The sequence below is a fragment of the Pseudomonas sp. HMSC066A08 genome (assembly GCF_001813025.1).
Classification (GTDB): Bacteria; Pseudomonadota; Gammaproteobacteria; order Pseudomonadales; family Pseudomonadaceae; genus Pseudomonas; species Pseudomonas aeruginosa.
Genome location: NZ_KV811348.1, coordinates 298,667 through 389,157 on the forward strand (window position 1 = coordinate 298,667; position 90,491 = coordinate 389,157).

Genomic DNA, 90,491 nt, shown 5'->3' on the forward strand with positions numbered 1-90,491 from the left:
GCGGATAACGCCCATGGCGTTATTCGCCCTACACACCCCGAAAAAGCCGGACTGCGCCCCCGCTCCTTAGGGCGAATAACCGCTCGCGGTTATCCGCCGCTCATCCGCCGTCCCCCTCACTCCTTCGCCCCACCCTCCTCCGTCTCCAACGCCGCCCTGGCGATGTTCCGGCTGTGCGCGCCGAAATGCCCGATCAGTTCGATCAGTTGCGCGTTCAGCGCCGCATTGTCGTGAGTCTCGGGGCGTGGCTGGTTGCTCTCGCTGAAGTCTTGCGCGGCGGAGGCCGGGCGGGCGGCCAGCCATTCGCCGATGGCGGCGTCGAAGGCCGCGGCGTGGGCATTCGACTCGGCGGCCACCACCTCGCGCAAGTAGGTCGGCGAATAGGCCGGATAGGCACCGTCGCGGCGGGTGTCGGCGTAGGCGTCGAGCATCGGCTGCGGGGGGCCGTCGCGGAGCAGTTGGCGCAGCCAGTCGAACTGGTATTTCTCCACCGCGGTATGGCGGTTCGCAACACGCTCGATGGCCGCCTGCTTTTCCTCCGGGTAGCCGAGCAATGCCTTGCCCTCCATCTGTAGCATCGCCGCCAGGCTGGCACCGGGCAGCGGCGTGGAGTGGTAGGGCTGGGTGATGTCCTGGATGTAGTGCATGCCCCAGCCAAGGAACCGGTAGCCCCAGTAGGGATGACCGTTGGCGAAGGCGAATCGGGACAGGCCGAAATACTGGTAGGCACGCCATTCCGGCCAGGCCCGGGCGAGGAACGGCGCACCGCTGTAGATCACCGCCGCCTCGTGGTAGAAGCCCATGTGGAACGGCGCCTGGGAGCTGAACTCGAAGCGCGGGTCGCCGAATGGCTGGGTGCCGAAGCCGTAGCGCTGGCCGGCCTCGCCGGGGTTGTCGCTGAACAGGTTGATGTCGTGGCCGTAGTCCGGCTCGTCGGCGGCGGTGGCCAGCACTGCCAGGGGCGCGACTCGCTCGCCGGGCTCCAGGCGAATGAAACGCCAGGCGGTCCACGGCGAGAGGTTCTGGAACACCAGCACCTCCTGTGGCTTGAGGTGCGGGCGCTGCGGCTGGTCCTGCCCGGGAAGCGGCTGGATCGCCAGCGCCAGGCGGATCTCCGGGTTGACCCGCAGCGCCGCGAGGAACGCCTGGCGCAAGTCGCCGGCCTCGCCGTCGGCGGCGAAGCGCAGGGTGTCCGGACGCGCCGGGTAGTTGCCGATATGCGCTCGGGCGTAGGCTTCCTGCTCGTCCAGCAGTGCGGCCAGTCCGTCGCGCTCGGCGGCGAGGAACGCCTCCAGCGGCTCCACCTCGACTTGCGGCGCCTCGCGGATGGCCGCCAGCTCGCGCAATGCCAGGTAGCTGCCCACCGTATGGTTGGACCAGGCCCACAGGCTCGGCGAGACGACCCACGCCCCCAGCAGCAGGTAACGCAACAGCAACTTCATCGGCTTTTCGCTCTTGTCTCGACTCGGTGCCGGCAAGCCTACCAATGCGGGACACCCAGGGCACTGTCCTGCCTGGACATCGGAACTCTCCGATAGCGCCATCGGACCAATGTCTATCCACGCCGGGCCGGCCCCATGACCGCCATCAATGGCGCCCAGGCGCCAGGCGGCTAGACTTTCCCGACATCAGGCACGCTGATACAAGGCACCCATCTGATGCTCCAGTCCGTTTCGCCCAAGCACGACCTGCCCCTCAAACCCGAAGGCCAAGCGGCCAAGCCAGAACGCACCGGCACCTGGGCGCCGTTCTCGATCCAGGCCTTCCGCATCATCTGGATCTGCAACCTGTTCGCCAACCTCGGCACCTGGGCCCAGTCGGTAGCCGCCGCCTGGGTGGTCACCGACGCCCACGCCAGCCCGCTGATGGTGGCGATGATCCAGGTCGCCGCGGCGCTGCCGCTGGTGCTGCTGTCGATCCTCTCCGGGGTCATCGCCGACAACCACGACCGGCGCAAGATCATGCTCTGGGGGCTCAGCTTCGAGATGACCGGGGCGATGTTCGCCACCCTGCTGGCCTTCCTCGGCTACCTCGACCCGGTGCTGCTGATCATCTCCATCCTCTGGATCTCCCTCGGCGGCTCGGTGACCATCCCGGCCTGGCAGGCGGCGGTCAACGAGCAGGTGCCGGCGCGCATGGTCAGCGACGCGGTGCTGCTCAACAGCGTCAACTACAACGTCGCCCGCGCCGCCGGCCCGGCCCTCGGTGGCCTGCTGCTGAGCGCGGTGGGACCGGCCTGGGTGTTCCTGTTCAACAGCTTCTGCTACATGGCCCTGATCTGGGCGATCTGGCAGTGGCGGCGCGACGTGCCCAAGCGCAGCCTGCCGCCGGAAGGCATCCTCGAAGGCGTCACCGCGGCGCTGCGCTTCACCCAGTACTCCACCGTCACCCGCCTGGTGATGATGCGCTCCTTCGCTTTCGGCCTCTCCGCCAGCGCGGTCTGGGCCCTGCTGCCGCTGCTGGCGCACCGCAACCCGGACGGCGACGCGGCGATCTACGGCTACATGCTCGGCGCCCTCGGCCTCGGCGCGATCCTCGGCAGCACCCAGGTCTCGCGCCTGCGCCAGCGGATCGGCAGCAGCCGGCTGATCAGCCTGGCCGGCTTCACCCTGGCGCTGATCCTGCTGACCCTCGGCCTGGTGGACAACCTCTGGGTCCTGTTCCCGGTGCTGATCCTCGGCGGCGGCTGCTGGATCGGCGCCCTCGCCACCTACAACTCGGCGGTGCAGATCCTCGTCCCCGACTGGATCAAGGCGCGCGCCCTGGCGCTGTACCAGACCGCGCTGTACGGTGGCCTGGCGCTGGGTTCATTCCTCTGGGGCCATCTCGCCGAGACCATGACCGTGCACGGCGCGCTGCTGGCCGCCGGCTGCCTGCTGCTGGCCTCGGTGATCCTCCTGTACAACTCGCGCCTGCCGGAAATGGACGCCGCCAGTATTTCCCGCGCGCCGGCGAGCATGCCCGGGCAGCCGAGCTTCGTCTTCAACACGCGGCGAGGCATGGTGCTGGTCTCCATCGAATACCGGATTCCCGCCGAGCGCACCCGCGACTTCGTTCGCGCCGCCCAGCCGCTGCGCCGCCTGCGCCTGCGCAACGGCGCGGAGCGCTGGTCGCTGTTCCGCGACGTGAGCAACCCGGAGGTCTGGCAGGAACTGTTCCTGGTGGACAACTGGATCCAGCACCTGCGCATGCTCGACCGCATGACCCTGGCTGACAAGATCGTCATCGACAACGTCACCGCCCTGCATGCCGGCGACGGTCCGCCGCAGATCCGCCATTGCGTGAGCTACGAGGCGAGCAGCTACGATACGCCGCTGGTGAAGAGCGCCACGCCGCCGGCCAACGACGAGGCGGGCGCGACGGCGGGGAGCTGAAAACGGGGCCAGGCAGTCCCCCGGGGCGGACAGCGCCAGCGGCGTTATCCGCCATCCAACGCCGGCGTGGCGGATAACAACAAACGGTTATCCGCCCTCCGAAGCCGTCGGCGGCGCGCGATCACTCCGCCGTCGGCTTCTTGCGCTTGAGCGGCGCCATGCCGTCGGCGCTGACCACCGCCGACGGCCCGGCCTTCGGCCGCGCGGCGGGCTTGCGCTTGGCCGCGGGCTTGGCGGCGGCGCCCTTCCTGTCCTGCTTTTTCTTCTTGCTGCCGGCGGCCTTGCCCGAGGCCTTGAGCTTCTTCGGCCCCTGGTAGGCGGCCTTCAGTTCCTTGATGTTGCGTCGTTCGAAGTTCTGCTTGAGGTAGCGTTCGACGCTCGACATCAGGTTCCAGTCGCCATGGCAGATCAGCGAGATCGCCAGGCCCTCGGCGCCGGCGCGGCCGGTGCGGCCGATGCGGTGCACGTACTCGTCGCCGCTGCGCGGCATGTCGAAGTTGATCACCAGGTCCAGGCCTTCGACGTCCAGGCCGCGTGCGGCGACGTCGGTGGCGACGAGGATCTTCACCGCGCCCTGCTTCAGGCGCTCGATGGCCAGCTTGCGGTCCTTCTGGTCCTTCTCGCCATGCAGGACGAAGACCTTGTGCTGGTTGGCGATCAGCCGCCCGGTCAGGCGATCGGCGGAGACCCGGGTGTTGGTGAAGACGATGGCCTTGGTGTAGGTCTCGTTGCTCAGCAGCCATTGCAGCAACTGTTCCTTGTGCGCCACGTCGTCGGCGGTGATGACCTGCTGGCGGACGTTCTCGTTCAGCTCGCCGACCTGGTTCAGGCGCAGCACTTGCGGCTCGCGCAGCACCTCGGCGATCACCTTGTTCAACCCGGCGCCGCTGTGGGTGGCGGAGAACAGCAGGGTCTGGCGCTCGGCCGGGCAGGCATTGGCCAGGGCCAGCACGTCGGCGGCGAAGCCCATGTCGAGCATGCGGTCGGCCTCGTCCAGCACCAGCACCTCGATGTCCTGCAACGGCAGGTTGCCGGCGTTGCGCTGCTCGAGCAGGCGGCCGGGGGTGCCGATGATGATCTCCGGGTTCTTGCGCAGGCGCGCGCCCTGCACCTTGAAGTCCTCGCCGCCAGTGATCAGGCAGGCCTTGATGAAGGTGAACTGGGCGAAGCGCTCGACTTCCTTGAGGGTCTGCTGGGCCAGCTCGCGGGTCGGCAGGAGGATCAGCGCACGCGCCAGGGAGCGCGGCTTGTCCTCGACCAGCAGGCGGTGCAGCAGCGGTAGCAGGAAGGCCGCGGTCTTGCCGCTGCCGGTCTGCGCCGTGACCCGCAGGTCGTGCCCCTCCAGCGCCTTGGGAATGGCCGCGGCCTGGACCGGCGTCGGCTCGCTGAAGGACAGGCTTTCCAGTGCCTTCAGCAGGCGTTCGTGGAGGGGAAATTGGCTGAACAAGGGAAACCTCGGCATTGCACGTGAAAATGGACAGGTGCATAGCCTAACGGTTGCCGCGCCGGCGCGCAGGCTTTATTCGCGCGGCGCGACGGCCAGCGCCGGCGTCGCAATCGGCTCGACGCCGGGTCGCCGCCAGGCAAGCGCGGCGCGGGCGGCGGTCGCAGACTCGTTCGACGCCCGCCGCCCAGAGGAACCAGCTCATGCCCGACGCGCCCGCATCCGCCGCCGAACGCCTCGAACGGCTGCCGCTGAGTCCGTATCACCGACTGATCTTCGTGATCATCGCGCTGGCATTCTTCTTCGACTCGATGGACCTGGCGATGATGACCTTCCTGCTCGGCTCGATCAAAGCCGAGTTCGGGCTCGACTCGGCACAGGCCGGGCTGCTGGCCAGCTCGAGCTTCTTCGGCATGGTGATCGGCGCGGCCCTGTCGGGCATGCTCGCCGACCGTTTCGGGCGCAAGCCGGTATTCCAGGGCAGCATCGTACTCTGGGGCCTGGCCAGCTACCTGTGCTCCACCGCCGGCGACCTCGGCAGCCTGACCTTCTACCGGGTATTGCTGGGGATCGGCATGGGGATGGAGTTTCCCATCGCCCAGTCGCTGCTGTCGGAAATGATCCCGGCCAGCCGCCGCGGCAAGTACATTGCACTGATGGACGGCTTCTGGCCGCTGGGCTTCGTCGCCGCCGGCTGCCTGTCCTACGTCCTCCTGCCGCTGACCGGCTGGCGCACGATCTTCCTGGTGCTGGCGCTGCCGGCGGTCTTCGTCCTCGCCATCCGCTTCCTGATTCCCGAGTCGCCGCGCTGGCTGGAGCAGGCCGGCCGGCGCGAACAGGCGGACCGGGTATTGCGCGGCATAGAGGCACGGGTGATGCGTTCGCTGGGCCTGACCGAGCTGCCGCCGCCGCTGCGCCAACCGCAGCGGGAACGCAGCCGTCCGGGCTTCTTCAGCGCCTTCGCCGAACTCTGGTCGCCAGCCTACCGGCGCCGCACCCTGACCGTCTGGGGCCTGTGGTTCTTCGCCCTGCTCGGTTTCTACGGCCTGACCTCCTGGCTCAGCGCGCTGCTCCAGCAATCCGGCTTCGCCGTCACCCAGTCGGTGTACTACACGGTGCTGATCTCGCTGGCCGGGATACCCGGCTTCCTCTGCGCGGCCTGGCTGGTGGAAAGCTGGGGCCGCAAGCCGAGCTGCGTGCTGATGCTCCTCGGCGGCGGCGCGATGGCCTACGCCTACGGCCAGACCGCGGTGTTCGGCGGCAGCCTGGCGCTGCTGATCGGCTTCGGCCTGGCCATGCAGTTCTTCCTGTTCGGCATGTGGGCGGTGCTCTACACCTACACCCCGGAACTCTACCCGACCTCCGCGCGGGCCACCGGCTCGGGCTTCGCCTCGGCGGTCGGGCGGATCGGCTCGCTGCTCGGCCCGCTGGTCACCGGGCTGATCCTGCCGCTCACCGGACAGGGCGGGGTATTCAGCCTCGGCGCGCTGTGCTTCGGGATCGCCGCCCTGGTGGTCTGGGCCTTCGGTATCGAGACCCGCGGGCGCACCCTGGAGGAGCTCGCCGGTTGATCCGTGCATCGGCGGGAAACCTTTTCAGACATATCCGAGATGCGAAGCCGTGCCCGATGAGGCACTCTTGATCCCTTTGTGCGTTCCCGGCCCGCCGGCCGGGATGTTTCGTCAAACCGTGGGAATCGGCTCGCCCGCCCCACCGCAACAAAGGAAGTCGCCTGTCCATGGACTCCACATCCCTTCTCGACCAGCTCTCCGAATACTGGTCGGCACTCGACCAGCACCCCATCCTCCACGCCTGCCTGGCCTTCGGCCTGTTGCTGGTGGGCGCCCTGATCCTCGGCCGGGTGGCCCGCTACATCGTCCTCTACGCGGTCAACCTGCTGGCCCGCCAGCCGGCGCTGCACTGGCTCGGCGACCTGATCCGCAACAAGGTGTTCCAGCGCCTGGCGCAGACCACGCCCTCGCTGCTGGTGCAATTCGGCCTGCCGTGGATCCCGGAGATGCCGGACAAGGCCGCGCACTTCCTCGGCAACCTGGCACTGGCCTTCACCGTGCTGTTCCTGATCCTCGCCCTCACCGCGCTGCTGAATGCCCTGCTGGACATCTACGCGCGTACCGAGCATGCCCGCACCCGCTCGATCAAGGGCTACGTGCAACTGGCGAAGATCGCCGTGTTCGTGTTCGGCGCGATCATCATCGTCTCGATCATCATCGACCGCTCGCCGCTCCTGCTGCTGTCCGGCCTCGGCGCGATGTCGGCGGTCCTCCTGCTGGTCTACAAGGACACCCTGATGTCCTTCGTCGCCAGCGTACAGCTCACCAGCAACGACATGCTGCGGGTCGGCGACTGGATCGAGATGCCGCAGGTCGGCGCCGACGGCGACGTGGTGGACATCACCCTGTACACCGTGAAGGTGCAGAACTTCGACAAGACCATCGTCTCGGTGCCGACCTGGCGCCTGATGTCGGAGTCGTTCAAGAACTGGCGCGGCATGCAGCAGTCCGGCGGACGGCGGATCAAGCGGGCGATCTACGTCGACTCCAGCCAGGTGCGCTTCCTCGACGAAAAGGAAGAGCGGCGCCTGAGCCAGGTGCGCCTGCTCACCGAGTACATGGCGCGCAAGCAGACCGAGCTGCAGGAATGGAATGCCGCCAACGGCGGGGTCGCACCGCTGGCCGCCAACCGCCGCCGGCTGACCAACATCGGCACCTTCCGCGCCTACGCGCTGGCCTACCTGCAGAACCATCCGGACATCCATCAGGACATGACCTGCATGGTCCGCCAGTTGCAGCCGACCGCCCAGGGCATCCCGCTGGAGATATACTGCTTCACCCGCACCACCGGCTGGATCGACTACGAGCGCATCCAGGGCGACGTGTTCGACTACCTGCTGGCGGTGATGCCGGAGTTCGGCCTCGGCGCCTACCAGCAGCCCAGCGGCCAGGACCTGCGCCAGGGGCTGCAGGGCATGCTCGAAGGCCGTGACGCCGAGGTCCGTTCGTTCGAGGCGTTGGCCGCACCGAGCCGCAGCGACGAAGCCACTGTCTGAAGCGAGGGGAGCGCCGTCCATGAAACCGCACCTGATCTACTACGTCGCCACCAGCCTGGACGGCTTCATCGCCCGTCCCGACGGTAGCGTCGACTGGCTCGACCGTTTCGCCGAGGGCGGCAACGACCATGGCTACAACGGCTTCTACCAGGGCATCGACGGGCTGCTGATGGGCCGCGGCACCTACGATATCGTGCGCGGCTTCGGCGACTGGCCGTATCCGGGCAAGCCCTGCCAGGTGCTCACCCGCAATCCCCGGGAGAGCGCGGTGGAAGGCGTCGAGTTGCGCCATGGCACGCCCCAGGAAGGCCTCGCACGCCTCGGCGAACAGGGCTGCCGGCGGGTCTGGCTGGCCGGCGGCGGCAGCCTCGCCGGTAGTTGCCTGGCTGCCGGGCTGCTCGACGAGGTGATCGTCAGCGTCATTCCGCAGCTGCTCGGTGCCGGCATCCCGCTGTTCGCCGGCGGCCGCGAGCGGCGCCTGCAACTGCTGGAACAACATGGCTACAACAGCGGCATCGTACAGATGCGCTACCGGGTGATCGCCGAGGACGACCCGCAATGACCGACAACCTGCTGAGCATTTCCGCCGCCTGCCTGTTCGACGACCAGGGCAACCTGTTGCTGGTGCGCAAGCGCGGCACCCAGGCCTTCATGCTCCCGGGCGGCAAGCGCGAGCCGGGCGAAACGCCCCTCGCCGCGCTACAGCGCGAACTGCTGGAGGAACTGCGCCTGCCGATGGGCGCCTCGACCTTCGAGCACCTCGGCAGCTTCCAGGCGCCGGCGGCCAACGAGGCGAACACCCGCGTCGATGCCGATATCTACGTCGCCCGCCTGCCCCACGCCGTCTGTGCGCAGGCGGAGCTCGAGGAACTGGCCTGGCTGGTCCCCGGCCAACCGCAGCCGGGCAATCTCGCGCCGCTGCTGCGCGACCATGTCCTGCCGGCCCTGGCGCGGCGCGCGGCGGAAAACCCGGAAGCCCAGGCCGGACACCGGACTCGCCCCGACCATGTGCGCTGAGCGCTAGCGCTACCGCCAACGAAAAAGGCCACCTCGGGGTGGCCTTTTCGCGTTCTCGCACCGATCGCGCGGAATATCGGCGATTAACGCCTCTCCCTTGTGCGTAGCCTGCGGCTAGGCCTCAGAACGAAGTCCGGCGGTAGGCACGGTAGCGCGGGAACCAGAAGTTCGCCTCGATGGCGTCGTTCAATACCTCGTCGCTGGTATGCAGGGCCTTGCCCTCGGCCTGGGCCTGCTTGGCCACGGCGACGGCGATGCGCTTGCTGACCTCGCGGATGTCGCCCAGCGCCGGCAACACGGCGCCCTCGCCCCGGGTAACGATAGGCGAGCAGTTGGCCAGGGCGTTGGCCGCGGCCATCAGCATGCCTTCGGTGACCCGGTTGGCCCGCGCGGCGATCACCCCCAGGCCGATACCGGGGAAGATATAGGCGTTGTTGCACTGGGCGATGGGAATCCGCTTGTCGCCCACCTGCACCGGTTGGAACGGGCTACCGGTGGCGACCAGCGCCTGGCCGTCGGTCCAGTTGAGGATTTCCTGCGGAGTCGCCTCGACCCGCGAGGTCGGGTTGGACAGCGGCATCACCAGCGGCTGCTTGCAATGGCTGTGCAGCTCGCGGATGACCTCTTCGGAAAACAGCCCGCGCTGCCCGGAGACGCCGATCAGCACCGTCGGCCGGGCATTGCGGATCACTTCCAGCAACGCCAGGTCGTCGCCCTGCTGGCCGCCCCAGGCACCGAGATCGGTGCGCTTCTGCGCCAGGCGGTGCTGGAAGTCGAGCAGGTTGCTCATGTCGTCGGTGAGCAGACCCCAGCGGTCGACCATGAAAATGCGCCGACGCGCCTGGGCCTCGTCCAGGCCCTCCAGTTGCATGGCGGCGATGATCTGTTCGGCGATGCCGCAACCGGCGGAGCCGGCGCCGACGAAGGTCACGGTCTGCTCGCTGAGCTTCTCGCCCTTGGCCTTGCAAGCCGCCAGCAGGGTGCCCACGGCCACCGCGGCGGTGCCCTGGATGTCGTCGTTGAAGCAGCACAGTTCGTCCTTGTAGCGCTCCAGCAACGGCATGGCATTGGTCTGGGCGAAGTCCTCGAATTGCAGCAGGACGTTGGGCCAGCGGCGCTTGATCGCCTGGATGAACAGGTCGACGAACTCCTCGTACTGCGCCCCGCTCACCCGCTCGTGGCGCCAGCCCATGTACATCGGGTCGTTGAGCAGGTCCGGGTTGTTGGTGCCGACGTCCAGCACCACCGGCAGGGTGTAGGCCGGGCTGATACCGCCGCAGGCGGTGTACAGGGACAGCTTGCCGATCGGAATGCCCATCCCGCCGATACCCTGGTCGCCCAGGCCGAGGATCCGCTCGCTGTCGGTGACCACCACGATCTTCACGTTGTTCTTGGTGGCGCTGCGCAGGATGTCGTCGATCCGCTCGCGGTCCGGGTAGGAGATGAACAGGCCGCGGTGGGTCCGGTAGATCTTCGAGAACTCCTGGCAGGCCTGGCCGACCGTGGGGGTGTAGATGATCGGCATCATTTCTTCCAGGTGCTCCTCGAGCAGGCGGAAGAACAGGGTCTCGTTGTTGTCCTGGATCGAGCGCAGGAAGATGTGGCGGTCCAGATCGGTGTTGCACAGGTTGTACTGGCTGTAGGCGCGCTCGGTCTGCTCCTCGATGGTCTCGATGTTGTGCGGCAGCAGGCCCTGCAGGTTGAAATCGATGCGTTCCTGGGTACTGAACGCGCTGCCTTTGTTCAGCAGCGGCATCTCCAGCAGCGATGGGCCGGCATGGGGAACGTACAAGGGACGCTTGGCTGTTTCGGTCATATCTGGACTCGCTTCTACGGGCTTCACTCGGGTACGGGGACCACGAACATACCCCCGGCGCAGAGGCTTTCCAAGGCCACGGCGAACAACAGGTCATTGCCGGACCCGCAAGTATCGCCACTTGCACGGCGAAACCGGCGCGTCACATCCGGAACCGATCATTCGACGAATGGTCAGAAGGCCGGCGTCAAAATAGGTCACAATAGCCGCCGCTTTCGTAGGGGAATACGCTGGGAACGCCGATGAGTCCCCGATTTTCCTTCGTTAAGCCCGTTGTCGCCGGGAAAACCTGAATGCATCCAGGCCCGGAAGCAGTTGGCCGTTTCGTTTGACGGCCTGGTCGGAAGAGTCAGGAGGGCTCGTTCCGGTCACCCAGAAGACACTCCGATGAACAGAGAGTAACCACGAACCAGCGGAAGCCTGGACCGTTATTCACGCACGCGAAGACATGCCGAAATGCGTTCACCCTTTTTGACATGCCTGTCTGTAGGCTTCGCGGCCCTTCTGGCCGCCCTCTCGAGGCCCAGCCTGGCTTCCAACCAGGTCACCCACACCTTCAAGCCGTCGAAGAATTCCACCCTGTCGCCCAGCCGGGTCGTCAGCACCCGCCAGTCCGCCAACCGCTCGGTGGTCGCGGCCGCCGCTTCCGAAGTCACCGACCGCGCCTTCAGCATGATCGGTACCCCCTACCGCTGGGGCGGCACCACGCCGAAGAAAGGCTTCGATTGCAGCGGCCTGGTCAACTATGTGTTCCAGGACGTCGACGACGTCGACCTGCCGCGGACCGCCCGCGCCATCTACAACATGGACAACAACAAGGTCTCCCGCGGCAAGCTGCAACCGGGCGACCTGGTGTTCTTCCGGATCCGCAGCCGCAGCGTCGACCACGTCGGCATCTACGTCGGCAACGACCGCTTCGTGCACGCGCCACGGCGCGGCAAGAAGGTCCGCGTCTCCGACCTCAACAGCAGCTACTGGAAACGCCACTACCTGGCCGGCAAGCGCATCCTGCCGACCACCCTCGCCCAGGTCGAAAGCACCCGCAAGCGCTGATTCCGGCGCCTGCGGCTCGCTCAGATGCCCCGCCGCGCCTGTTTCCTCAGCAGGCGCGCGCTGTCCCAGCCGGTCAACAGCACCGCCAGCCAGATCGGCGCGTAGGTCCATAGCTGCTCGGGACGGAACGCCTCGCCGAGGAACAGTACCGCCACGAGGAACAGCAGCACCGGTTCGACGTAGCTGAGAATCCCGAACAGCCCCATCGGCAGCAGCCGGCTGGAAGCCATCATCGCGCCGAAGGCCAGCGCGCTGATCAGCCCCAGCATCGGCAGCAGCAGCCACAGGCGCGGCGCCTCGCGGAAGGCCTGGCTCTCGTCGCCCAGCCAGTACAGCGCGGCCAGCGCCAGCGGCAGCAGGAAGAGCATCTCGAAGACGAACCCGGACAGCGCGTCCACGCCCATCCTGCGCCGCAGCATGAAGTACGGCGGATAGCCCAGCGCGGTGACCAGGGAGACCCAGGAGAACGCGCGGGTCAGCCAGAACTCGTGGAGCACCCCGGCCAGCGCGCAGGCCACGGCGATAGCCTGCAGCGGCGTCAGGCGCTCGCCGTAGAACACCCGCCCCACCAGCACCATCGCCAGCGGCAGGAGGAAGTAGCCCAGCGACAGTTCGAGGGTCTTCCCGGCCAACGGCGCCCAGATGAAGATGCCCCATTGCAGCAGCATCATCGCCGCAGTCAGCGGGAAGCAGGCCAGCAGCCAGGGCTCGGCGAAAAGCCGGCGCCAGGCGGCGCGCAGGGTCGGCCACTGGCGGGTGGCGAGGACCAGCAGGAAGACCATCGGGATCGACCAGACCACCCGATGCGCCACCACCTGCAGGCTGTCCAGCGGCTCCAGCAGGTGGACGTAGCCCGGCAGGGTAACGAACAGCACCGAGGCGGCCAGCGACAGCAGCACGCCCTGTCCGGAAATCCTCATGCACGCACCTCGCGCCGGCCGAGCCGGTTGACCCACAGCGAAGCGACGATCACCGCGCCGCCCAGGGCCAGGCGCGGCAGGTCGGCGTGCTGGTTCCAGATCAGCAGGTTGAGCAGCAACCCGACCGGCACGTGCAGGTTGTTCATCACCGCCAGGGTACCGGCGTCCACCTCGGTGGCGCCCTTGTTCCACCAGAACTGGCCGAGGGCGGTGGCCAGCAGCCCCATCCATACCAGTACGCCCCATTGCAGCTCGCCGGCCGGCAGGCGCTGCGGATCGCCGAACAACAGCCAGGCAGGCAACGCCACCAGCAGCGCGCCAACGAAGAAATAACCGAAGCGCTGGCGCTGCGGCAGCTCGGACGGGTACTTGCGCACCAGGCGCTTGTACAGCACCTGGCCGGCAGCGAAGGTGGCGTTGGCCAGTTGCAGCAGCAGGAAGCCCTGGAGGAACTCGCCGGTGATCCCGTCGTAGCGGATGATCGCCGCGCCCAGCACCGCCACCAGCGCGGCGACCAGGGCCCAGAAGTTGAAGCGGCGGTTGAGCAGGTCGTCGAACAGGGCCACGTGGACCGGCGTCAGCACGGTGAACAGCAGCACCTCGGGCACCGTCAGCACGTTGAAGCTCAGGTACAGGCAGACGTAGGTGATGCCGAACTGCAGCGCGCCGACCAGCATCACCCCGCCGACGAAACGCGGTTCGACGCCGCGCCAGCGGGTCAGCGGGAGAAACACCAGGCCAGCGAGAAGGACCCGGGTAAGCACGGCGAAGTAGCTGTCGACCTGGCCGGCGAGGTACTCGCCGATCAGGTTGAAGGAGAACGCCCAGAGGACGGTGACGAACAGTAGATAACGCATGGACCAGGCACCAGGATGGGGCGCCGACCATAACGTTTTTGCCGCCGCCAAGGAAGGCCGCGCGGGCCCGCGGCCAACCTCGCCGCCCCTGTACTACCTGCCGTGCGCGGTGGGCCAGCGGTATTCGAGCCAGTGCTCCATGCGCTGGCGCAACAAGCCGCTCTGCTCGGCGATGTGCAGCCACTGGTCGACGTAGCGCTTGAAGGCCTCGTCGCGCGGCAGCAGGTAGGCCTTCTCGGCGAAGTCGAAGGGTTGCTGCGGATGCACGGCGCAGAGTTCCGGGTGCAGACGCGACTGCAGGCGGGCCTCGATGGCGTCGGTCATCATCAGGTCGGCCTTGCCGTCGACGATCTGCTGGAAGATCGTCACGTTATCCGGATGCACCAGGATCCGGGCCTTCTTCAGGTTCGCCCGGGCGAATTTCTCGTTGGTGCCGCCGGGGTTGACGATGGCCGTCACGCCCGGCTGGTCGATCTGCTCCAGGGTCTGGAAACGCGCTTCTTCGCTACAGAGGGTGATCGGCGTCTTGCCGTCGCGCAGGTAGGGAATCGAGAAATACGCCTGGCGCTGGCGCTCCAGGTTGATCGAGATGCCGCTCATGGCGATGTCGAAGCGGTCGTCGGCGAAATCGCGCATCAGGTTCGGCCAACTGGTCGGCACCACTACCAGCTTGGCCCCCAGGCTCTCGGCCAGGCGCTGCGCCATGTCCACATCGAAGCCGGCATAGCCGCCCTCTTCCGTGCGGTAGCTGAAGGGCTTGTAGTCGCCAGTGGTGGCGACGCGCAACACGCCGCTCTCGAGGATGCGGTCGAGGCGGCTCTCCTGGGCCTGGAGGCTGGCGCTGGCCAGCAGCGCAAGGCAGGCCAGCGCCTGGACGAGATGGCGGAATGATTTCGGCATGGGGACTCCTCGGCATGGCGGACCGCAGAGAGACTACGCAAGTCGGCAGCCGCAGCCAAATCCAGGGATGCAGGGGAACGCCCGATGACACCGGGGCGCGGGCCGAGCATGCGGCAGGAGAAGCGGAAAAAAGTGCGCGAAACGGCTGACGATCTCACACCGCCATCGACAGCGGTACGCCCTGCAGCCATTCCGGGTGGTAGCGCAACAGCATCTCCAGGCCGCGCTCCTGGTAGGCCGGGAAGCTGATCGCGACCAGCGTCTCACCCTTGACCTTCTGCGGCGGGCCGAGACGCTGGAGGATCACGCCGTTGCGAACGAAATAGCGCTCCATGGCCGTGGTGGTCACCGCCACCACCGAACTGGCACCCAGGTACCAGGCGCATTGCAGGCTGGACCAGAATATCTTCATCGCCAGTTGCGGATCGTCCGCCGCGCTGGCGGCGTAGCGCGAAAGCTCCCATACCGACGGATCGCTGGGCGGGGTTTCGCTGCACAGGTAAGCGAAGACTTCCTTGAGCAGGTAGGCGTCGGTCGTCGGCAACAGGCGGGCGCAACCGCAGATACCCTGGCGGCCCATGGCGACGATGTAGCGGGTTTGCGGATGGTCGAACTGGTCGAACTCCTGATCGCGGACCCTGGAGGTGGAGACCACGTCCCAGCCCAGCTTCTCGATGAAGACCTGATGCCGGTAGCGTCCCAGCTCGGCGATCATGGCGGCGGAAAGCCCTTCCAGCGATTCAGAGAGCAATTCGATCATGACCAAGTCCCCGTGTCGTGCCGGCCGAGAAAAAAAGGCGGCATCCCTACCCTGATACTCCTGGGCCCTCTCAGTCGGAGGACATACCAGCACACACATGAGGGGGAAGACTAAAGGAGGATGAACGGCAGGCAACCTGCCAGATCTGGTAGGGCGCGCCAGCCGGCGCGCCCTAGGCATCAGATGAGGCCCAGCGCCGCAGCGTAGGCGGCAGCCAGCGTCTTGTTCGGCGCGTCGAACTTCTTCTGGATGTTCTTGTGGTGGAAGTTCACCGTGCTCTCGGAAATGCTCAGGATGATGGCGATTTCCCCGGAGCTCTTGCCGTCGGCGGTCCATTGCAGGATCTCGCGTTCGCGATGGCTCAGGCAGACCGGGTTGGACATCAGCATCGGATGCTCCAGGTCGGTCAGCTTCTGGGTCAGCAACTCGATCATGCAACGCAGCCGCAGGCGGATTTCCTCGCGCTCGAAGCTGGAGATGTTCTGCTGGTCGCGCGCCACGGAAAGCACGCTGAGCAAATTGTTCGGCGCGCGTATCGGCAAGGTCGCGCCGACGCAGAGTCCCCAATCGCGGGCCTCGTTCCAGAGCATCCGGCTCTGGTCGAACAGGCTGTCGCTCCAGACCACCATTTCCGAGGAGCGCAGGCCGTTGAGGATCGCCGGATCCACGGCCCCGTAGTTCTGCATCTGGTATCGCTCCAGCCAGGCCTTGGGATAGGTGCCATGGACCTCGGTCTTCGGCCGGGTGAAGGGAATCGTGTGGCGCACGCCATAGGCGTAGTAATCGAAGCCCAGGCGCCGCACTTCCTTTTCCAGGACGGCGAACACGCCCTGGCTGTCGTGGATCGGCTGCATCTCGCTACGCAAACCGTCCCACCACAGCAAAAAGCCTCCGTCATTCCTCATTGCAGTAAGCCCTGATCGATAAAAAATGCATCGCAGCAGAATTGGCCCGGGGTATGACGCTGTCAAGCGCGCAGCCTTGCCGATACGGCAAAATCATGGCAACCCTATCTGTTATGCCAGCACCGTTCAGGACGCAGCCTTCAGCCATCGCGCATCCCCCTCCCTATGACAACGTTCGACCACCTGGGCCGCTTTACCGCAAGCGATACTGTGCGGTTGTGACAATTCCATGAAACGCCGACAGGCCGCCGCCATGGCCGGGTCCTCGAGCAAGCGCCACAGCGCCCCGCGCAACTCCTGCTCGCGCAACGGCGCGCCCAGGCGCATCCCGCAGCCGAGCCGGACCAGCCGTTCGGCATTGTCGAACTGGTCGTGGGCACAGGGCAGCAGCACCTGCGGCACCCCCGCCGCCAAGGCCAGGCTCATGGCGCCGATACCGCCCGGATGGACCAGCCCGGCGCACGATGGCAGCAAGGCTCCCAGTGGCGCGTAGGCGCGCTGCAGCACATGGTTCGGCAAGCCGCGCAGCGGTTCCTGGCCGGCGCCGGTGAGGAAGATCCCACGCGCGCCGAGGCGTTCCAGCGCGCGCAGGGCCATGGCGTAGAAGTCGCCCTGCAGGTGTTCGGTCGAGCCCTGGGTGAACACCAACGGCCGGCTGCCCTGATCGAGAAAGCGTTGCAGTTCGTCGTCGAGCGGGGTCCCCGGGATACTGCCGTCGAACAGCGGGAAGCCGGTCATGTGCAGGGGTTGCGGCCAATCCTGCTGGGGCGGCGCGAACCAGGCCGGGAACAGGCAGACCACGCCCTGCGGCGAATGCATCCATTGGGTGAAGATGCGCTTCACCGGCGTTTCCAGGCCAACCTTGCGGCGCACCGCGTTGATCTCCGGCGCGCAGGTGCGATCCAGCTTGAAGCGCTCGATGCAGCGCCAGAGCAGCTTGCGCATCGCCAGCGGCATCTGCTCGGGCACGTTGAACTTGGGGTGTACCGGCGGCAGGTGCGCCGACAACAGGGTCGATGGCGAGACCTGCGCGGACAGGTAGGGAATCCCGTACTTCTCGTGAGCGATGCGTGCGCCCAGCGCCCATAGCGAGCCGACCACCACGATGTCGTCATGGCGCTGCGCCGAGACGTACTCGTAGACCGGCTCGATCATCCCGGCGATGGCTTGCCAGAGCACGCCGAAGGACGTCTTGGGGTCCCACAGGCGCGGATCGCCCATGGTCCGGCGGTAGGTCAGTTCGTCGCTCAGCGGGACGAACGCGATACCGTGCTGCTCCACCGCGTCGCGAAACACCGGGATGGTGCAGAGGCTCACGCGGTGCCCGCGCAGTTTCAGGGTCCGGGCCAGGCCGATGAAGGGAAATACGTCGCCGGCCGAGCCGATGGCGATGAGGATGGCGTGCATGGGGCTACTCCGTGCGTTATGCAACCGCAAAGCCCGGCCAGGCCGGGTCTTCGCAGGTCAAGGGTTCAGGCGTAGCCGATGGCCATCTCGTGGAATCCCGCCGCGCGTTCCGCCCGCTGCGGCTCCGGTTGCTTCAGCAGGTGCTCGAGCAGGGCGCGGTGCACGCGTACCGCGGCCAGCTTGGACTCCAGGTCGAGGAAATGCCCGGTGCCCTCCACCCGCGAGAAACTGCAGTGCGGCAGGTAGTCGCGGAACTGGCGGGCGTCCTCGGCGGGGGTGTATTCGTCCCAGCTGCCGTTGATGAAATGCACGTGGCTCTGGATCCGCTCCAGGCAAGCCAGGTAGCCCCGATCGTTGAGCGCCAGCACCTGGTCGATGTGAAAGCGCGCCTGCTCGTATTCGCCGGTGGCCAGCGAAGCCATGTGCTGATGGTTGCTGGCTTTCAGGCGCGGCGGCAGGTATTTGCCGACGGTCTCGTTGAGCAGATGGCCGATCGCCGACTTGTCGTCCAGCTCGATCAGCGCCTGCGCCCGCCCGACGTAGTCGAGCATCGCCTGGTTCAGCCCAGGGGCGAATGCCATCACCACCGAGCTGCGGATACCGCGCGGATTGCGCGACAGCGCCAGCAGCGTGGAGATGCCGCCCCAGGACGCGGAGACCAGGTGATTGACCTCGAAGCGCTCGATCAGCGCCAGGAGGATTTCCACCTCGTCATCCTTCGTGATCAACCCGCGCTGCGGGTTGTGCTGCCGCGACTGCCCGGCGAAGGGCAGGTCGAACAGCACCACGTTGAAATGTTCGGCCAGGCACTTGCAGGTCCGGGCGAACGAGGCGGTGGTCGCCATCGCGCCGTTGACCAGCATCACCGTGCTGCGCCCGGGATCCTGCCCAACGCGCTCGACATGTACCCGCAGGCCCTTGCAAACCGATACCAACAGACTTTCGCGCCGCATCTCACACCTCCCAAAAATTTTCGAACAGGCAAACAGCTATCGCTGCCACGGGTATCCCGGCATTACATAGAGTTCGTTCTTGTTGTTCGAACGGCAGACAAGTAACTCAGCGGCCACCCGCGCGGACCAGCCACGACGGATGCATACCCCTTCAGGCGAGGGGCTTGTGTGGGTCTTGCAGATCGGCCTGCGCAAACGATTGGCGTCCGTGTTCACGCCTAGCCGATGAACACTTTTTAGCCAATTCGAAAGCTAACGGTAACTGCCAGATTTCACAGGACGGGCGGTCGCCTGCGCATAAGCCCCTGCCCGCCCGCGATAAGGCGAGCCAGAGCGGCCGGCGGGGAACTGCGAGGCGTTGGCGGAAAAGGCATGAAAAAACCGGGCGCCAGGCCCGGTTTCCGGTGTCGAAACGCTCTGGCGTCAGGCTTTTGGCAGGGTCACGCCGCGCTGCCCCTGGTATTTGCCGCCACGGTCCTTATAGGACACTTCGCAGGCCTCGTCGGATTGCAGGAAGAGCATCTGCGCCACGCCTTCGTTGGCGTAGATCTTCGCCGGCAGGTTGGTGGTATTGGAGAACTCGAGGGTCACATGGCCTTCCCACTCCGGCTCCAGCGGAGTGACGTTGACGATGATGCCGCAACGCGCGTAGGTGCTCTTGCCCAGGCAGATGGTCAGGACGTCGCGCGGGATGCGGAAGTACTCGACGGTCCGCGCCAGGGCGAAGGAGTTCGGCGGGATGATGCAGACGTCGCTGTTGATGTCGACGAAGCTTTTCTCGTCGAAGTTCTTCGGATCGACCACCGCCGAATGGATGTTGGTGAACACCTTGAACTCGGCGGCGCAGCGCACGTCGTAGCCGTAGCTGGACACCCCGTAGGAAATCACCCGGCTGTCGTCCGCACCGCGCACCTGGCGCTCGACGAACGGCTCGATCATGCCGTGCTCCTGAGCCATGCGGCGAATCCACTTGTCCGATTTGATGGTCATGGAGGGTGTCCTGTCGAAAGCTGCGAAAAATGATCGCGAATCTTACCGGGGCCGCCGCCCCAGGGCAAAGGCAGCCGTCGCCGACGGCTGCCCGACCGCCTCAGTCGTCGCTGATGCTGATGTTCGGCAGGCCGACGCTGGCCCGCTCGCTGAGCACGATGCGCGCGCCGACATGGCGGGCGATTTCCTGGTAGAGCATCGCCAGTTGGCTTTCCGGGTCGGCGATCACCGTCGGCCGGCCGCTGTCGGCCTGGGTGCGGATGGCGATCGACAGCGGCATGGAGGCCAGCAGCTCGACGCCGAACTGCGCCGCCAGCTTCTCGCCGCCGCCCTCGCCGAACAGGTGCTCGGCATGGCCGCAGTTGGAGCAGATGTGCACCGCCATGTTCTCCACCACGCCGAGCACCGGGATGTTCACCTTGCGGAACATCTCCACGCCCTTCTTCGCGTCGAGCAGCGCCAGGTCCTGCGGGGTAGTGACGATCACCGCGCCGGCCACCGGCACCTTCTGCGCCAGGGTCAGCTGGATGTCGCCGGTGCCCGGCGGCATGTCCACCACCAGGTAGTCGAGGTTGTCCCAGGCGGTCTGGGTGATCAGTTGGATCAGGGCGCCGGAGACCATCGGTCCGCGCCAGACCACCGGCGTGCTGTCGTCGGTGAGGAAGGCCATCGACATCACCTGGACCCCGTGCGCCTCCAGGGGCTCAAACCACTTCTGCTCGCGGACCTTCGGCCGGGTACCTTCCGGCAGGCCGAACATGATGCCCTGGCTGGGTCCGTAGATGTCCGCGTCGAGGATGCCCACCCGCGCACCCTCGCGGGCCAGGGCCAGGGCCAGGTTGGCGGCGGTGGTGGACTTGCCGACGCCGCCCTTGCCGGAAGCCACCGCGACGATGTTCTTCACGTTGCCCATCACCTCGACCTGCGGCTGTGCCTTGTGCGGCTGGATCACGCAGTCGACCCGGACCTCGGCGCGAGCGACGCCGTCGAGCGCCTCCAGGGCCATTTGCAGGGTTTGCGCCAGGCCGTTCCTGAACAGCCCGGCGGCGTACCCCAGTTCCAGGCGCACCCGCACGCGGTCGCCCTGGATCTCCACCTCGCGCAGGCAGCCGGCGCTGACGGGGTCCTGGTTCAGATAGGGGTCCTGGTACTGGCGGAGGGTGGCTTCCACCGTTTGGCGAGTGATAGCGGACATGGGGGATTTCCTGAGGGTTAAGCGGGGAATCGATGCCGGTCATCCTACCCGAGTGGCGCGCGGATGAAAAAAAACCGCCGCTTCTTTATAGTGACCGATCCGTTTAGCTCTCAGCCGATAAGCCGAACCCATGTCCGAACCACGCAAGATCCTCGTTACCAGCGCCCTCCCCTACGCCAACGGTTCCATTCACCTGGGACACATGCTGGAGTACATCCAGACGGACATGTGGGTGCGCTTCCAGAAGATGCGTGGCAACCAGGCCGTCTACGTCTGCGCCGACGACGCCCACGGTTCGGCGATCATGCTCCGCGCCGAGCGCGAGGGCATCACCTCCGAGCAACTGATCGATGCCGTGCGCGCCGAGCACATGGGCGACTTCGCCGACTTCCTGGTGCACTTCGACAACTACCACTCGACCCACTCGGAAGAAAACCGCGAGCTGTCCAGCGCGATCTACCTGAAACTGCGCGACGCCGGGCACATCGACACCCGCCCGGTGACCCAGTACTTCGACCCGGAAAAGCAGATGTTCCTCGCCGACCGCTTCATCAAGGGCACCTGCCCGAAGTGCGGCACCGCCGACCAGTACGGCGACAACTGCGAGGCCTGCGGCGCGACCTACGCCCCGACCGAACTGAAGGACCCGAAATCGGCGATCTCCGGCGCCACCCCGGTGCTCAAGGAATCGCTGCACTACTTCTTCAAGCTGCCGGACTTCGAGGCCATGCTCAAGCAATGGACCCGCAGCGGCGCCCTTCAGGAGTCGGTGGCCAACAAGCTCGCCGAATGGCTGGACAGCGGCCTCCAGCAGTGGGACATCTCGCGTGACGCGCCGTACTTCGGCTTCGAGATTCCCGACGCTCCCGGCAAGTACTTCTACGTCTGGCTGGACGCGCCGATCGGCTACATGGCCAGCTTCAAGAACCTCTGCGCGCGGCGTCCCGAACTGGACTTCGACGCGTTCTGGGGCAAGGACTCCGGCGCCGAGCTGTACCACTTCATCGGCAAGGACATCGTCAACTTCCACGCGCTGTTCTGGCCGGCCATGCTCGAAGGCGCCGGCTACCGCAAGCCGACCGCGCTGAACGTGCACGGCTACCTGACCGTGAACGGCCAGAAGATGTCCAAGTCACGCGGCACCTTCGTCAAGGCGCGCACCTACCTCGACCACCTGGACCCGGAATACCTGCGCTACTACTACGCCTCCAAGCTCGGCCGCGGCGTCGAGGACCTCGACCTGAACCTCGAGGACTTCGTGCAGAAGGTCAACTCCGACCTGGTCGGCAAGGTCGTCAACATCGCCAGCCGCTGCGCCGGCTTCATCCACAAGGGCAACGCCGGCGTGCTGGTCGGCGCCGATCCGGCGCCGGAGCTGCTCGCCGCCTTCCGCGAGGCCGCACCGGGCATCGCCGAGGCCTATGAGGCCCGCGACTTCAATCGCGCCATGCGCGAGATCATGGCCCTCGCCGACCGCGCCAACGCCTGGATCGCCGAACAGGCGCCCTGGGCGCTGGCCAAGCAGGAAGGCCAGCAGGACAAGGTCCAGGCCGTCTGCGGCCTGGGCATCAACCTGTTCCGCCAACTGGTGATCTTCCTCAAGCCGGTGCTGCCGAAGCTGGCCACCGCCGCCGAAGCCTTCCTCAACGTCGCCCCGCTGACCTGGGCCGACCACCAGACCCTGCTGGCCAACCACCAGCTGAACCCGTTCCAGCCCCTGATGACCCGTATCGAGCCCGCGAAAGTAGAAGCCATGATCGAAGCCTCCAAGGAAGACCTCGCCGCCGCATCGCAACCCGCCGGCAACGGCGAGCTGGTCAAGGAACCCATCGCCGCGGAGATCGACTTCGACGCTTTCGCCGCGGTCGACCTGCGTATCGCCCTGATCGAGAAGTGCGAATTCGTCGAAGGCGCCGACAAGCTGCTGCGCCTGTCGCTGGACATCGGCGACGCGAAGCGTAACGTGTTCTCCGGGATCAAGAGCGCGTATCCCGACCCGAGCGCCCTGGAAGGCCGCCTGACGCTCTATGTGGCCAACCTGGCGCCGCGCAAGATGAAGTTCGGGGTGTCCGAGGGCATGGTCCTGGCCGCCGGTCCGGGTGGCGAGGAGATCTACCTGCTGAGTCCGGACAGCGGCGCCAAGCCGGGCCAGCGCGTCAAGTAACGCAGACCACGAAGCCATGGAGGGCTCGATAGAATGAACGCATGGAAGCTTGCCGCCGGCGTCCTGCTGGCGGCGCTCTACGGATGCTCCGCCGAACACGCCGAAAGCGTCTCCGGCAATGCCGGTTTCCAGGGCGAGACGGGCAAGCCCGGCACCGCCCTCGCCTACGAACACCGCGTCGGCATCCGCCTTCCCGCCGCGCGTATCGACGCGCAACTCGCCGCCAGCCGCGACGCCTGCAACAGCGAGCGCTTCGGCCAGTGCGACGTGCTCGCCATCGAACAACGCGGCGGTATCGGCCATTACGCCGAACTCACCGTGCGCATCGTCCCGGACGGCGTGGAGAAGCTGGTCGCGGCCGCTGCCGAGGGCGGTACGCTGGAAAGCCGGCAGACCCGCGCCGAGGACCTGGCCCAGGCGGTCGCCGACACCCGCCAGCAACGCGAGCGCCTGCAACGCGAGTACCAGACCCTGCAGCAATACCAGGGGCGCAAGGACATGAGCGTCGGCGACCTGCTGGCCCTGGCCAAGGAAATCGCCGCGGTGGAAGCCCAACTGGCCGACAACGCCCAGGCCGGCGCCCAGCAGCAGCGGCGCATCGCTACCAACCTGCTGACCCTGAGCTTCAGCAGCGAGGCGCAGCCGGACAGCCGCCTCGGCCAGCTCGCCACGGCCGCCGGGCAACTGCTCGACGACCTTGTCGATGGCACCATCGCCGCAATGAAGTTCTTCGCCTACAGCCTGCCGTTCCTCGTCGTGCTGCTGCCGCTGGGCCTGTTGCTGCGCGGCCTGTGGCGCTGGCTGCGGCGGCCTGGCAAGAACGAGGCGCGCTGAGCCCAGGCATACGGGCGGACCGGGAGGGTCCGCTCTTTCGCCCAGGACCGCCTGACGGACCTGGCAACTCACAAGGAGGAAGACCGATGACCGCCACCAGCGACCTGATCGAGTCACTGATTTCCTATAGCTGGAACGACTGGCAGGTGACCCGCCAGGAAGCCCGCCGGGTGATCGCCGCGATCCGCAACGACAACGTGCCCGATGCGACCATCGCCGCACTCGACAAGAGCGGCTCGCTGATCAAGCTGTTCCAGCGGGTGGGCCCGCCGGAACTGGCGCGCTCGCTGATCGCCAGCATCGCCGGGCGCACCACCATGCAGCGCTACCAGGCACGCAGTGCCTTGATCCGCAGCCTGATCAACAATCCCCTGGGCACCCAGACCGACAACTGGATCTACTTCCCCACCATCACCTTCTTCGACATCTGCGCCGACCTCGCCGACGCCGCCGGCCGCCTGGGCTTCGCCGCGGCCGGCGCCACCGGGGTGGCCAGCCAGGCGATCCAGGGTCCGTTCAGCGGGGTCGGCGCCACCGGCGTCAATCCGACCGACCTGCCGTCCATCGCCCTAGGCGACCAGCTCAAGCTGCTCAACAAGGACCCGGCGACCGTCACCAAGTACAGCAACCCGCTCGGCGACCTGGGCGCCTACCTGAGCCAGCTGTCGCCGCAAGACAAGCTGAACCAGGCACAGACGCTGGTCGGCCAGCCGATCAGCACGCTGTTCCCCGACGCCTATCCGGGCAACCCGCCGTCGCGGGCCAAGGTCATGTCCGCGGCCGCGCGCAAGTACGACCTGACGCCGCAACTGATCGGCGCGATCATCCTCGCCGAGCAGCGTGACCAGACCCGCGACGAAGACGCCAAGGACTATCAGGCGGCAGTCAGCATCAAGAGCGCCAACACCTCCATCGGCCTCGGCCAGGTGGTGGTCTCCACCGCGATCAAGTACGAGCTGTTCACCGACCTGCTCGGCCAGCCGGTGCGCCGCGGCCTGTCGCGCAAGGCGGTCGCCACCCTGCTGGCTTCCGACGAATTCAACATCTTCGCCACCGCCCGTTACATCCGCTACGTCGCCAACCTGGCGTCGCAACAGGAGCTGCGCAAGTTGCCGAAGACCCGCGGCGCATTTCCCTCCATCGATCTCCGCGCCTACGCCGGCAATCCGCGCAACTGGCCGCGGGACAATGTCCGTGCGCTGGCCTCGGAATACACCTCGCGGCCCTGGGACGACAACCTGTCGCCGGGCTGGCCGATGTTCGTCGACGATGCCTACGCCACCTTCCTCGACCCTGGAATGAGGTTCCCATGAAGACAGTCGCCCTGATTCTCGCCAGCCTCGCCCTGCTGGCCTGCACCGCGGAGTCCGGGGTGGACTTCGACAAGACCCTGACCCACCCGAACGGCCTGGTGGTGGAACGCCCCGTCGGCTTCGACGCGCGGCGCAGCGCCGAGGGCTTCCGCTTCGACGAAGGCGGCAAGCTGCGCAACCCACGCCAACTGGAAGTCCAGCGACAGGAGGCGCCGCCCCCGCCCGACCTGGCGAGCAGGCGCCTGGGCGACGGCGAGGCGCGCTACAAGATAGAGGAAGACGACGGCGGCTCCGCAGGCAGCGAATACCGCCTGTGGGCAGCCAAGCCGGCGGGCGCGCGGTGGATCGTGGTCAGCGCCAGCGAGCAGAGCGAGGATGGCGAACCGACCTTCGCCCTGGCCTGGGCGCTGCTGGAGCGGGCCAGATTGCAGTGAGCGCGTCCCCGGGAGACGCAGCGGCAGTCCGTCTCCCCGTCTTTCGTACGTGTTTGCGCTAGCCTTGCAGGACAATCCCGCCCGATAATAGGGGATTTCCCCCGACGGCCCCGGCCCTGCAACGAATGCTTCGCGTATGACTGAACTCGCCCTGATCCTGGTCAGCGCCATCCTGGTCAACAACTTTGTCCTGGTGCAGTTCCTCGGCCTGTGCCCGTTCATGGGCGTGTCGCGGAAGATCGAGACGGCCATCGGCCTGTCCCTCGCTACCACCTTCGTCCTGACCCTGGCGGCGATGTGCAGCCATATCCTGCAACGCTATGTGCTGCGCCCGCTGGACCTGGAGTACCTGCGCACCATCGGCTTCATCCTGGTGATCGCGGTGGTGGTGCAGTTCACCGAGATGCTGGTGAAGAAGACCAGCCCGCTGCTGTACCGGGTGCTCGGCATCTTCCTGCCGCTGATCACCACCAATTGCATCGTCCTCGGCGTCGCCCTGCTCAACGCCAGCAAGGCCGAATACGGCTTCCTCCAGGCCACTACCCAGGGCTTCGGCGCCGGGTTGGGCTTTTCCCTGGTGCTGGTGCTGTTCGCCGCCCTGCGCGAGCGCATCGCCATCGCCGATGTGCCGGCGCCGTTCCGCGGCGCGGCTATCGGCATGATCACCGCCGGCCTGATGTCGCTGGCGTTCATGGGCTTCAGCGGATTGGTCCGGCCATGAACGGCGTGTTCCTGGCGATCGGCGCGCTGCTGCCGATCTGCATGGCCGGCGGCGCGCTGCTCGGCTATGCGGCGGTGCGCTTCCGCGTCCAGGGCGACCCAGTCGCCGAGCAGGTCAACGCCCTGCTGCCGCAGACCCAGTGCGGCCAGTGTGGCTACCCCGGCTGCAAGCCCTACGCCGAGGCGATCGCCGCCGGCGACAAGATCAACAAGTGCCCGCCGGGCGGCGAAGCGACCATCCGCGCCCTCGCCGACCTGCTCGACCTGGAGCCCGAGCCGCTCGACGCCGCCGAGGAAACCCCGGCGCGAGTGGCCTACATCCGCGAGGCCGAATGCATCGGCTGCACCAAGTGCATCCAGGCCTGCCCGGTGGACGCCATCGTCGGCGCCGCACGGCTGATGCACACGGTGATCGCCGACGAATGCACCGGTTGCGACCTGTGCCTGGAGCCCTGTCCGGTGGACTGCATCGAGATGCGCGAGATACCGGACGACGTGCGCCACTGGAAATGGCCGCAGCCGTCGCCGCAACTGATCGCCAGCGACCGGGAGCGAGCGGCATGAGCGCCCTGCACGCCTTCCCCGGCGGCCTCTGCCTGCCAGGCAACAAGGAGCGCTCCACCGCCCTGCCGATCCAGCAGGCGCCGCTGGCGCAGCGCTACATCGTGCCGCTCGGCCAGCACATCGGCGCGCCGGCGCGGCCTTGCGTGGAAGTCGGCCAGGCCGTGCTCAAGGGCCAGACCATCGCCCTCCCGGACGGCACCGTCAGCGCCGCACTGCATGCCCCGACCTCGGGTACCGTGGTGGCGATCGGCGCACACCCCTATCCGCATGCCTCCGGTCTTCCCGCGCCGGCCATCGTCATCGCCAGCGACGGCCTGGAGCGCTGGACCGATCTGCATCCCTGCCCGGACTTCCGCGCCGAAAGCCCGCTGGCGCTGCTCGAACGCATCCGCGCGGCCGGCATCGGCGGTCTCGGCGGCGCCGGCTTCCCCACCGCGGCCAAGCTCGCCGCGCGCCCGGCGGAAAAGATCCATACGCTGGTGGTGAACGGCGCCGAATGCGAGCCTTACATCAGCGCCGACGACCTGCTCATGCGCGAGCGCGCCACGCAGGTGCTGGACGGCATCGATATCCTGGTGCATATCCTGCGTCCCGAAGAGGTGCTGGTCGGCATCGAGGACGACAAGCCGGAAGCCATCGCCGCCCTCGGCGCCGCCCTCGGTGAACGGCCCTATCGCATCGTCGCCCTGCCGACCCGCTATCCCTCGGGCGGCGAGCGCCAGCTGATCCAGTTGCTCACCGGCAGGGAAGTCCCGGCGGACGGCCTGCCGGCGGACATCGGCATCCTGTGCCAGAACGTCGGCACCCTGGCCGCCGTGCACGATGCCGTCGTCCTCGGTCGGCCGCTGATCTCGCGGATCACTACCCTCGCCGGCGGCGCCCTGGAGCGGCCGATGAACGTCGAGGCGCTGATCGGTACGCCGGTACACGAGTTGCTGGCGTTCGCCGGCCTCGCCGAGGGACGTCTGGAACGCGTGCTGATGGGCGGGCCGATGATGGGCTTCGCCCTGCCCGATCTCTCGGTGCCGCTGATCAAGACCTGCAACTGCCTGCTCGCCGGCGATGCCACGGAGCTGCCGGAACCAGTGCCGGCCATGCCCTGTATCCGCTGCGGCGACTGCGCCCAGGTCTGCCCCGTCAGCCTGCTGCCACAACAACTGCATTTCTTCGCCCTGGGCGACGAGCACGAGCAATTGCTCGCCCACAACCTGTTCGATTGCATCGAATGCGGCGCCTGCGCCTACGTCTGCCCGTCGAGCATTCCCCTGGTGCAGTACTACCGCGCGTCCAAGGCGGAGATCCGCGAGCAGCGGCAGAAGTTGCTGAAGGCCGAACAATCCCGCGAGCGTTTCGAGCAACGCCAGGCTCGCCTGCGCCGCGACGAGGAGCGCCGGGCCGCAGAACGCGCCCAACGCGCGGAGAAGGCCGCGCGGGCGCGCGCCGCCCAGGCCGAGCGCGAGGAAGCCGCCCCCGCCACGGCGGTCGACCCGGTGCAGGCGGCGATCGAGCGGGCCAGGGCGCGCAAGCAGGCCGGTAGCGGCAGCGAACGGCTGAAACGGCTGAAGATCGAAGCGAGCATGGCGCGGGTGGCCCTGAAGAAGGCCGAGAAACAGTTGCTCAGCCACGACACCCCGGAACAGCATGGCCTGGTCGCGGAACTGCGCGCCGCCGCCGAGGCCGCCGACAAGGCCCTGGCCGATGCCGAAGCCAGCCTGCCGCGCGACCTACCCAGCGCACCGCCTGCCGCGCTCGGCGACGAAGCCGAACTGAAGAAGGCCAAGGCCCAGGCCGCCATGGCCCGCGCCCAGCTCAAGCGCTCGGAAAAGGCCTTCGGCGAAGCGCCCGGCGCCGAGCAGCGGGCGACCCTCGACGAACTGCGCGCCGAGGTCGAGCGTTGCGAAGCCACCCTGGCCCGCCTCGAGCGTCACGCGCCGAAGCCCGCGGCGCCCCGCGACGACGGCCAGGCGGCGCTGAAGCGGGCGAAAATCGCCCTGGTCGGCAAGCGCGCGGCGTTGAAGAAGGCCGAGCAGGCCGGGGTGATGGACAGCGAGCTGGAACGCCTGCGCGGCGAGCTGCAAGCCGCCGAGCGCGACCTGCATGCCGCCGAGGACGCCTGCGGCAAGCCGGCGCCGGAGCTGGTGCGGATCGACAAGCATCCGGTCGACCCGCGCACCCGCGAGCTGAAGACCGAGCTGGCCTACGCCCGCGCCGCCCTGAAGAAGCTCGAACGCCTGGGGAACGCCGACGCCGCCGCACTCGCCGCCGCCCGCACGCGCCTGAGCGCCGCCGAGCGCGCCCTGACCGAACACGGTACGGAGTGACCATGGCCCTGCCCCGCCCCACCTCGCCCCACGCTCGCGGCCCCAACCGTACCCCGGCGATCATGCGCCTGGTGCTCGGCGCCTGCGTCCCCGGCCTGCTGACGCTGACCTGGCTGTACGGCCCGGGCACCCTGCTCAACCTGGCCTGGGCCAGCCTCGTCGCGCTGGCCTGCGAAGCCGCCATGCTGGCCCTGCGCAAACGTCCGCCAGGGGTGTTCCTCAAGGACGGCAGCGCACTGGTCACCGCCCTGTTGCTGGCCGTCGCCCTGCCGCCCTACGCCCCCTGGTGGCTGACCCTGGTGGCGACCTTCTTCGCCCTGGTGTTCGGCAAGCACCTGTACGGCGGCCTCGGACAGAACCCGTTCAACCCGGCGATGCTCGGCTACGTCGTGGCGCTGGTCTCGTTTCCCCTGGAAATGACCCGCTGGCCCTCGCCGGACAGTGCCCTCGGCCTGCCCGACAGCCTCCGCGAATTCCTCGGCCTCGCTATCCGGCCGGACGCCTGGGCCCACGCCACCGCCCTCGACGTGCTGAAGACCGACCGCAGCCTGACCGTCGACGAGCTGTTCGCCGGCAACCCGGCCTTCGGCCACCTCGGTAGCGCCGGCAGCGAGTGGGTCAACCTGGCGTTCCTCCTCGGCGGCCTGTTCCTGCTCTGGCGCCGGCTGTTCACCTGGCACGCGCCGCTGGGCATGCTCGCCGGCCTGTTCGCCATGAGCCTGCTGTTCTGGAATGGTTCCGGCTCCGATTCCCATGGCTCGCCGCTGTTCCATCTGTTCAGCGGGGCGACCATGCTCGGCGCCTTCTTCATCGTCACCGACCCGGTGTCCGGCGCCACCAGCAATCGCGGGCGGCTGGTCTTCGGCCTCGGCGTCGGCGTCCTCACCTACGTCATCCGCGCCTGGGGCGGCTATCCCGATGGCGTGGCGTTCGCCGTGCTGCTGATGAACCTGGCGGCGCCGACCATCGACTACTACACCCGGCCGCGCACCTACGGCCATCGCAAGGCCGAGCGCGGCTTCAAGGCAGGCGATTGATGGACGCCGCGACTCGCCGTTCGATGCTGCGCAACGCCCTCCTGCTCGGGCTCTTCGCCCTGGTCGGGGTGGGCCTGGTGGCCCTGGTGCAGCAATTCACAGAGGCGCGCATCGCCGAAGCCCAGCGCGAGGCGCGCGGCCGCGCCCTGCTGGAACTGCTGCCGCCGGGCAGCTACGACAACCATCCGCTGGACAGCCAGGTGCCAACCTTCGCGCCGAAGCTGCTCGGCCTGGATGCGCCGCGTCCGGCCTATGTCGCCCGCCTGCACGGCCAGGCCAGCGCAGTGATCCTCCAGGCCAGCGCGCCGGATGGCTACAGCGGCGCCATCCAGCTACTGGTCGGGGTCACCGCCCAGGGCCGGCTGCTCGGCGTGCGGGTCGTCGCGCACAAGGAAACCCCCGGCCTCGGCGACCGCATCGAGCTGGCCAGGAGTCCCTGGGTGCACGGTTTCGACGGCAAGAGCCTGGGCGATCCGGCGGACGCCGGCTGGGCGGTGAAGAAGGACGGCGGTACGTTCGACCAGTTCGCCGGCGCCACCGTCACCCCGCGCGCCGTGGTCCGCGCCGTGCACAAGGCGCTGCGCTACTTCGACGCCAACCGCGAACGCCTGCTCGCCCCCGAAGAGGCTGCCGGACATGAGTGAACAAGATTTCCGCGAGATCGCCCGCAACGGCCTGTGGCGCAACAACCCGGGCCTGGTCCAGTTGCTCGGCCTGTGCCCGCTGCTGGGCACCAGCAACTCGACGGTCAACGCCCTCGGCCTGGGCCTGGCCACCATGCTCGTGCTGGCCTGCTCCAATGCCGCGGTATCGTTGGTACGCGGCGCGGTGAGCGAGGCGATCCGACTGCCGGCGTTCGTCATGATCATCGCCGCGCTGACCACCTGCATCGAACTGCTGATGCAGGCCTGGACCTACGAGTTGTACCAGGTCCTCGGCATCTTCATCCCGCTGATCACCACCAACTGTGTGATCCTCGGTCGCGCCGAGGCCTTCGCGGCGAAGAACGGCGTGCTGCGCGCCAGCTTCGACGGACTGCTGATGGGCCTCGGCTTCGCCCTGGTCCTGCTGGTCCTCGGCGGCCTGCGCGAACTGCTCGGCCAGGGTACCCTGCTGGCCGACATGCACTTGCTGTTCGGCCCGGCGGCGGCGGACTGGAAGATCCAGCCGTTCCCGCAGTACCAGGGTTTCCTGCTGGCGATCCTGCCGCCGGGCGCGTTCATCATGCTCGGCCTGCTGATCGCCCTGAAGAACCGTATCGATGAAAGCCTGGCGGAACGCGCCAAGGCGCAGGCGGGCGACGTACCCGCCACCCAGCGCCAGCGCGTCCGCGTCACCGGAGTGATTGAATGAATGCCGCCAAGCGCGCGGAGATCTTCCGCCGACTGCACGAAGACAACCCCGAGCCAAGGACCGAACTGGCCTACACCACCCCCTTCGAACTGCTCATCGCGGTGATCCTCTCCGCCCAGGCCACCGACGTCGGGGTGAACAAGGCCACCGCCCGCCTCTATCCGGTGGCCAACACCCCCGAGGCGATCCACGCCCTCGGCGTCGAGGGGCTGTCGGAGTACATCAAGACCATCGGCCTCTACAACAGCAAGGCGAAGAACGTCATCGAAACCTGCCGCATCCTCATGGAAAAACACGGCGGCCAGGTCCCCGACAACCGCGAGGACCTCGAAGCCCTGCCCGGGGTTGGCCGCAAGACCGCCAACGTAGTGCTCAACACCGCCTTCCGGCAACTGGCCATGGCGGTGGACACGCATATCTTCCGCGTCGCCAACCGCACCGGCATAGCACCGGGAAAGAACGTTCTGGAGGTGGAGAAGAAACTGCTGAAGTTCGTGCCACGCGAGTACCTGCTCGATGCCCATCACTGGCTGATCCTGCATGGCCGCTACGTCTGCAAGGCGCGCAAGCCGCAATGCGGAAGCTGCCGGATCGAGGACCTGTGCGAATACAAGCACAAGACTTCAGACGATTGATCAACTATTCGAAATCCTATCTTTACGATTGAAAAAATCTTTTTTACCAGCCACGGCTTTGTCGCTATAAGGTGCGCCATCACCACCCCATAAGTTGGAGTGAATGTCATGGCAAAAGCCAAAGAAGAACTCGAGATCGACGACGAAGCCGGCGTTGAAGAGGATGACGGCGAGGAAACCAGCGTCGAGGTGGCCAAGACCAACCTGACCAAGCGTCGCATCATCGACAACCTGCTGGAAGAACGCCGCCTGCAGCGCCAGTTGTCGGACTACGACTTCGACCTGTGAGAGCGCCGCCCACACCGCAAGCAAGCCCCGCAATTGGCGGGGCTTCGTTTTTCCGGCGGCCATGAAAAGCCCGCCGAAGCGGGCCTGAACACCAGTGCGATCGAGCCGAGACCGCCATGCCCAGCCGGCACGCGCCGGGCGGCGGCCACGGCAACCGCTATCCGGAGGTCGCCGTCCCGGCCGCCGTCAGGGCCGCAGTTCGAACAGCGCCGGCAGCGGCGGCCACTCCGAAGGCACCTTGCGGAAGCGGCTGAAGCCGGCGGCCTCGGCCATCTGCCGCGCGCGGTCCTCGCCCATGAAGGCACCGAGGCCCTCGCCGCCGTGGGACAGCGAACAGGTCATGCAATACAGCGTGCTCTGCGGGTACATCACGCGACCGAACAGGTTCATGTTCTCGTGCAGTTCCTGCGACAGGTTGAGTTCCACCATCAGGTAGGTCCCATCGTCGGCGGTCGACTCGCGCAGGTCCTTCATCATCTGCTGCGGGTCGGTCGCGTCGTGGATGACCACGAAGGTCGTGACGAAGTCGAACTTCTTGCCCGCCAGCGCATCGGAATCGCTGACCTCGAAGCGCACCCGGTCGCCGACCCCCGCGGCCTCGGCGTTCGCCCGCGCACGTTCGATGGACGGCGCGTGGAAGTCACAGCCATAGACCTGGGCTTCGGGGAACGCCTTGGCCATCATGATCGCGGCCAGCCCGCTGCCGCAGCCGAAATCGAGCACGCTGCCACCCGCCTGGAGCTTTTCCTTGACGCCATCCAGCGAAGGAATCCAGTGCTGCACGAGGAAGTGCTTGTACCAGGGCATGGTCATGCGCTCCATGCCTTCCCAGGTTTCCAGCGGGAAGGATTCCTCGGGGCAACCGCCGCCGCAGCGGAAGGCCTCGATGATCTTCGGCGCCATGCTCACGAAGGGCACGCTCAACTGGATGATCCCGCCGGCGAAATAAGGCGAGTCCTCGTCGGCGAGCACCGGGACGAACTCGGCCGGCAACCGATAGCTCCTGCTCTGCGAATCGTAGGCCAGGTAGTTGCCGGTGACCATGCTGCCCAGCCATTCGCGCAGGTAGCGGGTGGTGTAGCCGGTCTGCTGCGCCAGTTCTTCCAGGGTCACCCATTGGCCATGGGCGAGCGCCTTGAACAGCCCCAGGCGGTCGCCGATGTAGAGCATCGCGCCGCGCAGGGTATTGCCGTAGTCCTCCATGATCCGTGCTGAAAACTGCTTGACCTTCGCGGTTTCGATCTCGTTAGCCTTTGTCATTCTTGTTCTCCGTTGATGTGCAGTACCGCCGCCTCTGGCGGCGGGTGATTCAGTGGTGGCCGGCGACCTTGTCCAGCACCTTGTCGACGATGGTCCCGGCCATGCCGAGATGGGTCCGCGGCTCGAACAGCCTGGCCAGGGTTTCCTTCGGCATGACGGCGCCCACCCGCGGATCCGACTCGAGCGCCTGGCGCATCGGAATCCGCTTGCGCTGGCAGGCCTGGGTGATCTCGAAGATGATTTCGTAAGCGCTGCTCTTGCCCAGTTGCTTGGCCATCTCGAAGACGAACGCCTCGGTACAGATCGCATCGCTGTATGCATTCGCCGTCCGCGCCATGGTCTCGTCGTGGACCGTGAGCCCGTCGATGGTGTCGGTCAGCAGCGACAGCGCCATCAGCGCATAGTGGGAAACGTCCGCCACCGCACACCATTCCAGGCGCGTGCCGCGGTAGTCCCGCTCGTGCTCGAGGATCATGGCGTCCAGCGCGAGCAGGACCTGGGCCTTGGCCAGCCGGGCCAGCACCACGACCTGCTCGCAGCCTTCCGGATTGCGCTTGTGGGGCATGGTGCTGCTACCGATCTGCTGCTGCGTCCAGCCCACCTCCAGCTCGCCGATCTCCCAGCGGTTCAGGGTGCGGATCTCGTCGGCGATCCGCGCCAGGGACGCGGTGACCATGGCCAGGGTGCTGACGAACTCGGTAACCCGGTCGCGGGACACGTGCCAACCCGCCAGCGGCACATCCAGCGACAGCCGCCGCGCGAAGCTTTCGAGCAGGAGCATGGCCTCGTCGCCGAAGGCGGCCATCGTGCCCACGCCGCCGAACAGTTGCACCACCAGGATCCGCTTGCGCGCCTCGCCCAGGCGTTCGCGGTGACGCAGCAACTCGTCGATCCAGCCGGCCACCTTCAGCCCGAAGGTGGTCGGCAACGCCGGGATCGAGTGGGTCCTGGCGACCATCAGCGCATTGCGGGTCCCGCTCGCCAGCACCGAGAGCCGGTCCAGGAGGATATCCAGCGCCCGCTCCGTTTCATCCAGCACATCGCGCATTTCCAGGGACTGCGCGGTGTCCTGGATATCCTGCGTGGTCGCGCCGAAATGCACGTACTCGCGCGCGCCGGGGCTGCAGTTCCTTTGCAGCGCGCCCAGCAGGGGCATCAGCGAATGCCCGGTGCTGGCCACACCCTCGGCGATCTGCTGCAGGTCGACGGCCGAAAGCCTGGCGGCCTTCGCGATCTCCAGCGCGGCCTCGGGCGGGATGACGCCGACATCGGCCTGCGCCAGCGCCAGCGCCGCCTCCACGTCGAGCCAGCGTTGCAGGCGGCAGTGGCTACAGAAGATCCGGCGGCTCACCGGGCCGGCGTAGCCGCCGCCATGGGTTTTAGAGTCAACGATGTGACTGTGTTCGTGCTTGCAGGACGACTCGGCCGGTGCGCCGCCGAAGCTCTGCGGATGCGCGGTGCACGAGGAACGGGCAAGCATTTCCAGCGATTCAGCATCCATCACCTATCCTCCATCACGTACTGGGACTGACCGGGATTACCTTGGGAAGAGGCGGTGCCTTCGGGCCTGTCGCCCGACGCGCCGGTTCGTGGTTTGCCGGCGACCAGGTCGACCATCTCCGCGGCGAGGCCGACGTAGCCGACGGGGTCGAGCAGTTCTTCGAGCGCCTCGGCGCTGAAACAGCCGCGCAACCTTGGCTGCCCGAGCAACGCCTCGCGGAACGGAACGCCCTGCCGCTGGGAGGCCTGGGTTACCTCATGGAGCAGTTCGTGGGCGGTCTGCTTGCCGAACTGCCCCGCCAGCGCGAGCATGACCCGCTCCGACAGGATCAGCCCCCCCAGCAGGTCGAGGTTGGTGCGCATGCGTTCCTCGCGCACCTCGAGCCCCTCGGCCAGCACCGCCTCCATGCGGGTCAGCAAGGCGCCGGCGTAGACGAACAGCTCCGGCAACGCCGCCCACTCGATGCGCCAAGCGGTGCCGTCGCGCTCGTGCAACTGGAACGCGGCATCGGTGAGCGCCACCATCTGCGCCCGCACCAGCCGCGACAGCGCGCTGACCAGGTCGACCGACGACGGGTTCCGCTTGTGCGGCATGGTGCTGCTACCTACCTGTCCCGGCCGGCCACCCTCGCGTACCTCGTCGATTTCGCTGCGCTGCAGGTGGTAGATCTCGTTCGCCACCCGGCCCAGCGTCACCGACACCTGGACCAGCAACCCGGCAACCTCCAGCACCCGGTCCCGGGCGCTGTGCCAACTGGTCGACGGCGCGCCGAGGCCAAGCCTGGCCAGGGTTCGCCGCTGTAGCTCGAAGCCCTGGGCGCCGAACGACGCCAGGGTTCCCACGGCACCGGTCAGGTTGCCGACCAGGACGCGTTCGCGCGCCTCGTCGAAGCGCGCCAGGTGGCGGTCGACTTCATCCACCCAGACGGCGACCTTGTAGCCGAAGGTCGTGGGCAGCGCCTGCTGCCCGTGGGTGCGTGCAGCCATCGGCGTGTGCTGGTGACGCAAGGCGAGCGCCAGCAGATGGCCACGGATCGAGTGCAGGAGCCCGAGCGCGTGGCCCCAGGCGTCCTTGACCTGCAGCATCAGCCCGGTGTCGAGGATGTCCTGGGTGGTCACGCCATAGTGCACGTACTCCCCCCAGCTACCCTCGCACGACCTCGCCAGGGCGCGGATGGTAGGCACCAGCAGGTGCCCTGTCTCCAGGCTTTCGCGGCCCAGTTGCGTGAGGTCGAAGCGCTCCACCTGGGCGGCGCGGTCGATCTCCCGCGCCGCCTCGTGGGGGATGATGCCCATCTCGGCCTGGGTCGCCGCCAAGGCTCGCTCGACATCCAGCCACCTCCGCACCTGGTTGGTATCGGAAAAGATCGCGGCGAATGCCGGGGACGAGTAGGCGCCCCCGTGTATACGGGATTCCGTAATGTGACTTGGCATTTTCGAGTGCTCGCTTTGTCCCGGTGGAAGTCACTTGACGCTCTGCATCTCTTCCCAGATCGCGTCGTAATAGGCCCTTTCCACACGGAAGTGCTGCGATAGCGAGGTCAGGAACGCATTCTGGAACTGCACGTCCGGAATCCGCCGCGCGATGAGTTGCCATTCGCGCTTGGCCCGCGGCGGTACGAGGCTGATGTGGACCTTGTAGTACTCCGCCTGGTCCTCGCTCAGGCCAGCCTGGAGCAGGGCCCGATAGAGCTTTTCGTGGTTCCCCGGCACGACCAGTTCGGTGATGTAGAACACCGCCAGTCCCCAACCGACCTCGGCATGCCGGAAGGCACGGGCGCGATTGTTCAGGTAGGCGATTTCCTCGGGCATCGTCGAGACGGCCTGGAAGTCCGCCTCCAGGCCGATGGCCTCGAGCAGCTTGGCCAGCAGGCGCGGATGCGAACCCTTTTCGTCTTCCTCGCCCAACTCGCCATAGAGGTAGCGCGCGAGCGCCGCGGCCTCGTCCACATCGGTCAGGTTGACCAACAGGTCGGCCGCATCGCGGTACAGGCGGAAGGTACGGAACCACTGGTGACGGAGGAACACCTGGAGCTGCGCGCGGGAGGCCGAGCCGGAGAACACGTACTGCGACATCGGGTGCCGCTCGCGGGACTGCGCGGCGATTTCCTGTTCGAGACGCTTCTGGAAATCCTCCTCGGACAGCGCCCTGGAAAGATCGGCGGCGGGCATGAAACGCTCTTCGACGCGATAGATCGCCCGGGCCAGCCAGCGCCGGGTCTGGGCGGTCGCCACGTCGTCGCTCAACGAAAGGACGTAGAGCAACTGCTGGTACGCGGCATAGGCCTGGCGGTCGCCCTTGAGCCCTGCCTCGGTCAGCGCGGCCAGCTTGCTCGCGGCGCTATCGATCTGGCGGGAAGTAGCATGGACGGCCAGCGCATCGGCAACGATGCGTGCTTCATCGATGGGCAGGTTCTGCAACTGCGGCAGGGAAAAATTGCGGGTATTCATCCTGTACTCCTTGTTCTTGTTCTGGATAGGTATCAGGCCATGGCCAGGGAATTCGCCTGCATCTGCTCCCAGAGCAGGTCGAAGTAGGCCCGGTTGATTTCGAAGTGGCGCGCCAGCGACTGCATGAACTTGCGCTGGAAGTCTTCGCTCGGCGCGAACTTGGCGATCAGCGCCCACATCTCCTCGGTATCGATCTCGTCCTGGGTGCCGTGCAGGCGATGGAACTCGCTGGGTTGCTCGGGCACGCCCAGGCGCTGCAGGAGTTCGTAGATGCGCCGATGGTTGACGCAGCTCACCGACTCGACCGCGTACAGGAGCGCAAGGCCCCAGGCGACATCGGTGTGCCGCACGCAACGGATACGGTTGTTGAGGTAGGCCTTTTCCAGCGGATGCAGCGCCGGGAAATCGATGCGCAGCGGAATGTCGAAGTAGGTCATCAGGTGGGACAGCAACGCGGGGTGCGAGCGCTCCGGCGTCTCCGCCCCGGCCTCGCCGTAGAGGTTGCGGTAGAACACCGAGGCGTCCTCGATGTTTTCGAAGCGGAAGGCCAGCTCCGCCAGGAGGCTGTAGAAGTTGTAGGAGCGGACCCAATGGTGTTCCAGAAAGAAACGCACGTCCTCGACCGGCGGCGTGCCCTGGAACAGGTGGACCGACATGGGATGGCGCACCCGGCTGCGCGCCTCGATCTCGGCGTCGACCTTCTTGCGGAACTCCTCCACCGGGACGGCGCTGAAACCGGCCGGCTCGGGAGCGAAACGATCCTCGACCAGGTAGACCTGGCTCGCCATCCAGCGGCGGGTCGGCTCCGTATGCGGATCGCTGCCTACGTGCAGTTCCAGGAGCAACGCCTGGTACTGCGCATAAGCCGAAGCATCGCCGCCCAGGCCTTTGGCCGTGACCGCGAGAATCGCCTCGAGCGCGAGCGTGATCTGGTCCAGGGAGGCACCCGGTTTCAAGGCTTCAGCCAGGAGAACCGATGCATTTCGGGCAGGTTCCGACATTGTCCGCTGGGGGCGGATATTCATATCGGAGGAAGCATTGCAGCATTGCTGTAACGGATTTGAAGTCATTTGGATCACCCTTGTTTTTGTTGTTGTGCGGGGCGACCGTAAAGCTTGCCACGGTGGCAAGGTCAAGCAATGCAGCGGCCTTGTCGGCGGACAACGGAGTTCGCCGAAAGGTGCTCTTCGATAACACTGGATGCGCTGCGAAAAACCCCGAGCTAAAGGCCTGCGAATCCATCGGAGAATAACTTTTACGGTTTCCTGTCAGCGCCTCTTGCCGTTTACATAACTGTCACCTCGCGGCCGACTGAAATATTGACTTACAAATTCCAAAGAGTTCTTTCCACAATAGCCAAGCGCCATTGATGGCATATGGAACGCGGACTTCAATGAAAATCATTTTCCTATTGCCGGCACTGGGCGAAACGCTACTATCCGACCCTACGCCTGCGTCATGCCCATGCACTCAACGGCCCTCCGGATAACCGGCCTCGCTCAACGCCTCGAGGAATGCGTGCTTGTCCAGAGTGCTCTCGACCCTGGCCTCGCGCCGAGGGGGATCGGTCTCTACGCGCGCCTGGGGATCGACGCCGTGCAGGATACGGGTGACAGTCTTGGCACAACCGCCGCAGGTCATGTTCGGAATATGGAAAGAAAACATCGCAACCTCCTGGTTTGTTGACTCCTGCGAACCATGAGTCCTGCCATCGTGACAAGGTCAACTCATAAATCTCTCAGGTAAACCAAACTTTCAAAAATTCATATGAATAGTTCCAGAGGTTATTCCGCAAACTTAAAACAACGAGCAAAGCCAAGTTCGAACATAGAGAACAACTCCGCCAGACAACCGAGATACCGCGTCAGCCAGCTCCACTCACCATTGAAGAACCTCTCGACGATATGTATTCGACGTCTCCGTGCGGCGCGAGCGCAGAGGAACAGGAGTGACTTCATTCAATAAGAAACGGCGGGCAGCCGGAACGTACCTGAAGAACAGTGAGAAAGTAATATTTCCCCACTCTTCTGAACATTGAAGCCCCGAGCAGATACTTTCCATCTGCCCTCTTCACTCATCCATCTGAATGAACTACCGAAAAGAGTTCGGAACCGACTTATCGATAAGGCGGACAGGGACGAGTGATCCGCGCCAGGCAATCCGTACTCCCGGGGTTCGCCAAATAACCGGAGGACGCGCCGCACGGCCCTCGACCCAGGCAGTCGAGCGAAGGCCGGCGGCTGATCAGGAGCGACTGTCGCGCTGCCGTGCCACGCCTGGAGAGGTATCGTCGGTAGCCACGCCACAGCGCCGCGCCCCCGCGCAGGCCTCCCAGCCACCCCCCAGCGCCTTGTAGATACCCACGACGGCAAGGCGCTGCTCGGTGCGCGCGATGCTCAATGCGCGCCGGCTGAGGTAGTCCGAGCGTTCCGCCTCGAGCACGTCCAGGTACTCGCCGTCCCCCTGGACGAAGCGCTCCCGGGCCAGGCGCGCCGCCTCGCGATTGGCCGTCGCCTCGAGCAGGCGCAGGCGGAGCCTGTCAGCGGCAGCGCCATAGCCGTTGAAGGCATCATCGGTCTCCTGCAGGGCGCGCAGCACCGTCCGGTCGTAGAGGATCAATGCCTCCCGCGCACGGGCTTCGCTGGCGGCGATCCGCGCCCGCACGCGACCGCGGTCGAGTAACGCCCAGCGAATCACCGGGTTCAGGAGGTTGAAGGACGTGCCACTCTCATCCAAAGCATCGAGATTGCCGGCGACCAGGCCGATCGAGCCGCGCACCTCGACCTGCGGATACAGCCCCGCGGTCTCGACGCCGATACGTGCGGTCGCGGCCGCCAGGTTGCGTTCGGCCGCGGCGATGTCGGCGCGACGCGCCAGCAGTCCCGCCGGGTCGCCGACCCCGAGGGTGCGGAGCGCCAGCCTTTCCCCGGAGACGCGGGCGACCGGCGGGCTGAAGGCCTGCGGGGCTTCCGCGAGGAGAACGGCCAGCGCATTGCGGGTGGCGGCGCGGCGCCGTTCGAGGTCGGGCACGGCCGCCTCGACGTTGTGCAATAACGCCTCGGCGCGCAGCCGGTCGAACTCGTGGGCGGAGCCGGCGCTGACCAGGCGCTCGACCATCTCCAGGCTGTCGCGCTGGTTGCCGGCGATGTCATGGACCACCGCAAGTTCGGCCTCGATGCCCTGTAGCTGGAACCAGGTCATGGCAACCGTAGCCGCGACGCTCGCCTGCACGTTGCGCAGCAGGGCCTCGCGCGAGCCCGCCTGCGCCTCGGCGGCCTCCACCGAGCGCCGCACCCGGCCGAACAGGTCGATTTCCCAGGAGGCATCCAGCGCGCCGCGATAGGTCTCGATGTCGCGCTGCTGGCCGGCCGGTGTTTCCACCTCGCCGCGCCGCCGGGCCTGGTAATCGAACGCCGGCCCGCCGCGCGGCAGGAACTCTTCGCGGTTCTCGCGCAGCAGCGCCTTCGCTTCGTCCAGGCGCGCGCCGGCAAGGGCGATGTCGAGGTTCGCCGCGAGCGCCCGCTGGATCAGAGACTCCAGGGCTGGCTCGTCGAACCCGCGCCACCACTCGATCTCCACGCCACCGTCATCGATACCCACCGGCATCGCACCGAAGCTGGCCGGTGCGGACGCGCTCGGCGGCACATAGTCGGGCCCCACCGCGGCACAGCCGCCCAGCAGGATCAGCGCGCTCAACGAAGACCGCAGGTATGGCTTCATGGACGCCCCCCCTCCAGATGCGCCAGGCTGCCGCTGGCGCGCCGCTCCAGGCGCGCCGCCAGTGCCCGTACCAGTACGTAGAACACCGGCGTGAGAAACAGGCCGAACAGCGTCACCCCGAGCATCCCGGCGAATACCGCGACGCCCATCGCCTGGCGCATTTCCGCTCCGGCGCCGCTGGCCATGACCAACGGCACCACGCCGGCGATGAACGCCAGCGAGGTCATCAGGATCGGCCGCAGGCGCAGGCGGCAAGCCTCGACCACCGCCTCCAGCGCACGGGCGCCCTCGGCCTCCAGCGTGCGGGCGAACTCGACGATCAGGATCGCGTTCTTCGCCGCCAGGCCGACCAGCACCACCAGCCCGATCTGGACGAACACGTTGTTGTCGCCGCCCACCAGCCACACCCCGGCGATCGCGCTGAGCAGGCACATCGGCACGATCAGCAAGACCGCCAGCGGCAACAGCCAGCTGTTGTACTGCGCGGCGAGGATCAGGTAGGCCAGCAGCACGCACAGCGGGAAGATGAACAGCGCGCTGTTGCCGGCCAGCTTCTGCTGGTAGGTCAGGTCGGTCCATTCGAAGGTCATGCCCTCGGGCAGCACTTCGCCGGCCAGGCGCTCCATCAACGCCACCGCCTGTCCCGAACTGACGCCGGGAAGCGCGCCGCCGCTGATATCGGCCGACGGATAGCCGTTGTAGTGGATCACCCGGTCGGGACCGGAGCTGGGCGTCACGGTGACGAACGAGGACAGCGGCAACATCGCCCCGGCGGCATTGCGTACCTGCAGGCGCCCGATGGCTTCGGCCTGCATGCGGTGCGGCGCATCGGCCTGGGCAGTGACCTTGTAGGTGCGACCGAAGCGGTTGAAGTCGTTGATGTACAGCGAGCCGAGGTAGACCTGCAATGCCTCGAACACATCGGCCAGGCGAACGCCCTGGCTCTTCACCTTGGTGCGGTCGACCACCACCTCGAGCTGCGGGGCATTGATATCGAAGCTGGTCATCAAGCCCCCGAGCTGGCCGGACTCAGTGGCCTTCATCATCAGCACCTGGGTCTGCCTGGCCAGGGCTTCCAGCCCGGCGCCGCCGCGATCCTCGACCTGCATCTTGAAGCCGCCGATGGTTCCCAGCCCCGGTACCGGCGGCGGCGGGAAGACCCCGAGGAAGCCGTCGGGAATGCTGGCGAACCTGGCTTGCAGGCGCCCGGCGATGGCCAGCGCGCCGAGATCGGCGGAGGTGCGCGACTCGAACGGGTCGAGCATGAAGAACATGACCGCGGCGTTCGGCACGTTGACGAAACCGTTCACCGACAGGCCGGGGAAGGCCACGACGCTCTCCACCCCCGGCTCGTCGAGGCCGATCCGGGACATCTGCCTGACCACCGCATCGGTACGCTCCAGCGACGCTCCGTTCGGCAACTGGGCGATGCCGACCAGATAGTACTTGTCCTGCATCGGCACGAAGCCCGGTGGCACCGCCTGGAAACCGACCCAGGTCAGGCCAAGCAGGCCTCCATAGACCACCAGGGCCAGGCCGCTCACCCGCACCACCTTGCGCACCGCGTTGCCGTAGGCCTCGGGGGCATTCCGCAACGGTCGGCCGAGGGCCTGGAGCAGTCGCTGGAAACGCCCCGCCACCGCATCTCCGGCCGGCCGCGGACGCAACAGCAGGCCCGCCAGGGCCGGGCTGAGGGTCAGCGAGTTGAGCGCCGACAGGATGGTGGAGATGGCGATGGTCAGGGCGAACTGACGATAGAACTCGCCCTGCAGGCCACTGAGAAAGGCCGTGGGGATGAACACCGCCGCCAGCACCGAGGTGATCGCCATGATCGGCCCGGTGACCTCGTCCATCGCACGCCGCGCGGCCTGGAGCGGCGGCTCGCCGTTCTCGATGTGGCGCTCGACGTTTTCCACCACCACGATGGCGTCGTCGACGACGATGCCGATCGACAACACCAGGCCGAACAGCGACAGGGTATTCAGCGAGAAACCCATCAGGTGCATGACGGCGAAGGTGCCGACCAGCGAGACCGGCACGGCCATCAGCGGAATCAGCGAAGCACGCCAGCTACGCAGGAACAGCACCACCACCACCACGACCAGCAGGATCGCCTCCAGCAGGGTGGTGGCCACGGTCTGCAAGGAAGCGCGGACGAACACCGTCGGGTCGTAGGCGATGCGCGCGCTCAGGCCGGCCGGGAAGTTGCCTTCGAGCCTCGCCACGGTGGCACGCACCGCCTCGGCGGTATCCAGCGCGTTGGCTCCGGGGCTCTGGACGATCTGCAAGGCCACCGCCGGCTCGCCGTCCAGCAGGCTGCGCAGCGCATAGGCATCGCCGCCCATCTCGATCCGCGCGACGTCGCGCAGGCGCGTCACCTGGCCGTCGGCGCCGGTGCGGACGATGATGTCGCCGAACTGCTCTTCGTCGCTCAGGCGCCCGAGGGTATTCACCGTGACCTGGAAGGCCGCGGTGGAGTCCGGCGCCTGGCCGACGGCGCCGGCCGCCACCTGGACGTTCTGCTCGCGAACCGCGGCGATCACCTCGCCCGCCGTCAGCCCGCGCGCGGCGATCAGGTCGGGGTCGAGCCACAGGCGCATGCTGTATTCGCCGGCGCCCCACACCACCACATCGCTGATCCCCGGCAGGCGCAGCAGTTCGTCGCGCACCTGGAGGTAGGCGTAGTTCGAGATGTACAGCGGGTCGTAGCGTTGTTCCGGCGACAGCAGGTGCACCACCATGAGGATGTCCGGCGAGGTCTTCTGGGTGACCACGCCCTGCCGCTGCACCTCGTCGGGCAGGCGCGAGAGCACCCGCGAGACCCGGTTCTGTACCTGGATCTGGGCCATGTCGGGATCGATGTGCTGGTCGAAGGTGATGGTCAGGATCATTCGCCCGTCGGTGGCCGACTGCGAGGACATGTACAGCATCCCCTCGACCCCGGTGATCGCCTGCTCCAGCGGCGTCGCCACCGTCTGCGCGATCACGTCGGGGTTGGCGCCGGGATAGGCGGTGGTCACCTGCACGGTCGGCGGCGTCACCGCCGGGTATTCGCTCAGCGGCAACTGGAAGAACGAAACGATGCCTCCGATCATCATCAGCACCGAAAGAACGATGGCGAAGATCGGCCTATCGATGAAGAAGCGTGGGAATGTCATTGTGCGGCCCCCACGGTCTTCGACAGGTCGACGGGTGTGCCGTCGATTTCCGCAAGGCGCGGTGTGATCTGCATGTCCGGCCGCACCAGGCCCTTGACGACGATGCGCTCGCCCGGCTGCAGGCCCTGGCGGACGACCCGCAGGCCGTCGACCATCGGGCCGAGTTCCACCGGCCGGTACTGGGTCTTGTTGCCTTCGTCGACGACCAGCACATAGCGCCTGCCCTGGTCGGTGCCGATGGAATGGTCGGCGACCAGCACCTGCTCGCGAGGCTTGCCGGTCTCCAGCCTGACCTTGGCGAACAGCCCCGGCGTCAGTTGCCCGTCCGGGTTGTCGACCACCGCCCGAACCCGGACCGTGCCGGTCCCGCGGTCGGCGGCATTGGCGAGGAAATCGAGGCGACTGCTTCGTCCATAGGACTCGTCGGTGAGCAGCGCCACCTTGACCCTGGGGGGCTGCTCGCCTTCCCTGCCGCGGGTCGGCGCCAGGGCCTGCAGGTAGGTGCGCTCGTCGACATCGAAGTACACGTACAGCGGATCGACCGAAACGATGCTGGTCAGCACGGTGACGCCATGGGTGACGTAGTTGCCCTCGGTGACCTGGATATGCCCGACACGCCCGCCGATCGGTGCCGTCACCCGCGTGAAGCCGAGATCCAGTTGCGCCGCGTCGAGGGCAGCCCTGGCCGCATCGACCTGGGCCTTGCTGGCATTGCGCGAGGCGATGGCGCTGTCGAGCCGCTCCCGGGCGACGACCTTCCGCGCATACAGCAGCTCGGCTCGCTCGTGTTCGGTGCGCGCCAGCAACGCCGCGGCCTCGGCTTCGCGCAGGCGCGCCCTGGCGGCATCCTGCGCCGCCTTGAACACGCGCGGGTCGATGAGGAACAGTTGCTGGCCCTTCTCTACCAGGCGGCCTTCCGGCACCGTAACGTCCTGGATGTAGCCGGCGACGCGCGGCCGCAGTTCTACCTGCTCGACAGCGGTCAGCGAGCCGGTGAACTCGGCGTAGGGTGTCACCGGGCGAACCACCACCTCGGCGACGGGAACGCTTGGCGGGGCGCTCGCCGCCCCGGGCGGCGCCGATTCCCCGCAGCCAGCGATAAGGGCCGCGACACCTAGCGTCGCGGTGATGCGGATGAAGTGTCTGAGATTCATTGTTGTGCCTTCCTGGTCTGAGCCTGCGTGGCCTGGCTGGACGAAACCGCTTCCGTGGCCGGTTATCGACCTTGACACCTTGGCAAGGTCAACCCCCCTTTTTTCCGTCCTCATGGCGAAGGCGCAGCGAGCTTTCGGCAGGTCACCGGAGGCGGGATGCCTGGCACGCTCGGAGACGCAGCGGGCAGCTCGGGAGGGTGGCGGAGGCAGGCCGACCGGCTATCGACGGCCGGCCCAGGGAAGAGGGGAAACGCCCCGTAGGAAGGGAAGTCCGGCAAAGGGCCGGTCGCCGGGACGGGGACGATCCCGATCTCGCAGCCGGTTGCCGGCCGCATGGTAAAATCGGCCTTTGACCGTGAAGCTCGAGGCACTGAAAATGCGCATTCTCCATACCATGATCCGGGTCGGAAACATCGATCGCTCGATCGATTTCTATACCCGGGTGCTAGGCATGACCCTGCTCAGGAAGAACGACTATCCCGATGGCCAGTTCACCCTCGCCTTCGTCGGCTATGGCAACGAGGCGGATTCCGCGGTGATCGAGCTTACCCACAACTGGGGCGTGGATGCCTACGAGATCGGCACCGGCTACGGCCATATCGCCATCGAGGTCGACGACGCCTACCAGGCCTGCGACGACATCCGCAACAACGGCGGCCAGGTCACCCGCGAAGCCGGGCCGATGAAGCACGGCACCACCGTGATCGCCTTCGTGACCGACCCGGACGGCTACAAGATCGAACTGATCCAGAAGTCTTCCTGAGCGGCCCCGGCTATCGCTTTCAGCACTCCGCAACGAAGAACCCCGGCTCATGGCCGGGGTTCTTCGTTCCATCGCAGGCGGCGCGCGTCGGTCAGGACAGCGTGCGGCCCTTGTTCGCGGCGATGCGCATGCGCAGCGCGTTGAGCTTGATGAAGCCCGCGGCATCGGCCTGGTTGTAGGCGCCGCCGTCTTCCTCGAAGGTCGCGATGTTGGCGTCGAACAGCGAGTCGTCGGACTTGCGGCCCACCACCACGACGTTGCCCTTGTACAGCTTCAGGCGCACTACGCCGTTCACGTTGACCTGCGAGGCGTCGATCATCTGCTGCAGCATCAGGCGCTCCGGGCTCCACCAGTAGCCGGTGTAGATCAGGCTGGCGTACTTGGGCATCAGCTCGTCTTTCAGGTGGGCCACTTCGCGGTCCAAGGTGATCGACTCGATGGCGCGGTGGGCCTTGAGCATGATGGTGCCGCCGGGGGTCTCGTAGCAGCCACGGGACTTCATGCCGACATAGCGGTTCTCGACGATGTCGAGGCGGCCGATGCCGTTGATCCCGCCGACGCGGTTCAGCTCGGTGAGCACCTCGGCCGGGGTCATGTCCTTGCCGTCGATGGCGACGATGTCGCCCTTGCGGTAGGTCAGCTCGATGTAGGTCGGGGTGTCCGGCGCGTTTTCCGGGGAAGCGGTCCACTTCCACATGTCTTCTTCGTGCTCGGTCCAGGTATCTTCCAGCACGCCGCCTTCGTAGGAGATGTGCAGGAGGTTGGCGTCCATCGAGTACGGCGACTTCTTCTTGCCGTGGCGCTCGATCGGGATGCCGTGCTTCTCGGCATAGTCCATCAGCTTCTCGCGGGACAGCAGGTCCCACTCGCGCCAGGGCGCGATCACCTTGACGCCGGGCTTCAGCGCGTAGGCGCCCAGCTCGAAGCGGACCTGGTCGTTGCCCTTGCCGGTGGCGCCGTGGGAGATGGCGTCGGCGCCGGTCTCGTTGGCGATCTCGATCAGGCGCTTGGCGATCAGCGGACGAGCGATGGAAGTGCCCAGCAGGTACTCGCCTTCGTAGACGGTGTTGGCGCGGAACATCGGGTAGACGAAGTCGCGGACGAATTCTTCGCGCAGGTCGTCGATGTAGATTTCCTTGACGCCCATCGCGCGGGCCTTGGCGCGAGCCGGTTCGACTTCCTCGCCCTGGCCGAGGTCGGCGGTGAAGGTCACCACTTCGCAGTTATAGGTATCTTGCAACCACTTCAGAATTACCGAGGTATCCAGGCCGCCGGAATACGCCAGGACTACCTTCTTCACATCCGCCATGCCATCACTCCACGGGGGTCGTCACGAAAAGCGACAATTCTACGCAGGGCATTCGGGAAATTACAGAGGGGCGACAGCTTTAGACGCAAAAGCGACAGATTCTATCGTTTGCGCGACTCAAACCGTGGGTTTTCCCTGAAGCGAGGCGGCCGGAGGCTTCGCTGCGGCAGGTTCTGCCGCGGGCGGCGCCGGCTTGTCCTCGGCCTTCGGCGCTTCCGTCGCCGGCTCGACCACCGCCTCGCGCGACAGGTGCACCGTGACCCGGCGGTTGCGCGCACGGTTGGCGGCGCTGTTGTTGGCCACCAGCGGGTAGCGCTCGCCGTAGAAGCGCACGTTGATCTGGCTTTCCGGCACCCCGTTGCTCTTCAGGTACTCCTGCACCGCCAGCGCGCGGCGGCGCGACAGGTCACGGTTGGTCAGGCGGTTGCCGCTATTGTCGGAGTGCCCGTCGAGTTCGATCCGGTTGATGCTCGGATCGGCCTTGAGCAGTTGCAGGATGATGTCCAGCTTGGCCCGCGCCACGTCGTTCAGCGCCGTGCCGCCGTCGGGGAAGCCGACCTGGGCCAGCTTGACCTGGTCGAAGTTCACCGGCAGCAGCTTGGCGATGCAGGCCTGGTACTGGCTGTAGACGCTGGCGAAGCGCGCCGGCAGCAGGCGCACCTCCAGGCGATCGCCCTGCCAGGTGCGATGGCGGACCAGCGGGCTGCGCCCCTCGAGCAGGCCGGTGAGCAACCGACCGGCCTGCTGCTGGCTGCTGTTGAACGGCACCTCGCCGCTACCGATGCTGACCTGGCCAAGGTTGATGTCGCCCTGTCCCGGTCGCCAGGGCGGCGCGGCAGCCAGCAGGGTCGCCGACCCGCGCCCCAGCCACTGGGCTTCGGGCTTCAGGCGGAAGGTTGCCTGCTCGCCGGCACGCCGGACGAACTCGCCGACCCCGAAATTCGCCACCGGCTGCGACAGGCGGCATTCGAACTGGTCGCCTTCGACCTTCCACTCGACGCTCTCCAGCCGCGTCTGGAAGGTCACCGCCAGCGCCGGCAGGCTGCTGAGCAGGAAAGGCAATAGAAGAAGGCGCGGCTGCACGACGGCGGGCTCCGGGAAAGCGTCCAAATACGAAGGATGTATCGGACGGCCCGGACAAAACTTGATAGCGAGTGCCCCGCCCCCCCTTTTCCGGTAGCATTTCCCCCCACGAAATCCCGTCCTGGAAGCCCCATGTCCGACCGTCTCACCCTCCTGCGCCCCGACGACTGGCACATTCACCTGCGTGACGGTGCCGCGCTGGCCAATACCGTCGGCGACGCCGCCCGCACCTTCGGCCGCGCCATCGTCATGCCGAACCTGGTGCCGCCGGTGCGCAACGCCGCCGAAGCCGACGCCTACCGGCAGCGCATCCTCGCCGCCCGTCCCGCCGCCAGCCGCTTCGAGCCGCTGATGGTGCTGTACCTCACCGACCGCACCTGCGCCGAGGAAATCCGTACCGCCAAGGCCAGCGGCTTCGTGCATGCCGCCAAGCTCTATCCGGCAGGCGCCACCACCAACTCGGACTCTGGCGTGACCCGCATCGAGAATATCTTCGAAGCGCTCGAGGCGATGGCCGAGGTCGGCATGCCGCTGCTGGTGCATGGCGAGGTGACCCGCGCCGAGGTCGACGTATTCGATCGCGAAAAGCAGTTCATCGACGAGCACCTGCGCCGGGTGGTCGAGCGCTTCCCGACCCTGAAGGTGGTCTTCGAGCACATCACCACCGGCGACGCCGCCCAGTTCGTCCGGGAAGCCCCGGCCAACGTCGGCGCGACCATTACCGCCCATCACCTGCTGTACAACCGCAACCACATGCTGGTCGGCGGTATCCGTCCGCACTTCTATTGCCTGCCGATCCTCAAGCGCAACACCCACCAGGAAGCCCTGCTGGACGCCGCGGTGAGCGGCAACCCGAAATTCTTCCTCGGCACCGACTCGGCGCCGCACGCCCGCCACGCCAAGGAAGCCGCCTGCGGTTGCGCCGGCTGCTACAGCGCCTACGCTGCCATCGAGCTGTATGCCGAGGCCTTCGAACAGCGCAATGCGCTGGACAAGCTGGAAGGCTTCGCCAGCCTGCACGGCCCGGACTTCTATGGCTTGCCGCGCAACACCGACCGGATCACCCTGGTCCGCGAGGAATGGCAGGCGCCCGCCAGCCTCCCCTTCGGCGACTTCGACGTGGTACCGCTGCGCGCCGGCGAGACACTCCGCTGGAAACTGCTGGAGGCCGGAGCATGAGCGAAGACAACTTCGACGACGAATTCGACGGCAGCCTCCCCAGCGGCCCGCGCCATCCGATGGCGCGCCGCTTCCGCGGCTACCTGCCGGTAGTGGTGGACGTCGAGACCGGCGGCTTCAACTCGGCCACCGACGCGCTGCTGGAAATCGCCGCGACCACCGTCGGCATGGACGAGAAAGGCTTCCTGTTCCCGGAACACACCTACTTCTTCCGCATCGAGCCCTTCGAAGGCGCCAACATCGAGCCGGCCGCGCTGGAATTCACCGGCATCAAGCTCGACCACCCGCTGCGCATGGCGGTGCAGGAGGAAGCGGCACTCACCGAGATCTTCCGCGGCATCCGCAAGGCGCTGAAGGCCAATGGCTGCAAGCGGGCGATCCTGGTCGGCCACAACAGCAGCTTCGACCTCGGTTTCCTCAACGCCGCCGTGGCGCGTACCGGGATCAAGCGCAATCCGTTCCATCCCTTCTCCAGCTTCGACACCGCCACCCTGGCTGGCCTCGCCTACGGCCAGACGGTCCTGGCCAAGGCCTGCCAGGCCGCCGGCATGGAGTTCGACAACCGCGAGGCGCACTCGGCACGCTACGACACCGAGAAGACCGCCGAGCTGTTCTGCGGCATCGTCAACCGCTGGAAGCAAATGGGCGGCTGGATGGATGACGACGACTGAGCCTCGGCCCACTTAGGCGGATACCGCCAGGACGTAATCCGACCTACGCGACCGGTCAGGCAATCTCCCCTCTTCGGAGCGAGGCGTGACCAGGAATGGGCTGCCGGCCCTCGCGAGCCCATGAAAAAGCCCCGCCGAAGCGGGGCTTTTTCCAACGCGCGAAGCAGGCTCTTCTTACAGCTTGCTGGCGTTCTCGGCCAGGTACTTGGCCACGCCTTCGGGCGATGCGGTCATACCCTTGTCGCCCTTCTTCCAGTTGGCCGGGCAGACTTCGCCGTGCTCCTCATGGAACTGCAGGGCATCGACCAGACGTAGCAGCTCGTCCATGTTGCGGCCCAGCGGCAGGTCGTTGACGATCTGCGAGCGCACAACGCCTTCCTTGTCGATCAGGAACGCGCCACGGAAGGCCACGCCGCCGTCGGATTCGACGTCATAGGCCTTGGCGATCTCGTGCTTGGTGTCGGCCGCCAGGGTGTACTTGACGGCGCCGATGCCGCCCTTGTCCACCGGGGTGTTGCGCCAGGCGTTGTGGGTGAAGTGGGAGTCGATGGAAACGCCGATCACCTCGACGTTGCGCGCCTGGAACTCCGGAATGCGGTGGTCCAGGGCGATCAGCTCGGACGGGCAGACGAAGGTGAAGTCCAGCGGATAGAAGAACACCAGGCCGTACTTGCCCTTGATGGCCTCGGACAGGGTGAAGCTCTCGACGATCTCGCCATTGCCCAGTACCGCGGCAACGTTGAAGTCAGGCGCTTTCTTACCTACGAGTACGCTCATTCCATGTCTCCTTTAAGCGGAAGGTTGAAGGACGGCACCGCAGCCTGCCGGCTCCTCGTGGAGCCTTGATGGCAGGGGCGCCGTTCCCCGGGAATCGATCATCATACACCCCGCCCCTGCCGGCGCTAAGTCTTTGTCCGACAAAGCCATTTGTCGGGGGGCGAAAAAAACCCGACTAAAATGCTCCAGGGAACTTTGACAATCATTCTCATTATTATTAGTATCTTTTCCAACTCAACTTCCCAGTAGCCAGATCGCCATGTACGTCTGCCTCTGCCAAGGTGTTACCGACAACCAGATCCGCGATGCCATCTACGAAGGCTGCTGCAGCTATCGTGAGGTTCGCGAAGCCACCGGCGTCGGTACCCAGTGCGGCAAGTGTGCATGCCTGGCCAAGCAGGTGGTACGCGAAACCCTCAACGACCTGCAGAGTGCCCAGCCGGTACCGGCGTTCGGGACTACGGCATTCGTCGCTGCCTGAAAAATATTTTTTATCCCTCTTTCAGAAGAACCGGGCCTGGCGCCCGGTTTTTTTATGCCTTCAATTCAATGACTTAGCGGCAGAACGCGGAAAGAAAACATTCGTATTCATATTCTTTTTCCCTTATATTTCAATAACTTAGGTTTGACACCCTGCTTCGTCGCGGCCAAACTTGGCGAATCACACCCACTACGACGGCAGGATTCGGCATGAAAGGCGACAAGAAAGTCATCCAGCATCTCAACAAGATCCTCGGCAACGAGTTGATCGCGATCAACCAGTACTTCCTCCACTCGCGCATGTGGAACGACTGGGGCCTGAAGCGCCTCGGCGCCCACGAGTACCACGAGTCGATCGACGAGATGAAGCATGCCGACAAGCTCATCGAGCGCATCCTCTTCCTCGAAGGCCTGCCCAACCTGCAGGACCTCGGCAAGCTGCTGATCGGCGAGAACACCCAGGAAATGCTGCAGTGCGACCTGAACCTGGAGCTGAAGGCGACCAAGGACCTGCGCGAAGCCATCGTGCATTGCGAGCAGGTGCACGACTACGTCAGCCGCGACCTGCTGAAGGACATCCTGGAGTCGGAAGAAGAGCACATCGACTACTTGGAAACCCAGCTGGGCCTGATCCAGAAAGTCGGCCTGGAGAACTACCTGCAGTCGCACATGCACGAAGACGACTGATCGGGAACCACGACGAAGCGCCGGCGGCCTGCCCCGCCGGCGCTTTTTTCTTGCCCGCCAGAAAGCCTCAGGCGCTGCGCGGCCTGCGCCGGACCAGATCGGCGCGCAGTGCCAGCAACAGGCAAAGACCGACCAGTACCAGCAATGCCCAGCGCAGGCCGATCTCGTGGGCCAGCAGGCCGATCAGCGGCGGTCCCATCAGCAGTCCGCCATACCCCACGGTAGAGACGGCGGCGACCCCGATCACCGGATCGATGCCCGGCTGGTTGCCGGCGGCGCTGATCACGATCGGCACCATCACCGACAGTCCCAGGCCAACCACCCCGAAACCGGCGATGCTCAGTGCCGGCCAGGGGCTGAACAGCGCCACCAGCATGCCCAGCGTGGCCAGCGAACCCAGGCCGCGCAGCAACGGCGCATCATCGATGCGTCCGCGCAGGCGGTCGCCGAACAGCCGCCCCACCACCATCGCCGCGGAAAACGCCGCGAAGCCCAGCGCCGCCACCCGCTCGGAAGCATCCAGAACGCTGTGCAGGAACAGCGCGCTCCAGTCAGCCACGCCGCCCTCGGAAACGAACGCGCAGAGAATCAGCAGGCCCAGGCCGAGCAAAGCCCGCGGCGGCAAGGTGAAGCCGCCGCCCTTGCGCGCGCCCGCCTTGCTCGGGTCCGGCGGAAGCAACGCGCGTACGAAGAATGGCAGGCTCAGCAGGCCGAGGGCGGTGAGAATGAGGAAATGCCAGGATGGCGTCAGTCCAGCCAGGGCCGCGGCGCTCAACGCACCGACCAGGCAGCCGAGGCTGTACATGCCATGCAGCATGGACATGCAGGGCTTGCCGAGCAGGCGCTCGACATCCACCGCCTGGATGTTCATCGCCACGTCCATCCCGGCGAAGCTCACGCCCAGCACGTAGAAGGCCAACGCCAGTTGCCACCAGCCCTGGCTCAGGCCGAGCAGCGGAAATACCAGCAGCATGATCAGGCAACCGCCGATCACTACGCTGCGGCTGCCGATGCGCTGGACCAGGAAACCGCTCAACGGGAACGCCGTGAGCGCACCGACCCCGACACCGAGCAGGGCCTGGCCGAGCGCGCGCTCGTCCAGCTGGGTCTGCTCCTTGAGTGCCGGGATGCGTCCCATCAGGTTGCCGATGACCAGCCCGGCCATGGCGAAGAAATAGATGCAGGCCAGGCGACCCTGGCGAGGATTGACTTCCGACATGGAGGCTCCCGGTTTCCTTGCTGGTTTCTCCGGACAAAAAAGAAACCCCGCACAAGGCGGGGCTCTTCGTCGGATGTGCGGATCAGGCGTTGGCTTTGGCCGCCGCGTCCTTGACCAGGGTCTGCAGTTCGCCCTTCTCGAACATCTCGGCGAGGATGTCGCTGCCGCCGACCAGTTCGCCATTGACCCACAGCTGCGGGAAGGTCGGCCAGTTCGCGTACTTCGGCAGGTTGGCGCGGATTTCCGGGTTCTGCAGGATGTCGACGTAGGCGAACTTCTCGCCACAGGCCATCAGCACCTGGGCCGCACGCGAGGAGAAACCGCACTGCGGGGCGTTCGGCGAACCCTTCATGTACAACAGGATGGGGTTGTTGGCGATCTGCTCTTTAATGGTTTCGATGATGTCCATGGCTTACCTCAACAGGAACGTTTCGACACGGTAACTCGGCAAATAATGACCGCTATTGTATCGGAAAGCCTAGCGCGACGCTCGGCTTTACTCTCGCGTTCCGTCGACCCGCTCAGGCCGCTTCCACCTCCACCGGCAGGCCGTTGAGCGCGGCGTTGCCCGACAGCAGGTCGAGATGACGCTCGTCGGTCAGGTCGTTGGCGCTGGCGCCGGCCTGGGCGCGGGCGATCGCCAGTTGCACGCCGGGCCGCGCGTGGCCCCAGCCGTGCGGCAGGCTGACCACCCCGGGCATCATCTCGCTGCTCGCCGCCACCTCCACCTCCACGCTGCCGACCCGCGAGCGCACCCGCACCCGTTGCCCGTCGACCAGGCCGCGACCCTCCAAGTCCCGCGGGTGCATCAGCAACTGATGACGCGGCTTGCCCTTCACCAGGCGATGGTAGTTGTGCATCCAGGAATTGTTGCTGCGCACGTGGCGTCGTCCGATCAGCAGCAACTGGTCTGACGCAGGCAGCGGCTGTGCGGCGAAGCGTTGCAGGTCGTCGACGAACAGCGACGGCGCGGCCTGGATGCGCTGGTCGGCGGTCTTCAGGCGCGGCGCCAGGTTCGGCCGCAGCGGCCCGAGGTCGATGCCGTGGGGATGTTCGCGCAGAGTGGCCAGGCTCAGCCTGTGCTCGGAACGGTCGCCGTAGGCGCCAGCGCGCAGGCCGAGGTCGATCATCTGCTGCGGCTCCAGGGTCGGTTTCAGCTCCAGGCCGTTGCGTGCGGCGAAGGCCCTCGCCAGGCCGACGAAGATCTCCCAGTCGTGCAACGCACCCTCGGGACGCGGCAGCACGGCCTCGTTGAAGCGGGTCACGTTACGCACGGCGAAGACGTTGAAGGTGGTGTCGTAGTGATCGTGCTCCAGCGGCGCAGTGGGCGGCAGGATGAGATCGGCGTAGCGGGTCGTCTCGTTGATGTAGAGGTCGATGCTGAGCATGAACTCCAGGCCGTCCAGCGCCTGTTCGAGCCGCCTCCCGTTGGGCGTGGACAGCACCGGGTTGCCGGCTACCGTGACCAGCGCGCGCACCTGCCCCTCGCCTTCGCCGAGGATTTCTTCCGCCAATGCCGCGACCGGCAGTTCGCCGCCATATTCCGGCAGCCCCGAGACGCGGCTGCGCCAACGGCCGAAGTGGCCACCCGAGGTACTCGCCACCAGGTCCAGGGCCGGCGAGGTGCACAGCGCGCCACCGACCCGGTCGAGGTTGCCGGTGACCAGGTTGATCAGTTGCACCAGCCACTGGCAGAGCGTGCCGAAGGCCTGGGTGGAAACGCCCATCCGGCCATAGCAGACCGCCTGTTCGGCGGCGGCGAAATCCCGCGCCAGTTGGCGAATGCTTTCGGCCGGCACGCCACAGCGCACGCTCATGGACTCGGCGTCGAAGACCGCGACCGCCTCGCGCACCCGCTCCAGCCCGTCGACCGGCAGCGGCGTGGGGCGACCGAGGTTCTCCTCGAACAGGGTGTTGAGTATCCCGAGCAACAGCGCCGCATCCTGGCCGGGACGAATGAACAGGTGCCGGTCGGCGATAGCCGCGGTCTCGCTGCGCCGGGGATCGACCACCACCAGCCGGCCGCCGCGGGCCTTCAGCGCCTTCAGGCGCTTCTCCACGTCCGGCACGGTCATGATGCTGCCGTTGGACGCCAGCGGGTTGCCGCCGAGCACCAGCATGAAGTCGGTGTGGTCGATGTCGGGGATCGGGATCAATAAACCATGGCCGTACATCTGCTGGCTGACCAGGTGATGCGGCAACTGGTCGACGGAAGTCGCGGAGAAGCGGTTGCGCGTTTTCAGCAGGCCGAGGAAGTAGTTGCTATGGGTCATCAGGCCGTAGTTGTGCACGCTCGGATTGCCCTGGTAGACCGCCACCGCATCGTTGCCATGGCGCTCGCGGATCTCGCCGAGGCGGCTGGCCACCAGCGCGAAGGCCTCGTCCCAGCCGATCGGCTGCCACTCGCTGCCGACCCGGCGCAACGGCTGGCGCAGGCGGTCGGGGTCGTCCTGGATGTCCTGCAGGGCCACCGCCTTGGGACAGACATGGCCGCGGCTGAAGCTGTCCTGCGGGTCGCCCTTGATCGAGCGGATCCGCGGCACGCCGCCCTCGTCGCTCTCGGTCTCGATGGCGAGCCCGCAGATGGCCTCGCAGAGATGGCACGCACGGTAGTGGAGGGTCTTGCTCATGGCTCGCCTCTTCATTGTCGTCGCCGGCCGCCGCGGCCCGGTACGTACGCGAGGACCAGACGACCGGTCTAGTCGTCGAATCGGCACTATGCGGCGCCTTCCGCCGCCGCGCCAGCAGCGTCAGTCGGCTGAATCGCCAGGCATCAGGCTGGCCGATGGGCGCGGTAGAGGGGAAGCGTGCCGTTTGTCCGGCTGTCAACTATCCACCTGGGAATTCCGGCGCGGCGAAAGCCGGTGCTAAACCTTGTCTCTTCGAGTCCGCCCCTGTCCGACAAGACCAATAAAGCGTGGAGACCGCATGACCGACAACCGCTCCTTCCGCCCTCGCCCCACCTCGTTGTCAGCCGCCCTGCTGCTGGGCGCCTGGATCGCCCAGCCGGCCACGGCCGCCTATGTCGAAGCCGGTCGGCCCGGCGATCCGGCCAGTTGGCGCTCCGCCGAATACCAGCAGGACTGGGGCCTGGAACGGATGCGGGCCGACCAGGCCTATGCCGCCGGTATCGACGGCCAGGGCGTGAAGATCGGCGAGATGGACTCCGGTTTCGACCCGAGCCATCCGGATACCCCCGCCTCGCGCTACCAGCCGGTGACGGCCAGCGGCACCTATGTCGACGGCACGCCGTTCAGCGTCAGCGGCGCGATGAACGGCAACAACGACTCCCACGGCACCCACGTCGGCGGCACCCTCGGCGCCTCGCGCGACGGCGTCGGCATGCACGGGGTGGCCTACGCGGCACAGGTGTACGTCGCCAACACCAACCAGAACGACAGCTTCCTGTTCGGCCCGACGCCCGACCCGAACTATTTCAAGGCCGCCTACCAGGCGCTGGCCGACGCCGGGGTGCGGGCGATCAACAACAGTTGGGGCAGCCAGCCCAAGGACGTCAGCTACGAGACCCTCGACGGCCTGCACGCCGCCTATGCCCAGCACTACGGGCGCTCCACCTGGCTGGACGCCGCCGCCGGCGTCTCCCGCCAGGGCGTGATCAACGTCTTCAGCGCCGGCAACAGCGGCTACGCCAACGCCAGCGTGCGCTCCGCCCTGCCCTACTTCCAGCCGGACCTGGAAGGCCACTGGCTGGCCGTGTCCGGCCTCGACCAGCAGAACGGCCAGCGCTACAACCGCTGCGGCATCGCCAAGTACTGGTGCATCACCACGCCCGGCCGCCTGATCAACAGCACCATGCCCGGCGGCGGCTACGCCAACAAGTCCGGTACCTCGATGGCCGCGCCCCACGCCACCGGCGCGCTGGCCCTGGTCATGCAGCGCTATCCGTACCTGAATAACGAGCAGGCGTTGCAGGTACTGCTGACCACCGCCACCCAGCTCGACGGCACGCCGACCGGCGCCCCCACCGACACCGTCGGCTGGGGCGTGCCGGATCTCGGTCGGGCGATGCATGGGCCTGGACAATTGCTCGGCCGCTTCGAGGCCAACCTCCCGGCCGGCCTGCGCGACGAATGGAGCAACCCGATTTCCGATAGCGCCCTGCTCCAGCGCCAGGCCGAGGACGCCGCCGAGCACGCGGCCTGGCAGCGGACGCTGAAGGACAAGGGCTGGGAAAACGGCTTGCCGGCCGGCGCCAGCCAGCAGGAACGCACCGACTATGCCATCGGCATGGCCCGCGACCAGGCCGCCGCCCAGCGCCGGTACCAGGGCAGCCTGGTCAAGGCCGGTGCCGGCAGCCTGGTCCTGAGCGGCGACAGCACCTATCGCGGACCGACCCTGATCGATGGCGGCCTGCTCAGCGTCGACGGTTCGCTGCTGTCCGCCGTCGAAGTCAATGCCGGCGGCACCCTCGGCGGCAGCGGCAGGGTCGGCGGCCTGCTGGCGCGCTCCGGCGGCACGGTGGCGGCGGGCAACTCCATCGGCACCCTGGAGGTCGCCGGCGACCTGCGCTTCGAGTCAGGCTCGACCTACGCGGTGGAGCTTTCGGAAAGCGCCAGCGACCGGATCGTCGCCAGCGGCAAGGCGAGCATCGCGGGCGGCAACGTCACCCTGGCCATGGAAAACAGCCCCGACCTGCTCAGCCAGTCCCAGGTCGAGAGCCTGGTCGGCCGCCGCTACGATATCCTCGACGCCGCCGGCGGCATCGACGGGCGCTTCGACGCGGTATTGCCGAACTACCTGTTCCTCGGCGGCACCCTGGACTACGCGGCCAACGCCATCCGCCTGGATATCGGACGCAACGGTACCGCCCTCGCCAGCGTCGCGCAGACGCCCAACCAGGCGGCGGTCGCTGGCGCCGTGGAAACGCTCGGCGCCGGCAACCCGGTCTACGAAAGCCTGCTCCTGTCGGAAAACGCCGCAACCGCCCAACGGGCCTTCCAGCAATTGTCAGGGGAAATCTACCCGGCGCTCGCCGGCCTGTTGCTCAACGACAGCCGCCATCTGCGCGACAGCGTCGGCGAACGCCTGCGCCAGGCCAGCGACGGCGAGGCCGGCGGGGAGGCTCCCGAAGGCTGGTTCAAGGCGCTCGGCTCCTGGGGCAAGAGCGCCGATGGCAGCCACGGCAGCGAAGGCTACCGGCATTCGGTCGGCGGCTTCCTGCTCGGGGTCGACAGCCAGGTCGCCAGCGACACGCGCCTCGGCCTGGTGGCCGGCTACAGCAACAGCTCGCTGAACATGGACAGCAGCCTGCAATCCTCCGCCAGCATCGACAGCTACCACCTCGGCGCCTACCTCGGCCGGCAATTGCAGCAATGGCGCCTGAGCCTCGGCGCGGCGCACGCCTGGCACCGCGCCGAGGTCAAGCGCGACCTGCAATACGGCGCCATGGCCGGCAAGCAGAAGGCCAAGCTCGACGCACAGAGCAGCCAGTTGTTCGCCGAGGCCGCCTACGCGCTGGGCTGGCGCAGTCTGGAGCTGGAACCCTTCGCCGGGCTGGCCTACGTGCACGTCGCCAGCGATGACTTCCGCGAACACGGCAGCGCCGCGGCCCTGAAGGGTGGCGACGACAACCTGGACGCCGTCTTCACCACCCTGGGCCTGCGCGCGAAAAGGCATTTCGAGCTGGATGCCGAACGCCGCCTGGCGCTCTCCGGCACCCTCGGCTGGCGCCACAACCTGAGCGACACCACCCCGCAACGCCACCTGGCGTTCGCTAGCGGCAGCCAGCCATTCAGCGTGGAAAGCGTGGCCCTGTCCCGCGACGCCGCGCTGCTCGGCGTCGACGCCAGCCTCGCGGTGAATCGCGAAGTGAGCGTGCGGCTGGGCTACAACGGCCTGCTGGGCAGCCGCGAGAAGGACCACGGTGTCGGACTGGCCGTCGACTGGCGTTTCTGACTTCGGTTACGAGGGCATGCCACCCGTTGGATGGGTTCCGGCGGGCGGCAAGGGGAAGAAGCCACTTCATTGCCCTCGGTCACGAAACCGCCGCAAATATGAGAAAAAGACCTAACTAAAGGATTCATGCGAAATGCATAGCGCTATACTGTCCATCCAGCGCTGTACTATCCCTTCCAGCGCTGATCGCGACCCGGTGCCCGCACCACCGTGCCGCACGAGCCCCGGAGATCCGCACCTCCGGGGCTCACCTTTTGCTCCTCTCGCACCCTCCTTCCCCGGCTGAGCCCCTCCCCCTGCAAATCCGCGACGAATGGCCGCAATGCGGCAATCCGATGAACGAGCGGCCGAACCGCGGGCGCCCAGGCTGCCTGCGCACAGTCGCTGAACGGGTCAGGCCTGGCGGAAGAAGATCATGCCGAACAGCACCGCCAGGGCGCTGAGGAACGACAACCCGGTTTGCCCCAGGAGCATCAGGATCGCGGCCGCCGCCGTGCTCAGCGCATGCCAGCCCCAGAGCAGGCACGACAGGTTGAGGACGATGCCGGCCAGGGCCAGGTGACGCTTGCGGCTGCGCCTGAGCAGGCCGGCCAGGCCCAGCACCAGGCCGCAGGTCGATACCGCGAAGACCGCCAGCAAGGCGGCGAACAGGCCGAGCAGATGGTTCTCGTCGCTGAGGTCGATCCGCTCGCCGAGTGCCAGCGCCATCACCGCCAGCGCGATGGCGACCCCGGCCAGGGCGAGGAACAGCGACAGGCCGCCCAGCCGCGATTGGCGCAATGGCCGTGCCGGCGGCTCGGCAGCGAGTGTTTCTCCCGTGTGCATGTTCGACCTCCCTGGTCCGAAACCCGCCTCCTCCATGAAGGCATTCGGGCGCCCACAGCATAAAGCGTCGCTCCGCCCAACCGATAGACAGACGAGGCGGGACTTTGGGCGGGACAACCGCGAAGACCGGGGAAAACCCCGTAACCCGCGCCCTCCAGGCCCCTCCTTGTGTTTCCGCGACATTTCCTTATAAGATCGCGCCTTCCCCTATTTTCCCGCACGTTGCGGTCCCGCCGCAGGTCCAGTCCCGTTTTCTCTCGCGAAAGCCGGCCAGTGCCTCGGCCAGCAGTAAAAATAAAAGGTAGTCAGCGATGAGCGTACGGCACTTTCTCTCGTTTATGGATTACAGCCCCGAAGAGCTGATCGGTCTGATCCGCCGCGGCAGCGAGCTGAAGGACCTGCGCAACCGAGGCGTGCTCTACGAGCCGCTGAAGAGCCGGGTCCTGGGCATGGTCTTCGAGAAGGCTTCGACCCGTACCCGCCTGTCCTTCGAAGCCGGGATGATCCAGCTCGGCGGCCAGGCGATCTTCCTCTCCCCGCGCGACACCCAGCTCGGCCGCGGCGAGCCGATCGGCGACAGCGCCCGGGTCATGTCGCGGATGCTCGACGGCGTGATGATCCGCACCTTCGCCCACGCCACCCTGACGGAATTCGCCGCGCACTCGAAGGTGCCGGTGATCAACGGCCTGTCCGACGACCTGCACCCCTGCCAGTTGCTCGCCGACATGCAGACCTTCCACGAGCACCGCGGCAGCATCCAGGGCAAGACCGTGGCCTGGATCGGCGACGGCAACAACATGTGCAACAGCTATATAGAAGCGGCGCTGAAGTTCGACTTCCAGCTGCGCGTGGCCTGCCCCGAGGGCTACGAGCCGAAGGCCGAGTTCGTCGCCCTTGCCGGCGACCGCCTGCGCATCGTCCGCGACCCGCGCGAGGCGGTGGCCGGCGCGCACCTGGTGAGCACCGACGTGTGGGCCTCGATGGGCCAGGAAGACGAAGCCGCCGCGCGCATCGCCCTGTTCCGCCCCTACCAGGTGAACGCCGCGTTGCTCGATGGGGCCGCCGACGATGTACTATTCATGCACTGCCTGCCGGCCCACCGCGGCGAGGAAATCAGCGAAGAGTTGCTGGATGACCCGCGCTCGGTAGCCTGGGACCAGGCAGAGAACCGTCTGCACGCGCAGAAGGCCCTCCTCGAATTGCTGATCGAACACGCCCATTACGCCTGAGCCCATGAGCCACGACCTGCTGCTGAACCTGAAAGATCTCGCCTGCGGCTACGCCTCGCAGAAAGTGGTGCAGGATCTCGACCTGCACCTCAATGCCGGAGACATCGGCTGCCTGCTGGGTCCTTCGGGATGCGGCAAGACCACCACCCTACGCGCCATCGCCGGCTTCGAACCGGTGCTGGCCGGGCAGATCGAGCTGGGCGGCGAAGTCATCTCGCGTCCCGGCTTCACCCTGGCGCCGGAGAAACGCCGGATCGGCATGGTGTTCCAGGACTATGCGCTGTTCCCGCATCTCAGCGTGGCCGACAACGTCGGCTTCGGCATCCGCAAGCATCCACAACGCGAGCGCCTGGTGCGCGAGCTTCTGGAGCTGGTCAAGCTCGGCCACCTCGCCGCGCGCCACCCCCACGAACTCTCCGGCGGCCAGCAACAACGGGTGGCCCTGGCCCGCGCGCTGGCGCCCGAACCGCTGTTGCTGCTGCTCGACGAACCCTTCTCCAACCTCGACGTGGAACTGCGCCGCAGCCTCAGCCAGGAGGTTCGCGAGATCCTCAAGGCACGCGGCACCAGCGCGATCCTGGTGACCCACGACCAGGAAGAAGCCTTCGCCGTCTGCGACCACATCGGCGTGTTCAAGGAAGGTCACCTGGAACAGTGGGACACCCCCTACAACCTCTACCACGAGCCGCTGACGCCCTTCGTCGCCAGCTTCGTCGGCCAGGGCTACTTCATTCGCGGCCAGTTGCTTAGCCCCGATACGGTGCGGACCGAACTCGGCGTGATCCGCGGCAATCGTGCCTATAACCTGCCTTCCGGCAGCGCGGTGGACGTCCTGCTGCGCCCGGACGACCTGGTGCACGCGCCGCAGGGCGAGCTGAAGGCGCGGATCGTCGGCAAGACCTTCCTCGGCGCCGCCACCCTGTACCGCCTGCAATTGCCCACCGGTACCCAGCTGGAATCGATCTTCCCCAGCCATGCCGACCACCAGCCGGGCGATGACGTCGGTATCCGCGTCGCCGCCGACCACCTGGTGGTGTTCGCCGCCCGGGGTAGCGTCGCCGCGCATCTCGCTCCCGTCCAGGCCTGATACCTCGGCGTCGTTCGGTCGGCGGCGCCTTTCCCTATCGAGCGCATAGGTGGAGCCGGGCGTCTCCAGCCCCTACAATCGCCCGACGATTCGAGGAGCCTGAACGATGCTGATGGTGATTTCCCCCGCCAAGACCCTGGACTACGAGACCCCGCCGGTCACCCACCGCTTCACCCAGCCGCAATACCTGGACCACGCGCAGGAACTGATCCAGCAATTGCGCCAGCTCACCCCGCTGCAGATCAGCGAACTGATGAAGCTTTCCGACAAGCTCGCCGGCCTGAATGCCGCTCGCTACGCCAGCTGGCATCCGGAGTTCACCCCGGAGAACGCCAAGCAGGCGTTGCTCGCCTTCAAGGGCGATGTCTACACCGGCCTCAACGCGGAAGACTTCGGCGAGGACGATTTCGCCTTCGCCCAGGACCACCTGCGCATGCTCTCCGGTCTCTACGGCGTGCTGCGCCCGCTCGACCTCATGCAGCCCTATCGACTGGAAATGGGCACCCGCCTGGCCAACGCCCGTGGCAAGGATCTCTACGCCTTCTGGGGCGAGCGTATCAGCCAGTGGCTGAACGAAGCGCTGGCCGCCCAGGGCGACGATGTGCTGCTCAACCTGGCCTCCAACGAGTACTTCGGCGCGGTGAAGCGCAAGGCGCTGCAAGCGCGGGTCATCGACACCGAGTTCAAGGACCTGAAGAACGGCCAGTACAAGATCATCAGCTTCTACGCCAAGAAGGCTCGCGGCATGATGGCTCGCTACGTGATCCGCGAGCGCCTGCGCGACCCGGCCGGGCTGAAGGACTTCAATGCCCACGGCTATTACTTCAGCGCCGAGCAGTCCGGCCCGGATCAGTTGGTATTCCTCAGGGACGCCCCGCAAGACTGACCTCCCCGGCCCGCCGTCCTGGCGGGCCGCTCCTCTTTCGGCACGCCGACGCCTCCTGGCGCTACCGTTCGTCCCTCCGATACCTCTACTGCGTCGCCTTTCTCCCAGGGAAAGCCCTTGTGGCGAATAGGCCTACTCAACCGTTCGTCTGCAAGTCATGCGGAACTGCATCACATTTTTTCACGCCCAGCCCACAGGCTTTTCCCCAATTCGAGGCGGAAATGCCATCTCCGGCGTAATCCATTGGCCATTACCAGCCTCCCGCCATCACATGCAGATTACGATTGCAAAGTGCATGGGTCGAAGATTAAGGAATCCTTAAGGTTTGCTTAAGGCGGTAAAAGCGGCTTCTGTTTCATTCCGGTGACGCGGAACTTTCAGCCGCCATGCATTCTGCAACCAGTGGCCATTGTCAGCATTTAATGAAAAGGCCATCAAGTTGGTATCAAGTGATATCAAACGGATATTTCCAAATATTTCGCGAGCGGGACAAACGGCCGGAACTTCCCTCGCAGAGAAAACATCCTATCACCGCGATGCCTATCGATAGTTATGGGCAGAGCAACTTGAAACCGTCTCGAATAATCGGACCCCGCTCCGAGGGACAAACTCAACCTATTGAAATTAAAGACCTTTAGAAACTTGAATTCTATGGACCGAACTAAAACGAAGCATCCAAGGTCGGGTTATGCACCGTTATTGAAACCCACCTGAAACATTAAAGGGCATGAACTTATAACTTGCCCTATTAGAGTGCCGAATAACCAAGCACTCTATTCGAAACTGCCTGAAGGCGGATCAAGGGCTCTGGATCGGGGCTCGTAGTAACGGCTCGCCAGATAGGGAAGTGGCCATACGACCACCTCATTAACGGCGCGACAAACAATCGAGGTGAATGCGATGCGAATCAGCATCTTTGGTTTGGGCTATGTCGGCGCAGTATGTGCTGGCTGCCTGTCGGCACGCGGTCATGAAGTCATTGGTGTGGATGTCTCCAGTACCAAGATCGACCTGATCAACCAGGGCAAGTCGCCCATCGTCGAACCGGGCCTGGAAGCGTTGTTGCAGCAAGGCCGGCAGACCGGACGGCTGTCGGGCACCACCGACTTCAAGAAGGCCGTGCTGGACTCCGACGTATCGTTCATCTGCGTCGGCACGCCGAGCAAGAAGAATGGCGACCTGGACCTGGGCTACATCGAGACCGTCTGCCGCGAGATCGGCTTCGCCATCCGCGAGAAGTCCGAACGCCACACCGTGGTGGTGCGCAGCACCGTACTGCCGGGCACCGTCAACAACGTGGTGATCCCGCTGATCGAGGACTGCTCGGGCAAGAAGGCCGGGGTCGACTTCGGCGTCGGCACCAACCCCGAGTTCCTCCGCGAGAGCACCGCGATCAAGGACTACGACTTCCCGCCGATGACCGTGATCGGCGAACTGGACAAGCAGACCGGTGACCTTCTCGAGGAAATCTACCGCGAGCTGGACGCGCCGATCATCCGCAAGACCGTCGAGGTCGCCGAGATGATCAAGTACACCTGCAACGTCTGGCACGCCGCCAAGGTCACCTTCGCCAACGAGATCGGCAACATCGCCAAGGCGGTCGGCGTCGACGGCCGCGAGGTGATGGACGTGATCTGCCAGGACCACAAGCTCAACCTGTCGCGCTACTACATGCGTCCCGGCTTCGCCTTCGGCGGCTCCTGCCTGCCCAAGGACGTACGCGCCCTCACCTATCGTGCCAGCCAGCTGGACGTCGAGCACCCGATGCTCGGTTCGTTGATGCGCAGCAACTCCAACCAGGTGCAGAAGGCCTTCGACCTCATCACCAGCCACGACACCCGCAAGGTCGGCCTGCTCGGCCTGTCGTTCAAGGCCGGCACCGACGACCTGCGCGAAAGCCCGCTGGTGGAGCTGGCCGAGATGCTCATCGGCAAGGGCTACGAGCTGCGCATCTTCGACCGCAACGTCGAATACGCGCGTGTCCACGGGGCCAACAAGGAATACATCGAGTCGAAGATCCCGCACGTCTCCTCGCTGCTGGTCTCCGACCTCGACGAAGTGGTGGCGAGTTCCGATGTGCTGGTGCTGGGCAATGGCGACGAGCTGTTCGTCGACCTGGTGAACAAGACCCCGAGCGGCAAGAAGCTGGTCGACCTGGTGGGCTTCATGCCGCACACCACCACTGCCCAGGCCGAGGGCATCTGCTGGTAGCGGGCCGCCCCCTGGCCCCGTGAGCCGGTAAAGAACCTCTTTATCGCCCTCGGACCGAAGGCCGTCTCCGCGGCGTGCGCCATAACAACAACAAGCGCACGCCGGCGTCGAGGCCAAGGTCCCCAGCCCGATGGAACTGATGATGGAAACTTACAAACGTGGCCTCGCCGAAGCCACCGGCTGGCTGGTGTTCCTCAGCCTGCTGATGGTGCTCGCGCTGGCAGTGCCGAAGACCGTGTTCGACGCCGACTCCAAGGATTTCATCCTGCTTGTCGGCGCCGTCGGCATCTGGCGCTACTCCATGGGCGGCGTGCACTTCCTGCGCGGCATGCTGTTCCTCCACGTGGTCTACCCGTACTACCGCCGGCGCGTGCGCCAGTTGGGCAGCGCGGCCGACCCGTCGCACGTGTTCCTGATGGTCACCAGTTTCCGCATCGACGCCCTGACCACTGCCATGGTCTATCGCTCGGTGATCCGCGAAGCCATCGACAGCGGCTACCCGACCACCGTGGTCTGCTCCATCGTCGAGATGTCCGACGAGGTCCTGGTCCGTTCTCTGTGGGAGAAGATGAACCCGCCGGACCGGGTCAGCCTCGACTTCGTGCGGATTCCCGGCACCGGCAAGCGCGACGGCCTGGCCTATGGCTTCCGCGCGATTTCCCGGCACCTGCCGGACGACGACGCGGTGGTCGCGGTGATCGACGGCGACACCGTGCTCGACCACGGCGTGGTGAAGAAGACCGTGCCCTGGTTCAAGCTCTTCCCCAACGTCGGCGGCCTCACCACCAATGAATTCTGCGAAGTGCAGGGCGGCTACGTGATGAGCGAGTGGCACAAGCTGCGCTTCGCCCAGCGCCACATCAACATGTGCTCGATGGCCCTGTCCAAGCGCGTGCTGACCATGACCGGACGGATGTCGGTGTTCCGCGCCCGGGTGGTGACCAACCCCGAGTTCATCACCGACGTCGAGAACGACCACCTGGAGCACTGGCGCCTGGGTCGCTTCAAGTTCCTCACCGGCGACGACAAGTCCAGCTGGTTCAGCCTGATGCGCCTGGGCTACGACACCTTCTACGTGCCCGACGCGGCGATCAACACGGTCGAGCACCCGCCGGAGAAGAGCTTCATCAAGGCCAGTCGCAAGCTGATGTACCGCTGGTACGGCAACAACCTGCGGCAGAACTCGCGCGCGCTCAAGCTCGGCGCGCGGCGCCTGGGCTGGTTCACCATGCTGGTGCTGTTCGACCAGCGCGTCTCGATGTGGACCAGCCTGCTCGGCCTGGTGGTGGCGATCCTCGCCAGCCTCAAGTACAGCATCGCCTTCCTGCTGGTGTACCTGCTCTGGATCGGCCTCACCCGCCTGGTGCTGACCCTGCTCCTCTCGCTGTCCGGACACCGCATCGGCCCGGCCTATCCGCTGATCCTCTATTACAACCAGATCGTCGGCGCGCTGGTGAAGATCTACGTGTTCTTCCGCCTCGACCGGCAGTCCTGGACCCGCCAGCCGACCAAGCTGGAGCGCGGCCTGGCCAGCTTCCAGCGCTGGTTCAACGCCTGGTCGTCGCGGGCCATGACCTTCTCTGCCGCCAGCATCTTCGTCGCCGTGCTGCTGACCATCGTATGACCACCGAATCGACTACGGACAACGCCAGGGCCGCGGCCCGCGCGCAAATCGACCCAGATTGGACCGAACAGGACCCGACACCATGAATACAGCCGTCAACGTCAACGTCGTGCACGAATCCGAAGCCCAGCGCCAGTTCGCCCGGGTCAAGCTGCCGGCGCGCATCCGCTACATCGGCGCCAACCGCGAAGGCGTCGACGCACGCCTGCTGGATCTCTCCGCCGGCGGCTTCGCCTTCACCGCGAGCGGCGCGCCGATCCAGCCCGGCGACCTGTACAAGGGCAAGCTGCTGTTCCAGGTCGACAGCATCAGCTTTTCCCTCGAAGTGGAGTTCCAGGTGCGCTCGGTGGACCCCGCCAGCCGCCGCGTCGGCTGCGAGTTCCAGAACCTCAAGCCGCGCGAGGTGGCGGCCCTGCGCTACCTGATCACCTCCTACCTGGCTGGCGAGGTGATCGGCGTCGGCGACATGCTCAATACCCTCCAGCGCGAGAACTTCACCAAGGCCCGCAAGCAGGGCGGCGGCAACGGCGGGATGGGCTTCTTCGGCCGGGTCCGGGCGGTGACCCTGAGCACCGCGATCTTCGTCGTCGGGGTCGGCGCCTTCGCCTTCATCCTCAACCAGATGTACAACCTGTACTTCGTCACCCATGCCGATTCCGGCGTGGTCAGCGTCCCCAACCAGCAGATCACCATGCCCCGCGAGGGCACCGTGCAGAGCCTCCTCGGGCCCAACGCGGAAGTCGCCAAAGGCGCGCCGATCGCCACCTTCTCGGCCAACCTGCTGGACATGCTCAAGGGCAACCTGACCGAGGAGCAGCTCAACCCGGGCAACATCGAGAAGCTCTTCGGCCACCAGATGAAAGGGACCCTGACCAGCCCCTGCGACTGCCGCGTGGTCCAGCAACTGGTAGCCGACGGGCAATACGCCAACAAGGGCCAGGTGATCTTCACCCTCGCGCCGCGCGACAGCGTGGCCAGCATCGAGGCGCGCTTCCCCTACCGCAACGCCGCCGAGCTGGCGCCGGGCACCCGGGTGAACTTCCAGGTCGCCGGCGACGGCGTCAACCGCAGCGGCCGCATCGTCAACACCGCGCCGGTGGACGGCGACCTGTCCTCGGAAATCCGCGTGCAGATCCAGCCCGACCAGCCGCTCGACGCCCAGTACGCCGGCCGCCCGGCCGAGGTCAGCATCGGCGGCCTGCCCGGCCGCACCCTGCTGAACAAGGCCGTGACCCTGGCCACCGCTCGCTGACCGGTACCCGACCATGAAGATGCCCATCCTCCCTCCCCTGCCCCTGGCATCCCGGCACCTGCTGCTGGCCTCGGCCATCGCCCTGGCCGCCGGCTGCGCCGGACTGCCCGACCAGCGCCTGGCCCAGGAGGCCCTGGAACGCGGCGACCTCGCCACCGCCCAGAGCAACTACCAGGCCCTGGCCGCGATGGGTTACGCCGACGCCCAGGTCGGCCTCGCCGACATGCAGGTCGCCAGCGGCGACAGCGCCCAGCAGGCCAAGGCCGAAAAGCTCTACCGCGAGGCCGCGCAGACCTCGCCGCGGGCCCGCGCGCGCCTTGGCAAGTGGCTGGCGGCCAAGCCCGGCGCCAGCGACGCCGAGCACCGCGAGGCCGAGCGCCTGCTCAGCCAGGCCTTCGACCAGGGCGAGGACAGTGCCCTGGTGCCGCTCATCGTGCTCTACCTGCAATACCCGCAGTCCTGGCCGGAAATCGACCCGCAGCAGCGCATCGACCAGTGGCGCGCGCGCGGACTGCCGCAGGCCGACCTGGCGCAGATCATCCTCTACCGCACCCAGGGCACCTACGCCCAGCACCTGGGCGAGATCGAGCAGGTCTGCCAGCGCTGGCTGCGGCGCATGGACGTGTGCTGGTACGAACTGGCCACGGTCTACCAGATGCAGGGCAACGCGGAAAAACAGAAGGCCCTGCTCGAACAGCTGCGCGCCGCCTACAAGGCCGGCCGGGTGCCCGGCGAGCGGGTCGACTCGGTGGCCGGGGTGCTCGCCGACGGCGAACTCGGCCAGCCCGACCCGCAGACCGCCCAGGCGCTGCTGGAAGAGATCGCGCCGAGCTACCCCGCGGCCTGGGTCAGCCTGGCCAAGCTGCTCTACGACTATCCCGACCAGGGCGACCTGGAAAAGATGCTCGGCTACCTGAAGAACGCCCAGGACGCCGCCCAGCCACGCGCCGAACTGCTCCTCGGGCGCCTCTACTACGACGGCAAGTGGGCGCCGCAGGACCCGCGCAAGGCCGAGCGGCACCTGCTCAAGGCCGCCGCCAGCGAACCCCAGGCCAACTACTACCTGGGACAGATCTACCGCCGCGGCTTCCTCGGCAAGGTCTATCCGCAGAAGGCCGTCGACCACCTGATCCTCGCCGCCCGCGCTGGCCAGGCCAGCGCCGACATGGCCCTGGCCCAGCTCTGGTCGCAGGGCCGCGGTATCCAGCCGAACCGGGTCAATGCCTACGTCTTCGGCCAGCTCGCCGTGCAGCAGCAGGTACCGCAGGCCAGCGACCTGCTCGGGCAGATCGAAGCGCAACTGCCGCCGGCCGAACGCAGCCAGGCGCAGCAATTGCTCAAGCGCGAACAACAGAGCCGCGGCAACAACTGGCAGGCCACCGTCAGCCTGCTGCAGAGCCAGGACTCGCCGATCAACGAAGAAGAGCCAGAAAGCCTATGAACAGCTCCCGTTCCGTCAACCCGCGGCCGTCCTTCGCGCCGCGCGCCCTGTCCCTGGCCATCGCCCTGCTGCTCGGCGCACCGGCGTTCGCCGCCGGCAGCGGCGAGGCACCGAAGAACTTCGGCCTGGACGTGAAGATCACCGGCGAATCGGAAAACGATCGCGACCTCGGCACCGCTCCCGGCGGCACCCTCAACGACATCGGTATCGACCTGCGGCCCTGGGCCTTCGGCCAGTGGGGCGACTGGAGCGCCTACTTCATGGGCCAGGCGGTGGCCGCCACCGACACCATCGAGACCGACACCCTGCAATCGGACACCGACGACGGCAACAACAGCCGCAACGACGGTCGCGAGCCGGACAAGAGCTACCTCGCCGCACGCGAATTCTGGGTCGACTACGCCGGCCTCACCGCCTACCCCGGCGAGCACCTGCGCTTCGGCCGCCAGCGCCTGCGGGAAGACAGCGGCCAGTGGCAGGACACCAACATCGAGGCGCTGAACTGGAGCTTCGAGACCACCCTGCTCAACGCCCACGCCGGGGTCGCCCAGCGTTTCAGCGAATACCGTACCGACCTCGACGAACTGGCTCCGGAGGACAAGGACCGCACCCATGTGTTCGGCGACATCTCCACCCAGTGGGCGCCGCACCACCGCATCGGCGTGCGCATCCATCACGCCGACGACAGCGGCCACCTGCGCCGCCCCGGCGAGGAAGTCGACAACCTCGACAAGACCTATACCGGCCAGCTCACCTGGCTCGGCATCGAGGCTACCGGCGATGCCTACAACTATCGTTCGAGCATGCCGCTGAACTACTGGGCCAGCGCCACCTGGCTGACCGGCGACCGCGACAACCTGACCACCACCACGGTCGACGACCGGCGCATCGCCACCGGCAAGCAGAGCGGCGACGTCAATGCCTTCGGCGTCGACCTCGGCCTGCGCTGGAACATCGACGAGCAGTGGAAGGCCGGCGTCGGCTACGCCCGCGGCAGCGGCGGTGGCAAGGACGGCGAGGAGCAGTTCCAGCAGACCGGGCTGGAGAGCAACCGCTCCAACTTCACCGGCACCCGCTCGCGCGTGCACCGCTTCGGCGAAGCCTTCCGCGGCGAACTGAGCAACCTCCAGGCAGCCACCCTGTTCGGCTCCTGGCAACTGCGCGAGGACTACGACGCGAGCCTGGTCTACCACAAGTTCTGGCGCGTCGACGACGACTCCGACATCGGCACCAGCGGCATCAACGCCGCCCTGCAACCGGGCGAGAAGGACATCGGCCAGGAACTCGACCTGGTGGTGACCAAGTACTTCAAGCAAGGCCTGCTGCCGGCCTCGATGAGCCAATACGTCGACGAGCCCTCGGCGCTGATCCGCTTCCGCGGCGGCCTGTTCAAGCCGGGCGACGCCTACGGGCCGGGCACCGACTCGACCATGCACCGCGCCTTCGTCGACTTCATCTGGCGCTTCTGAGCCCCGCGAGGAAACCGGACATGCCCGACATTTCCCTTTCGATCCCCCGCCGCCGGCTCCCGCGCCTGCGCCCGCTGGCCGCGGCAATGCTCGGCGCGGTGCTGCTGCACGGCCAGGCGTGGGCGGCGCAGCCGGTGGAGAAACCGCAGCCGGTCCCGGCGCAGGCCGGCAACGAGCCGGGCCTGACCCAGGGCCTGAAGGAAACCGGCAACTACACGGTGACCACCGCGCCGGCCGAACCGCTGCACCTGGACCCGCCGAAACTGCCCGACCTCTCCGGCTATACCGCCGCCGCGGTGGAAGCCAAGATCGTGCGCAAGCCGGGTGGCCGCGCCAGCGTGCAGCGCATGGTCCAGCAGCAGCCGCTGAAGGAGTTCACCGGTGGCAGCAACCGCCTCGCCGAATGGGTCAAGCGCCAGCGCCAGATGCCCCAGGCGATCTTCATCGAAGGCGGCTACGTGAACCTCGCCCAGCTCGCCGGCAAGCTTCCCGCCAGCGCGCTGGAACAGGTCGAGCCGGGGGTGTTCGTCGCCCGCCTGCCGATCGTGGTCAGCCAGGGCGCGACCCTCGACATCGACAAGCAGGTCAAGGAACTGCGCCTGTCCCAGGAGCGCGGCGCGTTCCTGGTCAACGACGGCATGCTGTTCGTCCGCGACAGCAAGGTCACCGGCTGGAGCGAATCGAAGAAGGAGCCGGCCTGGTTCAAGACGCCCAACGAGTTCCGTCCGTTCCTGATCTCCTGGGGCGGCGCCGAGGTGTACCTGAGCAACAGCACCTTTACGAGCTTCGGCTACAACGCCTCCAAGGCCTACGGCATCTCCATCTCGCAGTACAGCCCGGGCATGGACAAGCAGATGAAGCGCCCGCGCCCCAAGGGCTGGGTGATCGACTCGACCATCGTCGACAGCTGGTACGGCTTCTACTGCTACGAGGCCGACGACCTGGTGGTGAAGGGCAACACCTACCGCGACAACATCGTCTACGGCATCGACCCGCACGACCGTTCGCACCGCCTGATCATCGCCGACAACACCGTCCACGGGACCAGGAAGAAGCACGGCATCATCGTCTCGCGGGAAGTCAACGACAGCTTCATCTTCAACAACCGCAGCTACGAGAACAAGCTTTCCGGGATCGTCCTCGACCGTAACAGCGAGGGCAACCTGGTGGCCTACAACGAGGTCTATCGCAACCATTCCGACGGCATCACCCTCTACGAGAGCGGCGACAACCTGCTCTGGGGCAACCAGGTCCTGGCCAACCGCCGCCACGGCATCCGCGTGCGCAACAGCGTGAACATCCGCCTCTACGAGAACCTCGCCGCGGGCAACCAGCTGATCGGCGTGTACGGCCACATCAAGGACCTCACCAACACCGACCGCAACATCGCCCTCGACCCATTCGACACCAAGGTCTCGCTGATCGTGGTCGGCGGCAAGCTCGCCGGCAACGGCTCCGGCCCGCTCTCGGTGGATTCGCCGCTGAGCCTCGAACTGTACCGGGTGGCGATGCTTGCCCCGACCAAATCCTCCGGCATCAGCCTGCCCGGTGTTCTCGGCGAGAAGCAGGACCAGATCCTCGACCTGCTGGTGCGCCAGGACAAGGCGGTGCTGATCGACCCCGTGGAAAGCCAGGCCGAACTCCAGGACTGAGGACCCAGACGTATGAAAACCCGCACTTCCCGACTGTTCCGCCTGAGCGCCCTGGCCGCCGGCCTCTGCCTGGCCCAGGCAACCCTGGCCGCCGACCCCGGCGCGGCGCCGAGCTACCAGGCGCTGCCGGCCGGCAACCTGTGCCCGGCCGCCGCCGACGACTCGCGCTACGACACCAAGTACCTGGGCTTCTTCACCCACCTGGTGCAGGCCCAGGACGACTGGCTGTTCCGCACCACCTACGACCTGCGTACCGACTTCGGCACCAGCGCCGAAGGCTGGCGCGAACTCCGCGCACTGCGCGACGAACTCAAGCGCAAGGGCATCGAGCTGGTGGTGGTCTACCAGCCGACCCGCGGCCTGGTGAACCGCGAGAAGCTCAGCCCGGCGGAAAAGGCCGGCTTCGACTACGAGCTGGCGAAGAAGAACTACCTGGCGACCATCGCCCGCTTCCGCCAGGCCGGCATCTGGACCCCGGACTTCTCGCCGCTGTTCGACGAGAAGGAGGAGCACGCCTACTACTTCAAGGGCGACCACCACTGGACTCCCCATGGCGCCCGGCGCAGCGCGAAGATCGTGGCCGAGACGCTGAAGCAGGTGCCCGGCTTCGAGGAGATCCCCAAGAAGCAGTTCGAAAGCAAGCGCGTCGGCCTGCTGTCCAAGCTCGGCACCTTCCACAAGGCCGCCGCGCAGCTCTGCGGCAACAGCTACGCCACCCAGTACGTCGACCGTTTCGAGACCGAGCCGGTGGGCGCCAGCGACAGCGGCGACCTGTTCGGCGACGGCGGCAACCCGCAGATCGCCCTGGTCGGCACCTCCAACAGCGGCCCGGCCTACAACTTCGCCGGCTTCCTGGAGGAGTTCAGCGGCGCCGACATCCTCAACAACGCGGTGTCCGGCGGCGGCTTCGACAGTTCGCTGCTGGCGTACATGACCAGCGAGGAATTCCACAAGAACCCGCCGAAGATCCTCATCTGGGAATTCGCCACCCACTACGACATGGCGCAGAAGAGCTTCTACCGCCAGGCCATGCCGCTGGTGGACAACGGCTGCTCCGGCCGGAAGACCGTGCTCAGCCGCAAGGTCAAGCTGCGCCAGGGCCGCAACGAGGTGCTGCTGAACAGTGCCGCGCTACCGATCCGCAGCGGCAGCTACGTCGCCGACGTGACCTACAGCGACCCTTCGGTACACGAGTTGAAGAACACCATCTGGTACATGAACGGCCGCCGCGAGCAGTTGAAGATCGAGCAGTCGAAAGCCGTCGATACCGGCGGCCGCTACGTCTTCCAACTGCGCAACGACAGCGACTGGGCCGACCAGCAGTTCCTTTCCCTGGAAATCGAAGCGCCGGAGGACATGCCCCAGGGCCTGGAGGTCCAGGCCAGCATCTGCCAGGCGGCGCCTGCCAAGGCCAGCCAATCGGTGGCCGGGAGGTAAACGATGAAAACGTCCCACCTGATCCGTATCGCCCTGCCCGGCGCTCTCGTCGCGGCATTGCTCGCCAGCCAGGTCAGCCAGGCCGCCGACCTGGTACCCCCGCCCGGCTACTACGCGGCGGTCGGCGAGCGCAAGGGCAGCGCCGGCAGTTGCCCCGCGGTGCCGCCGCCGTATACCGGCAGCCTGGTCTTCACCAGCAAGTACGAAGGCTCCGATTCGGCGCGGGCGACCCTCAACGTCAAGGCGGAGAAGACCTTCCGCTCGCAGATCAAGGACATCACCGACATGGAGCGCGGCGCCACCAAGCTGGTCACCCAGTACATGCGCAGCGGCCGCGACGGCGACCTGGCCTGCGCATTGAACTGGATGAGCGCCTGGGCCCGCGCCGGCGCCCTGCAGAGCGACGACTTCAACCACACCGGCAAGTCCATGCGCAAATGGGCGCTGGGCAGCCTCTCCGGCGCCTACATGCGCCTGAAGTTCTCCAGCTCGCGGCCGCTCGCGGCCCACGCCGAGCAGAGCCGGGAAATCGAGGACTGGTTCGCCCGGCTCGGCACCCAGGTAGTCCGCGACTGGAGCGGCCTGCCGCTGAAGAAGATCAACAACCATTCCTACTGGGCGGCCTGGTCGGTGATGTCCACCGCGGTGGTGACCAACCGCCGCGACCTCTTCGACTGGGCAGTGAGCGAGTTCAAGGTCGCCGCCAACCAGGTCGACGAGCAGGGCTTCCTGCCCAACGAACTCAAGCGCCGCCAGCGCGCCCTCGCCTACCACAACTATGCGCTGCCGCCGCTGGCGATGATCGCCGCGTTCGCCCAGGTCAACGGCGTCGACCTGCGCCAGGAGAACCACGGCGCCCTGCAGCGCCTGGCCGAGCGGGTGATGAAGGGGGTCGACGACGAGGAAACCTTCGAGGAGAAGACCGGCGAGGACCAGGACATGACCGACCTCAAGGTCGACAACAAGTACGCCTGGCTGGAGCCCTACTGCGCCCTCTACCGCTGCGAACCGAAGATGCTCGAGGCGAAGAAGGACCGCGAGCCGTTCAACAGCTTTCGCCTCGGCGGCGAAGTGACGCGGGTGTTCAGCCGCGAAGGGGGAAGTTGAGGGCGTGGCGGGAAGCGGGCGCACAGGCCGGAGGCCACGCGCCCCTCTACCCCGCTCGCCGAGCAGGCGTCCCACCAGGCGCCACACCCCGACCCATGCGCGACAGACGCGGGCGGGCACAACACCTTAGGCAACACCACGGGGAGGAAAACGGCGGGTCGTCCCGCCTTTCCTCGAGCGCTCCAGGGCGCGGAAAGGCAGGGCCGACCTGAATGGTTGACGCTCTAGAGAGAGAGACGGCATGGTCTTTTCTTCAAACGTGTTCCTGTTCCTGTTCCTGCCGGTCTTTCTCGGCCTGTACTACCTGAGCGGCGAACGTTACCGGAACCTGCTGCTGCTGATCGCCAGCTACGTGTTCTACGCCTGGTGGCGGGTGGACTTCCTCCTGCTGTTCGCCGGGGTCACCGTCTTCAACTACTGGATCGGCCTGCGCATCGGCGCCGCCGGCGTACGCACCAGGGCCGCGCAACGCTGGCTGATCCTCGGCGTGGTGGTCGACCTCTGCGTGCTCGGCTACTTCAAGTACGCCAACTTCGGCGTCGACAGCCTCAACGAGATCATCACCTCGTTCGGCATGCAGCCGTTCGTGCTGACCCACATCCTGCTGCCGATCGGCATCTCCTTCTACACCTTCGAGTCGATCAGCTACATCATCGACGTCTACCGCGGCGATACCCCGGCGACCCACAACCTGATCGACTTCGCCGCCTTCGTCGCGATCTTCCCGCACCTGATCGCCGGCCCGGTGCTGCGCTTCAAGGACCTGGTCGACCAGTTCAACCACCGCACCCACACCGTCGACAAGTTCGCCGAAGGCTGCACCCGCTTCATGCAGGGCTTCGTCAAGAAGGTGTTCATCGCCGACACCCTGGCCGCCCTCGCCGACCACTGCTTCGCCCTGCAGAACCCGACCACCGGCGACGCCTGGCTCGGCGCCCTGGCCTACACCGCGCAGCTCTACTTCGACTTCTCCGGCTACAGCGACATGGCCATCGGCCTCGGCCTGATGATGGGCTTCCGCTTCATGGAGAACTTCAACCAGCCCTACATCAGCCAGTCGATCACCGAGTTCTGGCGGCGCTGGCACATCAGCCTGTCGACCTGGCTGCGCGACTACCTCTACATCAGCCTGGGCGGCAACCGCGGCAGCACCTTCCAGACCTACCGCAACCTGTTCCTGACCATGCTCCTCGGCGGCCTGTGGCACGGCGCCAACTTCACCTACATCGTCTGGGGCGCCTGGCACGGCATGTGGCTGGCGATCGAGCGGGCCCTCGGGGTGAACGCCGCGCCGCGCGTGCTCAACCCGTTGAAGTGGGCGTTCACCTTCCTCCTGGTGGTGATCGGCTGGGTGATCTTCCGCGCCGAGAACCTGCAGGTCGCCTGGCGCATGTACGAAGCCATGTTCAGCTTCGGCACCTGGCAGCTCTCCGAACTGAACCGCGCCAGCCTCACCGGCCTGCAGGTCGGCACCCTGGTCCTGGCCTACCTGGTGCTGGCGTTCTTCGGCCTGCGCCAGTTCTACAACCAGCCATTGCAGACCAAGGCGCCCAAGGCCGCGGCGAACAGCGACGAAGTGGCCGCCGACGGCCCGGCCAGTGCCCAGCCGCGCGCCCCGCGCGAGGCCGCCGGCGACCCGGCGGCGATCGCCTACTCGCCGAGCGGCGGGCTGGTCTACCAGCCGAGCTGGCTCAGCCAGTTGCCCGTCCTGGCCACCCGCCTGGCGCTGCTCCTGCTGTTCGCCGCCTCGGTGCTGAAGCTCTCCGCGCAGAGCTACTCGCCATTCCTCTACTTCCAGTTCTGAGCGAGGCCCACGCCATGACACAGAGCATTTCCCGCCCCCTGCAATACGCCTATATCGCCGCCTTCGGCGGGCTGCTGCTGGGGCTCGCCGGATGGTCGCTGAAGAGCGTGCCGGGCTTCTCCGCCGCGGCCGATACGCCGCTGCTCAACGGCAAGCTGGCGCACGCCTTCGAAGCCCACTACGACAAGGAATTCCCGATCAAGCGCCTGGGCACCAACCTCTGGGCCGCGCTCGACTACACGCTGTTCCACGAGGGCCGCCCCGGCGTGGTGATCGGCAAGGACGGCTGGCTGTTCACCGACGAAGAGTTCAAGCCGGCGCCGAGCGGCCAGCAACTGGAAGACAACTGGGCACTGGTGCGCGGCGTGCAGCGGGAGCTGAACCTGCGTGGCGTCAAGCTGGTGCTCGCGGTGATCCCGGCCAAGGCCCGCCTGTATCCCGAGCACATCGGCCGCGAGCAGCCGGCCGCGCTGCACGACAGCCTCTACCAGGACTTCCTGGCCCGCGCCCGCGCCGCCGGCATCGACAGTCCCGACCTGCTCGGCAGCCTGCGCCAGGCCAAGGACAACGGCGCGGTGTTCCTGCGCACCGACACCCACTGGTCGCCGCTCGGCGCGGAAACCGTGGCCCAGCGCCTCGGCGCGGAGATCCGCGAGACGCACCTGCTGGATGTGCCGGCGCAGAACTTCGTCACCCGCGTCGGCGAAGAACGCACGCACAAGGGCGACCTGCTCAGCTTCCTGCCGCTCGACCCGCTGTTCGACGAACTGCTGCCGCGTCCGGAGCAGTTGCAGCAACGCACCACCGAAGCCGCGCCGGCACTGCCGGGCGGCCAGCAGTCCGGCGCGGGCGACGACCTCTTCGGCGATAGCCGGCAACCGCGCCTGGCGCTGGTCGGCACCAGCTACAGCGCCAACCCCAGGTGGAACTTCGAGGGCGCGCTGAAACAGGCGCTGTCCGCCGACCTGATCAATTACGCGAAGGAAGGCAAGGGCCCCCTCGAACCGATGCTGGAACTGCTGCAGGACGAAGGCTTCCGCAAGGACCCGCCGCAACTGCTGGTCTGGGAGTTTCCCGAGCGCTACCTGCCGATGGCCAGCGACCTCAGCCAGTTCGACGCCGACTGGGTCGCCCAGCTGAAGGCCAGCGGCGGCCGCGACGAGCGCCTGGCCGCCAGCCGCAACGATTGAACGAACACAGCCAAGGCTGTTTACCCACGGGGCCGAACGCCCCGCTGAAGAAGAAGCAACGGAGGAATACCCATGAACCCGATGACCCGCCGCCACACCTGGACCCGCCTGGCCTGCGCCCTTTCCCTCGGCGTCGCCGCATTCGCCGCGCAGGCCGACGAGGGCGCCCTGTACGGGCCCCAGGCACCCAAGGGCTCGGCCTTCGTCCGCGCCTACAACGCCGGCAACAGCGAACTCGACGTGTCGGTCGGCAGCACCAGCCTGAACGACGTCGCGCCGCTCGGTTCCAGCGACTTCAAGTTCCTCCCCCCCGGCAGCTACACCGCCCAGGTCGGCCAGCAGAGCCTGCCGGTCAAGCTCGATCCGGACAGCTACTACACCCTGGTCAGCCAGCCCGGCGGCAAGCCGCAGCTGGTGGCCGAGCCGCCGTTCAAGAACAAGCAGAAGGCGCTGGTGCGGGTGCAGAACCTCAGCGGCTCGAAGCTGACCCTGAAGACCGCCGACGGCAAGACCGACGTGGTCAAGGACGTCGGCCCGCAAAGCCACGGCGACCGCGAGATCAACCCGGTGAAGGTGAACCTGGCGCTGTTCGACGGCAGCAAGAAGGTCAGCGACCTGAAGCCGGTCACCCTGGCCCGCGGCGAGGTGGTCTGCCTGTACGTCACCGGCAGCGGCGGCAAGCTCGCGCCGGTCTGGGTCAAGCGCCCGGTGAAGGCGGATTGAGACCGACCGGGAGGGGCGCGCCCCTCCCGGCATTCCACACAACAAGACCGGCCCGACACCGGCGCACCAACCGTCAGCGCTCCCGCAGAAGGAGCGCACTGGAGAGGTCACCCGGGGCTCCGTGGAGCCCGGTAACGAGATATCCCGCCGCGCGGCGGGATCCCTAGACAGACGCATCGCTTCAAGGAGAAACAACATGATCCCAGTAATCCTTTCCGGTGGCAGCGGCTCGCGACTCTGGCCTCTTTCCCGCAAGCAGTACCCCAAGCAGTTCCTCGCCCTGACCGGCGACGACACCCTGTTCCAGCAGACCATCAAGCGCCTGGCCTTCGACGGCATGCAGGCACCGCTGCTGGTGTGCAACAAGGAGCACCGCTTCATCGTCCAGGAACAGCTGGAGGCACAGCACCTGGCGAGCCAGGCGATCCTGCTCGAACCCTTCGGCCGCAACACGGCGCCGGCGGTGGCCATCGCCGCGATGAAACTGGTCGCCGAAGGCCGCGACGAACTGCTGCTGATCCTTCCCGCCGACCACGTGATCGAGGACCAGCGCGCCTTCCAGCAGGCCCTGGCGCTGGCCACCAACGCCGCCGAAAAGGGCGAGATGGTGCTCTTCGGCATTCCCGCCAGCCGCCCCGAGACCGGCTACGGCTACATCCGCGCGAGCGCCGATGCGCAACTGCCGGAAGGCGTCAGCCGGGTGCAGAGCTTCGTCGAGAAGCCCGACGAAGCCCGCGCCCGCGAGTTCGTCGCCGCCGGCGGCTACTACTGGAACAGCGGCATGTTCCTGTTCCGCGCCAGCCGCTACCTGGAAGAACTGAAGAAGCACGACGCCGACATCTACGACACCTGCCTGCTGGCCCTGGAGCGCAGCCAGCACGACGGCGACCTGGTGAACATCGACGCCGCCACCTTCGAATGCTGCCCGGACAACTCCATCGACTACGCGGTGATGGAGAAGACCTCACGCGCCTGCGTGGTGCCGCTGTCCGCCGGCTGGAACGATGTCGGCAGCTGGTCGTCGATCTGGGACGTGCACGCCAAGGACGCCAACGGCAACGTCACCAAGGGCGACGTGCTGGTCCACGACAGCCACAACTGCCTGGTGCACGGCAACGGCAAGCTGGTCTCGGTGATCGGCCTGGAGGACATCGTGGTGGTGGAAACCAAGGACGCCATGATGATCGCCCACAAGGACCGGGTGCAGGACGTCAAGCACGTGGTCAAGGACCTCGACGCCCAGGGCCGTAGCGAGACCCAGAACCACTGCGAGGTCTACCGCCCGTGGGGCTCCTACGACTCGGTGGACATGGGCGGCCGCTTCCAGGTCAAGCACATCACCGTGAAGCCCGGCGCGCGCCTCTCGCTGCAGATGCACCACCACCGCGCCGAGCACTGGATCGTGGTTTCCGGGACCGCCCAGGTGACCTGCGACGACAAGACCTTCCTGCTCACCGAGAACCAGTCGACCTACATCCCGATCGCCTCCGTGCACCGCCTGGCCAACCCCGGCAAGATCCCGCTGGAGATCATCGAGGTGCAGTCCGGCAGCTACCTCGGCGAGGACGACATCGAGCGCCTGGAAGACGTCTACGGGCGCACCGCCGAACCGGCCCTGCAAGTGGTCGCCGGCAGCCGCTGAAGCGTCGACCCGGCCCCCTGGCGGAGCGATCCGCCAGGGGGTTCTGTTTTTCTACGGAATGACTTCCCCTGGCTCTCCTCCCTGTTTCCATGAAGTTTTTCGGAATACTCGTGGGGAACGGCCATCAATTATTAATAAACCCTTAAAGAACAGGCTCAGAGTTATTAATTAAAGCCATTCCGAAAACATACCAAACCCATTACTGGAAACCCAGAACCCCATGAAATCAAGGCTTTCGGCTTGACCCACCAATTTCCTCGAATTCGTTCAGCATTCATTCAGCCGTTGTTAAGCGAGTCTTAACAAACGTTCAGGCAGCATTCAGCGACATATAAATAACCTCTTCGTACCGCCCTCCCAGTACCGAGGCTTCATTACATGTCACTGGACTTTCTGCCATTCTCCCGGCCAAGCATCGGCGAGGACGAAATCGCCGCCGTGGAGCAGGTCCTGCGTTCCGGCTGGATCACCACCGGGCCGAAGAACCAGGAGCTCGAACAGCGCTTCGCCGAACGCCTCGGCTGCCGCCACGCGGTGGCGCTATCCTCGGCCACCGGCGCCCTGCACGTCACCCTGCTGGCACTGGGCATCGGCCCCGGCGACGAAGTGATCACGCCGTCGCTGACCTGGGTCTCCACCGCCAACGTCATCACCCTGCTCGGCGCCACCCCGGTGTTCGTCGACGTCGACCGCGACACCCTGATGTGTTCGGCGCAGGCGGTGGAAGCCGCCATCGGCCCGCGCACCCGCGCCATCGTGCCGGTTCACTACGCCGGCTCCACCCTGGATCTCGAAGGCCTGCGCACGGTCGCCGGGCGCCACGGCATCGCCCTGGTCGAGGACGCCGCCCACGCGGTCGGCAGCGAATACCGCGGGCGCCCGGTAGGCTCCCGCGGCACGGCGATCTTTTCCTTCCACGCGATCAAGAACCTGACCTGCGCCGAAGGCGCGATGTTCGTCAGCGACGACAGCGCCCTCGCCGAACGGGTCCGCCGCCTCAAGTTCCACGGCCTCGGGGTCGATGCCTACGACCGCCTGAGCCATGGACGCAAGCCGCAGGCGGAAGTGATCGAGCCCGGTTTCAAATACAACCTGGCCGACCTCAACGCCGCCCTCGCGCTGGTCCAGCTCAAGCGCCTGGACGCGCTCAACGCGCGCCGCCAGGCCCTCGCCGAACGCTACCTGGAGCGCCTCGCCGGCCTGCCGCTGGCGCCGCTCGGCCTGCCCGCGCACAAGCAGCGCCACGCCTGGCACCTGTTCATCCTGCGCATCGACGCCGAGGCCTGCGGCCTGGGCCGCGACGCCTTCATGGAAGCCCTGAAGGCGCGCGGCATCGGTAGCGGCATCCATTTCATCGCCAGTCACCTGCACCACTACTACCGCCAGCGCCAGCCGCGCCTGAGCCTGCCCAACAGCGAGTGGAACTCGGCCCGCCTGTGCTCCATCCCGCTGTTCCCCGACATGCGCGACGACGACATCGAGCGCGTCGCCCGCGCCATCGAGGACATCCTGGAGAAACGTCGATGAAGCCCTATCCGATCGACCTGGTCTCGGTGGTCATCCCGGTCTACAACGAGGAAGCCAGCCTGCCCGAACTGCTGCGCCGCACCGAGGCCGCCTGCCTGGGGTTGGGCCGCGCCTTCGAGATCGTGCTGGTCGACGACGGCAGCCGCGACCGCTCCGCGGAACTCTCGCAGGCCGCCGCCGAACGCGACGGCAGCGCCGTGGTAGCGGTGATCCTCAACCGCAACTACGGCCAGCACGCGGCGATCCTCGCCGGCTTCGAACAGTCCCGTGGCGACCTGGTGATCACCCTCGATGCCGACCTGCAGAACCCGCCGGAGGAAATCCCGCGCCTGGTGGAGCGCGCCGCGCAGGGCTACGACGTGGTCGGCAGCATCCGCGCCGAGCGCCAGGACTCGGCCTGGCGGCGCTGGCCTTCGCGCCTGGTGAACCTGGCGGTGCAACGCTCCACCGGGGTCGCCATGCACGACTACGGCTGCATGCTGCGCGCCTACCGGCGCAGCATCGTCGAAGCGATGCTGGCCTGCCGCGAACGCAGTACCTTCATCCCGATCCTGGCCAACGGCTTCGCCCGGCATACCTGCGAGATCCGCGTCGCCCACGCCGAGCGTGCCCACGGCGAATCGAAATACAGCGCGATGCGCCTGCTCAACCTGATGTTCGACCTGGTCACCTGCATGACCACCACGCCGCTGCGCCTGCTCAGCCTGGTCGGCGGCGGCATGGCCCTGGCCGGCTTCCTCTTCGCCCTGTTCCTCCTCGTGCTGCGCCTGGCCTTCGGCGCCGCCTGGGCCGGCAACGGCCTGTTCGTGCTGTTCGCCGTGCTGTTCATGTTCAGCGGCGTGCAGTTGCTCGGCATGGGCCTGCTCGGCGAGTACCTCGGGCGCATGTACAGCGACGTGCGCGCGCGGCCGCGCTTCTTCGTCGAGCGCGTGGTCCGCGCCGCGCCTTCCGCGCTTCCCTCGGCCCTGCAACGGGCCGGTTTCACCTCTTCATCCAGCGAGCCTTCCACGCCATGACCTCGAAAGCCGTCGTCTTCGCCTACCACGACATCGGTTGCACCGGTATCGAAGCCCTGCTCAATGCCGGCTACGAGATCGCCGCCGTCTTCACCCATGCCGACGACCCACGGGAAAACATCTTCTACGCCTCGGTCGCACGCCTCTGCGCCGAGCGCGGCATTCCGCTGCACGCGCCCGAGGACGTGAACCATCCGCTGTGGCTGGAGCGTATCCGCCAACTGCGCCCGGACTTCCTGTTCTCCTTCTACTACCGCCGCCTGCTCGGCGCCGAGCTGCTCGCCTGCGCCGCACGCGGCGCCTACAACCTGCACGGTTCGCTGCTGCCGCGCTACCGCGGACGCGCCCCGGCGAACTGGGTACTGGTCAACGGCGAAACGCAGACCGGGGTGACCCTGCACCGCATGGTCGAGCGCGCCGACGCCGGGCCGATCCTCGCCCAGCAGGCCGTCGCCATCGACCCCGAGGACACCGCCCTGAGCCTGCACGGCAAGCTGCGCAAGGCCGCCGGCGCCCTGCTGCGCGACAGCCTGCCGCTGCTCGCCCTCGGCGTGCTGCCGGAAGTCGAGCAGGACGAGAGCCAGGCCAGCCACTTCGGCCGGCGCACCCCGGCGGACGGCCTGCTCGACTGGCACAGGCCGGCACGGCAGTTGTACGACCTGGTGCGCGCGGTGACCCAGCCCTATCCCGGCGCCTTCTGCCAGGTCGGCGAACAGAAGCTGATCGTCTGGAGCGCCGAGGTGGTCGCCGGCAACCACGGTCGCGAGCCGGGCAGCGTACTGTCCTGCGACCCGCTGCGGATCGCCTGCGGCGAGGACTCGCTGGTGCTGCGCTTCGGCCAGCGCGGCGAGCGCGGCCTGTACCTGGCCGGCACGCAACTGGCCACCGAGCTGGGCCTGGTCGAGGGCGCGCGCCTGCGTGGCGCGGCGTGCGGTCCGCAGCGCCGCACGCGGGTGCTGATCCTCGGGGTCAACGGTTTCATCGGCAACCACCTGTCCGAACGCCTGCTGCGCGACGGTCGCTACGAGGTCCACGGCATGGACATCGGCTCCGACGCCATCGAACGGCTCAAGGCCGACCCGCATTTCCACTTCGTCGAAGGCGACATCGGCATCCATTCGGAGTGGCTCGAATACCATGTGAAGAAATGCGACGTAGTCCTCCCGCTGGTGGCCATCGCCACGCCCATCGAGTACACGCGCAACCCGCTGCGGGTGTTCGAACTGGACTTCGAGGAAAACCTGCGGATCGTCCGCTACTGCGTGAAATACGGCAAACGCGTGGTGTTCCCTTCCACCTCCGAGGTCTACGGCATGTGCCAGGACCCGGACTTCGACGAAGACCGCTCGAACCTGGTGGTCGGGCCGATCAACAAGCAGCGCTGGATCTACTCGGTGTCCAAGCAGTTGCTCGACCGGGTGATCTGGGCCTACGGCCAGCAGGGCCTGCGCTTCACCCTGTTCCGTCCGTTCAACTGGATGGGCCCGCGCCTGGACCGCCTGGATTCGGCACGGATCGGCAGCTCGCGGGCGATCACCCAGCTCATCCTGCACCTGGTCGAAGGCACGCCGATCCGCCTGGTCGACGGCGGCGCGCAGAAACGCTGCTTCACCGACGTCGACGACGGCATCGAGGCCCTCGCGCGGATCATCGACAACCGCGACGGCCGCTGCGACGGGCAGATCGTCAACATCGGCAACCCGGACAACGAGGCGAGCATCCGCCAGCTCGGCGAGGAACTGCTGCGCCAGTTCGAGGCCCACCCGTTGCGCGCGCAGTTCCCGCCCTTCGCCGGCTTCCGCGAGGTGGAGAGCCGCAGCTTCTACGGCGACGGCTACCAGGACGTGGCCCACCGCAAGCCGAGCATCGACAACGCCCGGCGCCTGCTCGACTGGCAGCCCGCCATCGAACTGCGCGAGACCATCGGCAAGACCCTCGACTTCTTCCTCCACGAAGCGCTCCGCGAGCGCGAGGCACAGGCGTGATCCAGGCCGGCCTGCGCATCGACGTCGACACCTTCCGCGGTACCCGCGACGGGGTGCCGCGGCTGCTCGACCTGCTCGACGAAGCCGGGCTGAAGGCGACCTTCTTCTTCAGCGTCGGCCCGGACAACATGGGCCGCCACCTCTGGCGCCTGGCGCGCCCGGCGTTCCTCTGGAAGATGCTCCGCTCGCGCGCCGCCAGCCTGTATGGCTGGGACATCCTGCTGGCCGGAACCGCCTGGCCGGGCAAGCCGATCGGCCGCGAACTCGGCCCGCTGATGCGGCGGACCCAGGCCGCCGGCCACGAGGTCGGCCTGCACGCCTGGGACCACCATGCCTGGCAGACCCACGCCGGCGTCTGGAGCGCGCAGCAGCTCGGCGAGCAGATCCGCCGCGGCAGCGATTGCCTGGCGGACATCCTCGGCCAGCCGGTGCGCTGTTCCGCCGCCGCCGGCTGGCGCGCCGACGGCCGGGTGGTCGAGGCCAAGCAGCCCTTCGGTTTCCGCTACAACAGCGACTGCCGCGGACGCGGCGCGTTTCGCCCGCGCCTGGCCGACGGCAGCCCCGGCATCCCGCAGGTGCCGGTGAACCTGCCGACCTTCGACGAGGTGATCGGTCCCGGCCTGCCGCGCGAGGCCTACAACGACTTCATCCTGGAACGCTTCGCCGCTGGCCGCGACAACGTCTACACCATCCACGCCGAGGTCGAGGGGCTGCTCCTCGCCCCGGCATTCCGCGAACTGCTGCGGCGCGCCGAACGGCGCGGCATCCGCTTCCGCCCGTTGGGCGAACTGCTGCCGGACGATCCGCGCAGCCTGCCGCTGGCCGAACTGGTACGCGGCCGCCTGGCCGGCCGCGAGGGCTGGCTGGGAGTGCGCCAGCCATGAGCCGCCGCCAGACCTGGTCGCTGCTGCTGATCGCCTTCGCCCTGTTCTACCTGGTTCCACTGAGCAACCATGGCCTGTGGATTCCCGACGAGACCCGCTACGCGCAGATCAGCCAGGCGATGCTGCTGGGCGGCGACTGGGTGTCGCCGCACTTCCTCGGCCTGCGCTACTTCGAGAAGCCGGTCGCCGGCTACTGGATGATCGCCCTCGGTCAGGCGGTCTTCGGCGAAAACCTGTTCGGCGTGCGCATCGCCTCGGTCGCCGCCACCGCCCTCAGCGTCCTGCTCGCCTACCTGCTGGCCCGCCGCCTGTGGCGCGACCCGCGCACCAGCCTGGCGTGCGCGCTGCTCTACGCCAGCTTCGGGCTGATCGCCGGGCAGTCCGGCTATGCCAACCTCGACCCTCAATTCACCTTCTGGGTCAACCTGAGCCTGGTGGCACTGTGGTACGCCCTCGACGCGGGGAGCCGCCGCGCGCGCCTGTTCGGCTGGTCCCTGCTCGGCCTCGCCTGCGGCATGGGCTTCCTGACCAAGGGCTTCCTCGCCTGGCTGCTGCCGGTGCTGGTCGCCCTGCCCTACATGCTCTGGCAGCGCCGCTGGCGCGAGCTGCTTGGCTACGGCGCGCTGGCGGTGCTGGCGGCGCTGCTCGTCTGCCTGCCCTGGGCGCTCGCCGTGCATGCGCGGGAAGCGGACTACTGGCGGTTCTTCTTCTGGCACGAACACATCCGCCGCTTCGCCGGCGAAGACGCCCAGCACTCTCGCCCGTGGTGGTTCTACCTGCCGTTGCTGGCGGTCGCCTGCCTGCCCTGGAGCGGCCTGCTGCCGAGTGCGCTGCGCCAGGCCTGGCACGAGCGGCGCCAGGCGCCGGTGGTCTTCCTGGCGCTATGGCTGCTGTTGCCGCTGGCGTTCTTCAGCCTGAGCAGGGGCAAGCTGCCGACCTACATCATGCCCTGCCTGCTGCCGCTGGCACTGCTCATGGGCCACGCCCTGGTGCAGCGGCTGCGCCTGGGGAACAGCGTCGCGCTGCGCGGCAACGGGCTGCTCAACCTGGGCCTGGCGCTCCTCGCGCTGGCGGCCCTGGCCTACCTGCAACTGCGCAAGCCGGTGTACCAGGAAGAACCCTTCGAGCTGTTCCTGGTCCTGCTGGTGATCGGCGCCTGGGCCGCCGCCGGCCTCGCCCAGTGGCGCTACCCGCTACGCGCCTGGGCCGCGCCGCTGCTGGCGAGCTGGGTGCTGATCGCGCTGCTGCCGGCGGCGATGCCCAACCATGTGGTGCAGAACAAGACCCCCGACCTGTTCGTCGCCGAACACCTCGATGAACTGACCGGCGCCCGCCATCTGCTGAGCAACGACCTCGGCGCCGCCTCGGCCCTCGCCTGGCGCCTGCGCCGCAGCGACGTGACGCTCTACGACACGCGCGGCGAGCTGAAGTACGGCCTCTCCTACCCCGAGCACAGCCAGCGCAGCGTGCCCTTGGCAGACATCCGCCAGTGGCTCTGGCGGGCACGCCAGGACGGCTCGGTTGCCGTGCTGCTGCGGATCAACAGCGCCAGCGACCGCTACCAGCTGGCGCTGTTGCCGGGCGACGGCGAACGCTACCGGAACGGCAACCTGGTCCTGGCGATCCTGCCGCAGGTGCGCCCATGAGCGCCGCGCTGCTGCTCGCCACCCTGCTCATGACCGGCCTCGGCCAGGTTGCGCAGAAGCTCACCGTGGAGCACTGGCGCCTGGTCGCCGCCGACGGCTGGACGGCGCGCCTGCGCAGTCCGTGGCCGTGGCTGGCGCTGCTCGCCCTCGGGCTCGGCCTGCTCTGCTGGCTGCTGCTCCTGCAACGGGTGGAAGTCGGCAGCGCCTATCCGATGCTGGCGCTGAACTTCGTCCTGGTCACCCTGGCGGCACGCTTCGTCTTCGATGAGCCGGTGGATCGCCGCCACCTCGCCGGCCTGTTGCTGATCGTCGCCGGCGTGGCCCTGCTCGGGAGGAGCGCATGAACGCGCTACGCGGCTGGCTGGCGGCGCTGGGCAGCATGCTGCTGGCCAGCGCCGCCCAGCTCGGCATGCGCTGGGGCATGAGCCACCTGCCGCTACCGGAAGCCTGGGCCGGGCAAACGCCGGAGCGCGCCGCGCTGCTCGCGGTAGCCCTGGCGGTGGCAGCCTACGCCGCCTCCCTGCTGTGCTGGCTGGCCGCCCTGCGCCACCTGCCGCTGGGCCGCGCCTACAGCCTGTTGAGCGCCAGCTACGCGCTGGTCTACCTGCTGGCGGCGAGCCTGCCGGCGTTCGATGAAACCTTCAGTACCAGCAAGACCCTGGGCGTAGGCCTGGTGGTGCTCGGCGTGTTGACCGTCAACGCCCGCCGCACCGCTGCCGCGCCCGCGCATCATCCGTCGAGGAAAGCACCATGAAGATCAGCGTATTCGGCAGTGGCTATGTAGGACTGGTGCAGGCCGCCGTCCTCGCCGAAGTGGGCCACGATGTACTGTGCATGGACATCGACCGGAACAAGGTCGAACGCCTCGCGCAGGGCCTCGCCAGCATCTACGAACCCGGGCTCGACGCCTTGCTGCGCGAAGGCCTGGACAGCGGCCGCCTGCGTTTCAGCAGCGATGCGCGCCTGGCCGTGGAACACGGCCGGGTGCAGTTCATTGCGGTCGGCACCCCGCCTGGCGAGGACGGCGCGGCCGATCTCGGCGCGGTCTTCGCGGTGGCCGATGCCATCGCCGAGCACCGCCGCAAGCCCGTCATCGTGGTGGAGAAATCGACCGTCCCGGTAGGCACCGGCGACCGCCTGCGCGCGCACATCGAGCGGCGCCTGGAAGCCGACGGACGCGAGCTGGAATTCGAGATCGTCTCCAACCCGGAATTCCTCAAGGAAGGCTCCGCCGTCGCCGACTGCCGACGCCCGGACCGCATCGTGGTCGGCTGCGACAACGAAGAGGTGCGCCAGGTGATGCGCGAACTCTACGAGCCGTTCAACCGCAACCACGAACGCATGCTGTTCATGGGCCTGCGCAGCGCCGAACTGACCAAGTACGCGGCGAACGGCATGCTGGCGACCAAGATCAGCTTCATCAACCAGATCGCCGAACTGGCCGAACACCTCGGCGCCGACATCGAGGCTGTACGCCAGGGCATCGGCGCCGACCCGCGGATCGGCTACCACTTCATCTACCCCGGCTGCGGCTACGGCGGCTCCTGCTTCCCCAAGGACATGCGCGCGCTGATCCACAGCGCCGAGCAGGCGCACTGCTCCAGCGACCTGTTACAGGCAGTGGAGGCGATCAACCGGCGGCAGAAGCACAAGCTGTTCGAACGTATCCGGGTGTTCTACGACGGCGACCTGCGCGGCAAGACCTTCGCCCTCTGGGGCCTGGCCTTCAAGCCGAACACCGACGACATGCGCGACGCGCCCAGCCGCGAACTGATGGAAGCGCTCTGGCGCCACGGCGCGCAGGTGCGCGCCTACGATCCCGAAGCCATGCAGGAAACCCAGCGGCTCTATGGCCACGACGAACGCCTGAGCCTGATGGGCACCCCCGAAGCCACCCTCGGCGGCGCCGATGCGCTGGTCATCTGCACCGAGTGGCAGCAATTCAAGGCACCGGATTTCGAGCTGCTCAAGGAGCGCCTGAAGGCCCCGGTGATCTTCGACGGGCGCAACCTCTACGACCCCGAGCGCATGGCGCGCCACGGCTTCCACTACTACCCGATGGGACGCGGGCAGTCCTGCTCGTTGCCGATCAACGAGGCCGGCCTCGCACAGGAAGATGGCCTGCGCCTGTTGCGCCAGGCCTGAGGCCGCCCCAGGTCGGATCGACCGCTGGGGCGAATAACCGCTTGCGGTTATCCGCCGGTTC

General features: G+C 66.8%; 75 protein-coding genes. 47 read left to right on the forward strand and 28 right to left on the reverse strand.

All coding sequences use genetic code 11. The annotated features are described in order from the left end of the window. Positions 1-116: 116 nt before the first annotated feature. Complete coding sequence (locus HMPREF2886_RS25215) at positions 117-1,442, reverse strand: phospholipase C/P1 nuclease family protein (RefSeq protein ID WP_070748604.1); 1,326 nt, start codon at positions 1,440-1,442, stop codon at positions 117-119. A 216-nt stretch (positions 1,443-1,658) separates the two neighbouring features. Between HMPREF2886_RS25215 and HMPREF2886_RS25220 the strand changes: the two genes are divergently transcribed. Then, on the forward strand, positions 1,659-3,374 hold the full coding sequence (locus HMPREF2886_RS25220; RefSeq protein ID WP_003103747.1) for an MFS transporter: 1,716 nt from the start codon (positions 1,659-1,661) through the stop codon (positions 3,372-3,374). Positions 3,375-3,495: 121 nt separating this feature from the next. Here HMPREF2886_RS25220 and HMPREF2886_RS25225 read toward each other — a convergent pair whose 3' ends face one another. After that, positions 3,496-4,836 (reverse strand): DEAD/DEAH box helicase, encoded by a 1,341-nt coding sequence (locus HMPREF2886_RS25225; RefSeq protein ID WP_079992237.1) that lies wholly within the window; start codon positions 4,834-4,836, stop codon positions 3,496-3,498. A gap of 185 nt (positions 4,837-5,021) precedes the next feature. Here HMPREF2886_RS25225 and HMPREF2886_RS25230 point away from each other — a divergent pair, with 185 nt between their 5' ends. The 4 genes from HMPREF2886_RS25230 (at position 5,022) to HMPREF2886_RS25245 (ending at position 8,902) form a co-directional block, all read left to right on the forward strand. Beyond that, positions 5,022-6,389 (forward strand): MFS transporter, encoded by a 1,368-nt coding sequence (locus HMPREF2886_RS25230; RefSeq protein WP_033970169.1) that lies wholly within the window; start codon positions 5,022-5,024, stop codon positions 6,387-6,389. Between the two features lie 167 nt (positions 6,390-6,556). Continuing rightward, complete coding sequence (locus HMPREF2886_RS25235) at positions 6,557-7,885, forward strand: mechanosensitive ion channel family protein (protein WP_039027446.1); 1,329 nt, start codon at positions 6,557-6,559, stop codon at positions 7,883-7,885. 19 nt (positions 7,886-7,904) lie between these two features. Further along, the gene (locus HMPREF2886_RS25240; RefSeq protein ID WP_057388637.1) at positions 7,905-8,447 is read left to right on the forward strand and encodes a dihydrofolate reductase family protein; all 543 of its coding nucleotides are present in this window, start codon (positions 7,905-7,907) and stop codon (positions 8,445-8,447) included. Then, positions 8,444-8,902, forward strand: a complete 459-nt coding sequence (locus HMPREF2886_RS25245; protein ID WP_033970167.1) for an NUDIX hydrolase — start codon at positions 8,444-8,446, stop codon at positions 8,900-8,902. Before HMPREF2886_RS25240 ends, HMPREF2886_RS25245 begins: the two co-directional genes overlap by 4 nt. Positions 8,903-9,023: 121 nt before the next feature. On the opposite strand, the gene HMPREF2886_RS25250 is transcribed toward HMPREF2886_RS25245, so the two are convergent. Next, positions 9,024-10,718, reverse strand: a complete 1,695-nt coding sequence (locus HMPREF2886_RS25250) for an NAD-dependent malic enzyme (RefSeq protein ID WP_033970165.1) — start codon at positions 10,716-10,718, stop codon at positions 9,024-9,026. A 456-nt stretch (positions 10,719-11,174) separates the two neighbouring features. Between HMPREF2886_RS25250 and HMPREF2886_RS25255 the strand changes: the two genes are divergently transcribed. Further along, on the forward strand, positions 11,175-11,771 hold the full coding sequence (locus HMPREF2886_RS25255) for a C40 family peptidase (protein ID WP_070748606.1): 597 nt from the start codon (positions 11,175-11,177) through the stop codon (positions 11,769-11,771). Between the two features lie 20 nt (positions 11,772-11,791). Here HMPREF2886_RS25255 and rarD read toward each other — a convergent pair whose 3' ends face one another. From rarD to apbC, 9 genes are all read right to left on the reverse strand, one after another. Continuing rightward, entirely contained in the window at positions 11,792-12,691 is a 900-nt protein-coding gene (gene rarD / locus HMPREF2886_RS25260) for an EamA family transporter RarD (RefSeq protein WP_033970163.1), read from the reverse strand. Next, on the reverse strand, positions 12,688-13,548 hold the full coding sequence (locus tag HMPREF2886_RS25265; RefSeq protein ID WP_024914758.1) for a carboxylate/amino acid/amine transporter: 861 nt from the start codon (positions 13,546-13,548) through the stop codon (positions 12,688-12,690). Before HMPREF2886_RS25265 ends, rarD begins: the two co-directional genes overlap by 4 nt. Positions 13,549-13,641: 93 nt before the next feature. Further along, positions 13,642-14,448, reverse strand: coding sequence for a cyclohexadienyl dehydratase (pheC, locus tag HMPREF2886_RS25270; protein WP_070748608.1), 807 nt, complete (start codon positions 14,446-14,448; stop codon positions 13,642-13,644). A gap of 154 nt (positions 14,449-14,602) precedes the next feature. Continuing rightward, positions 14,603-15,208, reverse strand: a complete 606-nt coding sequence (gene rhlI / locus HMPREF2886_RS25275) for an acyl-homoserine-lactone synthase RhlI (protein ID WP_003111059.1) — start codon at positions 15,206-15,208, stop codon at positions 14,603-14,605. Between the two features lie 179 nt (positions 15,209-15,387). After that, complete coding sequence (gene rhlR / locus HMPREF2886_RS25280) at positions 15,388-16,113, reverse strand: quorum sensing system transcriptional regulator RhlR (protein WP_003119559.1); 726 nt, start codon at positions 16,111-16,113, stop codon at positions 15,388-15,390. Between the two features lie 126 nt (positions 16,114-16,239). Continuing rightward, on the reverse strand, positions 16,240-17,520 hold the full coding sequence (locus tag HMPREF2886_RS25285; protein ID WP_033970160.1) for a glycosyltransferase: 1,281 nt from the start codon (positions 17,518-17,520) through the stop codon (positions 16,240-16,242). A gap of 65 nt (positions 17,521-17,585) precedes the next feature. Then, complete coding sequence (rhlA, locus tag HMPREF2886_RS25290; RefSeq protein ID WP_070748610.1) at positions 17,586-18,473, reverse strand: 3-(3-hydroxydecanoyloxy)decanoate synthase; 888 nt, start codon at positions 18,471-18,473, stop codon at positions 17,586-17,588. A 423-nt stretch (positions 18,474-18,896) separates the two neighbouring features. Then, positions 18,897-19,463: a dCTP deaminase gene (gene dcd, locus HMPREF2886_RS25295; RefSeq protein ID WP_003092017.1), complete on the reverse strand. Its 567-nt coding sequence runs from the start codon at positions 19,461-19,463 to the stop codon at positions 18,897-18,899. A gap of 100 nt (positions 19,464-19,563) precedes the next feature. Next, on the reverse strand, positions 19,564-20,658 hold the full coding sequence (gene apbC, locus HMPREF2886_RS25300; protein WP_003092020.1) for an iron-sulfur cluster carrier protein ApbC: 1,095 nt from the start codon (positions 20,656-20,658) through the stop codon (positions 19,564-19,566). Between the two features lie 130 nt (positions 20,659-20,788). On the opposite strand from apbC, the gene metG reads away from it, so the two are divergent. The 12 genes from metG to HMPREF2886_RS25360 all read left to right on the forward strand — a co-directional run bounded on the left by metG (position 20,789) and on the right by HMPREF2886_RS25360 (position 32,321). Next, positions 20,789-22,822, forward strand: a complete 2,034-nt coding sequence (gene metG, locus HMPREF2886_RS25305; RefSeq protein ID WP_033975566.1) for a methionine--tRNA ligase — start codon at positions 20,789-20,791, stop codon at positions 22,820-22,822. Positions 22,823-22,855: 33 nt separating this feature from the next. Next, complete coding sequence (locus HMPREF2886_RS25310) at positions 22,856-23,656, forward strand: DUF4349 domain-containing protein (protein ID WP_003117530.1); 801 nt, start codon at positions 22,856-22,858, stop codon at positions 23,654-23,656. An 86-nt stretch (positions 23,657-23,742) separates the two neighbouring features. Continuing rightward, a complete protein-coding gene (gene tse3 / locus HMPREF2886_RS25315; protein WP_070748612.1) occupies positions 23,743-24,969 on the forward strand; it encodes a type VI secretion system effector muramidase Tse3 in 1,227 nt (408 codons plus the stop codon). Further along, a complete protein-coding gene (gene tsi3, locus HMPREF2886_RS25320; RefSeq protein WP_033975570.1) occupies positions 24,966-25,403 on the forward strand; it encodes a T6SS effector muramidase immunity protein Tsi3 in 438 nt (145 codons plus the stop codon). The genes tse3 and tsi3 overlap by 4 nt, the downstream gene beginning before the upstream one ends. A gap of 136 nt (positions 25,404-25,539) precedes the next feature. Then, the gene (rsxA, locus tag HMPREF2886_RS25325; protein ID WP_023084047.1) at positions 25,540-26,124 is read left to right on the forward strand and encodes an electron transport complex subunit RsxA; all 585 of its coding nucleotides are present in this window, start codon (positions 25,540-25,542) and stop codon (positions 26,122-26,124) included. Continuing rightward, positions 26,121-26,687, forward strand: coding sequence for an electron transport complex subunit RsxB (gene rsxB / locus HMPREF2886_RS25330; protein ID WP_033970153.1), 567 nt, complete (start codon positions 26,121-26,123; stop codon positions 26,685-26,687). The genes rsxA and rsxB overlap by 4 nt, the downstream gene beginning before the upstream one ends. Beyond that, complete coding sequence (gene rsxC / locus HMPREF2886_RS25335) at positions 26,684-29,008, forward strand: electron transport complex subunit RsxC (RefSeq protein ID WP_070748614.1); 2,325 nt, start codon at positions 26,684-26,686, stop codon at positions 29,006-29,008. Before rsxB ends, rsxC begins: the two co-directional genes overlap by 4 nt. Before the next feature lie 2 nt (positions 29,009-29,010). Next, complete coding sequence (locus HMPREF2886_RS25340; RefSeq protein ID WP_033970151.1) at positions 29,011-30,045, forward strand: RnfABCDGE type electron transport complex subunit D; 1,035 nt, start codon at positions 29,011-29,013, stop codon at positions 30,043-30,045. Then, positions 30,045-30,689 carry an electron transport complex subunit RsxG gene (gene rsxG, locus HMPREF2886_RS25345; RefSeq protein WP_039027327.1) on the forward strand — a complete coding sequence of 215 codons (645 nt, stop codon included), beginning with the start codon at positions 30,045-30,047 and terminating at the stop codon, positions 30,687-30,689. Before HMPREF2886_RS25340 ends, rsxG begins: the two co-directional genes overlap by 1 nt. After that, on the forward strand, positions 30,682-31,398 hold the full coding sequence (locus tag HMPREF2886_RS25350; protein WP_022579699.1) for an electron transport complex subunit E: 717 nt from the start codon (positions 30,682-30,684) through the stop codon (positions 31,396-31,398). Before rsxG ends, HMPREF2886_RS25350 begins: the two co-directional genes overlap by 8 nt. Beyond that, the gene (nth, locus tag HMPREF2886_RS25355; RefSeq protein WP_033970149.1) at positions 31,395-32,033 is read left to right on the forward strand and encodes an endonuclease III; all 639 of its coding nucleotides are present in this window, start codon (positions 31,395-31,397) and stop codon (positions 32,031-32,033) included. Before HMPREF2886_RS25350 ends, nth begins: the two co-directional genes overlap by 4 nt. Positions 32,034-32,141: 108 nt before the next feature. Further along, entirely contained in the window at positions 32,142-32,321 is a 180-nt protein-coding gene (locus HMPREF2886_RS25360) for a PA3496 family putative envelope integrity protein (RefSeq protein WP_003092052.1), read from the forward strand. 186 nt (positions 32,322-32,507) lie between these two features. On the opposite strand, the gene HMPREF2886_RS25365 is transcribed toward HMPREF2886_RS25360, so the two are convergent. From HMPREF2886_RS25365 to mexP, 9 genes are all read right to left on the reverse strand, one after another. Then, positions 32,508-33,581 (reverse strand): class I SAM-dependent methyltransferase, encoded by a 1,074-nt coding sequence (locus tag HMPREF2886_RS25365; RefSeq protein WP_039027326.1) that lies wholly within the window; start codon positions 33,579-33,581, stop codon positions 32,508-32,510. A 49-nt stretch (positions 33,582-33,630) separates the two neighbouring features. Next, the gene (locus HMPREF2886_RS25370) at positions 33,631-35,082 is read right to left on the reverse strand and encodes a class-II fumarase/aspartase family protein (protein WP_033975582.1); all 1,452 of its coding nucleotides are present in this window, start codon (positions 35,080-35,082) and stop codon (positions 33,631-33,633) included. Further along, positions 35,082-36,515, reverse strand: a complete 1,434-nt coding sequence (purB, locus tag HMPREF2886_RS25375; protein WP_042169825.1) for an adenylosuccinate lyase — start codon at positions 36,513-36,515, stop codon at positions 35,082-35,084. The genes HMPREF2886_RS25370 and purB overlap by 1 nt, the downstream gene beginning before the upstream one ends. A gap of 30 nt (positions 36,516-36,545) precedes the next feature. Next, on the reverse strand, positions 36,546-37,532 hold the full coding sequence (locus tag HMPREF2886_RS25380) for an HOASN domain-containing protein (RefSeq protein ID WP_033970145.1): 987 nt from the start codon (positions 37,530-37,532) through the stop codon (positions 36,546-36,548). A gap of 32 nt (positions 37,533-37,564) precedes the next feature. Beyond that, entirely contained in the window at positions 37,565-38,602 is a 1,038-nt protein-coding gene (locus tag HMPREF2886_RS25385; RefSeq protein ID WP_058173243.1) for an HOASN domain-containing protein, read from the reverse strand. A 400-nt stretch (positions 38,603-39,002) separates the two neighbouring features. Beyond that, complete coding sequence (locus HMPREF2886_RS25390; protein ID WP_003092060.1) at positions 39,003-39,197, reverse strand: heavy-metal-associated domain-containing protein; 195 nt, start codon at positions 39,195-39,197, stop codon at positions 39,003-39,005. Positions 39,198-39,776: 579 nt separating this feature from the next. Then, entirely contained in the window at positions 39,777-41,252 is a 1,476-nt protein-coding gene (gene opmE, locus HMPREF2886_RS25395) for a multidrug efflux transporter outer membrane subunit OpmE (protein ID WP_070748616.1), read from the reverse strand. After that, positions 41,249-44,410, reverse strand: a complete 3,162-nt coding sequence (gene mexQ / locus HMPREF2886_RS25400; protein ID WP_058173241.1) for a multidrug efflux RND transporter permease subunit MexQ — start codon at positions 44,408-44,410, stop codon at positions 41,249-41,251. Before mexQ ends, opmE begins: the two co-directional genes overlap by 4 nt. Next, entirely contained in the window at positions 44,407-45,564 is a 1,158-nt protein-coding gene (gene mexP, locus HMPREF2886_RS25405) for a multidrug efflux RND transporter periplasmic adaptor subunit MexP (protein ID WP_033970134.1), read from the reverse strand. The genes mexQ and mexP overlap by 4 nt, the downstream gene beginning before the upstream one ends. A gap of 376 nt (positions 45,565-45,940) precedes the next feature. Between mexP and gloA the strand changes: the two genes are divergently transcribed. Beyond that, positions 45,941-46,327 carry a lactoylglutathione lyase gene (gene gloA / locus HMPREF2886_RS25410; RefSeq protein ID WP_003110007.1) on the forward strand — a complete coding sequence of 129 codons (387 nt, stop codon included), beginning with the start codon at positions 45,941-45,943 and terminating at the stop codon, positions 46,325-46,327. Positions 46,328-46,418: 91 nt separating this feature from the next. Here the strand turns inward: gloA and HMPREF2886_RS25415 are convergent, their stop codons facing one another. After that, positions 46,419-47,636: an argininosuccinate synthase gene (locus HMPREF2886_RS25415; RefSeq protein WP_003092065.1), complete on the reverse strand. Its 1,218-nt coding sequence runs from the start codon at positions 47,634-47,636 to the stop codon at positions 46,419-46,421. 117 nt (positions 47,637-47,753) lie between these two features. Further along, positions 47,754-48,719 carry a flagellar protein MotY gene (motY, locus tag HMPREF2886_RS25420; protein WP_033970132.1) on the reverse strand — a complete coding sequence of 322 codons (966 nt, stop codon included), beginning with the start codon at positions 48,717-48,719 and terminating at the stop codon, positions 47,754-47,756. Between the two features lie 132 nt (positions 48,720-48,851). Between motY and pyrC the strand changes: the two genes are divergently transcribed. Both pyrC and rnt read left to right on the forward strand, forming a co-directional pair. Then, positions 48,852-49,898 carry a dihydroorotase gene (pyrC, locus tag HMPREF2886_RS25425; RefSeq protein WP_033970131.1) on the forward strand — a complete coding sequence of 349 codons (1,047 nt, stop codon included), beginning with the start codon at positions 48,852-48,854 and terminating at the stop codon, positions 49,896-49,898. Next, complete coding sequence (gene rnt, locus HMPREF2886_RS25430; RefSeq protein ID WP_033970129.1) at positions 49,895-50,569, forward strand: ribonuclease T; 675 nt, start codon at positions 49,895-49,897, stop codon at positions 50,567-50,569. Before pyrC ends, rnt begins: the two co-directional genes overlap by 4 nt. 174 nt (positions 50,570-50,743) lie before the next feature. Here rnt and HMPREF2886_RS25435 read toward each other — a convergent pair whose 3' ends face one another. After that, complete coding sequence (locus HMPREF2886_RS25435) at positions 50,744-51,346, reverse strand: peroxiredoxin (RefSeq protein ID WP_003092073.1); 603 nt, start codon at positions 51,344-51,346, stop codon at positions 50,744-50,746. A gap of 259 nt (positions 51,347-51,605) precedes the next feature. On the opposite strand from HMPREF2886_RS25435, the gene HMPREF2886_RS25440 reads away from it, so the two are divergent. Then, on the forward strand, positions 51,606-51,827 hold the full coding sequence (locus tag HMPREF2886_RS25440; protein ID WP_003092075.1) for a bacterioferritin-associated ferredoxin: 222 nt from the start codon (positions 51,606-51,608) through the stop codon (positions 51,825-51,827). 209 nt (positions 51,828-52,036) lie between these two features. Continuing rightward, complete coding sequence (bfrB, locus tag HMPREF2886_RS25445) at positions 52,037-52,513, forward strand: bacterioferritin BfrB (protein WP_003092078.1); 477 nt, start codon at positions 52,037-52,039, stop codon at positions 52,511-52,513. A gap of 67 nt (positions 52,514-52,580) precedes the next feature. Here bfrB and HMPREF2886_RS25450 read toward each other — a convergent pair whose 3' ends face one another. The 3 genes from HMPREF2886_RS25450 to HMPREF2886_RS25460 all read right to left on the reverse strand — a co-directional run bounded on the left by HMPREF2886_RS25450 (position 52,581) and on the right by HMPREF2886_RS25460 (position 56,362). Further along, positions 52,581-53,732, reverse strand: a complete 1,152-nt coding sequence (locus tag HMPREF2886_RS25450; RefSeq protein ID WP_039027323.1) for an MFS transporter — start codon at positions 53,730-53,732, stop codon at positions 52,581-52,583. Between the two features lie 82 nt (positions 53,733-53,814). Next, on the reverse strand, positions 53,815-54,141 hold the full coding sequence (gene grxD, locus HMPREF2886_RS25455) for a Grx4 family monothiol glutaredoxin (RefSeq protein WP_003092082.1): 327 nt from the start codon (positions 54,139-54,141) through the stop codon (positions 53,815-53,817). 112 nt (positions 54,142-54,253) lie between these two features. Continuing rightward, on the reverse strand, positions 54,254-56,362 hold the full coding sequence (locus HMPREF2886_RS25460; protein ID WP_070748618.1) for a molybdopterin oxidoreductase family protein: 2,109 nt from the start codon (positions 56,360-56,362) through the stop codon (positions 54,254-54,256). A gap of 298 nt (positions 56,363-56,660) precedes the next feature. Here HMPREF2886_RS25460 and HMPREF2886_RS25465 point away from each other — a divergent pair, with 298 nt between their 5' ends. Continuing rightward, the gene (locus tag HMPREF2886_RS25465) at positions 56,661-59,648 is read left to right on the forward strand and encodes an autotransporter serine peptidase EprS (RefSeq protein ID WP_070748619.1); all 2,988 of its coding nucleotides are present in this window, start codon (positions 56,661-56,663) and stop codon (positions 59,646-59,648) included. Positions 59,649-60,041: 393 nt separating this feature from the next. Here HMPREF2886_RS25465 and HMPREF2886_RS25470 read toward each other — a convergent pair whose 3' ends face one another. Further along, the gene (locus HMPREF2886_RS25470) at positions 60,042-60,473 is read right to left on the reverse strand and encodes a hypothetical protein (RefSeq protein WP_169879104.1); all 432 of its coding nucleotides are present in this window, start codon (positions 60,471-60,473) and stop codon (positions 60,042-60,044) included. Between the two features lie 311 nt (positions 60,474-60,784). Here HMPREF2886_RS25470 and argF point away from each other — a divergent pair, with 311 nt between their 5' ends. The 23 genes from argF (at position 60,785) to HMPREF2886_RS25585 (ending at position 90,430) form a co-directional block, all read left to right on the forward strand. Further along, positions 60,785-61,702 (forward strand): ornithine carbamoyltransferase, encoded by a 918-nt coding sequence (argF, locus tag HMPREF2886_RS25475; protein ID WP_024916039.1) that lies wholly within the window; start codon positions 60,785-60,787, stop codon positions 61,700-61,702. 4 nt (positions 61,703-61,706) lie between these two features. Beyond that, the gene (locus tag HMPREF2886_RS25480) at positions 61,707-62,789 is read left to right on the forward strand and encodes an ABC transporter ATP-binding protein (protein WP_033970123.1); all 1,083 of its coding nucleotides are present in this window, start codon (positions 61,707-61,709) and stop codon (positions 62,787-62,789) included. A 106-nt stretch (positions 62,790-62,895) separates the two neighbouring features. Next, positions 62,896-63,675, forward strand: a complete 780-nt coding sequence (gene yaaA, locus HMPREF2886_RS25485) for a peroxide stress protein YaaA (protein WP_003092094.1) — start codon at positions 62,896-62,898, stop codon at positions 63,673-63,675. Positions 63,676-64,575: 900 nt separating this feature from the next. After that, positions 64,576-65,886 carry a GDP-mannose 6-dehydrogenase gene (gene algD / locus HMPREF2886_RS25490; protein WP_003110461.1) on the forward strand — a complete coding sequence of 437 codons (1,311 nt, stop codon included), beginning with the start codon at positions 64,576-64,578 and terminating at the stop codon, positions 65,884-65,886. Positions 65,887-66,025: 139 nt separating this feature from the next. Further along, on the forward strand, positions 66,026-67,510 hold the full coding sequence (gene alg8 / locus HMPREF2886_RS25495; protein ID WP_083318624.1) for a mannuronan synthase: 1,485 nt from the start codon (positions 66,026-66,028) through the stop codon (positions 67,508-67,510). A gap of 82 nt (positions 67,511-67,592) precedes the next feature. Next, the gene (gene alg44 / locus HMPREF2886_RS25500; protein ID WP_003092101.1) at positions 67,593-68,762 is read left to right on the forward strand and encodes an alginate biosynthesis protein Alg44; all 1,170 of its coding nucleotides are present in this window, start codon (positions 67,593-67,595) and stop codon (positions 68,760-68,762) included. Positions 68,763-68,775: 13 nt separating this feature from the next. Further along, positions 68,776-70,203 (forward strand): alginate biosynthesis TPR repeat lipoprotein AlgK, encoded by a 1,428-nt coding sequence (algK, locus tag HMPREF2886_RS25505; RefSeq protein ID WP_033970122.1) that lies wholly within the window; start codon positions 68,776-68,778, stop codon positions 70,201-70,203. Further along, the gene (algE, locus tag HMPREF2886_RS25510) at positions 70,200-71,672 is read left to right on the forward strand and encodes an outer membrane porin AlgE (RefSeq protein ID WP_003110464.1); all 1,473 of its coding nucleotides are present in this window, start codon (positions 70,200-70,202) and stop codon (positions 71,670-71,672) included. The genes algK and algE overlap by 4 nt, the downstream gene beginning before the upstream one ends. A gap of 20 nt (positions 71,673-71,692) precedes the next feature. After that, the gene (gene algG, locus HMPREF2886_RS25515; protein ID WP_042169804.1) at positions 71,693-73,324 is read left to right on the forward strand and encodes a mannuronan 5-epimerase AlgG; all 1,632 of its coding nucleotides are present in this window, start codon (positions 71,693-71,695) and stop codon (positions 73,322-73,324) included. 12 nt (positions 73,325-73,336) lie between these two features. Further along, positions 73,337-74,761, forward strand: a complete 1,425-nt coding sequence (gene algX, locus HMPREF2886_RS25520) for an alginate biosynthesis protein AlgX (RefSeq protein ID WP_033970121.1) — start codon at positions 73,337-73,339, stop codon at positions 74,759-74,761. Between the two features lie 3 nt (positions 74,762-74,764). After that, on the forward strand, positions 74,765-75,868 hold the full coding sequence (algL, locus tag HMPREF2886_RS25525) for an alginate biosynthesis protein AlgL (protein ID WP_033970120.1): 1,104 nt from the start codon (positions 74,765-74,767) through the stop codon (positions 75,866-75,868). A 241-nt stretch (positions 75,869-76,109) separates the two neighbouring features. After that, positions 76,110-77,672, forward strand: coding sequence for an MBOAT family O-acyltransferase (locus HMPREF2886_RS25530; protein ID WP_033975599.1), 1,563 nt, complete (start codon positions 76,110-76,112; stop codon positions 77,670-77,672). Positions 77,673-77,686: 14 nt separating this feature from the next. Next, complete coding sequence (algJ, locus tag HMPREF2886_RS25535) at positions 77,687-78,862, forward strand: alginate O-acetyltransferase (RefSeq protein WP_033975601.1); 1,176 nt, start codon at positions 77,687-77,689, stop codon at positions 78,860-78,862. Positions 78,863-78,934: 72 nt separating this feature from the next. Next, entirely contained in the window at positions 78,935-79,585 is a 651-nt protein-coding gene (gene algF, locus HMPREF2886_RS25540; protein ID WP_003092112.1) for an alginate O-acetyltransferase AlgF, read from the forward strand. 196 nt (positions 79,586-79,781) lie between these two features. Continuing rightward, positions 79,782-81,227 carry a mannose-1-phosphate guanylyltransferase/mannose-6-phosphate isomerase gene (locus HMPREF2886_RS25545; protein ID WP_033975602.1) on the forward strand — a complete coding sequence of 482 codons (1,446 nt, stop codon included), beginning with the start codon at positions 79,782-79,784 and terminating at the stop codon, positions 81,225-81,227. Positions 81,228-81,605: 378 nt separating this feature from the next. Next, positions 81,606-82,754: a UDP-4-amino-4-deoxy-L-arabinose aminotransferase gene (arnB, locus tag HMPREF2886_RS25550; RefSeq protein WP_003130049.1), complete on the forward strand. Its 1,149-nt coding sequence runs from the start codon at positions 81,606-81,608 to the stop codon at positions 82,752-82,754. Then, complete coding sequence (gene arnC / locus HMPREF2886_RS25555) at positions 82,751-83,770, forward strand: undecaprenyl-phosphate 4-deoxy-4-formamido-L-arabinose transferase (RefSeq protein WP_070748621.1); 1,020 nt, start codon at positions 82,751-82,753, stop codon at positions 83,768-83,770. Before arnB ends, arnC begins: the two co-directional genes overlap by 4 nt. Beyond that, entirely contained in the window at positions 83,767-85,755 is a 1,989-nt protein-coding gene (arnA, locus tag HMPREF2886_RS25560) for a bifunctional UDP-4-amino-4-deoxy-L-arabinose formyltransferase/UDP-glucuronic acid oxidase ArnA (RefSeq protein ID WP_039027318.1), read from the forward strand. The genes arnC and arnA overlap by 4 nt, the downstream gene beginning before the upstream one ends. Then, positions 85,752-86,639 carry a 4-deoxy-4-formamido-L-arabinose-phosphoundecaprenol deformylase gene (arnD, locus tag HMPREF2886_RS25565; RefSeq protein ID WP_083318615.1) on the forward strand — a complete coding sequence of 296 codons (888 nt, stop codon included), beginning with the start codon at positions 85,752-85,754 and terminating at the stop codon, positions 86,637-86,639. The genes arnA and arnD overlap by 4 nt, the downstream gene beginning before the upstream one ends. Continuing rightward, a complete protein-coding gene (arnT, locus tag HMPREF2886_RS25570) occupies positions 86,636-88,285 on the forward strand; it encodes a lipid IV(A) 4-amino-4-deoxy-L-arabinosyltransferase (RefSeq protein WP_070748623.1) in 1,650 nt (549 codons plus the stop codon). Before arnD ends, arnT begins: the two co-directional genes overlap by 4 nt. Beyond that, complete coding sequence (locus HMPREF2886_RS25575; RefSeq protein WP_003112876.1) at positions 88,282-88,629, forward strand: EamA family transporter; 348 nt, start codon at positions 88,282-88,284, stop codon at positions 88,627-88,629. The genes arnT and HMPREF2886_RS25575 overlap by 4 nt, the downstream gene beginning before the upstream one ends. Continuing rightward, positions 88,626-89,039, forward strand: a complete 414-nt coding sequence (gene arnF, locus HMPREF2886_RS25580) for a 4-amino-4-deoxy-L-arabinose-phosphoundecaprenol flippase subunit ArnF (RefSeq protein ID WP_023091102.1) — start codon at positions 88,626-88,628, stop codon at positions 89,037-89,039. Before HMPREF2886_RS25575 ends, arnF begins: the two co-directional genes overlap by 4 nt. Then, a complete protein-coding gene (locus HMPREF2886_RS25585; RefSeq protein ID WP_033970110.1) occupies positions 89,036-90,430 on the forward strand; it encodes a UDP-glucose 6-dehydrogenase in 1,395 nt (464 codons plus the stop codon). Before arnF ends, HMPREF2886_RS25585 begins: the two co-directional genes overlap by 4 nt. Positions 90,431-90,491: the final 61 nt, after the last annotated feature.

Bases quoted from the DNA above. Each gene is read 5' to 3' on its own strand.
- HMPREF2886_RS25215 (WP_070748604.1), bottom strand. From the start codon at position 1,442: ATGAAGTTGCTGTTGCGTTACCTGCTGCTGGGGGCGTGGGTCGTCTCG.
- HMPREF2886_RS25220 (WP_003103747.1), top strand. From the start codon at position 1,659: ATGCTCCAGTCCGTTTCGCCCAAGCACGACCTGCCCCTCAAACCCGAA.
- HMPREF2886_RS25225 (WP_079992237.1), bottom strand. From the start codon at position 4,836: ATGCCGAGGTTTCCCTTGTTCAGCCAATTTCCCCTCCACGAACGCCTG.
- HMPREF2886_RS25230 (WP_033970169.1), top strand. From the start codon at position 5,022: ATGCCCGACGCGCCCGCATCCGCCGCCGAACGCCTCGAACGGCTGCCG.
- HMPREF2886_RS25235 (WP_039027446.1), top strand. From the start codon at position 6,557: ATGGACTCCACATCCCTTCTCGACCAGCTCTCCGAATACTGGTCGGCA.
- HMPREF2886_RS25240 (WP_057388637.1), top strand. From the start codon at position 7,905: ATGAAACCGCACCTGATCTACTACGTCGCCACCAGCCTGGACGGCTTC.
- HMPREF2886_RS25245 (WP_033970167.1), top strand. From the start codon at position 8,444: ATGACCGACAACCTGCTGAGCATTTCCGCCGCCTGCCTGTTCGACGAC.
- HMPREF2886_RS25250 (WP_033970165.1), bottom strand. From the start codon at position 10,718: ATGACCGAAACAGCCAAGCGTCCCTTGTACGTTCCCCATGCCGGCCCA.
- HMPREF2886_RS25255 (WP_070748606.1), top strand. From the start codon at position 11,175: ATGCGTTCACCCTTTTTGACATGCCTGTCTGTAGGCTTCGCGGCCCTT.
- rarD (WP_033970163.1), bottom strand. From the start codon at position 12,691: ATGAGGATTTCCGGACAGGGCGTGCTGCTGTCGCTGGCCGCCTCGGTG.
- HMPREF2886_RS25265 (WP_024914758.1), bottom strand. From the start codon at position 13,548: ATGCGTTATCTACTGTTCGTCACCGTCCTCTGGGCGTTCTCCTTCAAC.
- pheC (WP_070748608.1), bottom strand. From the start codon at position 14,448: ATGCCGAAATCATTCCGCCATCTCGTCCAGGCGCTGGCCTGCCTTGCG.
- rhlI (WP_003111059.1), bottom strand. From the start codon at position 15,208: ATGATCGAATTGCTCTCTGAATCGCTGGAAGGGCTTTCCGCCGCCATG.
- rhlR (WP_003119559.1), bottom strand. From the start codon at position 16,113: ATGAGGAATGACGGAGGCTTTTTGCTGTGGTGGGACGGTTTGCGTAGC.
- HMPREF2886_RS25285 (WP_033970160.1), bottom strand. From the start codon at position 17,520: ATGCACGCCATCCTCATCGCCATCGGCTCGGCCGGCGACGTATTTCCC.
- rhlA (WP_070748610.1), bottom strand. From the start codon at position 18,473: ATGCGGCGCGAAAGTCTGTTGGTATCGGTTTGCAAGGGCCTGCGGGTA.
- dcd (WP_003092017.1), bottom strand. From the start codon at position 19,463: ATGACCATCAAATCGGACAAGTGGATTCGCCGCATGGCTCAGGAGCAC.
- apbC (WP_003092020.1), bottom strand. From the start codon at position 20,658: ATGTCCGCTATCACTCGCCAAACGGTGGAAGCCACCCTCCGCCAGTAC.
- metG (WP_033975566.1), top strand. From the start codon at position 20,789: ATGTCCGAACCACGCAAGATCCTCGTTACCAGCGCCCTCCCCTACGCC.
- HMPREF2886_RS25310 (WP_003117530.1), top strand. From the start codon at position 22,856: ATGAACGCATGGAAGCTTGCCGCCGGCGTCCTGCTGGCGGCGCTCTAC.
- tse3 (WP_070748612.1), top strand. From the start codon at position 23,743: ATGACCGCCACCAGCGACCTGATCGAGTCACTGATTTCCTATAGCTGG.
- tsi3 (WP_033975570.1), top strand. From the start codon at position 24,966: ATGAAGACAGTCGCCCTGATTCTCGCCAGCCTCGCCCTGCTGGCCTGC.
- rsxA (WP_023084047.1), top strand. From the start codon at position 25,540: ATGACTGAACTCGCCCTGATCCTGGTCAGCGCCATCCTGGTCAACAAC.
- rsxB (WP_033970153.1), top strand. From the start codon at position 26,121: ATGAACGGCGTGTTCCTGGCGATCGGCGCGCTGCTGCCGATCTGCATG.
- rsxC (WP_070748614.1), top strand. From the start codon at position 26,684: ATGAGCGCCCTGCACGCCTTCCCCGGCGGCCTCTGCCTGCCAGGCAAC.
- HMPREF2886_RS25340 (WP_033970151.1), top strand. From the start codon at position 29,011: ATGGCCCTGCCCCGCCCCACCTCGCCCCACGCTCGCGGCCCCAACCGT.
- rsxG (WP_039027327.1), top strand. From the start codon at position 30,045: ATGGACGCCGCGACTCGCCGTTCGATGCTGCGCAACGCCCTCCTGCTC.
- HMPREF2886_RS25350 (WP_022579699.1), top strand. From the start codon at position 30,682: ATGAGTGAACAAGATTTCCGCGAGATCGCCCGCAACGGCCTGTGGCGC.
- nth (WP_033970149.1), top strand. From the start codon at position 31,395: ATGAATGCCGCCAAGCGCGCGGAGATCTTCCGCCGACTGCACGAAGAC.
- HMPREF2886_RS25360 (WP_003092052.1), top strand. From the start codon at position 32,142: ATGGCAAAAGCCAAAGAAGAACTCGAGATCGACGACGAAGCCGGCGTT.
- HMPREF2886_RS25365 (WP_039027326.1), bottom strand. From the start codon at position 33,581: ATGACAAAGGCTAACGAGATCGAAACCGCGAAGGTCAAGCAGTTTTCA.
- HMPREF2886_RS25370 (WP_033975582.1), bottom strand. From the start codon at position 35,082: ATGGATGCTGAATCGCTGGAAATGCTTGCCCGTTCCTCGTGCACCGCG.
- purB (WP_042169825.1), bottom strand. From the start codon at position 36,515: ATGCCAAGTCACATTACGGAATCCCGTATACACGGGGGCGCCTACTCG.
- HMPREF2886_RS25380 (WP_033970145.1), bottom strand. From the start codon at position 37,532: ATGAATACCCGCAATTTTTCCCTGCCGCAGTTGCAGAACCTGCCCATC.
- HMPREF2886_RS25385 (WP_058173243.1), bottom strand. From the start codon at position 38,602: ATGACTTCAAATCCGTTACAGCAATGCTGCAATGCTTCCTCCGATATG.
- HMPREF2886_RS25390 (WP_003092060.1), bottom strand. From the start codon at position 39,197: ATGTTTTCTTTCCATATTCCGAACATGACCTGCGGCGGTTGTGCCAAG.
- opmE (WP_070748616.1), bottom strand. From the start codon at position 41,252: ATGAAGCCATACCTGCGGTCTTCGTTGAGCGCGCTGATCCTGCTGGGC.
- mexQ (WP_058173241.1), bottom strand. From the start codon at position 44,410: ATGACATTCCCACGCTTCTTCATCGATAGGCCGATCTTCGCCATCGTT.
- mexP (WP_033970134.1), bottom strand. From the start codon at position 45,564: ATGAATCTCAGACACTTCATCCGCATCACCGCGACGCTAGGTGTCGCG.
- gloA (WP_003110007.1), top strand. From the start codon at position 45,941: ATGCGCATTCTCCATACCATGATCCGGGTCGGAAACATCGATCGCTCG.
- HMPREF2886_RS25415 (WP_003092065.1), bottom strand. From the start codon at position 47,636: ATGGCGGATGTGAAGAAGGTAGTCCTGGCGTATTCCGGCGGCCTGGAT.
- pyrC (WP_033970131.1), top strand. From the start codon at position 48,852: ATGTCCGACCGTCTCACCCTCCTGCGCCCCGACGACTGGCACATTCAC.
- rnt (WP_033970129.1), top strand. From the start codon at position 49,895: ATGAGCGAAGACAACTTCGACGACGAATTCGACGGCAGCCTCCCCAGC.
- HMPREF2886_RS25435 (WP_003092073.1), bottom strand. From the start codon at position 51,346: ATGAGCGTACTCGTAGGTAAGAAAGCGCCTGACTTCAACGTTGCCGCG.
- HMPREF2886_RS25440 (WP_003092075.1), top strand. From the start codon at position 51,606: ATGTACGTCTGCCTCTGCCAAGGTGTTACCGACAACCAGATCCGCGAT.
- bfrB (WP_003092078.1), top strand. From the start codon at position 52,037: ATGAAAGGCGACAAGAAAGTCATCCAGCATCTCAACAAGATCCTCGGC.
- HMPREF2886_RS25450 (WP_039027323.1), bottom strand. From the start codon at position 53,732: ATGTCGGAAGTCAATCCTCGCCAGGGTCGCCTGGCCTGCATCTATTTC.
- grxD (WP_003092082.1), bottom strand. From the start codon at position 54,141: ATGGACATCATCGAAACCATTAAAGAGCAGATCGCCAACAACCCCATC.
- HMPREF2886_RS25460 (WP_070748618.1), bottom strand. From the start codon at position 56,362: ATGAGCAAGACCCTCCACTACCGTGCGTGCCATCTCTGCGAGGCCATC.
- HMPREF2886_RS25465 (WP_070748619.1), top strand. From the start codon at position 56,661: ATGACCGACAACCGCTCCTTCCGCCCTCGCCCCACCTCGTTGTCAGCC.
- HMPREF2886_RS25470 (WP_169879104.1), bottom strand. From the start codon at position 60,473: ATGCACACGGGAGAAACACTCGCTGCCGAGCCGCCGGCACGGCCATTG.
- argF (WP_024916039.1), top strand. From the start codon at position 60,785: ATGAGCGTACGGCACTTTCTCTCGTTTATGGATTACAGCCCCGAAGAG.
- HMPREF2886_RS25480 (WP_033970123.1), top strand. From the start codon at position 61,707: ATGAGCCACGACCTGCTGCTGAACCTGAAAGATCTCGCCTGCGGCTAC.
- yaaA (WP_003092094.1), top strand. From the start codon at position 62,896: ATGCTGATGGTGATTTCCCCCGCCAAGACCCTGGACTACGAGACCCCG.
- algD (WP_003110461.1), top strand. From the start codon at position 64,576: ATGCGAATCAGCATCTTTGGTTTGGGCTATGTCGGCGCAGTATGTGCT.
- alg8 (WP_083318624.1), top strand. From the start codon at position 66,026: ATGATGGAAACTTACAAACGTGGCCTCGCCGAAGCCACCGGCTGGCTG.
- alg44 (WP_003092101.1), top strand. From the start codon at position 67,593: ATGAATACAGCCGTCAACGTCAACGTCGTGCACGAATCCGAAGCCCAG.
- algK (WP_033970122.1), top strand. From the start codon at position 68,776: ATGAAGATGCCCATCCTCCCTCCCCTGCCCCTGGCATCCCGGCACCTG.
- algE (WP_003110464.1), top strand. From the start codon at position 70,200: ATGAACAGCTCCCGTTCCGTCAACCCGCGGCCGTCCTTCGCGCCGCGC.
- algG (WP_042169804.1), top strand. From the start codon at position 71,693: ATGCCCGACATTTCCCTTTCGATCCCCCGCCGCCGGCTCCCGCGCCTG.
- algX (WP_033970121.1), top strand. From the start codon at position 73,337: ATGAAAACCCGCACTTCCCGACTGTTCCGCCTGAGCGCCCTGGCCGCC.
- algL (WP_033970120.1), top strand. From the start codon at position 74,765: ATGAAAACGTCCCACCTGATCCGTATCGCCCTGCCCGGCGCTCTCGTC.
- HMPREF2886_RS25530 (WP_033975599.1), top strand. From the start codon at position 76,110: ATGGTCTTTTCTTCAAACGTGTTCCTGTTCCTGTTCCTGCCGGTCTTT.
- algJ (WP_033975601.1), top strand. From the start codon at position 77,687: ATGACACAGAGCATTTCCCGCCCCCTGCAATACGCCTATATCGCCGCC.
- algF (WP_003092112.1), top strand. From the start codon at position 78,935: ATGAACCCGATGACCCGCCGCCACACCTGGACCCGCCTGGCCTGCGCC.
- HMPREF2886_RS25545 (WP_033975602.1), top strand. From the start codon at position 79,782: ATGATCCCAGTAATCCTTTCCGGTGGCAGCGGCTCGCGACTCTGGCCT.
- arnB (WP_003130049.1), top strand. From the start codon at position 81,606: ATGTCACTGGACTTTCTGCCATTCTCCCGGCCAAGCATCGGCGAGGAC.
- arnC (WP_070748621.1), top strand. From the start codon at position 82,751: ATGAAGCCCTATCCGATCGACCTGGTCTCGGTGGTCATCCCGGTCTAC.
- arnA (WP_039027318.1), top strand. From the start codon at position 83,767: ATGACCTCGAAAGCCGTCGTCTTCGCCTACCACGACATCGGTTGCACC.
- arnT (WP_070748623.1), top strand. From the start codon at position 86,636: ATGAGCCGCCGCCAGACCTGGTCGCTGCTGCTGATCGCCTTCGCCCTG.
- HMPREF2886_RS25575 (WP_003112876.1), top strand. From the start codon at position 88,282: ATGAGCGCCGCGCTGCTGCTCGCCACCCTGCTCATGACCGGCCTCGGC.
- arnF (WP_023091102.1), top strand. From the start codon at position 88,626: ATGAACGCGCTACGCGGCTGGCTGGCGGCGCTGGGCAGCATGCTGCTG.
- HMPREF2886_RS25585 (WP_033970110.1), top strand. From the start codon at position 89,036: ATGAAGATCAGCGTATTCGGCAGTGGCTATGTAGGACTGGTGCAGGCC.